The organism is Streptomyces sp. NPDC003697 (assembly GCF_053587115.1).
The window spans coordinates 1-115,343 of the sequence record NZ_JBSFNN010000011.1 but is presented as its reverse complement, the minus strand read 5'-3'; the positions used below and the strand labels follow the sequence as shown (position 1 = coordinate 115,343).

Below are 115,343 nucleotides of genomic sequence, written 5' to 3'. Positions count from 1 at the left end.
GTCGAGCAGGACGTTGGCCTTGTCGGTGGCGGGGAAGGTGTAGCGCTGCACGCCGGTGCGCGCGGTCGCGGTGAGCTCGGCCCGGATGCCGTTCTTCAGCCCGACCTGGTAGGAGCCGGGGCTCGCCTCCTCGGTGTCGTGGCTGAACTCCGCCTGGTACTTGTCGTTGTCCGTCTCGGTGACGTCGCCGACGGTCGGCAGCACCGGCAGGTCGCCGCCCAGCCCGCAGCCGACGCCGGACAGGTGGACGAGGGAGAAGCCCCGGATGTGGTTCTGGGTGTGGTCATAACCGGTGTTGTGCCCGGTGTCCGGCGAGAACTGCACCATCCCGAAGGGCACGGCCGCGCCCGGGTAGGTGTTGCCCTCGTTCTCGGTCCCGATGAACGGGTTGACGAGATCCGTCAGCCGGCCCTCTTGCGCCGTGGCGGCGTGGGCGGTGCCCGCCTGGGCCGTGGGTACGGCGAGCGCCGCGCCGAGGAGCGCGGCCGCCGCGATCGCCTTTCCCGCACCCCGTGTTCGCCGAGTGCCTCTCATGGGCGTCAGCCACCCCTTCCCGTTGGACAACGTTGTCACAGCAGAGCGCGCTCATTCTTCGGGCTATACGTGTACGCGTCAAGGGTCGGTCACCCGCGGTGAGCCAACGCGTGCACCGCACTCCCCGGTGAATGGACAGCACACCTAGGCACCCGGGGTGTCGGCCGGTATGTTGCGCCCCTGCCCGCCGCGAGGCGCGGCACGGTGAATGGCTCATCCTGGGGGTAGCGTGCGTGACTTCAGCCTTCCGGCACTGGTGGAGACCCTGTCGGCGGGAGGCCTTGCGGACTCGGTGTACGACGTGGCCGAACGCGACCCGAAACTGGAGCAGCTGGCCCGGCGCGACCCGTTGGACGGGCAGAAGTGGTGTGCGGTCACCGCGGCCGAGTTCCGCGACGAGGTGCTGGCGCTGGCCAAGGGACTGCTGGCCGCCGGCATCCAGTTCGGTCACCGCGTCGCCGTGATGTCCCGGACCCGCTACGAGTGGACGCTCTTCAGCTACGCGCTGTGGTCCATCGGCGCCCAGGTGGTACCCGTCTACCCCACCTCCTCGGCGGACCAGGTCCGCTGGATCCTGTCGGACGCGCAGGCGGTGGCCGTCGTGGTGGAACACGAGGACCATGCCATGACCGTGGGAGCGGTCTGCGACCGGCTCCCGCTGCTGAAGGCGATATGGCAACTGGACGCGAACTGCGTGCAGTTGCTGTCGGACTCGGGCCGGGGCGTCCCCGACCACGTCGTGCACCGGCACCGCAGAGCGGTGGATCCGGGTTCGGTCGCCACCATCGCCTACACCTCCGGCACCACCGGCCCCCACCCCAAGGGCTGCCTGATCACCCACGCCAATCTCGCGGCCGAGTGCGACACCCTGAACGCGGGCTGGCGGCAGATCCTGGCCGAGCCCGGGGAGCAACCGGCCGTGCTGGCCTTTCTGCCCCTTGCCCACATCTACGGCCTGATGGTGCAGGTCGTCTGCATGCGCGGCGGTATCCGGCTGGGGCACCAGCCGGACCTGTCCCCCGCCGCGCTGCTGCCCGCTCTGGCGTCGTTCCGGCCGACGTACGTCTTCGCCGTGCCCTACATCTTCGAGAAGATCTTCCACTCGGCCCGGCGCTCGGCCGAAGCAGCCGGCCGCGAGGCGCTCTTCGACCGGGCCGTGGACGCCGCGGTGCGCTACGCCGAGGAACTGGAGCGCCGGGACAGGGGCGAGGGTCCGGGACCGGGACCGCTGCTCAGGGCCGCGCACGGCGTCTTCGACCGGCTGGTGTACGGGCGGCTGAGGGCCGTTCTGGGCGGCCGGGTCCGGCACGCCACCTCCGGCGGATCGAGTCTCGACCGGCAGCTCGGCCTGTTCTTCGCCGGCGCCGGGGTCACCATCCATGACGGATACGGGCTCACCGAGACGACCGCCGCGGTCACCAGCCAGCCACCGGGCCGGCCCCGCTTCGGTACCGTCGGCAGACCCCTGCCCGGCTGCTCCGTCCACGTGGCACGGGACGGGGAGATCTGGGTCCGCGGCGATGTCGTCTTCTCCGGCTATCTCGGCGATCCGGCGGCCACCGAGCCGGTGCTGCGCGACGGGTGGTTCGCCACCGGCGACGTGGGCCGGCTGGACGACGACGGCTTCCTGGTCATCACCGGACGCAAGAAGGACATCCTCATCACCAGTGGTGGCAAGAGCGTCAACCCCCGGGTACTGGAGGAGCGGCTGCTGCGGCACCCCCTGATCTCGCAGTGCCTGGTCGTCGGCGACAACCGCCCCTTCATCGCGGCGCTGATCACCCTCGATCCGGAGGCGTCGCAGCACTGGTGCCGGCTTCGCGCACAGCACCACGCCCGGCCCCGGGAGGCGACGATCAACGAGGAACTGCGCGGCGAGATCCAGCGCGCGGTGACGATGGCGAACGCCGCGGTCTCCCAGGCCGAGGCGATCCGCGCGTTCCGCATCATCCCGAACGAGTTCAGCACGGCCAACGGCCTCATGACGCCGTCGCTCAAACTGCGCCGCGCCGCGATCGTGCAGGCCTACGCAGCGGACATCGAGGCGCTCTACGGCTCCTGAGAGCGTCTCGCCGTCGGCCGCCGGACCCGCGTCGGCGGGCGGTGGAGAGCGGACGGCCGCCTCGGCCTTCCACCTCCGGTGCCGCCCCCGCCCGCCCGGCGGCGGCGTGGGCTGCGGCCGACGCGCCTGCCGCAGCCGGCTCGGTGCGCGCCGCGACGGGCCGGGCCGACGGGCACCCGGCGAGCCGGGCGGCGCACACCGCGGCCGTCCGGGCCGACGCGTCCCGCAGCAAGCCGGGCCGGTGCGTCCTCCGCGAGACGGCCCGTGCCCCGGCAGCGCGGGCCGGTGGTCGGCGAGGTCGCCCAGTTCGTCGCCGTGCCGGCCGCGTGGCCGCGCCCTGGGCCGCGCCGCCGGAGGCGGTCTTGAACTTCCAACTACGGCTTCATAGGTTTCCGTTCAACATTTCTGAGCGGGGAAGGGTTCCCGTATGAAGGGAATTGCGGTCCGGCTGCACGGCCTGCGCAAGACGTTCGGGGAGACGGTCGCCGTGGCCGGGGTCGACCTGGACATACGGGACGGGGAGTTCTTCTCCATGCTCGGCCCGTCCGGCTCCGGCAAGACGACGGTCCTGCGCCTGATCGCCGGCTTCGAGACGCCCACCGAGGGCCGCGTCGAACTCGCCGGGCGGGACGTCACCGATCTGGCGCCCTTCGAACGGGACGTGCACACCGTCTTCCAGGACTACGCGCTGTTCCCGCACATGACGGTCGAGCAGAACATCGCCTACGCCCTGAAGGTCCGCAAGGTGCCCCGGGCCGAGCGGCTGCGGCGGGCCCGCGAGGCGCTCGCCGAGGTCCGCCTCGACGGCTACGGCACCCGGCGGCCCGCCCAGCTCTCCGGCGGCCAGCGCCAGCGGGTCGCTCTGGCCCGCGCCCTGGTCGGCCGGCCCCGCGTCCTGTTGCTGGACGAACCGTTCGGCGCCCTCGACCTGAGACTGCGGGAGGAGATGCAACTGGAACTCAAGGCGCTGCAGCGCGAGGTGGGCATCACGTTCGTCTTCGTCACGCACGACCAGGAGGAGGCGCTGGTGATGAGTGACCGCATCGCCGTCTTCCACCAGGGACGCCTCGAACAGGTCGGCACGCCGGCCGAGATCTACGAACGTCCCGCGACCGCGTTCGTCGCCTCCTTCGTCGGCACCTCCAACCTGCTGCGGGGCGAGTCCGCCCAGCGGGTCCTCGGCACCGACGGCACCCACAGCATCCGGCCGGAGAAGATCCGCGTGCTGAAGGAGTCCGCCCTCGCCGACGAGCCCGGGCAGGCCACGGCCACGGGCACTGTCGCGGAGGTCGTCTACCTCGGCGACAGCACCCGCTTCCTGGTCGACCTCGACACCGGCGGCCGCCTCACCGTCCTCCAGCAGAACCTGGAGACCTCCGCCGAGAACGTCGCCGCCTACCGCGGGGCCCGGGTCCGTCTGGCCTGGCACCGCCGCCACGCCGTTCAGGTCCCCGCCGCCCGCTGAATTGCCCCGCCCTCGTTGGGAGTCACGTCGTGCACCTCACCCGAACCGTCCAGGCCCTGCGTCCTTCCCCCGGCTCCGGGGCGCCTCAGCCGGTGCCGGAAGCGCGACCGCGCTCAGCCGTCCGGCCGTCAGCGCTCCCGCGGTCCCGCCGAGCGGGGGCCGCCCGCACACGCTCCCGCCGGCGGCGCGTCTGCGCTGCTCTCGCTGCCGCCACGGCCCTGCTTCTCACCGCGACCGCCTGCGGGGCCTCCGGTGACGGCGGCTCCCCGGCCGGCGGCCTCAACCCGCCCGACCTCAAGGCGCCGTCCCAACTCGGCAGGCCCGAGGGCCAGGTCAACCTGATCGCCTGGGCCGGATACGTCGAGGACGGCTCCAACGACCCCAAGGTCGACTGGGTCGGCGATTTCGAGAAGCGGACCGGCTGCCAGGTGCACTCCAAGGTCGCGGCCAGCTCCGACGAGATGGTCAAGCTCATGAAGACCGGCGAGTACGACGCCGTCTCGGCCTCCGGCGACGCCTCCCTGCGCCTGATCGCCTCCGGCGACGCCGCCCCGGTCAACACGGACCTCGTGCCGAACTACAAGGACGTGTTCGCCGACCTGAAGCTGCAGCCCTGGAACTCCGTCGACGGCAAGGCGTACGGCATCCCGCACGGCCGCGGCGCCAACCTGCTGATGTACAACACCGGGAAGGTGAAACCCGCGCCCACCTCCTGGTCGGCCGTCTTCGACGGCGCGTCGGCGTACAAGGGGCACGTGACGGCGTACGACTCGCCCATCTACATCGCCGACGCGGCCCTGTACCTCAAGGCGACCAGGCCCGAGCTGAAGATCAAGGATCCGTACGCGCTGGACCAGCACCAGTTCGACGCGGCCGTGAGCCTGCTGAAGAAGCAGCACGGGTACGTGGGCGAGTACTGGAGCGATTACCTCAAGGAGGTCTCCGCCTTCAAGAGCGGCGACTCCGTGGTCGGCACCACCTGGCAGGTCATCGCCAACCTCGCCGCCTCCGAGGGCGCGCAGGTCAAGGCGTTCGTACCGAAGGAGGGTTCCACGGGCTGGTCGGACACCTGGATGGTCTCGTCGAAGGCGAAGCATCCCGCCTGCGCCTACAAGTGGCTGGACTGGATCATCTCCCCGAAGGTCAACGCCCAGGTCGCGGAGTACTTCGGTGAGGCCCCGGCCAACGCCGGGGCGTGCCGGCAGACCGCCGACCGGAACTTCTGCGGCACCTACCACGCCGGCGACACGGCCTACTGGAAGCGGATCGCCTTCTGGAACACGCCCATCGAGCAGTGCCTGGACGGGCGCACCGACGTCAAGTGCGTGCCGTACGCCCGGTGGGTGCAGGCCTGGACCGAGATCAAGGGCTGAACGGTGGCCGCCACCGCCCACAGCACCGAGCGCGCCGCCGGACGGGTCCCCCGGCGCGCCGTCCGGCGGCTCGCCGCGGCACTGCACCGCCGCCCCCGGCTGAGGCTGTCCCTGCTGCTGACCGCGCCACTGCTGTGGCTGGCGGTGCTCTACCTCGGCTCGCTGAGCGTGCTGTTCGTGTCGGCGTTCTGGACGACGGACTCCTTCACCTCCGAGGTCGTCCAGGTGTGGTCGGCGGGCAACTTCCGTGCCCTGCTGACGACGCCCGTCTACCGCGAGGTGATCGTGCGCAGTGTCGGCGTGGCGCTCGGGGTCACCGTGCTGTGCGCGCTGATCGCCTTCCCGCTCGCGTTCTACACCGCGCGCGTCGCCGGCCCCCGGTGGCGGCCCCTGCTGGTGGTGGCCATCCTGACTCCGCTGTGGGCGAGTTACCTGGTCAAGGTGTACGCCTGGCGGCTGATCCTGTCCGAGGGCGGGCTCGCGGACTGGATGCTGCAGCCGTTCGGGCTCAGTGGCCCCGGTTTCGGGCTGTCCGCGGCCGTGCTGACGCTGACGTACCTGTGGCTGCCCTACATGATCCTGCCGATCCACACCGCGCTGGAGCAGTTGCCGGCCCGGCTGCTCGACGCCTCCGCCGACCTGGGTGCGCGCCCCGGCCGCACCTTCCGCTCGGTGGTGCTGCCGATGGTGCTGCCGTCCGTCGCGGCCGGCTCGGTCTTCACCTTCTCACTCAGCCTCGGCGACTACATCACGGTGCAGATCGTGGGCGGCAGGACACAGCTGATCGGCAACCTCGTGTACTCCAACATCGAGCTGAACCTGCCCATGGCCGCCGCTCTGGGTATCGTCCCGGTCGTCGTCATCGTGCTCTACCTGCTGGCGATGCGCCGCACGGGCGCCCTCAGCAACCTCTGACCGACGTCACCAGTCCCCAACGGGGGTGTCCCACCTCATGCAGCTCTCCCGCGGCGCACGCATGGCCCTGCGCACCGCCGCCGCCCTCGGCTTCGCGGTGATCTACGTTCCGCTCCTGCTGGTCCTGGTCAACTCCTTCAACCCGGACCGCAGCGCGAGCTGGCCGCCGCCGGGCCTGACCGGACGCTGGTGGTCGGCGGCCTGGGAGAACACCGGCGCCCGCAGCGCGCTGTGGACGTCGGTGCGGGCGGGCCTCGGTGCCACCGCGATCGCCCTGGTCCTGGGCACGCTCATCGCCTTCGCGGTGGCCCGGCACCGCTTCTTCGGCCGCGACGCCGTCTCCTTCGTGGTCGTCCTGCCCATCGCGCTGCCCGGCATCGTCACGGGCATCGCCCTCAACTCGGCCTTCGCCACGGTGCTGAAGCCGCTCGGCGTCGGCCTCGGGCTGTTCACCGTGGTCGTCGGCCACGCCACCTTCTGCATCGTGGTGGTCTTCAACAACGTCGTCGCCCGGCTGCGCCGTACCTCCGGCTCGTACGAGGAGGCGGCGGCCGACCTGGGCGCGCACACCTTCCGCGTCTTCGCCGACGTCACCTTCCCGCTGGTGCGCTCGGCGCTGTTCGCGGGCGGCCTGCTCGCGTTCGCGCTGTCCTTCGACGAGATCGTGGTGACCACCTTCACGGCCGGGCCCGGTGTCGAGACGCTGCCGATCTGGATCTTCGGCAATATGACCCGTCCGCAGCAGGCACCGGTGGTCAACGTCGTGGCGGCCGTCCTGGTGCTCCTCTCCGTCGTGCCGATCTACATCGCCCAGCGGCTGTCCGCGGACACGGCGACCGGGAGCCGCGTGTAGGGGCGGCGTTCGTTCGCCCGGGTGCCGGGCCGCCGCTGCGGGCGCGGCCGCCACGGCGTTGCGGCGCCCGCCGCCTCCCGAGCCCGCGGCGGCCAGGTCCCCGCACGGGGCGGCGCAACGGTCCGGTGCGGGGGTCCGGCAGTCCGAGCCGGGCCCCGCACGGACCGTCTACGCGCTGCCGCCCCTGCTCTCCACCAGCCGAGCCAGGTTGGCCAGGGCCATCCGCGTGCCCGTCTCGTTGTCCTTGGCGGAGACGGCGTCGGGCACGCCCTCGTGCTCCACCAGGACGTCCGTGCCTCCATCGGCCGCTTCGCTGAGGGTCGTGGTCATCGTCATCGTGCCGCGCAGGGCGGGGTCGGCGGACTCGAACCGGATCAGCTCGACGACCTGTTCGTCCGGCACGAGCCGGGCGAAACGGCCGTGGTAGGTGTCGGTGTGCGCGGCCGACTTCCCGGCCGCGGCGGGTGCCTCGTAGGTGAGGGACACACGGAACTCACCGCCCTCCCGCGCGTCGAACGTGTGCACCTGTGCCGTCATCCCGTCCGGCACACGCCACTTCGCGACGGCCTCGGCGTCCACGAGGGCGCGGTACACGGCCTGCCGCGGGGCGTTCACGTGCCCGGAGATCCGCGTCGCGTACATGGGGCCCACGCTAGCGCAGGGCAACCGGCCCGCGCCCGGGAGCCGTCGGGGGACGACCGGCCAGGAGATGAGCCGTGCCGGACGCGAGCGTATCGTGGCTGGCGACGGACCGGACCGCAGCCTCCCAGCGGCGGGGCTTCCCGCCGGCCTGTGTCTGCCGTGCTGCGGCGAAAAGATCATCGCGCGCCAGCCGCTTCAGCCTCCAGCCGTTCACGCGGAAGGATCAGCCATGAGCACGGTCACCACTCCTGACGGCACGAGCATCTTCTACAAGGACTGGGGTCCGCGCCACGGCCGGCCGATCGTCTTCCACCATGGCTGGCCGCTCAGCGCCGACGACTGGGACAACCAGATGTTGTTCTTCCTCGCGCGCGGCTACCGGGTGATCGCCCATGATCGACGAGGCCATGGACGCTCCAGCCAGACCGCGGCCGGCCACGACATGGACACCTACGCCGCCGATGCCGCGGCGCTGGCCGACGCGCTCGACCTGCAGGACGCGTTCCACGTCGGGCACTCCACCGGCGGCGGTGAGGTCACGCGCTACGTCGCGCGCGCCAAACCGGGCCGTGTCGCGAAGGCGGTGCTCGTCAGCGCGGTGCCGCCGGTCATGGTCAAGTCGGACACCAATCCCGGCGGCTCGCCGATCGAGGACTTCGACGAACTGCGCGCCGCCCTCGCCGCCAATCGCTCGCAGTTCTACATCGACGTGCCGACGGGGCCGTTCTACGGCTTCAACCGGCCCGGCGCGAAGGTCTCGCAGGGACTCATCCACAACTGGTGGCGGCAGGGCATGATGGGGGCGGCCAACGCCCAGTACGAAAGCATCAAGGCGTTCTCCGAGACCGACTTCACCGAGGACCTCAAGAAGATCGAGGTCCCGGTGCTCGTCGCGCACGGCACCGACGACCAGATCGTGCCGTATCCGGACTCCGCCCCGTTGTCCGCCGGGCTCCTGAAGAACGGCACCCTGAAGAGCTACGACGGGCTTCCCCACGGGATGCTGTCGACCCATCCGGACGTTCTCAACCCGGACATTCTGGCGTTCTTGCAGGACTAGCGCAGACAACTCGGCGCGGCCGCCGATGGGTTCACCTCAGGAGGCCCCCGCCCGCCACCGCTGGTCCGCCCGGCCCGCCTCCCGCTCCAGGGACACCGAGCCGTCCCCGCTCGCCGTCACCGCGTGGTCCGGGGCGATGTCCGGGCGGATGACACCGCGGGCGTCGACGGCGAACCTCAGGTTCTGGCCGTTGTCGCCGTCCACCGAGTCGCACTCCCAGATGCCGACGCCGCGGTCCACGGCGCCTCTGCTGTCCAGGCAGTACGCGGGGTCGGCGTACGACTGCAGCACATCCCGCCCGGAGTCGAACCGCCACAGCTGGGTCGGTGAGTACGTGCAGGGCGACGCGACGACGTCCGTGCGCTTCTCCAGGTCGCCGTCGATGTCCAGGCACAGACCCGAAGCGACGTTCACCACCTGGGCGTACGTGCTGCCCGGCGGGACCTGCGCCGGCGCGGTGCGGCTGTGCGAGGGCGTGGGGCGCGCCCGGTGCGGCGGGGGCGGAGTACGGGTCGGTGACGGGGAGGTGCCGGTCGCCGGCGACGACGGTGACGGGGAGGCCGGCGGGGTGGGGGCCGGGACGGTCGCCGTGACCGTCACCGGGGGCGGGCTCACCGGGCCGGCCGTCGAGGCGGCCCTCTCCGGGGCGGGCGACCCGCCCCGCGACAGCAGGAGGACCAGCAGCGGTGCCACGGCGACGCCGAGCGCCGCGGAGGTCAACACCAAGCGCCGTGAGGGCGGCCAGGCACCGGCCGTCGCACGGCTGTCCGTGCCGGGCGCCTCCTCCGGCCCCGCGCACGACACGTACGCCGTACCCGCCCAGGGCAGCAAGCCCTCGGCCAGTGCCGCGCGCGGAGTGTCCCGCAGGGTGCACAACTCCTCGTACGCGGCGGTGCAGTGGGCGCAGCGCGCCATGTGACCGTGCAGGTCGGCGCTGGTGCGACGACTGCCGGGCCGTACCGACTCCTCGATGAGCCTGCGGAAGTCGCCGCACCGGGGATCGTCGGAGGCCGCCAGACGGGACCGCAGACAGGCCTGGGCCAGCGTCTGGAGCGCGGGTCGGGTGCCGTGGGCGACGTCCTGCGGGGTGAGGCCGAGCAGCGTCGCCGTGCTGTCCTCGGCCTCCTCCTCCACGATGCCGTACCAGAGCAGGCCCTGTGTCCGGTACGGCAAGGTGCGGAACGCCGCGAGCATGGGCGGCACGGGGCCTTCGGCGCCCGCCGTGTTCAGGACGAGCAGCAACCCGGCGTCGAGTCCGCCGGCCCGTTCGTCCAGGGCCCACGTCCGGGCAACCTGGGCCGTCAGCAGCAGGAGGTGGTGACGCAGCGGGCCGCCCGGGTCGGTGCCGCGCGCGGCCCGGCGTGCGGCTGTCGCGAAGGCCTGGGCGGCGAGTTGGCGGGCCGACGAGTCGCCGGCCGCGCACTGGCGGGCGTAGGCGAGCACCGGCCCGCCGTGCCGGGCGCGCAGTTCCTGCAGAGCGGAATACGCCCTTGACGTGTCGGCGCGCAGTAACTCCGTCAAACGCTCGTCCGACGCACCGCTGTACTCGCCGCCGCTGCCACCGGGTCCGTCGCCGGTTCCGTCGGCCCGTACCATCGATCCGCCTCCTCGTCACCCGTGCCGACCCGTGTGACCGCTCCTGACGGACCAGCCAGTTTGGGGCTGCCCATAGTGGTGGAAGGGGAAGGTGTGAGGAAAGAGGTTCCGGGCGAGTAACACGATCTGCGGTCGGCAGCCGGCGCTCGGGCGTGGCGGGCGGGGTGTCCGGCACGAGGCGTGCCGCGCGCGAGCCCCTCGCCCCCCCGGGAGGTTCCGAGGCGGTCTCCGCACCGACGGGACGTCGGGCAGCCGGGCCTCTGTTCGGCGCGCCACGTCCGCCGGCACACGCCGGGCGGCGTCGTCTGGACTCCAGCCTGCGAGGTGATGCGACGTGAGGTGTCACGCCTGCGCCGGCGGGAGGGCCGGGGCGGCGACTGCCACCGGCGCCGGCGGTTCCCCGTACCGGCCCGGTCAGCCGCCCGGATGGGCCGGGTGACGCTCGGAATGTGCGTGCTGCCCGCCGACCGGTGATCGCTACGCTCAGCCCGCACGGGGACATGGGGACGGCGGTCACCGGTGGCGTCCTACGGCTGCGTGCCGCTGCCTACCGCTTCGCGGCCGAACGGTGCCGTGTGCGCAGCAGCCCGGCGGCCGCACCGGCGGCGAGCAGCCCGCCGCCGGCCAGGCCGGTCGTGCGCACGGAGGTCGAGGAGCCCTCATCGGCGGCGAGTCGGCCGCCGACGCCGGCGCGGACCATTCCCGCGTCCTGGGTCGCGCGGCAGGTCCCGCCGCGGACCATGTCCAGGTGCATCGCCACCACCGGGCGGGCGCTGCGGGCGGCGGCCACGGCCTGGGCGTTCCGGCCCGCCTTGATCTCCTGGTCGATCAGGGCCAGCGTCTTGCGGTGCGCGGTGTCCTGGGTGGTGAGCCAGGCCGCGTCGTACGCCGCGCTGCCGGCCTTCGCCTGCACGGCGGCCAGTTCCTTCTTCTGTTCCGCGGACGGGGAAGCCGGCAGCTTCACCTTCAGCTTGCCGGCGAGCGCGCTGACGTCCGCGTCCAGCCTGCGGTGGTCGCGCACCAGCACGGCGCCGACCTCCTTCACACACTGGCTCGTCGCGTGGTTCCGGGTGTCCTCCCCCGCCGCTGTCTCCGCGAGATTGCCCTGGTGCGCCTGTATCAGGAACGTCTCGTCCTGACTGGTTCCATCGGCGGCGAGTGCCTGGGGTGCGGACACACCGCACAGCGCCACCGCCGCCACTGCGGCGGCCACCGGTCGTCCATGCATGGGAACTGCTCCTTTCGAGCCGGCGGGGCCACAGGGCACCGCGCCGGCGATCGGAACGGGGCGCTGACACAGCGCCCCCGCATGAATCCGTACCGAGGGGCCGCCCGGCTCTATCACCGGGAGCCGGTCGTCCACCCGAGTGGCCGATGGGCGTGCCCCGGGCAGCCGACAGGCGTGCGCCCGAGCGGGTGCGGGGACGCGGCGCCGAGAGGCCCGCCGCGACACGAGACCGGACGCCGTCCACCCCCGTCGTCCGCGCGGCGGGACCAGCCGGAGCCGGGGCCCGACGCCGCCGGACCCGCCACCCCGGGTCGACGTGCCGGCAACGGCTCGTTCAACCGTGCCGCGTGAGGGGCGACTTGTGGGTCGTGGCCGGGCGGCGGACCAGTACGCGTGTGGTGCTGCCGTCGTCCTCCTCGATGTCCCGGACGTGCTCGAATTCGATTCTTTCCAGCAGGGTCAGGGAGGCGCTGTTCGGCGCGGCCACGGTGGCGTGGATCTCGGTCAGTCCGAGGGTGCCGAAGCCATGGGCGACGACCGCCTCCGCCAGCTCGGTCCCCAGGCCGCACCCCCAGGCCGCCGGCGCCAGCGCGTAGACGATCTCGTGGCCTCCGGTGACGTCGGTCGGCTTGATCTCGGCATGCCCGACCAGGAGTCCGTCCCGGCGAACGGCCCAGACGTCGAACAGGTCCTCGGCGTAGACCTTGGTGAAGATCCGTCGGAACAGGGCGCGGTCCGCTGCTTCGGCGGCAGGGCCGTCACCCATCCAGCGCGACACCCGGGTGTCCTGGAACAGGGCGACGAAGCCCTCTTCGTCCTCGGGGACGTACGGCTGAAGGAGCAGCCGCTCGGTGCGCAGAGTCGGAGTCACGGACGGCGACGCTACCCACGCGGCATCCGGCTCGGCAAACCACTTTCACCTGCGCCGACGTCGCCCCCTTCACCGCCGCGTCACCCTTGCCGGAAGCCGCGGAGACTCACGGTCCCCCCATACTCCGTCGCGGGTGCCGGCGCGCGACCCTGCCCCCACAGTACGCAGGAGCGTCGGGTCCGGCGGGCCCGTGCGACGCGTTGTACGAGGGGGCTACTGGAGAGTTCTCTTCCGCTATCTTGTTACGGCGTCGTAGTTCACACCTCAATCAGGTTCGCCGGCGCTCCTCCTGCCTGTCTTCGTCTCTCCTTTCCGAGCGGAGTTCACGTGACCCAAAGCTGTGTCATGGCCATGGCCGGAATGTCCGAAGTGCTCTCCGTCGCCTGAGCGGCGGACAACGCCCCGGCCGTCCGTCCGTCCCCGCTCAACGAAAGACCCCCACTTCGTGACCGTCTCCCTGCACGAGGCCCAGCCGGCCGGCCGGCACGCGGCAGTCCCCACGGGCGGCCTGTTCCGACGGATCTACGCACCCCGCGCCTGCGACGCGCTCGCCTATTCCATGGCGACGTACGCCATGCCGCTCGTGGTGCTGGCCACCACCGGTTCCGCGTCCCTGACGGGTCTGGCCTTCGCGCTGGAATGGATACCCCGGGTGGCCGCGTTCAGCTTCGCCGGCGCCCTGGTGTCCCGCAGCGGCGCGGCGATCGTGTGCTTCCTCGCCTCCCTCGCCCGCGCCCTGCTGGTGGCCGGCGGCGCTGCCGTGCTGATCATGCTGCCGCCGGGCACGACCGAGACCCTCACCGTCATGGCGCTGGCCGCCCTGACCGGCGCGCTGACGCAGTTCAGCTTCATCGCCAACGAGGCCGTCGGCGCCATCGTCAGCCGCCGCACCGAGGGGCAGTCCCACAAGGTGCAGTCGGTGCTGATCGGCATCGACCAGACGGCCACCCTCGTCGGCCCGGCGCTTGGCGGCGTCCTGCTGCTCACCGGGCCGACCCGCATGCTCGCGTGCCTGAGCCTGCTGTCCTTCCTGTCCGCCGGGCTCGCCCTGCAGACGCCGCCCACTCCCCTGCGCGCCGCGCATCAGAAGGGGCCCGAGTCGGGCGGTGGTCTGCGGGAGGGCTGGCGGACGCTGCGAGGACTGCCGTCCCTGCGCAGGCTGGTGGCCGGACTGGCCTGCTCCAACCTCGCGCTCGGACTGCTGCAGTCGGCCAGCCCCGTCCTTGTGGAGGGCCGCTTCGGCCGGTCCGCGGCCGCCGTCGGCACGCTCTGGTCGGTCGCGGCCGCCGCCACGCTGGTCGCGGTCGCCTGTTGCCGGGTCCTTCTCGACCGGCTGGGTCTGTGGGGGGTCGGCGTCGCCAGCGCGACCATCGCGGCCGCCGCCTGCCTGGCCGTGCCGCAGGCCCCCTCCTACGCCGGTTACGTGGCCCTGGTGGCCCTGTTCATGGCCGCCGACGGAGGGCTCACCGTCGTCCTGCGCACCGTGCGGTCGCTGGTCATCCCGCCCGCGGCGTTCGCCACGACCCTTTCCCTGACCATCCTGCTCCTGCTCCTGCCCTACCCCGTCGCCGGCGTCGTGCTCGCCCTCACCCCGCCGCCGTATCTGGCCGATGTCATCGGGGCGTGCGCCGCGCTGCAGGCCCTGGTCCTGTTCGTGACGTTCGTACGGCTGCGCAGGGACCCGGTGCTGCGAGCCACGGCGTCCTCGGCCCGCAGCGGGGCCTGACCGGCGGTGCGCCGTGCCCACGGGGCGGGGCCTGCGAGCGGTGTGTACGCACGTCGTGGGGCCGGTCACCGCGGCGTCACCCCGGTGGCCGGCGTGGACGGCCGGCTCGGCTCGCGGACCGGCCGCGGTGGCGGACCGCGTCGGCGTCAGGCCGGGGTCCTGGACCCCGTTCCCGAGCCGCGGGCGCGCAGTTCCTCGTTGATGCGTTTCGCTTCTTCGAGCTGGTCCTCGAGGATGACGATGCGGCAGGCGGCCTCGATCGGGGTGCCGGCGTCGACGAGTTCGCGGGCACGGGCCGCGATGCGCAACTGGTAGCGGGAGTAGCGGCGGTGGCCGCCCTCGGAGCGCAGTGGGGTGATCAGGCGGTTGGCACCCAGGGCGCGAAGGAAGGCGGGGGTGGTGCCGAGCATGTCGGCGGCCCGGCCGATGGTGTAGGCCGGGTAGTCCTCGTCGTCGAGAGCGCCGACGGGGCGGGAACTCGCAGCGGGCATAGACCTCTTCTTTCGGGAACGCGTCGGGGGGCCCGGGCGCCAACTGCGGCGCCCGGGCCCCGAGGTTTCAACACCATCTGCCGGCTGACTTCACGCCGGCTTCCCTGTTCCGCCCGTCCACCCGAGGGCGGAGGTGCGGGGATCGCGTAGGTATGACCGTGGACCACCTTCCGTTCTGGGGCCTGCGGTACCCGGGTGCCATGGCTGCCCGGGCGATCCTGATGGCGTCTGCTCCTCCCTCTTTCGGTTTCGCCGGCGGTACTTGCTGGACTTCGTGGGTACTGCCTTCGGCCGACAGTCACCGGCGGGACCGTTCTCCGCGCTCCCGCCGCCGGACTGCCGATCCGTCCTGCTGGACGTTCCCGCGCGGCAGTTCGTGTCTGCCGCGCCTTCTTCGACCTCCGTGAGTACGGGCAATACGTTACTGGCCCGACCCCACCATGTCTACTGCCGCCGCTGCAGATTTACTCCGGGGGGCCCTACCGGCTTCCTGTCGCAGGTGGGTCAGGGAGACGGCCGTGGCCCGGCCCGCGGGCAGCGGACGGCCACGCCCCGAACCGGCGGAAACCGCGGCCCCGTACGGCGCGAACGCCGGCCGGGGCCGTGTACGAGGTCGTGACCGTGAAGAGCGGTCGCCTGCGCGGCGAAGGGCTCTGCCCGGTCGGTGCCCGCGGCTCAGGTGGGGCCCTGCTCCCCCGCGGTGAACGGCTGGGGCTGTGCGATGAGGAGGGCGACGTCGTCGTGGTCGTCGGGATCGCGCAGGGACTGCAGGAGCCACTGGCAGGTGGCGTCCAGCGGGCGGGACGGTTCGTCGAGGATGCGGAGCAGGGTGTTCAGCCGCTCGTCGATCGGGTGGTGACGGGTTTCGACGAGGCCGTCGGTGTACAGGACGAGCCGGTCGCCGACGTTCAGCTCGAAGGCGACCGTGTCGAACGGGACGCCGCCGACCCCGAGAGGCACCCCGGTGGGGAGGTCGAGGAGTTCGGGACGCTGTCCGTCGCGGATGAGGACGGGCGGCAGGTGACCCGCGTTGGCGATGTGGCACTGATGGAGGTGCGGGTCGTAGGCGGCGTAGAGGCAGGTGACGATGTAGTGCTCCAGACCGCGGGTGATCTTGTCGAGGTGCTGGAGGACCTCGTCGGGGCTGAGTTCCAGGTCGGCGTAGGCGCAGGTGGCCGTGCGCAGACGCCCCATCGTCGCGGCGGCGTCGATGCCGTTGCCCATCACGTCGCCGACCACCAGGGCCGTCTTGTCGCCGCTGAGGGGGATGACGTCGTACCAGTCGCCGCCGACCTCACAGGAGGCCTGGGCTGGCTGGTACCGGGAGGCGACTTCCAGACCGGCCAGGCGGGGATGCCGGCCGGGCAGCAGGCTGCGCTGGAGCGTTTCGGCGGAGTTGCGCACGCTCTCGTGCCAGCGGGCGTTGTCGATGGCCACCGCGGCCCGGGCGGCCAGCTCGGAGGCGAGGACCACGTCGTCCTCGTCGAAGGGGAGGGGGTTGCGGGTGCGCAGCAGGTCGAAGGCGCCGAGCACCTCGTTGTGGGCGATCAGCGGCACGGCGAGATAGGAGTGCACGCCGGCCCGGGCGAAGGCGGCGGCGGCGTCAGGGTCGCGGGCGATGCGCAGCAGATCGTCCTGTCCGGTGTGGGCGACGACGACCGGCTGTCCGGTGTGGACGCACCGGGTGATCAGACGGTCCGGGCCGTAGGCGGCGAGGTCGCCGACCTGGTCCGCGGCGGCGGTGGCCTCTGTGGGATAGGCCGCGGTCACGGCCAGTGCGCGGAAGAGTTCCGGCCCCTCGTGGGGGCCGGTGCCGCGGCGGAAGGCCAGGACGGCGTCGAGGACGTCGACCGCCGCGATGTCGGCCAGGTCCGGCACGGCGACGTTCGCCAGCTCCTGGGCGGTCTGCCCCACCTCCAGGGTGGTGCCCACGCGGGCCGCGGCGTCGGCGATCAGTGCCAGACGGCGCCGGGCCCGGTCCGCCTCGGTCGCGCTCCGGTGGCGTTCGGTGACGTCGACGACGGAGTTCGCCACGCCGATCACCCGCCCGTTGGATCCTTCGAGCCGGTAGTAGGACACCGACCAGGCGTGATCGTGGTCGGGGTCGGCCGGGGTGCGGCCGACGATGTACTGGTCGATCAGCGGAGTCCCGGTGACCAGGACCTGCCGCAGGGCGGACTCGATCGTGTCGATGCCGGTGAACGGATGGATGTCGCGCGGTCGACGGCCGATGTGGTCGGCGGCAGGGATGCCGTTGATCCGTTCCAGGGCGGGGTTGACCAGCAAATAGCGCAGGTCGGGGTCCAGGAGCGAGACCCCGATCGGTGACTGCGACACCAGGCGCTCGCACAGCGCGAGCTGCGTCTCGATCCCCTCCAGGGTGGCCTGGTCGGCGGCGATGCCCAGGGCGTAGACCTCGCCGACGTCGTCCAGCAGCCGCATGGTGCGGAACTCCACCAGGCGGGTGCTGCCGTCCTTGTGCCGGACGGGGAACGCGCCCGCCCAGCTCGCGCCGGTGCCCATCACCTCGGCGAACAGCCGGGTCACCAGTTCACGGTGCTCCGCGTGGACCAGCAGCCGGGCCGCGTACCGGCCCAGTGCCTCCTCGGGCTTGTAGCCGAAGACGTCGCTGGCCTGCGGGCTCCAGAACACGATCCGCCCCTCGCTGTCCAGCACCACCGCGGACACGCTGAGCCGGTCGAGCAGGCCGCCCGGCGGCAACGGCCCCGGCTGGCGGGCCTCCTGGGCCTGGAACGGTTCGTCTGTTTCCATCCTGCAGCTCCCTCCGTGACGGAGCCCGAGGGCTGCGGCTGCCGGCCACACTCCATGCTGCTCCCCTGATCGGGCGTCGCACGAACGGGAGGACGCGGTGGTGGTGCGGGGAGGCGGCCCGGGCGGCGAGCGGCAGTGGATCCCACAGGTCCCACAGGTCCCACAGTAGGCTGTAGGGGCTCGGGGCCCGCCACGCCTGGAGTCCGGTATGCCTCGCACCATCTGGTCCGGTGCCATCTCGTTCGGCCTGGTCACCGTGCCCATCCATGTGCAGTCCGCGACCGAGGACCACTCGATCCGCTTCCACCAGTACCACCTGCCGGACATGGGCCGGATACGGGTGCGCAAGTTCTGCGAGATCGAGGACCGCGAGGTGGAGCCCTACGAGATCGGCAAGGGGTACGAGTGGGCCCGGGACCGGGTCGTCCCGATCAGCGACGACGACCTCGGCAACCTTCCGCTCCCCACCGCGAAGGCCGTCGAGATCGAGGCGTTCGTGCCGTTGGAGTCCATCGACCCCATCCGCATCGGTGAGGGCTATTACCTGGCCCCGGACGGCCAGGTCGCCGCGAAGCCGTACGAGCTGCTGCGGCGCGCCCTGGGCCGGTCCTCGCGGGTGGCGATCGCCAAGTGGGCGTGGCACGGCCGGGAGCGCCTCGGCATCCTCCGCGTCAAGGACGACGTGATCGTGCTGCATCTGATGCGCTGGCCCGACGAGATCCGCGACCCGGCGTCCCTCGTCCCGCCGCCGGTGGAGCTGTCGGAGGACGAGATCCGGGGCGCACTCGCGCTGATGGACTCCATGACCCGCGAGGAACTCGAGGGCCCGGAGTTCCGGGACACCTACACCGAGGCGCTGGAGCAGATCATCGAGGCGAAGCGGGAGCACAAGGAGCCGTCCGCCCTCCCGGAGCCGGCCGCGGAGCCCGGCCAGGTCCTCGACCTGATGGCCGCCCTGAACGCGTCCGTCACCCAGGCCCGGGCCGCCCGCGGTGAGGACGCGGAGGGCGAGGCCGAGGTGCACGAGCTGCCCACCCCGAAGAAGTCACCGGCGAAGAAGCAGCCCGCCAGGAAGACCGCGAAGAAGCCCGCGAAGAAGGCAGCCGGCCGGCGTCCACGGAGCGCCTGACCGGGGCGGGGGGTGGCCGGTCGCCGTCCGGCGCGCGTGTGCGCGGGGCGGACCGCCGTCCGGGCCCTCCCCCGCCGTGGGGGCCGGCCCCCACGGACGGGGACGGCGGCCGGCTGCGCTTCGTCGCTTCGTCGGCGCCGCTCAGCCGGGCTGCGGTACGGCGTCCCCGGCGGGGGCATCGCGTCCACCGGCGGCGGCGCCGAACCACTTCGACAGCCGGCCGAGCAGTTCCCGCTGGTCCTCACCGGCCCAGGCGACGTGGCCGTCCGGCCGCAGCAGCACCGCGGGAACGTCCAGTTCCTCGCTGACGTCGACGACGTGGTCGACCCGGTCCGCCCAGCCGTCCACCGAGAGCCGGCCGGTCTGGTCGAGCAGCAGTCCGCGGCCGCCGTGCATCGACTCGTAGAGGCGTCCCCGCTTCAGCTTCACGTCCCGCAACCGCCGGCCGAGCAGCTCATGGCCCTCACCGAGGTCGTAGCGGACCCCGACCGCGGTGATCATCCCGGTCACGTACCGGTTCACCTCCTCGAAGTCCATCAGCGTCGAGAGCAGCTCCCGCAGCGCGGTCGCACCCGGATCGGTGCCCAGCAGCGTCATCTGCGCGCGCGTGTTCACCAGCACGCGGGCGCCGACCGGGTGCCGTTCGGCGTGGTAGCTGTCCAGCAGGCCCTCCGGAGCCCAGCCGTTGACCTCGGCGGCCAGCTTCCAGCCGAGGTTGAACGCGTCCTGCACGCCGAGGTTGAGCCCCTGCCCGCCGGTCGGCGGGTGGACGTGCGCCGCGTCGCCGGCCAGCAGCACCCGGCCGACCCGGTAGCGCTCGGCCTGCCGGGTGGCGTCGCCGAACCGGGACAGCCAGCGCGGGGAGTGCACACCGAAATCGGTGCCCGCGAACGCGCGCAGCTGCCGCCTGAACTCCTCGAGGGTCGGTGCGGCCGCACGGTCCTCGGCCACCCCGTCGGCGGGCACGATGATGCGGTACAGCCCCTGGTGCCCGTCCACGTCGGGCATGGCGCCGAACCGCAGCTGGGTCTTGCGGACCTCCTCGACGACGGCGGCGATCGTCGCCGCGTCCTCGGTCGCCTCCATGTCGCCCAGCAGCGTCTCGACCCGGGCGGGCTCACCGGGGAAATCGACGCCGAGCCGCTTGCGCACCACGCTGCGGCCGCCGTCGCACCCGACGAGGTAGCGTGCCCGCACGTGCGTGCCGTCCGCCAGTTCGACGGTCACCCCGTCCTCGTCCTGGCTCAGGCCGGTGACTTCGCAGCCGCGCCGGATCTCGGCACCGAGTTCGCGGGCGCGTTCGTCGAGCAGCCGTTCGGTGACCTGCTGCGGGACGGCGAGACCGTACGGGTGAGCCGTGTCCAGCCGGTCCGGCCACGGCTTGACGATGCCCCCGAAGACACCGCCGGCCTGGAACTTCCGACCGGCCGCGAGGAACCGCTCCAGCAGGCCGCGCTGGTCCATGATCTCGACGCTGCGCGCGTGCAGGCCACGTCCGCGGGACTGCCCGGCCGGCTCGGTCAGCTTCTCCAGCACGACCACACGCACTCCGGCGAGCCGGAGCTCCGCGGCCAGCATCAACCCGGTCGGTCCACCGCCGGCCACGATCACGTCGATCATCGTTCCCCCATCTGTGCAGGTCCTGGCTTTGGACCGCGATTCTGCGGCACGAACCGGGCCTTGCCGCAAGCCCCCCGGTGCGCTATAAGTTGAGAGTGGCAAGGAGTGCGTAACCTCCTTGCCTTTCCTGTTTCGTGTCATCCACGTTCGTGTCGTCCGCCGGGAGCCGGCGCGGGACGGCTCCCGCGAACCGGGGGCCCGTACCGCTGCGCCGACCGAGGGATCGTGCGATCGGGTCAAGTTGCCCGCCCGGGGGGCTGTCGGCCTTCCGCCGGGAGGGCTCCCCGTCCACAGTGTGATCATGAAGACCACGCCACTGCGCTGTCTGCAGCGCTCCCTCGCCTGCTCGGCTGCTGCGACCGTCATCAGCCTCGCCGCCGTCCTGGCCTCCGCCTCGGCCGCCGTTGCGGACGCCGCTTCCCCGCCCAGCCGTGAGGGACAGGTGCAGAACTGCGACGCGAAGCCGGCACAGCAGGGCTTCGATGCCCTGCTGTGGACCATTCTCCCCAAGCCCGCGGACAACGCGGCGCGTCACGAGCACTGCAGCTCCCAGTCGGACGATGTCAAACCCGGCGGCCGCGAGTCGGACGACGCCGTGCCCGGCGGTCCCCAGGCGGACGACGTCGAGCCCGGCGGCCGCGAGTCGGACGACGCCGAGCCCGGGGGCCGCGGCTAGGGCGACGACGCCGGCCGGGGCACGGCGGCGTTCGGCGCCGCCGTTCCCGTCGACGGGGCGGGCGCACGGTGCGGAACTGCCGTCGCGTACCGCGCCGTCGAGTCGTGGGCCGGCCGGGCGGCCGGCCCACGAAGACATCCGTCCCTCCGTTCAGACCGCTTCGGTCGTGGAGATGACGATCATCCTGGTCACCGTCCCGTCGTCGCCGACGACGTCGCGCACGTGCCGGAAGCCGAGGCGCCGGCACATCGCCAGGCTGGCGGTGTTCTCGGCGCCGACCATGCCGTAGGCCTCCTTGAGCCCCAGGTTGTCGGCGGCGTGGCGGAGCAGGCCGCGGACCACCTCGCCGCCCAGGCCCCTGCCCCAGTGCCCCGGGACCAGCGCGGTGACCAGTTCGTGGCCGTCGACGTTGCCGGTCTTCTTGATCTCGGCGTGCCCGACGTAGACGCCGTCGCACCACAGTCCCCACACGTCGAACCTCCGCGTGGGGTACACCTCGGTCAGGATGGCGCGGAACAGGGTGCGGATGTGCTCCTCGGGCACTCTCTCCTGGCCCATCCAGCGGCATACCTCCTCATCGCGCAGCAGGGCGACGAAGTGGTCCTCGTCCTCGGGGCGGTAGGGGATGAAGTCGAGTCGTTCGGTGTGCAGTTCGGGTGTCATGCGGAGTTCCTCTCGGCGGGCGGAGGCCCGGGAGGGCCCGGGGGCGTGACACCCGCGCCCCCGGGCCCGGTGTACGGCGGACGGGGTCAGGCCCCCGTGTTCTCCATGCGCTCGCGCAGGCTGCGCGGGCGCATGTCGGTCCAGACCTCGTCGACGTACGCGGAGCACTCGGCCTCGGTGCCTTCCTTGCCGACGGGGTGCCAGCCGGCGGGCACCTCCACGTCGACCGGCCACAGCGAGTACTGCTCCTCGTCGTTGCGCAGGACCTGGTAGCGGGTGTTCTCGTCCATGTCAGCTCTTTCGTCGGTGGGTCGGGGTGGTTCGGGCCGGCCCCGGTGGGATCCGGCCGGCTCGGGTCGCCCGGGCTGCCGCTCGGGCCGTGTCCCGGCAGGAGCCGGGCCACGACGCCGGCGGCGACCGCGGCCGGCGGGGGGCCCGCCCCGGCCTGATGCCGGGGCGGGAGACCGTCACAGGCTTCCCCGGGCGTGCCGGGCGATGTGCCGCAGTGCCTCGGCGAACTCGTCGGCGACGCGGCGCACGGTCGCCGTGTCGTGCACGCCGGGGCGGTGGTGCCAGGTGAAGGCGAGCCGGCCGTTCTGCACCGCGCCGACCACTTCCAGCAGGTGGGAGCCCCCGTCCCGGGGGTCGTGGTCCAGGCCGAACGAGCCGTGCTCGGCGCGCACCAGGCCATCGCCGTCGGTCTCCGGACGGGCGTCCCACTGGCCGAGGTAGTTGAACACCACCTGTCCGAGCGCCGCCGCACCGAGGCGCTCGCGGACCTCGGGCGGGCCGAAGGTGCGCAGGGCACCGAATCCCAGGCCGTTGCCGGGCACCGCGCGCAGCTGGCGGCGCACCGACTTCACCAGGGACCGCCAGTCGCGTGCCGGGCCGAGGTCGTCCGGCTCGGGCACCCGCAGGGCGACCGGATGGACGGTGGTGAACCAGCCGACCGTGCGGGAGAGGTCCACTCCGTCGAGCACGTCCTCGCGACCGTGTCCCTCGAGGTCCAGGCGCACCCGGTCGTGTCCGGTCCAGCGGGACAGGGCCAGGGCGAGGGCGGCCAGCAGGACGTCGTTGACGCGGGTGCGGTAGGCCGTCGGCGCGGCGCGCAGCAGGGCCGTGGTGTCCTCCTCGCCCAGTTCCACGGTCAGCGCCCCGGTGTGCGCCGCGTCGGTTCCCGGCGCGGGTGCGGCCGGCAGCGGCTCGGCGGTCACCGCCTGCTCCCAGTACGCCAGTTCGTGGTCCAGGCCGCCGCCGGCGACGTGCGCGGCGAGACGGCGGGCCCAGTCCCGGAAGGAGGTGCTGCGCTCCCCCAGGGTGACGGGGCCGTCCTGCAGGGCCTGCCGGTACGCCGCCTCCAGGTCGTCGCGCAGGATCCGCCAGGAGACGGCGTCGACGACCAGGTGGTGGGCGACCAGCAGGAGGTGGGCCGGCCGGCCCGGGTCGCCGCTGAACAGGGCCGCCCGCAGCAGCGGGCCGTGCGCCAGGTCGAACCCGGCGTGCAGGCGGTCGGCGGCCCGCTCCATGGCCGCGTCGGCCTCCTTCGGGGACAGCCCCGTCAGGTCGTGGGCGACGAGGACGTCGTAGGACCCGGCCGGCGGCGGATTGAACTGGTGCCAGCCGTCGGCGTCCTCGGTGAAGCGCATGCGCAGGGCGTCGTGGTGCTCCAGGAGGGCGGCGAGAGCCCGGCGCAGGGCGCCGGTGTCCGGGTCCGCGGCCAGTTCGAGGAGGACGGACTGGTTGAAGTGGTGGTGGGCGGCGCGCGGGGTGGTGAGGAACCACTCCTGGATGGGGGTCAGCGGGACCTCTCCGGCCACCGGTCCCTCACCCGCGCTCTGCGGCACCGCGCGGACGGCGGTGGCCAGTTCGGCGACGGTCTGGTGGGTGAACAGGTCACGGGTGGCCAGGTGCAGTCCGTCGCGGCGCAGCCGGGAGACGACCTGCATGCTGAGGATGGAGTCTCCGCCGAGGTGGAAGAAGTTGTCGTCGGCGCCGACCTCCTCCACCCCCAGGACGTCGGCCCAGATGCGGGCGATGCGGCGCTCGGTGTCGGTGCGCGGCGCGGTCCGCGGTCCGCCGGCGCTCTGCGCGGGGCCGGGCTGGGGCAGGGCGCGCCGGTCGGTCTTCCCGTTCGGGGTGAGCGGCAGCCGCTCCAGCGGGACGAACACCGTGGGGACCATGTGCGGGGGCAGCAGCCCGGCCAGGTGCTCGCGCAGCTGTGCCACCGCGAGCTGCCCGGGGTCCTGCGCGGCGGGGTCCGGTTCGGGGACCACGTAGGCCACCAGCCGGCCGGTTCCGTTGCCCGGCCCGCCCGCCGGTCCGTCGGTGCGGACGGCGACCACGGCCTCCCGCACCCGCGGGCTGCGGCGCAGCGCGCTCTCGATCTCGCCCGGCTCGATCCGGTAGCCGCGCAGCTTGACCTGGTCGTCGGCGCGTCCGGCGTAGCGCAGTTGCCCGTCGGCGTCCCAGCGCACCAGGTCACCGGTGCGGTACATCCGCTCCCCCGGCGCGCCGAAGGGGTCGGCGACGAAGCGCCGGGCGGTCAGGCCGGGGCGGTTCAGGTAGCCGCGGGCGAGTCCGGGACCCGCCACGTACAGCTCGCCGGTCACTCCCGGCGGCACCGGGCGCAGCGCGGCGTCGAGGACGTGGACGCGGGTGGCGCCGGACGGCCGGCCGATCGGCGGTGCCTCCGGGCCGGGTGACAGGGGGCCGGTCCAGGTGGCGACCACGGTGGCCTCGGTGGGCCCGTAGGAGTTGACCATGCGGCGGCCGGGCGCCCACTGCTCGACCAGGTCGGCCGGGCACGCCTCGGCGCCGACGATCAGGGTGCGCAGGTCAGGCAGGGCGCCGGCCGTCCCGGGCGGCACGGTGGCCAGCGCGGCGGGGGGAATCAGCGTGTGGCTGATGCGCCGCTCGGCGAGCACCTCGGCCAGCCGCTCGCCGACCAGGGGTCCCTCCTCCCCGGTGACGAGGGTGGCTCCGGTGAGGAGGGAGACGCACAGCTCCAGGACGGAGGCGTCGAAGCTCGGCGAGGCGAACTGCAGCACCCGGTCGCCGGGGCCGGCGGCGTACTGCTCGGCGGCGGCCGCGGCGAAGGAGGCCAGTCCGCGGTGGCTGACCACCACGCCCTTGGGGGTTCCGGTGGACCCGGACGTGTAGATGACGTAGGCGGGGTGGTCCGGGCCGAGTGCGGTGGTGCGGTCCGCGTCCGTGGGTGCGGTGTCCGGTCCGGCGGCCGTCCACACGGACGCGGGGTCGTCCAGGACCAGCCACGCCCCCGCGTCGCGGACCATGAACTCCCGCCGCTGCTCGGGGTAGCCCGGGTCCACCGGCAGGAAGCAGCCGCCGGCCTTCGTGACGGCGAGCTGTGCCACCACCGTCTCCATGGCCCGGGGCAGGGACAGGGCGACGACGCGCTCGGGGCCGACACCGCGCTCGATCAGCTGGTGGGCCAGCCGGTTGGCCGCCCGGTCGGCCTCCGCGTACGTCAGTTGGCGGGTGGCGTCGGCCAGGGCGACCGCGTCGGGGGTGCGGGCCGCCTGCCGTTCGAACAGTTCGGGCAGGGTCGCCGCGGGCACCGGCGGGAAGGTGCCGCGTCCCTGGTCCAGCAGGGCCTTCAGCTCCTCGTCGGAGGCCAGCGGAAGCGCCCCCACCGTGTGGTCGGGGTCCTCGGCGACGGCCGTCAGCAGTGTCCGCAGCTGGCCGGCCAGCCGCTCGGCGGTCGTCGCGTCGAACAGGTCGGTGTTGTAGGTGAGCAGGCCGTGCAGGGCTCCGGACTCCGTCTCGGCGAACTCCAGGGTGAGGTCGAACGCCGCCTGCTGGAGATCCGGTTCGACGTCTTCGACGTGGAGGCCCGGCAGGTCGAGGTCGGCGGCCGGGGTGTTCTGCAGCACGACCATGACCTGGAACAGCGGGGTGCGGCTGGTGTCGCGCACCGACTGCACCTCGTCCACCACCCGCTCGAACGGCACGTCCTGGTGGGCGAAGGCGTCGAGCACGGTCCGCCGTACGTCGGCGAGGAACTCGCCGAAGGGCCGGTGCGCCTCGATGCGGGAGCGCAGTACCAGGGTGTTGACGAAGAACCCGACGAGGTCGCGGGTCTCGGCCCGGTCGCGGCCGGAGGTGACGGTGCCCACGGCGACGTCCCGCGCGCCGGACAGCCGGGCGAGGAAGGCCTGGGCGGCGGCGGCGAGCGTGGTGAACAGGGTGGCTCCCCGGTCCCGCCCGACCCGCGTCAGACGGCGGGCGGTCCGGGGCGGCAGGACCAGGCGGGTGCTGGCGCCGTTGCTGGTCCGCACCGCCGGGCGGGGCCGGTCGGTGGGCAGCTCCAGCGGTTCGGTGCCGGCCAGCTGCTCCTTCCAGTAGGCGAGTTGGCCGTCGGCCCCGGTGGCGCCCTCGGTGCGCTGCCAGTGGGCGTAGTCGGCGTACTGCACCGGCAGGGGTGGCAGCGGCCTGGTCTCGGCGCCCAGTTCCAGCCGGTAGAGGTGGGCCAGGTCGCCGGTGAGCACGGAGGTCGACCAGCCGTCGGTGACGATGTGGTGGAGCGTGAGGGTCAGGACGTGGTCGTCGTCCGCCAGGCGTACCAGGCCGGCCCGCAGCAGCGGGCCCACCCGCAGGTCGAAGGGGCGGGTGCGCTCCCCGGCCAGCAGCTCCCGCAGCCGGGTCTCGCGTTCCTTCGGCGGCATCGGGGACAGGTCGTGCAGCGGCAGGGGCACCGGCTGCGGCGGGTGGACGATCTGTATTCCGTGGCCGTCGGCGGTGTCGAAGGTGGTGCGCAACGACTCGTGCCGGGCCACCAGGGCGCCCAGGGCCGAGGCGAGGGCGCCGGTGTCGAGCGCCCCGCGCAGGCGCAGGGCGAGGGCGGTGATGTACTCGCTGCCGCCGGGCGCGAACTCCTCCAGGAAGAAGAGGCGTTGCTGGGCGTACGACATGGGGGCCGGCGTGTCGCGGGGAACCGGGACGACGGCAGGACGGCCCGGGTCACCGGCGCGGTGCTCCTCGAGCAGCCGGGCGAGTCCGGCGGGGGTGGGGTGGGTGAACACCTCCCTGGGCGAGAGGTCGGCGCCGAACACCTCGGCCAGGCGGGAGGCGAGCCGGATGCTGAGGAGGGAGTCGCCGCCCAGCTGGAAGAAGTCGTCCTCCACGCCGGGCAGGTCCACGCCGAGGACCCGGGCGAAGACGTCCGCGGTGAGCCGTTCGGTCTCGTTGCGGGGGGCGACCCGCGTGCCCCGCCCGGCGGCTTCCGCCTCCGGCGCCGGCAGCGCGGCCCGGTCGACCTTGCCGTTGCCGCTGAGCGGGAGCGCCGGCAGCGGCACGAACGCGGACGGCACGAGGTAGTCGGGCAGCGTGCGGCGGGCGAACGCCCGTACGTCGTCGAGGTCGTCACCGGCCGGGCCCACGAGGTAGGCCACCAGGGTGCGGGTGCCCGGCCGGTCCTCGCGGGCCAGCACGGCCACGTCCGCGACACCCGGGTGCGCCGCGAGCGCGGCCTCCACCTCACCGGGCTCCACCCGGAACCCGCGGATCTTCACCTGGTCGTCCGCGCGGCCGAGGAACTCGACCGTGCCGTCGGGGCGCCGCCGGGCCAGGTCCCCGGTGCGGTACATGCGGGCGCCGGGCGGCCCGGAGGGGTCGGCGAGGAACCGGGCCGCGGTGTCGCCGGGGCGGCCCAGGTAGCCGCGGGCCACCCCCTCGCCGGCCACGAACAGCTCGCCCGCGCAACCGGGCGGGACGGGCCGCAGCCGGCTGTCGAGGACGTGGACGCGTTTGTCGTCCAGGGGGTGCCCGATGGGCACGGTGCCGGGCACGGCCGTGGCGTCCGTGAGGCGCAGGGATGTCGCGAAGGTCGTGGTCTCGGTCGGGCCGTAGCCGTCCACGACGCTCAGGCCGGGGCAGGCGGCCAGCACCCGGCGGACGGCGGCGGCCGGGACCACGTCGCCGCCGGTCCACACCTCGCGCAGGCCCCGGAAGCAGTCCGGCGCGTCCTGCGCCAGCAGCCGGAACAGGCCCGCGGTCAGCCACAGCGCCGTCGGTCCGTCCTCGCCGGCGAGCCGCCGCAGCAGTGCCGCGTCCACCGTCTCCCGCGGCGAGACGATCACACAGCCGCCGTTGAGCAGCGGCGCCCACACCTCGAAGGTGGCGGCGTCGAAGGCCACCGGGGAGTGCAGCAGCACCCGCGCGCACACCCCGCCGGTGAACCGGCTGTCGGTGGCCAGCGAGGCGACGTCGCGGTGCCGCACCGCGACGGCCTTGGGCTGCCCCGTGGAGCCCGAGGTGAACATCACGTAGGCCAGCCGGTCGGGGTCGGCGGGCGGGACGGCCGGCATCACCGGGGCGGACGCGCCGCGGGCGGCGGTGACGTCGGCGGCGGTGAGCCGGATCGCGGCCTGCGCCCGCGTGAGCAGGGCGCTGCGCCGTTCCTCTGGAGCCCGGGTGTCCAGGGGCAGGTAGGCGCCGCCCGCCTTGAGGACCCCGAGCTGGGCGACGACGAGTTCGGCGGAGCGGTCCATCAGCAGCGCCACCCGCTCCTCGGCGCCCAGCCCTCCGGCGAGCAGCCGGGCCGCCACGTGGTCGGACCAGTGGGCGAGTTCGCGGTAGGTCAGCTCCCGGTCGCCGTCGCGCACGGCGACCGCGTCCGGCGTGCGGTGGGCCTGCTCGGTGAACAGGCCCACCGGGCTGCGCGGCGCCGCCTGCCGGGCGGTGCTGTTCCACCGTCGCAGGACGTCCCGGTCCGCGCCGGTGAACAGGTCCAAGGCGTCAATGTCGCCGTCGGCGCTGTCGGCGCCGTCGGCGAGGGCGGTGAGCGCGACGGCCAGGCGGGCCGCGGCGCGCTCGGCCGTGGCGCGGTCGAACAGCGCCGCGTCGTAGGCGAGGTCGAAGCCGAGCCGGTCGGTCAGGTGGGCGCGCAGGCACCACGGGAACGTGGTGGCGTCGTCGGCGCGCACCTCCTCCACGCCCACGCCGGTGCGAGCGGTGGCCGACGCGTCCACGGGGTAGTTCTCGAACACGACCATGCTGTCGAACAGCGCCTCGCCGGCCGGCACGTCGCTGAGGGCCTGGATGCGGGGCAGGGCGAGGAAGTCGAAGCGGCGGGCGTCGCTCTGCCGCTCCTGCAGCTCCCGCAGCCAGGGCAGGACCGGGCCGGCGGGGACGCGGACCCGGGTCGGCACGGTGTTGATGAACATGCCGATCATGGAGTCGACGCCGGGCAGTTCGGCGGGGCGGCCGGAGACGGTGGTGCCGAACACCACGTCCCGGCGGCCGCTGTAACGGGCCAGGAGGAGCGCCCAGGCGCCCTGCACCAGGGTGTTGACGGTCAGTCCGCAGCGGGCGGCCGTCTCGCGCAGCCGCCGTGTGGTGGTCTCGTCCAGCTCCCGGGAGACGGCCGCCGCGGAGCGGGCGCGGTGCGCCTCGGCGGGCGTGCGGTCGTACGGCAGCGGGGTGCGCCCGGTGAATCCGGCGAGGGCGCCGGTCCAGTGGCGTTCGGCCTCCTCCTCGTCCTGGTCGCTCAGCCAGCGCAGGAAGTCGGCGAACGGCCGCCGTACCGGGGCGGGGGTGTCGGGGCCGCCGGTCAGCGCCGCGTACCGCTCGCAGACCTCGGTGAGCAGTTGCCCGGTGCTCCAGCCGTCCAGGGCGAGGTGGTGGGTGGACCACAGCAGCAGCACCTCGTCGCCGGGCAGCGCGGCCAGGGTGATGCGGGTGAGCGGGGCCGTGGTCAGGTCCATGCCCGCCGCGCGGTCCTCGGCGAGCAGCCGCTGGATCTCCTCCTCCCGCTCGGTGGGCGTCAGCCGGCGCCAGTCCAGGTGGGTGACGGGCAGCTCCGCGCGGTGGCGCACCACCTGGACCGGGTACGGCAGGCCCTTCCAGTGGACGCTGGTGCGCAGCGCCGGAGTGCGGTCGGCGACCTGCTGCCAGGCGGTGGCGAAGGCGCCCGGGTCGGCGACCCCGGACAGCCGTACCGCCGTGCGGTCGAAGTAGGCGGCCTCGGTGTCGACGAGTCCGTGGAAGAGCATGCCGGACTGCAGGGGGGTGAGCGGGAGCACGTCCTCCACCTGCCGCCCGTCGCCGACCAGCCGGTCCAGGACCCCCTGGGGGAGGCGGGCGAGCGGGAAGTCCGACGGGGTGCGACCGCCGGCGTCCGGACGGGCGCAGTGCGCCACGATCGCGCGCAGCGCCCCGCACATGTCGTCGGCCAGCCGGCGCACGGTGCCCTCGTCGTAGACGGCGGTCGGATAGGTCCAGCCCAGCTCGAGCCGGCCGTCCTGGACGACGCCGGTGACGTCGAGCAGGTAGGGGCGCGTCTCGTCCGGGTCGGTGTCGCGGCCGGCCGGGGGCAGGGCCGCGCGGTACAGGCCGTCCTGCCGGTCCGCGCCGGTGCCGGCGTCCCACTGCCCGTGGTAGTTGAACCCGACCTGGGGGGCGGTGGCGCCGGCGAGGGGGCTGTCGGGCACCAGGTGTCGCAGCGCCCCGTGGCTGAGGCCGCGCAGCGGGACCGCGCGGAGCTGCTCCTTGACCGAGCGGAGCGTGTCGTGCCAGCCGGCGTCGGGAGCGACGCTGAGGGCGAGAGGGAACTCGGCGGTGAACCAGCCGACGGTCCGCGACAGGTCCACGTCGTCGAAGAGGTCCTCGCGGCCGTGTCCTTCGACGCCGACCAGGACGGTGTCGCGTCCACACCAGCGGGCCAGGGTGTGGCCCAGGGCGCTGAGGAGGACGTCGTTGACCTGGGTGCGGTAGACGTCGGGCACGTGGCGCAGCAGGGCCTCGGTCACCTCCGGCTCCAGTGTCGCGGTGACGGTGGCGGCACTGCCGTGGGTGTTGGGGCCGACGCGTCCGGCGGGCAGGCCGCCCGGGGCCGCGCACGTGCGCCTCCAGTGCTCCAGGTCCGCGTCGAGGGCGCCGGTGCGGGTGTGCTCCTCCAGCCGGGCGGCCCAGGTGCCGTAGGCGGTGGAGGCCGGGGGCAGTTCGACGGGGCGTCCGGCACGGGCGGCCCGGTGGGCGGTGTCCAGGTCGGCGAGCAGGATGCGCCAGGAGACGCCGTCCACGGCCAGGTGGTGGACGGTGATCACCAGCTGGGGCGGGCGGCCGGGACCGCCGTCGAAGAGCAGGGCCCGCACGACCCGGCCCTCGGTCGGGTCGAGCGCGGCCTGCGCGGCGTCCGCCGTGCGCTGCACCTCGGCCTCCAGGGCCGTGGCGTCCAGCGCCGAGACGTCGTGCCGGCTGAGGACCTCGCCGGGCGCCTCGGGCAGGACCTCCTGCCGCCAGCCCTGGGCGGTGTGGCGGAAGCGGGTGCGCAGCGCCGGGTGGTGGTGCACGAGCGCGTCGACGGCCCGGCGCAGGGCGGACGGGTCGGTGCCGGGGGCCAGTTCCAGGCGCTGGGTCATGGTGAAGCGCAGCGCGTCGCCGGGCCGGCGGCCGTCGAGGTACCAGCGCTGGATCGGGGTGAGCGGCGCCTCGGGCGGCGGGGTGCCGGCGGCGTCCGCGCGGGGCGCGGCGTCCGTGACGCACAGGGCGAGTTCGGCGACGGTCTGGTGGCGGAAGACGTCCTTGGTGGTGAGGGCGAGTCCGGCCTGGCGGGCGCGGGAGGCGATCTGGATGCTGAGGATCGAGTCGCCGCCCAGGGCGAAGAAGTTGTCCCGCGCGCCCACCCGTTCGACGCCCAGTACCTCGGCCCAGACGGCGGCGAGCCGCTCCTCGATGCCTGGCCGGGGTGCCACGTACGCGGTCGTGCGCTCCGGCTGCGCGGGCGGGGCGGGCAGGGCGCGCCGGTCGGTCTTGCCGCTGGTGGTGCGTGGGATCCGCTCCAGTGGCACGAAGGCGGCGGGGACCATGTGGTCGGGCAGCGTGCCGCGCAGGCGGACCCGCAGTTCCTCGGCCGGCGGGACGCGGTCGCCCGCGGGCACCACGTAGGCGACGAGCATCACCCGGTCGGCGTGCTCGCGCGCGGCCACCGCGGCCTCGGCGACGTCCGGGTGGCCGAGGAGGGCGGTCTCCACCTCGCCGGGCTCGATGCGGAACCCGCGGATCTTGACCTGGTCGTCGACCCGGCCCAGGAACTCCAGCAGGCCGTGCGCGTCCCAGCGGGCGCGGTCGCCGGTGCGGTACATGCGCTCGCCCGGCGCGCCGAACGGGTCGGGCAGGAAGCGGGCCGCGGTCAGGCCGGGCCGGTTGAGGTAGCCGCGGGCGACCTGCGCCCCGGCCAGGTACAGCTCGCCCGGCACGCCGGGCGGCACCGGCCGCAGCGCGCCGTCGAGGACGTAGGCGCGCAGGTTGCGGCCGGGACGGCCGATGACCGGGCGGTCGGCGCGGTCGGCGCAGCGCCCGTAGACGGCGTCGACGGTGCATTCGGTGGGCCCGTACATGTTGTACGCGGTGACGCCGAGGTCCTGCTGCGCCGCGCACAGCTCCCGCCAGGCGGCGGTGCCGACGGCCTCGCCGCCGACGAGCAGCAGCCGCGGGCGGTGGCGGCCGGGGGCGAGGAGCCCGGCGGCGGTGAGTTCGCGCAGGAAGGACGGGGTGACGTTGACCAGGTCCAGTCGCCGCTCGGCGACCTGGGCGCAGAACGCCTCCGGGTCCAGGCGCAGGTCCTCGTCGACGAGGTGGACCTCCTGGCCGAGGGCGAGCAGCAGCGGTCCCTCCCAGGAGGTGTCGAAGGAGAAGGAGGCGCTGAGCGCCGCGCGCAGCCGCCGCCCGTCCGCGGTGTGGGGGGCGACGAGCCCCTCGCGGTGGTCGTGGCAGAGGTTGACCAGGTGGCGGTGTTCCACGGCGACGCCCTTGGGCCGGCCGGTGGAGCCGGAGGTGTAGACGACGTACGCGGTGTTCTGCGGCAGCAGCGGCCGGAGCCGGTCGGCGTCGGTGGGGTCGTGGTCGGGCAGCCGGTCCCACGGCACCTGGCGCAGCGCTTCGGGTGTCAGGACGGTGTGGGGCGCGGCGTCGGCGAGGAGGAACGCGACGCGTTCCTCGGGCAGGTCGGGGTCGACGCAGAGCAGGGCGGCGCCCGCCTTGAGCACGCCGAGGAGTGCCACCAGCAGGTCCGTGGTCCGCGGCAGGCGGACGGCGACGAGCCGCTCCGGTGCGGCGCCCAGTGCGACGAGGTGGTGGGCGAGCCGGTTGGCCCGCTGGTTGAGGGTGGCGTAGTCGAGGGTGGCGTCCCTGGCGGCCAGGGCCGTGTCGTGCGGGGTGCGCGCCGCCTGGGCCTCGAACAGGTCGGGGAAGGTGGCGTCCGCGACGGGCAGGACGGCGCCCTGCCAGTCGTGCAGGACCTGCTGCCGCTCGGCGGCGGTCATCAGCGGCAGGGCGCCGGCCTCCTGCTCCGGGGCGTCGGCGGCGGCCTCCAGCAGCAGCCGCAGCCGCGCGGCGAGGCGCTCGGCGGTGTCCGCGTCGAACAGGGCGGTGCTGTACTCCAGGTGGCCGGTGAGCCCGCCGTCGTGCTCCACGAAGTCGAAGGCGAGGTCGAAGGTGGCGTTGCGGACCGGCGGGGTGACCGGCTCGACGTGGAGGCCGGGCAGCCGGGGCGCCTCGGCGCCCAGGTTGTGCAGCGCGACCATGACCTGGAACAGCGGGGTGCGGCTGGTGTCCCGTTCGGGCTGGAGGGCGTCGACGACGCGTTCGAAGGGCACGTCCTGGTGCGCGAAGGCCTCCAGGACGGTGTCGCGCGTCGCGGCCAGCAGCTCCCGGAAGGACCGGTCGGGCCGGACGCGGCCGCGCAGGACCAGGGTGTTGACGAACATGCCGACCAGGTCGTGCAGTTCGGGCCGTTCCCGGCCGGCGGTGACCGTGCCGACGGCGACGTCCTCCTGGCCGGCCCAGCGGGCGAGCAGGACCTGGCAGGCCGTCAGCAGGGTCATGTACAGGGTGGCGTCCGCGGCGCGGCCGGTCTCGCGCAGCTTGTCGGTCAGTGCGGCGGGCAGGTGGAACGTCACCAGGGCCCCGTCGCGGCTGCGCACGGCCGGCCGCGGCCGGTCCGTCGGCAGCTCCAGCGGGGCCAGGTCCTGAAGCGTCCGCGCCCAGTGGGCGAGTTGCCGCTCGGTCCGCTCGCCTTGGGAGCGCTGCCAGGCGGCGTAGTCGGCGTAGCGCACCGGCAGGTCCGGCAGGACGGGGGCACGGTCCTCCCGCGATGCGGCGTACAGCTCGCCGAGGTCGCGGCCGAGGACGGCGACCGACCAGCCGTCGGTGGCGATGTGGTGGACGGCCAGGACCAGGACGTGCTCCTCGTCGGCCGTCCGCGCCAGCCGGACGCGCAGCAGCGGTCCGGCCGTCAGGTCGAAGGGGGTGGCGGCCTCGCGGTCGAGCAGTGCCTCCAGCGCCGCCTCCGGGTCGGCGGCGCCGGTGAGGTCGTCCGGCGCCCACCGCACCGACGCCGGCGGGTGGACGACCTGCCGGGCGCGGCCGCCGTCCTCGGCGAACGTGGTCCGCAGCGTCTCGTGCCGGGCGACCAGTGCGTCCAGGGCGCGGCGCAGGGCGTCCTCGTCGAGCCGTCCGCGCAGGCGCAGCACGGACAGCGTGGTGTACTCGGTGCTCCCCGGCTCGAAGCGGTCCAGGAACCACAGGCGCTGCTGGGCGTACGACAGCGGCGGCGCGGTGTCCGGGTCGGCGGGCGGGATGACCTCGGCCCGGGCGTCCCGGCCGGTGGGCGGCTCGCCCAGGGCGGCGGCGAGGGCCGACAGCTTCGGGTGGGTGAACAGCATCCGGGGCGAGACGTCCGTGCCGAAGGAGGCCCGCAGCCGGGAGGTCACGCGGACGGCGAGGATGGAGTCGCCGCCGAGGGCGAAGAAGTCGTCGTCGGCGCCGACCTCCGTGGTGCCGAGGACGTCCGCCCAGGCGGCGGCGACGAGGCGTTCGGCGGGGGTGCGCGGCGGGGTGCGGTCGGCGCCGGTGGCGAAGCCCTCCGGGCCGGGCGCGGGCAGGGCGCGCCGGTCGAGCTTGCCGTTGACGGTCAGGGGCAGTTCCGCCATCGGAACGTAGGCGGCAGGCACCATGTGCGCGGGCAGCAGGCGCTCCAGGTGGGCGCGCAGCTCGGCGGCGGAGGGCGGGGCGGAGTGCTGCGCCCCGCCGCCGGAGCCGACGACGTGCGCGACCAGGCGCCGCGTGCCGGAGGCGTCCTCGTGCACGCCCACGGCGGCGGCGCCGACGCCCGGGTGGGTGTGCAGGGCTGCCTCGATCTCGCCGGGCTCGATGCGGTAGCCGCGGATCTTCACCTGCTGGTCGGCGCGGCCCAGGTACTCCAGCGTGCCGTCGGCGCGCCACCGGGCCCGGTCGCCGGTGCGGTACATCCGGCTGCCGGCCCGTCCGAACGGGTCGGCCACGAACCGGGTCGCGGTCAGGCCGGGGCGGTCGAGGTAGCCGCGGGCCAGGCCCTCCCCCGCCACGTACATCTCGCCGACGGCGCCGGGCGGCAGGGGCGACAGGGTGTCGTCGAGCACGTACACCCGCAGGTCGGGTATGCCGGTGCCGATGGGGCTGCCCGAGCCGGCGCGGGTGGTCGCGCGGTCGAGGGGGGCGTAGGTGACGTGCACGGTGGTCTCGGTGATGCCGTACATGTTCACCAGGCGCGGGGCGGTGTCCGGGTGGCGGCCGTACCAGTCGGCGAGCCGCTCGACGTCCAGTGCCTCGCCGCCGAAGACGACCGTGCGCAGGGACAGCCGTGCGCTCAGGTCGGGGTGTTCGGCGTCGGCGCGGGCCAGCGGGTGGAAGGCCGAGGGCGTCTGGTTGAGGACGGTGACCCGTTCGTCGGCCAGCAGACGCAGGAAGTCCTCCGGCGAGCGGGCGGTGTCGTCGGGGACGACGACGAGCCGGCCGCCGTGCAGCAGCGGACCCCACAGCTCCCACACGGAGAAGTCGAAGGCGTAGGAGTGGAACAGGGTCCACACGTCGTGCTCGTCGAAGCCGAACCAGGGGCGGGTGCGGGTGAACAGCCGGACCACGTTGGCGTGCGGCACCACCACGCCCTTGGGGCGGCCGGTGGAACCGGAGGTGTAGATGGCGTAGGCCGGGCTCTCGGGCAGCGGACGGCGTGCGGGAGCGGGGCCGGTGTCCGGCCGTGCCGCGAGGTCGGAGCGGACCTCCGGGTCGTCCAGGAGCAGCAGGGGGACGGGGCTGTCCGCCAGGCGCGCGGAGGTCTCCGCGGTCGTCACCAGGGCCGGCGGTGCGGCGTCGCGGAGGATGCCGGTGACGCGTTCGGCGGGCGAGTTCGGGTCGACGGGCACATAGGCGGCGCCCGTCTTGAGCACGGCCAGGACCGCCACCACCAGTTCGGTCGAGCGGGGCAGGGCGAGTGCGACGAACCGCTCGGGCCCGGCGCCCAGTTCGGCCAGGCGGTGGGCGAGCCGGCCGGACAGCGCGTCGAGGGTGGCGTAGTCGAGGCGGTCGCCGCCGCAGGTGACGGCGACGGCGCCGGGTCTGCGGGCGGCCTGGGCCTCGAACAGGTCCACCAGGGTCTGCTCGGGCCTGCCCTCCTCGGTGCCGTTCCACTCGGTGAGCATGCGCTGCCGCTCCGCGGCCGTCGTCCACGGCAGGGCGCGCAGCGGGCGGTCCGGGTCCGCGGCCAGTTCGGTGAGCAGCAGGCACAGCCGGTCGGCGAGCGCCCGCACGGTCGCGGCGTCGAACAGCGCGGGGTCGTAGGCGAGGTCGAAGCCGAGGTGCTCGCCCTGGTAGGCGCGCACGACGAGCGGGTAGTTGGTGGCGTCGCGGGAGGCGACGCCGGCCAGGCGCACGCCGGACGTGGCGGTGCGGGCCTCGTCGAAGGGGTAGTTCTCGAAGGCGACCATGCTCTGGAACAGCGGGGTGCCCGACGGGACGTCGCTGAGGCCCGTCAGCTCGGCGAGGGAGACCGCGGCGAAGCGGCGGGCCTCGGCCTGGGCCTGCTGCAGGTCACGCAGCCAGTCGGTGGCCGTGCGGTGGCCGTCCACCCGTACCCGGGTGGGCAGGGTGTTGATGAACATGCCGACCATCGACTCGGCGCCGGGCAGGTCGTCGGGGCGTCCGGAGACGGTGGTCCCGAAGACGACGTCGGACTCCCCGGCGTAGCGGGCCAGCAGCAGCGCCCAGGCGCCCTGCACCAGGGTGCTCGGGGTCAGCCCGGCCCTGCGCGCGGTGCGCGCGAGCTGTTCGGACACCGCGCCGGACAGCCCGGCGGTGTGGACGTCCGCGGAGCGGGCGCGGTGGGTGTCGCGCAGGGGACGGTCGACGGGCAGCGGGGTAGGGGTTGCGAAGCCGCCGAGGACGTCGCGCCAGTGTGCGTGGGCGGCTTCGGCGTCCTGGTCGGCCAGCCAGCGCACGTAGTCGCCGAAGGGGCGGCGCGCGGGCGGGTGGGACTCGGCGCCGGCGGTGAGGGCGGCGTACTCGTCGAACACCTCGGTGAGCACCTGGGCCAGGCTCCAGCCGTCCAGGATCAGGTGGTGGGAGGTCCACAGCACGTGCAGCCGCGACTCGGGCAGCCGGACCAGGGTCAGCCGCATCAGCGGTGCCGTGCCGAGGTCCACGCCGCGGGCGAGGTCGTCGGTGCACAGCCGCTCCCACTGGCCGGCGCGCTCACGCGGGTCCGTCCCCCGCCAGTCGAGGTGGGTGATCGGCACCCGGACGCCCCGGTGCACGATCTGGAGCGGAACGGGGACGTCCTCCCACACCACGCTGGTGCGCAGCGCGGGCGTGCGGTCGGCGACCCGCTGCCAGGCGACGGCGAGGGCGTGCGGGTCGGTGACGCCCTCCAGCAGCAGGGCGGCCTGGTCGACATACACGTCGTCGGGCCCGCCGACCAGGCGGTGGAAGAGCATGCCCTCCTGCAGCGGGGTCAGCGGCAGCAGGTCCTCCACCAGGCGGCCGTCGCCGGCCAGCCGGTCCACGGCCGCCTGGTCCAGGCGGGCCAGCGGGAAGTCGGACGGGGTCCGGCCGCCGGCGCCGGGGCGGGCGCAGTGGTCGGCGATCGCGGCCAGGGCCCGGACCATGCCGTCCGCCAGGCCGCGGACCGTGTCCGCGTCGTGGACCTGGTCGCTGTAGTGCCAGGTGACCTCGAGTTCGCCGTCGGCGACCACGGCGGACACGTCGAGGAGATGGTCCAGCGGCTCGTCGGGGGCCATGTCGCGACCGGGTACGTCGGCTGTCGGGGCGAAGTCCCGGCCGCCGGGCGCCTCCCACTGCCCGTGGTAGGTGAAGCACACCTCGGGCAGCGGCAGTTCCCGCAGGGCGCGGGCGGCGGGGTCGGGAGAGCCGAGGCGGGCCAGCGCCTCGTAGCTCAGGCCGCGCCGGGGCACGCCCCGCAGGCTCTCCTTGACGGCTTTGAGGGTGGTGCCCCAGTCGGGGGCGCCGGACGAGCCGGCCGGGGTGAGGGTGACGGGGTACTGGGTGGTGAACCAGCCCACGGTCCGCGAGACGTCGGGGGCGTCGTCGGGGACCGCTCCGCCGAGGTCCTCGCGGCCGTGTCCCTCCAGCGCGACGGTGACCCGCTCGGTGCCCGCCCAGTCGGCCAGCACCCGGCCCAGCGCGCTCAGCAGCACGTCGTTGACCTGGGTGCGGTAGACGCCCGGCACTCTGCGCAGCAGCGCCTCGGTGACGGCGCGGTCCACCCGGGTGCGCACGGTGCGCACCGAGCCGGCGAGCGCGGTGCCGGGGCGGTCCACCGGCAGCGGGGTGCGCGGGGCCGCGGTCCGGGCCGTCCAGTACGGCAGGTCGTCGTCCAGGTCACCGGCGCGCACCCGCCGGGACAGGTGCGCGGCCCAGTCGGTGAACGGCGTGTGCTCCGGCTCGAGTTCCACCGGTTCGCCGGCGGCCGCCTGCCGGTAGGCCCGCTCCAGGTCGGCGAGGAGGATGCGCCAGGACACGCTGTCCACGGCGAGGTGGTGGGCCGTCAGGAACAGCTGCGGCCGTTCGCCGAGTGCCTGCGGCAGCAGCACGGCGCGGAACAGGGCGCCCGTGGCCGGGTCGAGGGCCGCGCGGGCCGCGTCGGCGGCCTCGGCGCGGGCGGTGGCGGGATCGGTGCCCGGGGCGGGCGGCTCGTGACGGGTCAGCAGTGCGGTGGCCGGGCCCTCGCCGGGGTGCTGCCGCCAGGTCTCCGCCGTGCGGGTGAACCTGGTCCGCAGCGCCGGGTGCCGGGCGGCCACGGCCTCCACGGCCCGCTCCAGCGCCTGCTCGTCGAGGTCGTGCGGCAGGTCGAGGAGCATCGACATGCTGAAGTGCCGCAGCGGTCCGTGCGTGGCGAAGAACCACTCCTGGACCGGGGTCAGCGGCGCCGGCCCGTCCGCGCGCGGCCGCCGGGGCGCGGGGACCGTGGCGGTCCGCTGCGCGGCGGCCGCGGCCAGGTCGGCGACGGTCTGGTGGCGGAAGACGTCCTGCGACGAAAGGTGCAGTCCCGCGGCGCGGGCGCGGGAGACGGCCTGGATGCTGAGGATGGAGTCGCCGCCCAGCTCGAAGAAGTTGTCGGTGACGCCCACGGCGGGCACGCCCAGCACGTCGGCCCAGATGCGGGCCAGGGTCTCCTCGCCGGTGGTGCGCGGGGCGACGAACTCCCTCTCGCGCTCGTCCTCGCGCGGGTCGGGCGCGGGCAGGGCGCGGCGGTCCAGTTTGCCGCTGGTGGTCAGCGGCAGCGCGTCGAGCACGGTGAACGAGGACGGCACCATGTGGTCGGGCAGGGTCCGGCGCAGGGCCGCGCGCAGGTCGGCGGAGGCGGGCCGGGCGGCGCCGGCGGCGGGCACGACGTAGGCGGCCAGCCGGGTGTGGCCGTGCGCGTCGGTGACCGCGACGACCGCGGCGGCGGTGAGGCCGGGCAGGTCCAGCAGCGCCGCCTCGACCTCTCCGGGTTCGATGCGGTGGCCGCGCACCTTGACCTGGTCGTCGGCACGCCCGAGGTAGTCCAGCTGTCCCCCGGCGGTCCAGCGGGCCAGGTCGCCCGTGCGGTACATCCGGGCCCCGGGCGGGCCGAACGGGTCGGCCACGAACCGCGCGGCGGTCAGGCCGGGACGGCCGGCGTAGCCGCGGGCCAGCTGCCGGCCGGCGAGGTAGAGCTCACCGCCGACGCCGGGCGGCACCGGCCGCAGCCGGTCGTCCAGGACGTAGGCCCGTACGTTGGGCAGCGGCCGGCCCACCAGGGGGCGGCCGCCGCCCTCGATGCGGCAGGCCAGCGCGTCGACGGTGCACTCGGTGGGGCCGTAGAAGTTGTAGGCGGCGACGTCGCGGTGGGCGGCCAGCTCCCGCCACAGGGCCGGGCCGACCGCCTCGCCGCCGAGCATCAGCACCCGGGGACGGTGGCGCGGGTCGGTGAGCAGCCCGGCGGGCAGCAGCTGCCGCAGGTAGGAGGGGGTGAGGTCGAGGAAGTCGATGCGGTGCTCCACCACGTACTCGACCAGGGCGGCCGCGTCCATGCGGGTCGTCTCGTCGACCAGGTGCAGCCGGTGGCCGTCGGCCATCAGCAGCACGCCCTCCAGGGAGGTGTCGAAGGCGAACGACGCGGTCAGCGCCACGTGCAGGGGGCCGCCGCCCGCGTCGGCGACGAACCCCTCGCGGTGGCCGGCGAGGAGGTTGCCGAGGGAGCGGTGGGCGACGGCGACGCCCTTGGGGCGGCCGGTGGAGCCGGAGGTGTAGATGACGTAGGCCGTGTTGCGCGGGTCCAGCGGGGTGCGCCGGTCGCCGTCGGTGGGGTCGGTGTCCGGCACGGTTTCGGGGACGGCCCGCAGCGCGGCCTCGTCGAGCACCAGTGCCGGCCGGGCGTCGTCCAGCAGGAACCGGACCCGTTCCTCGGGCAGGGCGGGGTCGAGGGGGAGGTAGCCCGCGCCGGACTTCAGCACGGCGACGATCGCGACGATCATGTCGGCGGTGCGCGGCAGCCGGAGCGCGACGAGGGTCTCGGGGCCGGCGCCGAGGGCGGTGAGGTGGTGGGCCAGGCGGTTGGCGCGGGCGTTGAGCGTCGCGTAGTCCAGACGGTCGCCGCCCGCGACCAGGGCGGTGGCGTGCGGGGTGCGGCGCACCTGGCGCTCGAAGAGCTCCGGATAGGTGGTGTCGGGAACCGGGAGGTCGGTGGCGTTCCACTCCCGTGTCACCCTCCGCTCCTCCCCGGGTGACAGCAGGGGCAGCGCGCCGAGCGGCCGCTCCGGCCGGGCGGCGACGCCCTCCAGCGTCCGCAGCAGCTGCTCCGCCATCCGGCGGGCGGTGCTCGCCTCGAACAGGTCGGTGCGGTACTCCAGCAGGCCCGTCAGTCCCTCGCCGTCCGGGACGAACTCCACGCTCAGGTCGAACGTGGCCGCCTGGCGGGGCACGGTGACCGGCGAGGTGGTGAGCCCGTGCGGCGCGGGCGCCGCGGGCGGGGCCGGGTGCAGCAGGACCATCACGTCGAACAGGGGGTTGCGGCCGGCCTCGCGGGGCGCGCCGACGGCCTCCACCAGCCGTTCGAAGGGGGTGTCGCCGTGCGCGAAGGCGTCGTTGACGGTGTCCGCGGCGGCGGCCAGCAGGTCGCGGAAGGACCGGGACGCCTCCACCGGGGTGCGCAGTACGACGGTGTTCACGAAGAAGCCGACGGCCCGTTCCAGCTCCGTGCGGGACCGCCCGGGAGTCAGGGAGCCGACGGTGATGTCGTCCTGGCCGGACCAGCGGGCCAGCAGCGCCTGGGTGGCGGCCACCAGGGCGGTGAACAGCGTGGTGTGCTGCTCCGCCGCGAGCCGGCGCAGTGCGGCGGTGACGCCGGCGGGGACGGTGAACATGTGCACCGCGCCCGCGCCGGACTCCTCGCCGCTGCGTGGCCGGTCCAGGGGCAGTGCCGGCGGCACGGCGCCGGACAGGTGCCGCGACCAGTGGGCGAGGTGGCGCTCCAGCCGGGGCCCGGACAGCTGCTCGCGCTGCCACACCGCGAAGTCCGGGTACTGCGCGGCCACCGGCGGCAGCTGCGGCTGAGCGCCGCGGGCCGACGCGTCGTAGACGGTGCACAGCTCGTCCAGCAGCACGCCCATCGACCAGCCGTCGGTGACGATGTGGTGGGCGGTCAGCAGCAGCACGTGCGAGGTCTCGGACTCGCGCAGCAGCGCCGCGCGCAGCAGGGGGCCCGCGTTCAGGTCGAACGGGCGGGAGTACTCCTCCAGCAGCGCCGCCTCCAGGGCGGCCGCCGGGTCGGCGGCCGCGGACGGCGCGTCCGGCTCGCGCACGGGCAGCGGCACCGGCCCGGCCGGCCGCACCGTCTGCACCGGCCGGCCGTCGGCGTCGTCGAAGGTGGTGCGCAGCGCCTCGTGGCGCTCGACGACGGCGGTCAGCGCGCGGGCGAGCACGTCCCGGTCCAGGGTCCCGGTGAGCCGCAGCGCCACCGCGCTGTTGTAGCGGGGGTCGCCGGGGCGCAGCCGGTCCAGGAACCACAGGCGCTGCTGGGCGAAGGACAGCGGCAGGGGCCGGGTGCGGTCGGCGTGCGGGATGCCCGGTGCGGGGGCGGTGCCCGCCGCGGCGGCGGCGCGTCCGGCCAGCCGGCGGCGCAGCGCCTCCTGCAGGTCCCGGGGCAGGGCTTCGGCGCGGTCTCGCTTCGAAGACGTCATGGTCGTCGGGTCCTCACCGTTCGTCGTGGTCGCTGTCGCCGCGTGCGGCGTCTTCGAGTTCGCTCAGCACCTGCTCCTCCACCAGGTCCGCCAGGGCGGCCACGGTGCGGGAGACAAGGACGTCGCGGGGGGTGAGCGTGACGCCGAAGGCGTCGTTGGCGCGCGAGGCGATGAGCAGGGCGCGCAGGGAGTCGCCGCCGAGGTCGAAGTAGTCGTCCTCCACACCCACGGCGGTGTGCAGGGCCTCCTCCCACACGGCCGCCAGGGCCTCCTCGGTGGGGGTGCGGGGGGCGACGTGCCCGGCCGGCGCCCGGTCGGCCGCTGCGGGCGCGGGCAGGGCCGCCCGGTCGGTCTTGCCGTTCTCGGTGAGCGGGAAGCGGTCGAGCACCACGAACGCCGAGGGCACCATGTGACCGGGCAGGGTGCGGGCGGCCAGCGCCCGCACCTCGGGGGCGGTGGGCGGCTCGGCCCCGGGCGCGGCGAGCAGGTGGGCGACCAGCCGGGGCAGCCCCGGCTCGTCCTCCCGCACGGTCACCACGGCGTCCAGCACGGCGGGGTGGCGGACGAGGACCGCCTCGACCTCGCCCGCCTCGATGCGGTGGCCGCGCAGCTTGAGCTGGTGGTCGGTGCGCCCCAGGTAGTGCAGTTCGCCGTGGGAGTCGCGCCGCACCAGGTCGCCGGTGCGGTACATGCGGCTGCCGGGCGGGCCGAAGGGGTCGGCCGTGAAGCGGGACGCCGTCAGGCCGGGCCGGTTGAGGTAGCCGCGGGCCAGGGACGGCCCGCTGAGCCACAGTTCGCCCGGCACCCCGTCGGCCACCGGCCGCAGTCGCGTGTCCAGGACGTAGGCGCCGGTGGCGGGCAGCCGGCGGCCGATGGGCGGCGCGGCGCCGTCCGGCCGCAGGGGTGCGGACCAGGTGGCCACCACGGTGGCCTCGGTGGGCCCGTAGGAGTTGACCATGCGGTGGTGCGGGGCCCAGCGGGCGACCAGGTCGGCGCCGCACGCGTCGGCGCCGACGACCAGCGTCTTCAGGTCCGGCAGCGTGCCGGGGGTGCCGGGCGGGACGGTGGCCAGGGCGGCCGGCGGCAGCAGGGTGTGGGTGATGCGCCGGTCGCGCAGTACGCCGGCCAGCTCCGCCCCGAGCAGCGGCCCGGGCTCGGGAACGACCAGGCGGGCACCCTGCGGCAGGGACATGCACAGCTCCAGCACGGAGGCGTCGAAGCTGGGCGTGGCGAAGGCCAGGACGCGGTCGCCGGGGGTCACCTCGTAGTGCTCGGCCTCGGCCGCGGCGAAGTCCGCCAGGCCCCGGTGGGTCACGACCACGCCCTTGGGGGTGCCGGTGGAGCCGGAGGTGAAGATGACGTAGGCGGGGTCGTCGAGCTGCAGCGGGCGGGTGCGGTCGCCGTCGGTGGGGCGGTGCCCGGGGACGCCGTCCGGCGGTACGGCGAGCAGGCCGGCGACCTCGGCCGCGTCCAGGGTCAGGGCGGGCGCCGCGTCCCGCAGCATCAGCGCGACGCGCTCCTCGGGGTAGGCGGGGTCGACCGGGAGGAAGGCGGCTCCCGCCTTGGCGACCGCGAGCTGGGCGACGACCATGTCGGCCGAGCGCGGCAGGACCAGGGCGACGAGGTCGCCGGGGCCGGCGCCGCGGGCGATGAGCCGGTGGGCCATGCGGTTCGCCCGCGCCTCCACCTCGGCGAAGGTCAGCAGCAGCCCCGGCGCGTCCAGCGCCGGCGCGGCCGGGTCGCGGTCCACGGCGGCCTCGACCAGGGCGGGCAGGGTGCGGGGGGCCGCGGGCGCGAGCTCCGGGCGTACCGGTCCCCGCAGCAGCCGTGCCCGCTCCTCGGGCGGCAGCACGTCCAGCTGGTCCAGGCGGGTGGAGTCGCCGGCGCCGGCCAGGGCGTGCAGGGTGTGCAGCAGCTGGCCGGCCAGGGAGCCGGCGGTGGCCCGGTCGAAGTACCGCGGGTCGTAGCCGAGTTCGACGCACAGCTCGTCGCCGGGCGAGATCACCACGGTGAGGGGGTAGTTGGTGGCCTCCCGTGCGTCGAGGTCGCGGATGCGCAGGCCGTGCGCGTCGGCCGTCGTGTCGCCGACGGGATAGTTCTCGAAGACGACGAGGCTGTCGAACAGCGCCGTCCCGGCGGGCAGTCCGCTGAGGGCGTGCAGGTCCGTCAGGGGTACGTGGTCGAAGCGGCGGTCCTCGGCCCGCGCCTGCTGCATCCCGCGCAGCCAGGCGTCGCAACGCGCGCCGCCGTCGACGCCGACCCGTGCGGGCAGGGTGGTGATGAACAGGCCGGTGACGGTGTCGGCGCCGGGCAGGTCGGCGGGCCGCCCGGAGACGGTGGTGCCGAAGCACACCTCCCGTTCGCCGCTCCAGCGCGACAGCAGCAGCGCCCACGCACCCTGCACCAGCGTGTTCAGGGTGAGCCGGTGGCGCCGGGCGAACTGCTGGAGCCGGGCCGTCGCCGCGGCGTCCAGGCGCTGCGACAGCCAGGTCCCGGAGCGGGCCGTGGCGCCCTGGGCGGGCCTGCGGTCGTACGGCAGCGCCGTGGGCGCGGTGAGGTCCGCCAGCGCCTCGCGCCAGTGCTCGCCGGCCCGGCCGGTGTCGCGGCCGGCGAGCCAGGCGGCGTAGTCCCCGAACGGCCGGCGCTCCGGCAGCCGCGGCTCGCCGCCGCGGGCGAGGGCGTCGTGGGCGGCGGTGACGTCCGACAGGACGTGGAAGACGCTCCACCCGTCCAGCAGCACGTGGTGGAAGGTCCACACCACCCGGACCTCGTCCGGGCCGAGCCGGACCAGGGCGAGACGCAGCATCGGGGCGCGGTCCAGGGCGATACCGCGGGCCCGTTCCCCGGCGAGGAGTTCCTCCAGGCGTGCGGCGCGCTCCCCCGGTGCCAGGCCGCTCCAGTCGTGCTCGGTGACGGGCAGGGTGACGCTCCGGTGCACCACCTGCAGGGGCTGGGGCACCCCGTGCAGCGCGACGGAGGTGCGCAGGACGGGGGTGCTGTCGACCACGTACTGCCAGGCGGCCGCCAGCGCGCGCACGTCGCGCACCCCGTCCGCGACGAAGGTGATCTGCTCGACGTACAGGCCCTCGCCGGGTTCGTCCATGCCGTGGACCACCATGCCGGTCTGGGTGGGCGTGAGCGGATAGACGTCCACCACGTCCCGTCCGGTGCCGACGAGCCGGTCGACCGCGGCCTGGTCGAGCGCGGCCAGCGGGAAGTCCGACGGGGTGCGGCCGCCGGCGCCGGGTTCGGCGCAGTGGCGGACGATCGCGCGCAGTTCGGCGGCCAGTTCGGCCGCGAGCCGGGCGACGGTGTCGCGCCGGTGCACCTCGCGGGAGTACGACCAGGTGAACTCCAGGCGCTTGTCGGTCACCCGGCCGAGCACGTCGATGAGGTGCGGCCGCTGTGCCGTGCGGTCCATGCCGCCGGTGAGCCCCCCGTACGGGGCGTGCAGCAGGCCGCCCCGGGAGGCGTTCCAGTCCTGCTGCCCGAGGTAGTTGAAGCCGATCTGCGGCAGGCCGGGCAGGTCCTTGCCGGCGGTGGGGTGCAGGTGGCGCAGGGCGCCGTAGCCCAGTCCGCCGCGTGGCACGGCGCGCAGGCCCTCCTTGACCGACTTCAGCGCCGTCGCCGTGTCGGCGTCGCGGGGGACGTCGAGCGTGACGGGGTACATGGTGGTGAACCAGCCGACGGTTCGGGCGAGGTCGGTGTCGTCGAACAGCTCCTCGCGGCCGTGGCCCTCCAGCGCGATCGTCACCCGGTCCTGTCCCGTCCAGCTCGCCAGGACCCGGCCCAGCGCGCACAGCAGGACGTCGTTGACGCGGGTGCGGTAGACGTCGGGCACCTCCTTCAGCAGCCGGCGGGTCTCCTCCGCGTCCAGGCCGACGGTCAGCGTCTCCTCGCAGGCGGCGGTGTTGGCGCCGGTGTGGTCGGTGGGCACGGCGGTGGCCGTCGCCGCGGCGCGCCAGTGGGCGAGTTCGTCGTCGAAGCCGCCCGCGGCGGCGTGCGCGGCGAGCCGCTGCGCCCAGGCCCGGAAGGAGGTGGTCTTCGGCCCGAGGCCGGGGTCGCTCCCCTCCGCCAGGGCCCGGTAGGCGGTGTCCAGGTCCTCCAGCAGGATCCGCCAGGACACCGCGTCGACGACCAGGTGGTGGGCGGCCAGCACGAGCACCGGGCGCCGGTCGCCGCCCGGACGGCACAGCGCGGCTTTGAGCAGCGGGCCCGAGGCCAGGTCGAAGCCGGCGCACAGGGCGTCGGTCAGGGCGCCCAGCGCCTCTTCGGTCTGGTCCGGGGTGCCGTCGGGCAGGTGGTGCACCTCCAGGTACGGGGCGGTGCCGGGCGGGGTGCCGTACGGGCGCCACCGGCCGTCACCGGCCGGCTCGCACCGTGTCCGCAGCGCGTCGTGGTGCTCCCACACGGCGGCCAGGGCCGCGCGCAGCAGGGCCTCGTCGGTGCCGGCGGCCAGGTGGAAGGAGACCGCCTGGGTGAAGCGCGCCGGGTCGCCGGTGAGCGTGTCGAACAGCCAGTGCTGGACGGGCGTGAGGGGGACCTCCCCGACGACGGGGCCCTGTTCTGCGGCCGTCATCGGGGCGGGCAGGGCCTCGGCCGCGGCGGCCAGGTCGGCGACGGTCTGGTGGGTGAACAGGTGGCGCGGGGTCAGGGCCAGGCCCGCCCTGCGGGCGGCGGAGACGATCTGGATGCCGAGGATGGAGTCGCCGCCGAGCTCGAAGTAGTTGTCCTGCGCGCCCACCTCGGGCACGCCGAGGACCTCCGACCAGATCGCGGCCAGTGTCCGCTCCGTGCCGGTGCGGGGCGGGCGGGCGCCGCCGCCGGTGGTGGGGGCGGCCCACACGGGTTCGGGCAGCGCCCGCCGGTCCAGCTTGCCGGTGGCGCCGAGCGGCAGCCGTTGCAGCGGGACCACGACCGCGGGGACCAGGTGGTCGGGCAGGGTGCCCGCGAGGAAGGCGCGCAGCCGGGCCGGGTCGGGCTGGTCCCCGTCGCGGGGGACGGCGTAGCCGACGAGCCGCCGGTGGCCGTCGTGTTCGACGACCCTGGCCGCGGCGGCCGACACCTGCGGGTGCCGGGCGAGGGCGGCCTCCACCTCCCCCAGTTCGATGCGGAAGCCGCGCACCTTCACCTGGTCGTCGGTGCGGCCGAGGTACACGAGGTCGCCCTCGGCGGTCCAGCGCACCAGGTCGCCGGTGCGGTACATGCGGGTGCCGGCCGGGCCGAACGGGTCGGCGAGGAAGCGGGCGGCGGTCAGGCCCGGGCGGCCCAGGTAGCCGCGGGCCACGCCGGTGCCGGCGAGGTACAGCTCGCCGGGCACGCCGGCGGGCACCGGGCGCAGCCGGTCGTCCAGGACATAGGCGCGGGCGCCGCCGACGGGCCTGCCGATCGGCGGCACGCGGTCGGGGTCGGCCGGGTCGCAGGCGAAGGCGGTGGCGTAGACGGTGGCCTCGGTCGGGCCGTAGATGTTCATCACCCGGCAGCCGGGGACCGCGGCCCGCACCTGGCGGACGGTGCGGGCGGGCAGCCCCTCACCGGCCAGGACGACGGTGTCGGCGGTCACGTGGACGGTGTCCTCGGCCAGCAGCCGGCCCAGCGCGGAGGGGACGGCGCTGAGCAGTCCGGCGCGCCACGGCCCGGGGCGTTCGGCCAGCGCCAGCAGGTCGCGCACCACCTCGACGCACCCGCCGGACAGCAGGGGGGAGAGGATCTCGAACACCGACACGTCGAAGTTGAGCGAGGTGGAGGCCACGACGTGGGCGAGGCCGCGGCCGGTGAACTCCGCGGCGGCCCAGTCGGTCAGCGCGGCCACCGAGGCGTGGGTGACCACGACTCCCTTGGGCCGGCCCGTGGAGCCGGAGGTGTGGATGACGTAGGCCGGGTGGCCGGGCAGCAGGGGTGCGTGCCGCTCGCCGTCGTCGAGGCCGGCGGCGGGCATCGCGGCCAGCCGGCCGGCGTACTCGGGGTCGTCGAGCACGATCCGCTCGAACGGGCCGTCCGGCAGGCCGGCGGAGATCTGCGCGGTCGTCACCACCGCGTCGGGCCGGACGTCGTCGAGGAGGAAGGCGATGCGCTCCGGCGGGTATCCGGGGTCCACCGGCAGGTAGGCGGCGCCGCTCTTGAGGACCGCCAGCAGGGCCACGACCAGGTCGGCGGTGCGGGGCAGCGCCAGGGCGACGAACCGCTCGGGACCGGCGCCGGCCGCGATCAGCAGCCGGGCCAGCCGGTTGGCGCGTTCGTCGAGCCGGCGGTAGGTGAGGCGCTCGGAGCCGGCCAGTACGGCCGGGGCGGCGGGGGTGCGTGCCGCCTGCTCCTGGAAGATCGCGGGCAGGGTGCGGTGCGGCGCCCGTGTCACCGGGCCGCCGAAGCGGTCCAGGAGGCGGCGGCCCTCGGCCGGATCCATCAGGGGCAGGTCGGCCAGCGGCCGGTCCGGGTCGGTGGCCATCTCCGTCAGCAGGGTCCGCAGGCCCGCGCCGAGGCCCTCCACCGTGGCCGTGTCGAAGGCGGCGGGGTCGTAGTCGAGGGACACCGACAGGGTGTCCCCGGGGGCGACGACGACGCTGAGCGGGTAGTTGGTCGGCTCCAGGTCGCGTTCCTGCTCGACGCCCAGGCCGTGCCGGGACAGCGCGCCCTCGTCGAAGGGGTAGTTCTCGAAGACGACGATGCTGTCGAACAGGTTGGTCCCGCCCGGCACCTCGCTCCAGGTCTGCAGCTCGGCCAGGGAGACGAAGTCGTGCCGGCGGGCCTCCGACTGCGCCGCCTGGAGTTCGCCGAGCCACTCCAGCAGGGGGCGCCGTCCGTCGATCCGCGCCCGGGTGGGCAGGGTGTTGATGAACAGCCCGACCATGGAGGTGACACCGGGCAGTTCGGCGGGGCGGCCGGACACGGTGGTGCCGAACACCACGTCGTCCCCGCCGCCGTAGCGGGACAGCAGCAGCGCCCAGGCACCCTGGAGCAGCGTGTTGACGGTCAGGCCCGCCTGCTGGGCGGTCTCGCGCAGCCCGGCCGACACGCCGGCGTCGAGCGTCACGCGCACGGTGCCCGACGACGACGTCCGGTGCGCCTCGGCGGGCCGCCGGTCCCGCGGGAGGTCGGTGGGGGCGCGGAACCCGGCCAGGGTCCGGCGCCAGTACCGCTCCGCGCCCGCGGTGTCCTGCTCGGCGAGCCAGCGCAGGTAGTCGCCGAACGGCGCCCGGGCCGGGACCTGCGGGCGGCGTCCGGCGGTGAGGGCCGCGTACCGTTCGCACACCTCGTCGAAGACCTGGGCGGCGCTCCACCCGTCCAGCAGCACGTGGTGGAAGGTCCATACCATCCGCACCCGGTCGGGCGAGAGACGGATCAGGGTCAGGCGCATCAGCGGCGCGGCAGCCAGGTCGACGCCGGCCTGCCGGTCCTCGGCGAGCAGTTCGGCCAGCTCCCGTTCGCAGCGGTCGGCCGGCCGGCCGGCCCAGTCGTGGTGGGCGACGGGGACGGTGGCCCGCCGCTGAACCACCTGGAGGGGCTCGGCGGTCTCCTGCCACACCAGCCGGGTGCGCAGCATCGGGTTCTCGTCGGCGGTGCGCTGCCAGGCCTCGGCGAGGACGTGCGGGTCGGTGACGCCCGACAGCACCAGCTGCACCTGGTTGACGTAGGTGCGGCCGTCGGGGTCCATCAGGCTGTGGAAGAGCATGCCGGCCTGCATCGGCGTGAGCGGGTACACGTCCGCGACCGCGCGCCCGTCGCCGGCGACCCGGTCCACGGCCGCCTGGTCCAGGCGGGCCAGCGGGAAGTCCGACGGTGTCCGTCCGCCGGCGTCCGGGCGGGCGCAGTGGGCGACGATCTCCTCCAGCGCCCGCACCATGCCCTCGGCGAGCCCGGTGACGGTCTGCTCGCGGTGCCGTTCGCGGCTGTAGTGCCAGGTGATCTCCAGACACCCGTCCTCGACGCGGGCCACCACGTCCAGCAGGTGCGGGCGCCGCGAGTCGGGGGCGTCCGCGCCGTCGAGGCCGCCGGGCACGGCGCGGACGAGCGCCGCCTCCCCGGCGGACCAGTCGAACCGGCCCAGGTAGTTGAAGCTGATGCCGGGCGTCGACGGGCCGGTGAGCCGTGGGTCGCGCGCGAGGTGGCGCAGGGCGCCGTGTCCGACGCCCCGGCCGGGCACGGCCCGTATCTGCTCCTTGACGGCCTTCAGCGCCGTGCCCCAGTCGCCTTCGGGCACGTCGAGGGCGACCGGGAAGAGGGTGGTGAACCAGCCGACCGTACGGGACAGGTCCACGTCGTCGAACATCTGGTCCTCGCGGCCGTGGCCCTCCAGTGCGACGGCGACGGTGCGCCGTCCGGTCCACTGTGCGAGCACGCGGCCCAGGGCGGTCAGCAGCACGTCGTCGATGCGCGTGCGGTAGACGCCGGGTACCTCGCGCAGCAGGTCGTCCGTGCGCTGCCGGTCCAGGCGGACCGTCACCGCGCGGGTGTCGGCGATGGTGTTGCCGCCGTCGCCGTCCACCGGCAGCGGTGCCGCGCAGTGCCGGGCCACCGCGGCCCAGTGGTCGCGTTCACCGGCGAAGCCGCCCTGCTCGGTGTGGGCGTGCAGCCGCCGCGCCCACTCCTGCACGGACGTCGTGCGGGCCGGCAGGCGGACCGGCCGGCCGTCGCGGGCCTGCCGGTAGGCGGTCTCCAGGTCCTCCAGCAGGATGCGCCAGGAGACACCGTCGACCACCAGGTGGTGGACGGCCAGCAGCAGCCGGGCTCGCGGGGCGCCCTCGGTGACGAAGAGGCGGGCGGTGAGCAGCGGGCCGGTGCGGAGCCGGAGGGCGGCATGCGCCGCCGCCGTCACGCGGCTCTCGGTCTCCTCGGCCGCCGACGGGTCCAGGCCGGTCAGGTCGCAGACCTCCAGCAGCTCCGACGGCTCACCCGCCTCGGCGGCGGCGCAGGACTGCTGCCACCGCCCGTCGTCGCCGGTGACGAAGCGGGACCGCAGCGCGTCGTGGTGCGCCCACAGCGCCGACAGGGCGCGGCGCAAGGCGTCCGGGTCGGGCCGGTCGGCCGTCTCCACGACGACGCACTGGTCGAACAGGTCCGGCTGCGGCGGCCGGGCGTCGAGGAACCAGTGCTGGATGGGGGTCAGGGGCACCGCACCGCTCACCGGCCCGGTGCCGGCGACGGACACGGCGGTGCCCGTGGACGCGGCCAGAGCGGCGACGGTGGGGTGCCGGAACAGGTCGCGGGGTGTCAGCGCGAGGCCCTCGGCGCGGGCGCGGGAGACCACCTGGATGCTGAGGATCGAGTCGCCGCCCAGCATGAAGAAGTTGTCGTCGACGCCGACCCTCTCGACGCCGAGCAGGTCCGCCCAGATGCCGGCGAGGACGCGCTCGGTCCCGGTGCGCGGCGCGCGGTAGGCGCTGTCGCCCGCCCCGGACCAGTCGGGGGCCGGCAGCCGGCGCCGGTCCACCTTGCCGTTGGCGGTCAACGGGAGTTCGGGGACGTTCACGAAGGCGGCCGGGAGCATGTAGTCGGGCAGGTCGGCCGCCAGGTGCGTGCGCAGGGCGGTGCCGGAGGGGACCACGGCGTCACCGGCCGGCACGAGGTGGGCGGCCAGCCGCTTGCGGCCGGCGTGCTCGTACACCGACACGACGGCCTCGGCGACCGCGGGGTGGGCGGTGAGCCGGGCCTCGATCTCGGCGGGCTCGATGCGGAATCCGCGGATCTTGACCTGGTCGTCGGCGCGTCCCACGAAGTGCAGTTCGCCGTCCGAGCTCCACTTGACGATGTCGCCGGTGCGGTACATGCGGCCGCCGGGCGGGCCGAACGGGTCGGCGAGATAGCGGGCGGCGGTGGCGCCCGGCCGGCCGGCGTAGCCGCGGGCCAGTCCCGCTCCGGCGATGTACAGCTCCCCGGGGACGCCGGGCGGCTGGGGCTGCAGTCCGGCGTCCAGCACGTACACGCGTGTGTTGTCCAGGGGACGCCCGATGGGCAGGACCGCCGGCAGCGGGTCGCCGGAACGGAAGACGCGCCGGGTGGCGAAGGTGGTGGTCTCGGTCGGTCCGTAGCCGTCGACGACGGTCAGGCCGGGGCAGGCGTCCAGGACGCGCCGCACCACCGCGCCGGGCACGGCCTCGCCGCCGGTCCACACCTCGCGGGCGCCGCGCAGGCACGTGGGGTCCTCCTGGGCGAGCAGCCGGAACAGGCCCGCGGTCAGCCACAGGCAGCGCACGCCCCCGTCGGTGACGGCCCGGCGGACCACGGCCGCGTCGAGCTCCTCCGGCGGCGCGAGCACGGCCGTGCCGCCGCGCAGCAGCGGCACCCACACCTCGTAGGTGGCGGCGTCGAAGGCGTGCGGGGAGTGCACGAGGACCCGTTCGTGGTCCGCGAAGGCGCGATCGAGGGCGAGCGCGACGACGTCCCGCTGCCGCACGGCGACACCCTTGGGCGTGCCGGTGGAGCCGGAGGTGAACATCACGTACTGGACGTTGTCGGGGTGCACCGCGGGGGCGTCCGGGGCCGCGGACGCGGGCTGCGCCGCGGCCGGGCCGGTGTGGACCGCGGCCCCGGTGGCGTCCAGTCGCAGGACGCCCGGGCCGGGCAGCAGCTCTCGCGCCGTGTCCTCCCACGCGGCGTCGGTGAGCAGCAGGTCCGCGCAGACCTCGGCGAGCATCCGGCGCAGCCGTTCGCGCGGCGCCCTGCCGTCCAGAGGTACGTACACCCCGCCGGTACGGGCCAGCGCGACCTGGGCGACGACCAGCGCCACGGCCCGGTCCATCAGCACGCCCACCGGGCGTTCCGCCCGGACGCCGAGCCCGGTCAGCCGGCCGGCCAGGGCGGCGGCGCGGGCGTCGAGCTCCCGGTAGGTGAGGCGTTCGCCGCCGGCTTCCACGGCGACCGCGTCAGGGGTGTCCCGTACCCGCTCGGCAAAGAGGTCCGCCACGGTGGCCTCGGGCAGGGAGGTGGCCGTGTCGTTCCACGCGTGGACCACCTGGTGGCGGCCGGCCGCCGTGAGCAGCGGCAGCGTGGCGGGCGGCCGGTGGGCGCCGGCGGTCATGCCCTCCAGCAGGACGGTGAGGTGCTCGGCCATGCGGGCGGCGGTCCCGGCGCCGAACAGTTCCGGGTCGTAGCCCAGGCGCAGGGTCAGTTCGGGGCCGGGGTAGGCCACCAGGCTCAGCGGGTAGTTGGTGGTCTCGATGCCGTCGAGGCCGCTCAGCCGCAGCCCGTGCGCGGCGGCGAGGTCGTCGTCGACGGGGTAGTTCTCGAAGACGACGATGCTGTCGAAGAGGCCGGCCTGCTCGGGCAGCCCGGTGAACGTCTTCATCCGCGTCAGCGGCAGGTGGTCGAAGCGCCGGTCCTCGCTCTGGTCCTGCTGGAGCCGGCGCAGCCAGTCGAGCAGGGTGCCGTCGCGGGGCACGGTGACCCGGCTGGGCAGGGTGGTGATGAACAGCCCGGTCATGGCGTCCGCCCCGGGCAGCTCGGGCGGCCGTCCGGACACGGTGGTCCCGAAGACCACCTCGTCGCGCCCGGCCTGACGGGCCATCAGCACCGCCCAGGCGCCCTGCACCAGGGTGTTGAGGGTCAGGCCCGACGTCCTGGCCAGCTCCTCCAGTGCCCGGGTGGCGGCCGCGGAGAGCGTGACGCGGACCGCCTGCGTGGACTCGGCACGGTGGCTCTCGCGCGGCTCGTGGTCGTAGGGCAGCGGGGTGGTCTCGGTCAGTCCGGTGAGGCGGTCGCGCCAGTGCCGTTCGGCCCCCGCCGTGTCGCGCTCGCGCAGCCAGGCGACGTAGTCGCGGAACGGACGGCGTTCCGGCAGGGCGGACAGGGAACGCTCGGCCTGGGCGCCGTCGGACGGCAGCGCGTGGCAGGCGAAGACGTCCGACAGCACCTGGAACAGGCTCCAGCCGTCCAGGAGCAGGTGGTGGAAGGACCACACCACCCGGACGCGGTCGTCGGAGAGCCGGGCGAGCACCAGGCGCTGCAGCGGGGCACGCGTCAGGTCGAGGCCCTGCTCGCGGTCCCGGTCCAGGAGGTCGCGCAGCCGGCTCTCGCGCGCGTCATCGGGCAGGTCGCGCCAGTCCAGGCGGGTGACCGGCACGGCCGCATGGCGCTGCACGACCAGCACCGGCTCCGGCACGTCCTGCCACACGACGCGGCCGCGCAGCACCGGGGTGCGGTCCGTCACCCACTGCCAGGCCGCCGCGAGTGCCTCCGGGTCCGGCACGCCGTCCAGGACGAAGGTCAACTGCTGGAAGTAGACGCTCCGGTCGTCCTGGGACAGACCGTGGAAGAGCATGCCGGCCTGGGCCGGGGTGAGCGCGTGCACGTCCTCCACAGCCGCGGGGTCGTCCCCGACGATCCGGTCCACGGCCGCCTGGTCGAGCCGGGCGAGCGGGAAGTCGGACGGGGTGCGTCCGCCCGCGCCCGGCCGGGCGGCGTGGCGCGCGAGGCCCGCCAGCGCGCCGGCGAACCGCTCGGCGAGGCCGGCGACGGTGGCCTCATGGTGCACCTGCTCCGAGTAGAACCAGGTGAACTCCAGCGACTCGCCGTCCAGCAGCCCCACCACCTCGAGGGCGTGCGGACGCGTCGCCGCCGGGTCGGCGTCCAGCTCCAGCGGCCGGGACAGGCCGCGGTACAGGCCGTCCGGCCCGTCCTGCAGCGTCATCCGTCCCAGGTAGTTGAAGCTGATCTGCGCGCCGGGGGTCTCCGGTGCCGTCTCCCGTGGTGCCAGGCGGTGCAGCACGTCGTGGCCGATCCCGTGGCGGGGCACGGCCCGCAGCTGCTCCTTCACCCGCTTCAGGACGGCGTCCCAGTCCGCCTCCGCGGGAACGGCGAGCGCCACGGGGTGGCGGGTGGTGAACCAGCCGACGGTGCGGCTGGTGTCGACGTCGGCGAACAGCTCCTCGCGTCCGTGCCCCTCGACGTCGACCAGTACGCGGTCCTGTCCGCTCCACGCGCACAGGACCCGGCCGAGGGCGCTCAGCAGCACGTCGTTGACCTGGGTGCGGTAGGTCTCGGGGAGGGTGCGCAGCAGTACGGAGGTGTCCTGCGGGCTCAGGCGAACGGTCACGGAGCGGGCCGAGGCGTAGGTGCCGGCGCCCGTTCCGTCGGCGGGCAGGGCGGCCGCGGCACCGGTGACCGCCTCCGCCCAGTACGCCCGCTCGTCGTCGAAGCCGCCGTCGGCGGCGAACCGGGTCAGCCGCTCGGCCCAGTGGCGGAGCGCGGAGGACTTCTCCGGGAGCGCGGACGCGCCGTCGGCGCCCTCGCTCCGGGCGCGGTAGGCGCGGTCGAGGTCCTCCAGCAGCAGCCGCCAGGAGACACCGTCGACCACGAGGTGGTGCACGGCCAGATGCAGCACCGGGAGCCGGCCGGGCCCGCGGTCGTGCAGGGCCGCCCGCAGCAGGGGCCCGCTTCGCAGGTCGAAGGGGCCCCGGTGGGGGGCGTCGGTGTCGGGGCCGCGGTGGCGGGCCAGCCGGATCCGGGGCGCCCGCTCCTCGATGTGCCACCGCACCTGGGGGCCGCCGTCGCCACCGCCCTCGTCGAGGAAGCGCGAGCGCAGGGCGTCGTGGTGGACCACGACGTCGTTCAGCGCGTCCTCCAGGGCCGCCGCGTCCACGGACTCGGGCACGTACACGGACATCGTCTGGGCGAAGTGGCCGGCGCGGAGCGCTGCGCTCTCGAACAGCCAGTGCTGAATGGGCGTCAGCGGCGCCGGACCGGTGGCCGCCACCGCGGCCGGGGCGGCCGCGCGCAGGCTCCCGGCGGCGTCGGCGCACCGGGCGAGGGCGGCGACCGTCTGGTACCGGTAGACGTCGCGTGAGGTGATCGCCAGACCCGCCTGCCGCGCCTGCGCCACCACCTGGATGCTGAGGATGGAGTCGCCGCCCAGCTCGAAGAAGTTGTCGTCGGTCCCGACCCGCTCGAGATGCAGGACGTCGGCCCAGACGGCGGCCAGGGTGCGCTCGGTGGGCGTGCGGGGCGCGACGTGGCGCACGGCGCGCACGGCGGGCCCCGGCTCGGGCAGGCGGCCGCGGTCCAGCTTGCCGTTGGGGTTGAGCGGCAGGGCGGCCAGGGTCACGACCGTGGCGGGGACCATGTAGTCGGGCAGCGTGCGCCCCAGCTCGCGGCGCACCGCCTCCGGTTCCACCCGGCCGCCGGGGAGGGGCACGACGTAACCGACCAGGCGGCGGTGGCCGTCGGCGTCGAAGGCGGTGGCGGCCGCCTCCGCGACGCCCTGGCAACGGCGCAGCGCGTCCTCGACCTCGCCCAGTTCGATGCGGAAGCCGCGGACCTTGACCTGCTGGTCGATGCGGCCGAGGTACTCCAGCTCGCCGTCGGCCGTCCACCGCACCAGGTCACCGGTGCGGTACATGCGCTCCCCCGGTGCGCCGAAGGGGTCGGCGACGAACCGGCCGGCGGTCAGGCCGGGGCGCCGCAGGTACCCGCGTGCCAGGCCGCCGCCCCCGAGGTACAGCTCGCCCGTCACGCCGGGCGGTTGCGGGCGCAGCATGCGGTCCAGTACGTAGGCGCGGGTGCGGGCCACCGGCCTGCCGATGGGCGGGGCCTGTTCCGGGACCGTGTCCCCGGCGAACCAGGCGGTGGCGTAGACGGTGGCCTCGGTGGGGCCGTAGATGTTGGCGACGCCGCAGGAGGGCATCGCCGTCCGGAGGTCGCGCACGGTCTGGGCGGACAGCGCCTCGCCGGCCAGCACGACGGTGTCCGCCTCGACGGCGGTGGCGCCCCCGTTGACCAGGCGGGATACCACCGACGGCACGCCGCTGACCAGGCCGGCCCGGCGGGGGCCCGGCGCGTCGGCGAGGGCCGGCAGGTCGGCGACCACCTCGACGCTGCCGCCCGCCAGCAGGGGGCACAGCATCTCGAACACCGACACGTCGAAGTTGAGGGAGGTGGAGGCCACCACGTGCGCCAGCCCCCGGGGGCCGAACCGCTCCGCCGCCCAGGCGGACAGCGCGGCCACACTGCGGTGCGTGATCACCACGCCCTTGGGCCGGCCGGTCGACCCCGACGTGTAGATGACGTAGGCGGGGTGGTCGGGGTCCAGGGGGCGCACCCGGTCGGCGTCGGTCAGGTCGGCGGCGTCGGTGGCGGTGTCGGTCGGGTCGGCGGAGGCGGCGTCGCCGCCGCCGGGCGCGTCGGCCGGGCCCTCCCCCGCGGTGGCGCAGGGGTCGGTGCCGACGGCGGCCAGGTCGTCGACCATCAGCGGCTCGCAGCCCTCCGGCAGGGCGGCCGCGGTCTCACGGGTCGCCAGAACCAGGGTGGGGGCGGCGTCGGCGAGCATGAAGCGGATGCGTTCGGCCGGGTAGCCGGGGTCGACCGGCAGGTAGCCCGCACCCGACTTCAGGACCGCCCACAGCAGGGGCAGCAGGTCGGCGGAGCGCGGCAGGCACAGCGCCACCAGCGTCTCCGGTCCCGCGCCGCGGGCCGCGAGCAGCCGCGCGAGGCGGTTGGCGCGCCGGTTCACCTCCGCGTAGTCCAGCCGCACCGGTCCGCAGAGGACCGCGGTGCGGTCGGGGGTGCGGGCCGCCTGTGCCTCGAACAGCTCCGGCAGCGTGACGCACGGGGCCGGGGCGTCGGCCGTCCCGGACGCCGGCGGGTTCCAGGCGTCGAGCAGCGTGCGCTGCTCGTCCTCGGAGAGGAGGGGCAGCTCGCCCAGTGCCCGGTCCGGCCCGTCCGCCATGCCCTGGAGCAGGCGGTGCAGGTGGCGTGCCATCCGGGCGGCGGTGCGCGCTTCGAAGAGGTCGGTGTTGTACTCGACCGTCAGCTCGCAGCCGCCCTCCGCCCGCGGCGCGAACTCCAGGACGAGGTCGAAGCGCGCGGCGGGGCGGGGCAGCGGGCGTTCCTCGATGCGCAGTCCGCCCGCCGGGGGCAGGACGGGCGCGGTGGCCTGCTGCACGACGAGGGCCTGCACCAGCGGGGTCCGGCTGGGGTCGCGGGGCGGGGCCAGTTCCTCCACCACCCGGTCGAAGGGGACCCCGTCGTGGGCGAAGGCGTCCAGCACGGTCGCGCGCATGCTGTCGACGAACCGGTGGACGGTCAGCGCTTCGTCCACCTCGCCGCGCAGCACCACGGTGTTGGCGAAGAAGCCCGTCGCGTCCTCCAGGTCGCGGCGGCCCCGTCCGTTGGTGATGGTCCCGAAGGCCACGTCCCGCTGCCCGGAGTAGCGGGAGAAGAGCACGGCGGCCGCTCCGGCGAGCAGCGTGAACACGGTCGTGCCCCGGTCGCCGGCGAGGTTCCGCAGCCGGTTGACGAGGCCCGCCGGGAGGTGGTGGCGGTGGGCCGCGCCGGCGGTGGTGCGCACCGCCGGCCGGGGCCGGTCGGTGGGCAGTTCGAGCTGCGGCAGCCCGGCCAGGTGCCGCTTCCAGTAGGCGAGGTCCTCCTCGTCGCCGCCCGCGCTGAGCCGCCGCTGCTCCCACACCGCGAAGTCGGGGTACTGGACGCCCGCACCGGGCAGGCCGTCGGGCTCGCCGGAGACCTCGGCGTGGTAGAGCGCGGCCAGCTCGCGGGTCAGTACGCCCACCGACCAGCCGTCGGTGACGATGTGATGCTGCGCCAGCAGCAGGACGTGGTCCTCGGGCTGACGGCGGATGAGCAGGGCGCGGGTGAGGGGTCCCGCCGTGAGGTCGTAGGGACGTCTCAGCTCGTCCGTCACCAGGCGCTCGGCGGCGTCGGCGCGCTGTTCGGCGGGCGTGTCGGCGAGGTCGGCGATGCGCAGCGGCAGGTCGGGTTCGGCGCCGACCCGCTGGACGCCCTGCCCGTCCACCGTGGTGAACGTGGTGCGCAGCGCGTCGTGGCGGGCGGCGAGCCGCCGCAGGGCCCGGCGCAGTGCGTCCGGGTCGAGCGGCCCGCGCAGCCCGAGGACGACGCCGGTGTTGTACTCGGTGCCGCCGGCGGAGAGATCGTCCAGGAACCACAGCCGCCGCTGCGCGCTGGACAGCGGCAGGAGCCCGTCGCGCGGGGCCGGCGGGATCGGGTCGGGCGGCGCGGCGGCGGACGGGTCGCCGAGCAGCGGGGCCAGCGCGCCGACGGTGCGCGCGGTGAAGACCTCCCGCATCGTCAGCCGGACGCCGAGCTCGTCCCGGATGCGGGCCAGGGCCCGGGCGGCCAGGATCGAGTCCCCGCCGAGGTCGAAGAAGTCGTCGGTGACGCCGACCGTGCCGACGCCCAGGACGTCCGCCCACACGCCGGCCAGGGCCCGCTCCTGAGGCGTGCGCGCGGGGACGTGGCCGGCCGCGGCGGAGGCGGCCGGCGCGGGCAGGGCCCGCCGGTCGACCTTGTGCTGCGGGGTGAGGGGCAGTTCGTGCAGGACGACGACGGCGGAGGGGACCAGGTGGGCCGGCAGCACCGCGGCGACCGCCGTGCGCAGAATGGACGCCTCCGGGACCCGCTTCGGGTCGGTGGGCGTGACGTAGCCGACGAGTCTCTTCCGGCCCGGCTCGTCCTCGCGGACCACGACGACGGCCTCGTGGACGCCCTCCTGGCGCAGCAGGGCCGCCTCGACCTCCCCCGGTTCGATGCGGAAGCCGCGGATCTTGACCTGGCGGTCGAGCCGACCGAGGAACTCCAGCTCCCCGCCGGTGGTCCACCGCACCCGGTCGCCGGTGCGGTAGAGCCGGGCTCCGGGCGGGCCGAAGGGGTCGGCGACAAAACGCGCGGCGGTCAGGCCCGGACGTCCCAGGTAGCCGCGGGCCACCCCTTCGCCGCCGACGAACAGCTCACCGTCCGCGCCCGGCGGCACGGGCCGCATGGCCGCGTCCAGCACGTGCACCCGCGTCCCGGGCAGCGCGCTGCCGATGGTGGGTGTGCCGCTGCCCGCGGATAGCGGCCCGGTCCAGGTGGCGACGATGGTGGCCTCGGTCGGACCGTAGGAGTTGATCATGCGGCGGCCGGGGGCCCAGCGGTCGACGAGTCCCGCCGGGCAGGCCTCGGCGCCCACGATCAGCGTGCGCAGGCCGCGTGCGCCGCCCGTCGGTGCGCTGTCGGGCAGGGTGGCCAGGGCTGCGGGCGGGATGAGGGCGTGGGTGATGCGGTGCTCGTCCAGGACGCAGGCGAGCTCGTCGCCCAGCCACGGCCCGTCCGGCGGCACCACCAGGGTCGCGCCGGCCAGGACGGAGGTGCACAGCTCCAGTACGGAGGCGTCGAAGCTGGGTGAGGAGAACTGCAGGACGCGGTCGCCGGGGCCCACGGCGTACTGGCCGGCGGCGGCCGCGGCGAAGGCGCCGATGCCCCGGTGGGTGACCGCCACGCCCTTGGGTGTCCCGGTGGAGCCCGAGGTGTAGATGACGTAGGCCGTGTGGTCGGGGTGTGCCTCCGGGTGGCCGCCGTCCGCCCCGGTGCGCCGGGCCGGGCCGGTGTCGGCACCGGGGGCTTCCTCCATGGCGTGGCGCACCCGCGCCAGGTCGTCGAGGACCACGGCCGGAGCGGCGTCGGTCAGCATCAGCTCCCGCCGCTCGGCCGGGTAGGCGGGGTCGACGGGCAGGAAGGCGGCGCCCGCCAGGGTCACGGCCAGCTCCGCCGCGACCAGTTCCATCGAGCGCGGCAGGACCAGGGCCACCGTCCGCTCGGGCCCGGCTCCGCGCCGCACCAGGTCGGCGGCCAGTCGGCCGGCCCGTGCCGCCAGCTCCCGGTACGACCAGGTCCGCCGGCCGTCGGTGAGTGCGGGCGCGTGCGGGGTCCGGGTGACCCACGCGGAGAACAGCTCACCGAGCGACGGGTGCGCCGGCCGCCGGGCGCCGTCGCCTCCCGGTGCCGGGGTGGCACCGCCTGCCCGCGGCGGCTGCGGCCGCAGGGACGCCGGTGTGGGCTTGTCGTGCAGGTCCGTCATGGGTGCAGTCCTTTGTGGGGCGGGGACGAGGCGGCGGGGCCGGCCGGATGCGGCGGGCAGCCCTGGGGCCCACCGGAGCGGTGCGGTGGGTTCTCGCGCACGAAAGGGTGCGGCGGCGCTGCGTACGGCTCAGGCGGCGCCGGTGCGGCGGGCGGTGCGTCCGGAGATCTGCACGCGGTCCACCACGCCGGTGGCGGGATCGCGGTGGAAGCGTCCGCCCGGCTCGCGCCGGCCCGTGGCCGGATCGACCAGGTCGCAGGACAGGTCCGGATAGCACACGAGCGGGATCGGCAGGTCGCCGTCCACGGAGAGGGCGGGCGTACCGTCCGGGCGGAGCGTGATCCGGTACTCCGTGGGGCCGTTGGCATAGGTGCCCGCGCACTCGGGCGGGGTGACGGGACGCTCCCCGCGCGCGGGGGCCGGGACCGTCGGCACCCGCACCCCGGTGATCCGGGTGACGTCGTCGGCGAGGTCCCGCCAGAGCGCGGTCGCGCCTCCGGCGTTGCCGGTGAAGGCGACCACGACGCCGCTGTCCGGTTCGGCGCGCAGGTGGCAGGAGGTGCCCTGGGCGTTGCCGTCGTGGCCGTACCAGGTTCGGCCGTCGTGCCGGTACAGGGCGGGGCCCAGGCCCCAGGCGTCGGCCAGGGCTCCCGCCGCGGCGGCGGGTTCGGGCCGGCACATCCGCTCGGCGACGGCGGAGGGCAGGACGGCGGACCGTCCGATCAGTGCGCGGCCCAGTGCGAGCAGGTCCGCGGCGCCCGCCAGCAGGGCGCCGGCCGGCGCCTCGAGGGGAGCGAGGTTCTGGTGGGCCGGCAGGAGCCGTCCCGAAGCGGTGTTCAGCGCGTGGCCCCGTGCCCGGGGTCGGCCGGAGGCCGTGTCACCCAGGAACGCCGGTGCCGTGCCCAGGGGTTCGAGGATCAGCGCCCGCACCGCCTCGTGCCACGGCATACCGGTGACCCTCTCCACCAGTTGTCCGGCGGCGACGTAACCGGCGTTGGAGTAGGAGAAGTCGGTGCCTGGAGCGAACAGCGCGTCCTTGGCGGTGCAGACCTGCGACAGGTACCGGGAGGCGGTGGTGCGGGCGGCGGTGTCGGAGTCGGGCCCGGTGGGCAGGCCGGCGGTGTGGCTGAGCAGGTGGCGTATCTCCACCTTCGGTAACTCGCGCAGTTCGGGGAGGAGTTCGGCGACGGGGTCGTCCAGTTCCAGGTCGCCGTCGGCGACCAGGAGCATCACGAGCGCGGCGGTGTAGGGCTTGGTCAGGGACCCGAGGGGGACGGCGGTGTCGGCGGTGAAGGGCGTACCGGTGGCGGCGTCGGCCGTGCCGGTGTGCACGGTCAGCACGTCGGTGCCGGTCGTGACGGCCAGTTGGGCGCCGGGCACCCGGTGGACTCGGGCGAGGGCGTCCAGGCGGTCCTGAAGTTCCTCCCGTAGGAGGGACGGGCCGCGCTCGGCGACCGGAGCGGCGGTGGTGGTGTACGGCATGAGAAGGGGACTCCCGTTGACTGGGCCTCATTGCGGGTGACGGAGCCGGGCCCGCGGGTGAGCGGTGCGGGGCCGGCCCTGGTGCCTGTCGCGCCGGGCGCTACGGCCTGCTGACCTCGACCGGCAGGTGGCGCACGCCGACGATCACGGCCGGGTTCTGGAAGACGACGTCCGCGTAGGACGGGACCGCCAGGCTGCGGAATCGTTCATGCACCATGCACATGGCGATCCGGGCCTCCAGCCGGGCCAGGTGGGCACCGAAGCAGAAGTGGATGCCGTGCCCGAAGGTCAGATGGGGATTCGGGCTGCGGGTGACGTCGAATCGGTCCGGCGCGGTGAAGCGGGCCGGGTCGCGGTTGGCGGCGCCGAGGTGGGCCATCACGAGCGCGTCGGCGGGGAGCCGCTCACCGCCGAGGACCACGGGCCGGGTGGTGCGACGCCCCAGTTCGGGGAAGGGCGGCAGCCACCGCAGCACCTCCTCCAGGGCCACCGGGAGCTGGTCGGGGCGGGCGCGCAGCCGGGCGCCGGCGTCGGGGTGCCGGTCGAAGGCGACCACGGCGTTGCCGAGCAGGGCGGTGGTGGTGATGTGCCCGGCGACCAGCAGCAGGGCGACGAAGCCCACGATCTCCTGGTCCTCGAGACGGGCGCCGTCCACCTCGGCGGCGATGAGTCTGCTGGTGAGGTCCTCGCCGGGGTGCGCACGACGGTGGCGGATGTGCTCCAGCACGTAGCCGTTCATCTCGCGCACGGTGGGGGCGATGGCTTCCAGCGCCCGTTCCAGGTCGGCCATGTCGGGCGCCTCGCCGAGCTGGTCGCCGCTGAACAGGACGCCGGCCCACTCCTGGAAGAGTCTGTGCTCGCCGGCCGGAACGCCGAGGAGTTCGGCGATGACGATGATGGGGAGCGGATAGGCCAGCGCGTCGACCAGGTCGAATCTGTCCCGGTCGGCGACGGCGTCCAGCAGCCGTGCGCACACGGCCTCGATGCGCGGTTCCAGTCCCCGCACCACGCGGGGGGTGAACGCCTGGCTCACCAGGGTGCGGAGCTTGCGGTGCTCCGGCGGGTCCATCCCGACGAAGTTGCCCTGCCGGAAGGTCTCGAAGTCCTGCTGGGTGGGCGCGATCGGGGAGAGGTCCGAGGAGTACGTCGCCGGGTCGGCGAGTACGGCGGTGACGGTGTCGTGGTCCACGGCCTGCCAGACGCCCTGGGCCTCGTCGTGGCGCACCGGGCCGGCCTCACGCAGAGCCCGCCAGCGCTCGGGTAATGCCTCGACCGGTAACGGCTCACCGGTCACTTGCTTACTGATCACTTGTTCTCCTCGCTCGGGCCGGCGCAGGGGCGCGGCACGGCCGCGCATGCCGCTGTGTCTGCTGTTTCGGTGTACTGCCCAGGGGGCGGCCACGGACCCCACTCGGATGCTTCCGGCACGGACGGGCCACCTTGCCCGGGAGGGGCGATGGACCTCGTCACGCCGACTGCGGCGCCTCACCGCGGACGTGACGGACCGCCAGTGAGATGATCCGGGGCTTCGGTGGACGACGCGCCGGCCGGCACGCCGCCAGTCGCTCATCGGGGCCGGCCGCGCGGCCTCAACACATCCGGCGGAAGAGGCCGGGGCTCCTTGTGCGTTCGTTCCCCCACATCGGTGCCCGCGTCGCGGACCGACCCGACATCGCAATCCCCCCAGTGATACCTTCCGCGCGCTTTCCGCGCGGTGCTCTCCCCCAGCACACATGAACTCACGACGGACCCCAGGGGCCCCGACGCCCGGAACGCGGTGAGCGAGGACGCGCATCCGACAGGTCCTGTCCGATGGTTGGCACAGTGCGCACTCCAGAACACCTTCGTTCCAGTCGAACTCGGCCACAGTCTTCACGGCGAGTCACCCGATAGCAACCCCCTGAGGTTTCACTCAGAGTGCTCGTCTCGGGCTTCCACCGTGACCATCGATCGGCCTCGGCGGATCTCGCCTCGTGCGGGTCTCGCCTTGTGCGACGGTCCGGCCGGATCGTCGCCCCGGCGTGTGCCCCGGCGCCCCTCCTTCAAACTCACCGATCTCGAAAGAATCTTTCCCCGCATACCCGGCACCCCCTCGACCAGGGCCGTTGCCCGGACACCGCAAAACGGCGGGTGCGGCCTCCCGATGGCCGGTCATGTACCGGCGCACGCACGGCGATTCGGCCAGTCGTCGATGCGAGGGGGTACCGGGGGCGGCCGGCGGGCGGTGCGGCGGCGGGAGCGGGCCCCGAACGTGAAGGCACGAAGGGGCGCACGGTTACCGTGCGTGCGCGGGTGCGTGCTTCCGATGCGGCCCGGCAGGTGCGGTCCGTCCCGCTGGCGGCCGCGGCAGCGGGATCGGGACCGGGGCTCCGGTCACCGGAGTGACCCGACCTTTCTCACCCGCCGTCCGCACCCGCCGCCGGACCGGCACCCTGGGATCCGGCCCAGTCCGCCACCAGTTCGGCCACGAGGTCCACGCGGTCCATGAGGAAGAAGTGGCCGCCGGGGAAGGTCCGCAGCTGGAAGTCCGAGGACGTGTGCCCCTTCCAGGCGGCGGCCTCCTCGACGGTCACCTGGGGGTCCCGCTCTCCGGTGAGGCACAGGACGGGCACGCCGACCGCGGTGTCCACCGCCGGCCGGTACCGCGCGACCGCGCGGTAGTCGTTGCGCAGGGCGGGCAGGAAAAGGTCCATCAGCTCCGGGCTGCGGATGAGTTCGGCGTCGGTGCCGCCCAGCCGGAGGAGGTGGTCGAGGAGTTCCCGGTCCGTCTCGCCGCGGAAGGTGCTCTCGCGCGGCACCGACGGCGCGCCCCGTCCGGAGACGACCAGCCGGCACGAGTCGGCGGCGTGCCCGGCGGCCAGCCGGAGCACCGTCTCGTAGGCCACGCTCGCCCCCATGCTGTGCCCGAACAGGACGAGCGGCGCGCCGTCGTGGGCGTAGCGCCGCAGCGAGGACGCCACCTGGTCGGCGAGCCGTTCCACGGTGGGGACGAGGGGTTCGCCGAGGCGCTCCTGCCGGCCGGGGTACTGGACGGCGCTGACGTCGAAGGTTTCCGGAAGGTGCCGCGCGAGCGGCAGGAAGTACGTCGCGGCGCCGCCCGCGTGCGGGAGGAACACCACGTGCGCCGCGGCGTCCCGTCCACGGCGCAGCTCCCGGATCCAGGGGTCCTTGCCTACCGTCACCTTCGTCCACCCTCCCCAGCCGGCACCCGATCCGGCATCTCGGCGTCCACAGCGGTGCGGGCCGCCCCGGCATCGCTGACCGGCCGGACGGCCCTCGCCCATCCTGGACCCGGAGGCGGGTGCGGGCGACGACTTCCGGCCAGCCGCCCACGGCCGGTCCGGCGCGATCTCACGCCCGCGCCCCGGTCGATCCGGACGCGGGGTCCGCACCCGGGTTCCGGACGTGGGGGCCCGGGTGCGCCGGGCGGGAGCCGTGGCCGCGGCGGCCGATCGCGTCGGTCAGAGGGGGCGGTGGCCGGCGACGTCCCCGCCGGGGTCGTCCATGAGGGCCAGGCGGGCGGTGATGCGCTTGCCGACCGGTTCGCGCTGCGCCTCGAAGCCCTGGCAGACGGCCATCACGATCTCCAGGCCGTGCTGGCCCACCCGGCCCGCGTCCGCGGCCCTGGCCACCGGCAGCACCGGGTCGGTGTCCCACACCTCCACCTCGACCAGCCCGCCGGTCACGCGCAGGTCCAGCAGGATGGGACCGGGCGCGTACTTCCGGGAGTTGGTGACCAGTTCACTGACCACGAGCTGGGTCAGGTCCAGGGCGCGCTGGGAGACGGGGATTCCGTGCACGGACTGGACGGTCGTCAGGAACTCGGCGGCGAGGTGACGGGCCTGGGCGATACAGGTACCGTCCCCGTCCAGGGTGGCCGAGGCGCGGATGGCGCCGGTGTCCGGCGCCAGCCCGTCCTCCCCCAAGGGCGCAGGTTCCATCCAGACCGCCTTCACTCCGTTCACGACCCGCTCCTACCCGGGGGCACGCCCCCTACGCCTCCGTGCGCCCCCGCCACACCTGTGGTCTCGGGCACACGGGTGCATCACCCCCGTGATCCCGGGGCACCATACGCTGGATCCGGTTTCGGACAGGCGGGTCACGACACATGCACAGAGGACGAGATGGCGGAAACCGGCACAACACGGGGCTCCGGGCGGCTGTCGGTCGTCTCCACGGCGACGGACGGCGTGCGCGTCCTGACCGTGGCCGGTGAGATCGACCACCACACCGTCGGCGCCCTCCAGAACGCCCTGTCTGCCGACGCCGGCGCCTCCCCGCGCACCGTCGCCGACATGCGACAGGTCAGCTTCATGGACTCCACCGGCATCAACGCCCTCATCGCCGCCCACCACCACCTCACCCGGGCCGGCGGCTGGCTCCGCCTGGCGGCGCCCCAGGCACCGGTGATGCGCATCGTCGAGCTCGTCGGCGTCGACGCCGTCATCCCCTGCCATCCCACCCTCCGCGAGGCGCTCACGCCTTGAGAACGCCCGCGGCACGGGGTGGACACCGACGGCACCGGCCGACAGCCGCACCGACGCCACGACCGCCCGATCCCCGGGAACGCTCAGGCCCCGTTCGTGCGCACGGTCCCCGAAACCCGCAACCGGTCGCTGGAGGACATCGAGCGGGCGCTGCGCAGCCCCGGCCCGCCGCCGGGAACCTGTCCGAGGCATCGTGAACACCCCCGGGGACCGGCCGTCCCGGCCCCTGCACGGCTCGGCCGGGACGGCCGGTCCCGGTGCGGCTGGTGGAGCCCCGCGGATCAGCCGGTGACGTGCCGCCCGCCGCGGGCGCGCAGGCGTTCACGCTGGGGCACCACGACGTAGGCCGGGTCCTTCGTCGACGCGACGCCCGCGTCGAAGGTGCCGAACCGTTGCAGAGCGCTGCCGGCGAGCAGGGCCAGCCCGGCCGCCGCCGCGGCCGGGCGGCTGCGGCGGGCGACGGTCACCGCGGCCAGGACCCCGCCCAGAGTCAGGTACTCCGAGGCACGCCGCAGGCGGTGGGCCCGGCCCCTGGTGTAGGCCTTGAGCTCCAGGCCCGGCCGGCGCTCGATCAGCCGGGCGGCGACGAGTTCGGCCGCCGCGCCCACCGCGGCCAGTCGCCGGGCCGGGCCCGCCTCGGCCACCGGCGCCAGCAGCATGCCGAGTCCGCCCCCGCTCGCGGCCGCGGAGCCGGTGAACAGGAAGGGCAGTTCGCGGCGGGCCTCGTGCCAGGCCGGGACGGCCGTCTGGGAGAGCAGCACCGCGGTGTAGGCGGCCACGCCGGGAGCGAAGGCGGCCGCGGACAGACCGGCCGGGCGGGCGGCGCCCCGCAGCAGGCGGCCGGCCAGGGTGCCGCGCAGGGAGGCGGGCAGCAGTTCGGCCGTGGCGGCCAGGGCGCTGCCGGGCCCGTAGCCGACGAGGATCCAGGTGCCGACGGACATCGGCGAACTCGGCTTCGCCACCCGCAGCATGTGGTGGAAGCGTTCGGGGCGGCCGAGGTCGGCGATCAGCAGGTACGTGCTGGCCAGCAGCGCGCCGAAGCCACCCAGGCGCCCGGCCCGGCGCAGCGCCGGGAGGCCGGTCAGGTCCGCGCCGGCCGACAGCAGGGTGGCACCGGCCGACAGGCCGCCGGTGAACAGGTAGGCGGGGACCTTCCACTCCCACACCGGCGGTTTCAGCACCGGCCGTCCGTAGTAGGAGCGGAACTCGCCGTCCGGCCCGGCGGTCCGCCCGGGGTGCGCGCCGCCGCGGTCGCGGCCCGAGGCGAAGGTGCGTGCCCAGACGTCGGCGGCGCCCGCGTCGCTGCGCGGCTCACGGAGGACGGGGTCGTCGTCGGTCATCGGGGGCCTTTCTTGAGGAAGACGGCAACGGCCGCCGCGAGCATGGCCGAGGCCGCCACACCGGCGTGCTTCCACATGGACGGCAGGTCGCGTGTGGGCACCACGGGGTCCGGCGGCAGTCCGTAGACCTCCGGTTCGTCGAGCAGCAGGAAGAAGGCGCCGTCACCGCCCACTCCGTCGTCCGGGTCGCGGCCGTAGAGCCGTGCCTCCTCCACGCCCGCCTCGTGCAGTTGCTCCAGTCGCCGGTCGGCCCGCTCCCGCAGCTCGTCGAGCGGACCGAACTGGATGGAGTCGGTGGGGCACGCCTTGGCACAGGCCGGTTCCAGGCTGCCGCGCAGACGGTCGTAGCACAGGGTGCACTTCCAGGCCCGGCCGTCGTCGGGCCGCCGGTCGATGACGCCGTACGGGCAGCCGGACACGCAGTAGCCGCAGCCGTTGCAGATGTCGGGCTGGACCACCACCGTGCCGAACTCGGTGCGGAAGAGCGCACCGGTGGGGCACACGTCGAGGCATCCGGCGTGGGTGCAGTGCTTGCACACGTCGGACGACATCAGCCAGCGGAAGTCGGTGCGGGCCCCGGCGCCGGTGGAGGCGCCGGGCAGGTCGAAGGAGGGGAAGCCGAGGTCCACCGGCCCGGTGCCCAGTTCACCACCGCCTCTGGGGGCGCCCCGCAGGGCGTGCGCGGTGACCTGAGCCGTGTGCTCGGTGGCGGAGGGGCCGGTGGGCAGGTCCGACAGGCCCGGGTCCTGCCGTCCCAGCGGGCGTTCCTGCTCGACGAAGGCGACGTGCCGCCAGGAACTCGCGCCGAGCATGCCGGTGTTGTCGAACGACATCCCGAGCAGGTCGAGGCCGTCGTCGGGGACGTCGTTCCACTCCTTGCAGGCGACCTCGCACGCCTTGCAGCCGATGCACACGGAGGTGTCGGTGAAGAAGCCGACCCGCGGCGGGTGGTCGCGGTGGCCGGCGTCGGCGGCGGGGTCCTTCAGGGGACCGTACAGGCTGTGCTCGTCCGTCATGAAGTGCCCTCCGGCCGGTCCTGTTCGATGTGGGCCGGCATGTGGCCGTCACCGGCCGTCGCGATACGGGTGCCGGTCGCCGGGGTGATCCCGGCCCGGCGGCGGTAGTCCTCCACGTACTCCAGCAGCGCGGGGCCCCTCGGCCGCCGTCCCGAACGGACGTCGCAGGTCAGCACCTTGCTCTCCTGGATGAGCACGTTGGGGTCGGCCACCACCCCGAGGAGGTCGTTGACCACGTCGCCGCTGGACAGGCCCGCGTGACCCCAGTGGTAGGGCATCCACACCTGGTGGATGGTGCGGCCCTCGACCCGCAGCGGGGCCAGCCGGTCGGTGACGAGGACGCGCGCCTCCACCGCCGTCCGGCTGGTGATCACGTGGGCCCAGTCCATGTGGCGCAGCCCGCGTTCGGCCGCCAGTTCCGGCGACACCTCCACGAACAGCTCCGGCTGCAGCTCCGCGAGGTACGGCAGCTGGCGGCTCATGGCTCCGGCGGTGTGGTGCTCGGTGAGCCGCGCCGCCGTGAACACGAAGGGGAACACCTCGCTGTGCGCTTCGGGCGGGGCCGGGTTGGAGGGATTGTCGCGGCGCCCGTACACCTTGCGCGCGGGGTTGGCCTGCTGGCCGTAGAGGAGGTTGCGCACGGGCGACTCGTGCGGCTCGTAGTGGGTGGGCAGCGGGCCGTCCGCCAGGCCGCTGGGCGCGAACAGCCAGGCCTTGCCGTCGGCCATCATGATGAACGCGTCGTCGCCGCTCAGCGCCTCGGGACCCGAGGCCCCCTCGGGCGGACGGTAGTGCGGCGGCTTCTTCCTCTCGAAGTCCGGGGTGTCGTACCCGGTCCACTCGCCGCGTTCCTCGTCCCACCAGACGAGGGCCTTGCGTTCGCTCCAGGGCCTGCCCTGCGGGTCGGCCGAGGCGCGGTTGTAGAGCACGCGCCGGTTCAGCGGCCAGGTCCAGCCCCACTCGGCCTCGTACGGCCCCTGCTCGAAGCGGGACTTGCGGCGCCGGGCCTGGTTGACCTCGTCGGCGTACACGCCGCTGTAGATCCAGCAGCCGCAGGACGTGCTGCCGTCGGCCTTGAGGTCGGGGTAGCCGCTGACGGCGCGCCCGGTGCGCAGGTCGATCCCGTTGATGTGGCGCAGGACGTCCGCCGCGGACGGCTCGTCGCCCTCGGTGCGGTAGTCCCAGGCGAGGTCGAGGACGGGACGGTCGCGGTGGTCCGTCGAGCCGGCCAGCCTCTCCTTGATGCGCCGGCCGAGGTGGTAGAAGAACCACAGTTCCGAGCGCTGGTCACCGCTGGGTTCGACGGCCTGGTCCCGCCACTGCAGCATCCGCTGGGTCTGGGTGAAGGTGCCGGACTTCTCCACGTGCGAGGCGGCGGGGAAGAAGAACACCTCCGTGCGGCAGCGCTCGGGAACGATCTCCCCCGTCTCGATCTCGGGGGCGTCCTTCCAGAAGGTGGCGCTCTCGATCATGGTGAGGTCGCGGACGACCAGCCAGTCGAGGTTGGCCATGCCCAGGCGCTGCAGGCGGCCGTGGGCCGAGCCGACCGCGGGGTTCTGGCCCAGCAGGAAGTATCCGAAGACCTTCCCGTCGACCATGTCCATGGCGGTGCGGTAGGTGCCGTGGTCGCCGTTGATGCGGGGCAGGTAGTCGAAGCAGTAGTCGTTGTCCGCCGTCGCCGCGTCGCCCCAGTACTCCTTGAGCAGCGAGATCATGTAGGCGTCGGCGTTGCCCCAGAACCCCTTCTGCCGGGGGCTGCGGACCGCGTCGAGGTACCCGGCCAGGTCCCGGTGCGTGGTGTCCGGCATCGGCAGGTAGCCGGGCAGCAGGTTGAACAGGGTGGGGATGTCCGTGGAGCCCTGGATGCTGGCGTGCCCGCGCAGTGCGTAGATCCCGCCGCCGGGGCGGCCGATGTTGCCCAGCAGCAGCTGGATGATCGAGCCGGCCCGGATGTACTGGGCGCCGACGGAGTGCTGGGTCCAGCCGACGCTGTACACCAGCGCGGCCGTGCGCTCCCGCCCGGAGTTCTCCGTCCAGGCCCGGGCCACGTCCAGGAACAGCTCGCGGGGCACTCCGCAGATCCGTTCGACCATCTCCGGGGTGTAGCGCGCGAAGTGCCGTTTGAGGACCTGGTAGACGCAGCGCGGGTGCTGCAGGGTCGGGTCGGAGGCGATCTCCTCGGCGCCTCCCTCGATGACCGGGCCGCCGGCGCCGTGCTGGTAGGGCGCTGCCTGCTCCTTGTGCCGTTGGCCCGCGCGCTCCTCCGTGTCGACGCTCTCGTAGGCCCAGCTGGAGGAGTCGTAGGAGGCGGTGTGCGGGTCGTAGCCGCTGAACAGCCCGTCCAGGTCCTCGGTGTCCTGGTACCGCTCACTCAGCAGGAAGGGGGCGTTGGTGTACGCCTGCACGTACTCCTTGAAGCAGAGGTCGTTGGACAGGACGTAGTGGACGATGCCCCCGAGGAAGGCCATGTCGGTGCCCGCCCGCAGGTTGACGTGCTGGTCGGCCAGCGCGCTGGTGCGGGTGAACCGCGGGTCGATGTGGATGACCCGGGCGCCGCGCGACTTGGCCTCCATGACCCACTGGAACCCGACGGGGTGGGCCTCCGCCATGTTCGAGCCCATGATGATGATGCAGTCGGCGTTGACCAAGTCCTGCTGGTAGTCGGTCGCGCCGCCGCGTCCGAACGAGGTTCCCAGACCGGGAACGGTGGCGGAGTGTCAAATACGCGCCTGGTTCTCGATCTGTAGTGCGCCCAGGGCGGTGAACAACTTCTTGATCAGGTAGTTTTCCTCGTTGTCCAGCGTCGCGCCGCCCAGGCTGGCGATGCCCATGGTGCGGCGGAGCGTGTTCCCGGACTCGTCCTCGTCCTGCCAGCCCTTGCGCCGCGCGTCCAGCACCCGGTCCACGACCATCTCCATGGCCGTTTCCAGGTCCAGCTCCTGCCATTCGGTGCCGTACGGCGGCCGGTAGCGCACCTTCTGTTCCCGCTGCGGGCCGGTGACGAGCTGCTTGCTGGCCGACCCCTTCGGGCACAGCCGGCCGCGGGAGATGGGGCTGTGCGGGTTGCCCTCGATCTGGATGACCCGCTCGTTCTCGACGTAGACCCGCTGGGCGCAGCCCACCGCGCAGTACGGGCAGATCGAGTCGACCACCCGGTCCGCGCGGTCCGTCCGGGGCACGAGACCGGCCGAGCGCCGGGACTGGGCCGCCTTGCCGCGCCCCAGCCGATCGGCACCGGTGAGCTGCCGGTACACCGGCCACTCCCCGAGCCACCGTTTCAGGCCCATTCACCTGCTCCTTCGTGCGGGGGCGTACACCTTCTCAGACTGTACGCCGGGGGTGCGGGCACGCAAGCGGTGCGGAACGATCATCCCGGAGCGCGGCGCACGGCGGCTTTCGTCGCCGACCGGCCGTCGGTTCCGCCGGCCGCACCGTGGCGGCGTGAGCGGCGGCGTCCGCGGCCGGTCGCACACAAGGTGTGTTCCACCGATTCCTGCGACTATGCCGACAGGAACACTTCCGCGGTGACGAGAGAGCGGAGGAACCGCCATGCAGCCGAACGACCACATCATGGAGGGCCCCGGGGAGCGGCGCGTCGCCGAAGCCGCGGAACGGATCGTCGCCGAGGGCCGGCCGCGGCTGCACCGGACCTGGACGTCGCTGGTGGCGACCTCGCTGCTCGGCGGCATCGATGTCGGTGTCGGCATCATGACCCTGCTGTTCGTGCGGCAGGAGACCGGCAGCGCGCTGCTGGCCGGACTGGCCTTCTCGGCGGGGCTGATCGCCCTGCTGCTCGGCCACAGCGAGCTGTTCACGGAGGGCTTCCTGGTGCCCGTCGTCACCGTGGTCGCCGGGGCGGCCACCTGGCTGGACCTGCTGCGCATGTGGCTGGTGGTCCTGGTGATGAACCTGGTCGGCGGATGGGTGTTCACCTGGCTGGTCATGCAGGCCTTTCCGGAGCTGCACCGCACCGCGGCCACCCTGGGCGCGCACTTCGTCAACGGGGGCTACACGCTGGGCACCTTCTGCCTCGCCGTGCTGGGAGGCGCCGTCATCACGCTGATGACCCGCATGCACCACGGCACCGAGTCGATGACCGGGAAGCTCGTCGCCTCGATCACCGCCGCGTTCGCCCTGGCCGGTCTCGGGCTGTGGCATTCGATCCTGGACTCCCTGATCGCGTTCGCCGGCCTGCACGCCGGAGGGACGGCGTACGGCTACGCCGCCTGGCTGGGTTGGCTGGGCTGGGCGGTGCTGGGCAACATCGTCGGCGGCCTCGTACTGACGACGGGGCTGCGCCTCGTGCGCAGTTCCCCGGTGCTGAACGCCGAGGGCCCTGCGGAGGAGGCGGGCACCTGAGAGGTCCAGGGCGCGTCGGGCCGTGCCCGCCCCCGTTCACCGCTTCGGTCCGGGCCGGCGCCCGCCGGTGTCCGGACGGGGCGTGGAGCGGGACCTCACGGGCGTGAACTCACGCGCTCCGACGAACGCGGGCCGCCGTGCCGGGGCCGCGAAGGGCTCCACGGGCGTGTTCTCCACGCTGTTGAACACGATGAACGCGTTGCTGCGCGGGTACGGCGTGATGTTGTCGCCGGAGCCGTGCATGCAGTTGGAGTCGAACCACGTCGCGGAGCCGGCCCGGCCCGTGATCAGCCGGATGCCGTTCGGCTCGGCCAGCGCGGCGATCGCCTCGTTCGACGGGGTCCCCGCCTCCTGCATCCTCAGCGACGTCCGGTAGTTGTCCTCGGGCGTCTCGCCCGCACAGCCCAGGAAGGTCCGGTGCGAGCCGGGAATGATCATCAGGCTTCCGTTGGTGGCGTGGTTGTCGGTGAGCGCGATCGACACCGACACGGCGCGCATGCGGGGCAGACCGTCCTCCGCGTGCCAGGTCTCGAAGTCGGAGTGCCAGTAGAAGCCGCTCGCCCCGAAGCCGGGTTTGACGTTGATGCGGGACTGGTGGACGTACACGTCGGAGCCGAGGATCTGGCGGGCCGCTCCCACGACCCGCTCGTCGGCCACCAGCGCGGCGAAGGCCTCGCTCGTCCGGTGCACCTCGAACACGGAGCGGATGTCCTGCGACGCCGGCTCGACGACGGCGCGCTCGTCGGCGCGGATCGCCGGGTCGCGGACCAGCCTGTCCAGCTCGGCGCGGTAGAAGGCCACCTCGTCGGGGTCCAGCAGCGCGTCCACGGTGGTGAAACCGGTGTGCTCGTAGTCCGCCAGCGCCGCTCGGCCGAGGGGGCCCGGGGTACCGGGCGCGGACCACACCACGGGGTCCCGGCGCGGCACCGTCCCCTCGGTCGTGCCACGGGTCGGGTACGCGTCGGCGGTCCGGCGGTGGTTGGAGAGCGTCGTCATGGTGTCCTCACGCCTTCTCGATCGCGGATGTCGTCAGCAGCGGGTACACGCCGTTCTCGTCGTGGTCCTCCAGACCGGTCGGAGGCGGGCTGAAGACGCGTCGTCCCCTCCCTTCATCGGGTGGGCAGTCGCCTGCGCGGCCCCTCGGGTGCCGCCGGCGCGCTCAGCGGCCGGAGGGTGACCGCGGCGGGCGCTCGGTCTCCCGCACCGCGCGGCCGAACAGCGCCAGGCCCTCCTCCAGCTCCTCGTCACTGATCGTCAACGGTGGGAGCAGCTTGGCGACCTCGCCCTCGGGGCCGGAGGTCTCCAGGAGCAAGCCCCGTTCGAAGGCGCGCGCGCAGACGGCGGCGGCCTGTGAGGCGTCGGCGAACTCCATGCCCCACGCCAGGCCCCGGCCGCGCACGCTGGGGGCGGGGGCCGGCCCGTCGGCGGCGATGGCGTTCAGCGCCTGCCTGACCTGCTCGCCCCGGCCCAGGGTCTGCTTCTCCAGCCGGCCGTCGCTCCAGTACTCCTCCAGCGCGGCGGTGGCCGTCACGAAGGCCGGGTTGCAGCCGCGGAAGGTGCCGTTGTGCTCTCCGGGCTCCCAGACGTCCAGCTCGGGACGGAACAGGGTCAGCGCCATCGGCAGTCCGTACCCGCTGACGGACTTCGACAGCGTCACGATGTCCGGGGTGATGCCGGCCTCCTCGAAGGAGAAGAACGCACCGGTGCGGCCGCAGCCCATCTGGATGTCGTCGACGATCAGCAGCATGTCCGTGCGACGGCACAGTTCGGCGAGGTCACGCAGCCACTCGGAACGCGCGACGTTGATCCCGCCCTCGCCCTGCACGGTCTCCACGATCACGGCCGCCGGGGGGTTGAGACCTGAGCCCTCGCTCGCGAGCAGCCGCTCAAGCCACGGCATGTCCGGCGTCGCCCCGTCCCGGCAGTGGTCGAAGGGCATGGGGGTGGCGTGCACCAGCGGGATGCCGGCGCCCGCCCGTTTGAAGGCGTTGCCGGTGACGGCGAGAGAGCCCAGCGTCATTCCGTGGAACGCGTTGGTGAAGAAGACGACGGATTCCCTGCGTTTGACCTTGCGGGCCAGTTTCAGGGCGGCTTCGACGGCGTTCGTCCCGGCAGGCCCTGGGAACATCACCTTGTAGGGCAGCTCGCGCGGCTCGAGCACCGTCTCCCGGAAGGTTTCCAGGAATACCCGCTTCGCGGCCGTCGACATATCGAGGGCGTGAGTGACACCGTCCCGCTCGACGTAGTCGAGAAGCGCGCGTTTCAGCACCGGATGATTGTGCCCGTAGTTCAGGGTTCCAGCACCGGAGAAGAAGTCGAGATAGGGTCTTCCGTCTTCGTCGTACATTCGGCTGCCGAGAGCTCGGTCGAATACCGTGGGCCAGCCCCGGCAATAACTTCGCACTTCGGATTCAAGGCTTTCGAAGACATGGGAGTCGGGCTGCGTGACCGCCATGATGGCACGCTCCTCAACACAGAAGAACCAAATCGGATGTGCGGACCCGTCCACGGCACCCGGTGATCAGCGCAGCGGCCCGATGCGGTACAGGTCCTCGGCCTCATGGGTGGCGTCGGGGAAGAATTCGGCCGGGAAGAGCGGCTCGCGTTCGAACGGCGCCGCGTGGCGCTCCGCGAACGACCGGAACAGCCTGCGTGAGGCGGTGTTGCCCGGGCTGATCGTCGTCTCCAGGCAGCGGAGGACACCGCGGGAGACCAGCCGGGCCGTGAGGTGGTCCAGCATGGCACTGGCGATGCCCCGGCCCCGCTGCTCCCGATCCACGGCGATCTGCCAGACGACGAGGGTGTCGGGCCGCTCGGGGCGGCGGAACCCCGTGACGAATCCCACCGGCACGCCATCGGGACCCGAGGCCACCACGGAAGTGCGCGCGAAGTCCCTGAACCACAGCAGATAGCTGTAGGCGGAGTTCACGTCAAGTACCTGTGAATCGCGGGCGATACGCCACGCTGCGGCCCCGTGCCTGACCGTGGGTGTTTCCATGACCAGTGTGCCCACAAGCGCACACCTCGCTCTCACGGCGGATCACCGGGTGGGATTCGTTCCACCTGATCGACACGCATTCCCGTGCGTCCGCCTTATGGTCGCCGAACCGACGGCGAATCGCCTCACCGTCGGACTCGAGCATGTGAGGGTCCGCGCGACGAAGAGCCACTCACATACTGGCCGATTCGATGCTACGTCAGCAGGGTGGTGAATGGCCAGACGAGGCTTCCCGGTTTGAGTGGCGGCAAAACCTGGTAATACCCTCGCCCTCTCGTGGGGAAACCGGCGTCGAAACCACGTCGCCGCCTTCGGGTGCATCGGGTGCAGAATCCCGAGGCGCGGGCTCGGCAGGGCGATCGGGGGGTGGTGCCGGGCCGCTGGGCCGCGGGCCCCGGGCGCGTCTTCGCGGCCGCGCACCGAGGCCGGCACGCCGGCCGCACCCCCACCGCGGTCGCGCGGTCGCGTTCCTTCGCCGCCGAGTAAAGGATGGGAGGAGCACGGCCCACGAAGGGCGGCCGCCGGACTCGCGATCGCGGCGCCCGGCGGTGTCCCGGTCCTCCTTCGGGTGCGTCGCGAGGGCGTCACGCTCAGCGGACCAGTGGCTCCGCGGTCAGCCGGACGGTCGGGCATCGCTCCGGGCCGCGGGGCGGAGGAGAGCCACCATGAACCACACTGCCCGGCGACTGCGTGCGTCGCCCGATGATCGTCACCGTGCCGCGGCACCCCCCGGGGTCTCCGCCGGCGACTGTGGTCTGCTCCTCCTCCGGCTCACCTTCGGCCTGCTGATGGCGGGGCACGGCGCGCAGAAGCTCTTCGGCCTGTTCGGCGGACCGGGCCTCACCGCCACCGGCAAGGCGTTCGCCGCGCTGGGGTACCGGCCCGGCAAGGTCTACGCCGTGATCGGCGGCGGCTCGGAACTCCTCGGAGGTCTCGGGCTGGCCCTGGGGCTGCTCACGCCGCTGGCGGCGGCAGCCGTGATCGGCGTGATGATCAATGCCATGGTGACCGTCGCCGCGGCTCACGGGCTGTGGGCGGTGCAGGGCGGCCTGGAGTACAACGCCGGCATCGCGGTCGCCGCGCTCGCCGTCGCCGCCATCGGTCCGGGAAGACTGTCGCTGGACCGTCCCTTCCGCTGGGGAAAGGGCGGCTGGGGCGAAGCCGCCGTCGCCCTGCTGCTCGGCGGCCTCGGCGCCGCCGTCGTGCTGCTCCTGTGAGGGCCGGCCTCCCCGCCGGCCTCCGGCGCGAAGGCCGGCGGGGAGGCCGGTCACGCCCGCCGGCCCCGGTGCGAGGCGATTCGGTCGTCGCCTCGGCTGCCCGCCCCGCGCCGCGATGCGCGGGGTGGCGCGGGTGCGCGGGGGGCGCGGAGGTAGGGGATGGCGGATCCGGTCCTCGATCGCCGCCCGCCGGGCGCATAGTGGAGGTAGTGGCCGTAACCTCTGTGTCCTCACGCGCGGGCGGCCGATTTCGCCGGAGGCGCATCCGACGGGCTGGAGTCCGTGGTCCCCGGTGACGCCCGTAAGTGCCCAGGGCCTGGCCCGGAAGGAAATTTCACCGTGACCGACCAGTCGTCCGGCCTCCCGGACGTGACCAACCTGCTGCTGAACACCGAATCCTTCGAGGAGTTCCTGCAGGCTCTCGCGGACAGCGCGCTCGAACTGACGCCCACCGCGCACGGCGCCGGGATCACCGTGGAGCAGGAGCACCGCCCGGTGACCGTGGTGAGCGCCGGCGCGCAGTCCCGCGACCTGGACGAGGCGCAGTACGGGCAGGACGACGGGCCCTGTCTGACGGCGCTGCGCACCGGTGAGGAGGTTCTGGTCCCCGACATGCTGGGCGAGCACCGCTGGGGGCCGTACCCTGCCTACGCCGCCTCCTGCGGCACCCTGTCGTCGCTGTCGTTGCCGATCGCCGCCCGGACCCACACCGCCGGCGCGCTCAACCTGTACTCCCCCAAGGCGGACGGCTTCGCCGACGCCGGCCTCGGTGACCTGCGGGAACTGGCCGCCCAGGCCTCCGGAGCGATCGCCGTCGCCCAGCGCCTCGCCGACACCCGGCAGTACGCCGCGGATCTGCAGGAGGCGATGAGGTCCCGCAGCGTCATCGATCAGGCCATCGGCGTCATCATGGGCCAGCAGCGCTGCCCCGCCGACGAGGCCTTCGGGCTGCTGCGCGCCGCCTCCCAACGGCGCAACGTCAAACTGCGCGACCTCTGCGCCGAATTGCTCACCAACGTCGGCGGACGCCCCGCCCGAGAGGGCCGACCCCTGCGTCCCCGGCCCTGACCGGTCCGCCGGACAGGGACCGGGTCACCCGCCCCGGCGCCGACGGCGCCGTTCGCGGACCTCCCGCCGCAGCGCACGACGGCGGATCGGGGCTTCCACCGGCCGGAGCGCGGGCGGGCCGTGGCCCGTCCGTCGGACCCATCCCGGCGTTCGTGACCGCGCCGGTCACGGGCGGGGACGCAGCGGCGGGCGGGGTTTCGGCGGCTGTCCGCCCAGCCCGGTCAGCAGGCGGGCACACACGTCGCGCAGCTTGGCGTTCGTCTGCTGTGACAGACGGCGCAGCAGGTCGAACGCCTCGTCCTCGCCGCACTGCCGTTGCTGCATGACGGCGCCGATGGCCTGGTCGATCACGCTGCGGGACCGCAGCGCGGCCTGCAGGTCGCGGGTGAAGTCCTCGGCGTCCGCCAGGCGCTGGGCCAGGGCGATGCCGCCACCGGCCTGCGCGGCCACCTGTCCCAGGCGCACCATGTCGCACTCGGCGAAGGCGTCCGGGCCGCTCGCGTAGAAGTTCAGGGCGCCGCTGGTGCCGTCGGTCCCCATGGGGACGGGCAGGGACAGCGAGGAGCGGATGCCGAGAGAGGCCGCGTAGTCGGGGTACGGCCCCCACCGGGTCTCCTGGAGCATGTCGGGCACGTGGACGACCCGGCCGGTGCGCAGGGCCGCGAGGCACGGTCCGTCGTCCTGGCCGTACTGCTTCTCGTCGAGCTTGTCCGCCACGCCTCCGGTGCTGACCACGGTCAGCGGGCGCTGCACACGTTGCAGCGTCGCCCCGCACCCGTCCGCGCCGGACACGCGGACGGCCTCATCGACCAGGTTCTGCAAGAACTCGCGCAGCGAAGCGGTCTCCAACAGCCAGTCCACCACCGGCACCACCATGGTGCGCGTCTCCACAGCGTGCTCCCGCACCGCTCCCCACCTCCCGAAAGTCCACAGCGCTTCCACACCTACCCGCAGAATCCTCGTGGGCAGCACACCGGCGCGGATCCCAAGGGCTGTCCCGCAATCCGCGGTGGATCAGCGCGCGGCGTCGGATGCGGTGCATCGCAAGACGGAGCGTCGTCCACCCACTGGGCGTATCCGGGCGATCCGACAACGCGGCGAGGCGCCGCAGCTGTCGTCGTGCGCCCACCGGGGATTGCGGGACAGCCCTCAGGGCCGGTCGGCGGGCGGAAGCGCGCGTCGGCGGGGCAGGCCGACGGGCTCGCCGGGTCATCCGGGCGGACCTCACCGCGGCAGGCCGGCGCGTTCACCAGGGCATGACCCCGCTCCGGCCGGGCGTCGGCCGTGGGGTGCCTCGTCGCGCCGCCGGCACGCGCGGGGCCCCTTTCCCGGTCAGGCCGCGCGGGTCCAGCGCCGGGCCGGGCTCGGGGGCGTGCTCCGGGCCGCCTGCCGGCGCACGGCCGGGGTGCGGACCGGCCTGACGCGGTAGACCGTCCTGGCCGGATCGGCGAGGGGCTCTCCCAGAGTGATCCGGCCGCTGGAGTGCAGCATGTCGCATGCGGCGGTGGGCAGGGAGACGTAGCAACTCCCCGTGCCGGTACGGGGGTCGTAGGGCTGCCAGTAGCTGTATCTGCGGCGTCCGTCGGCGTACGCGGTGAGGAAGACGGTGGTGCCGGGGTCGGAGATGAGGCGCAGAAGGTCGGCAGCCGTGGGGGTGGGCGGGGCGGCCGAGCGGCTGCGGTGGGGCAGAAGCATCGTCAGATCCTCCCGACCGTGACGTGCGGAACTTCCATGGAACAGGGGTGAGTCGGCGGTTCGCCCGCCGTGCGGCGGCTGCCGCCGCAGAGGGAGGGCCTCGTGCCCTCTACCCTGGGCGGTCTGCCGCCGACGTGCGGTCGAGTGGCCGACGCGGGCCTGTGCCGGTCCGGCGATGACTGCATCAGTGACGGCCTTCCTGGAGACGAGGACTCGGGACCGTCTACCCGGCACGGGCTGTCTTGATCACGACACATGAGCGGCATCATGCGGCCCGGCACGCACGGCCGGCCGCGCCGGGCACCGCGACTGTCGCCGCGTCAGCCGGCACCCGGCTGGTGCCGGACGGCCGCCCCGCGCTCATCTCCCGCCATTTCCAGCCTGGTTGACTGGTCTATACCCTTGACTGGTACGGACCAACGGGGTTGAGTGTGCGTCCACACCCCCCACCACGGTCGCATCCCACGCCGTGCCCGGTCCGGCCGGCGCGTGCGGAGAAGACTCCGTTTCCACCCTGTCCTCGCGGGGTGCGGCCGTACCCTGCCGAGGAGTTGATCCCTTGTCGAGGCGCCGCATGTCCGCCGTCGTGACCGCACTCACTCTCGCGGGAGCCGTTCCGGTGCTCCTGCCGGCCACACAGGCCTCCGCCGCCGCGTGCTCCAGCTACCCGAACTGGGTGGCCGGCAAGTCGTACGTCACCGGTGACGTCGTCCGGTACACCGACGGCAAGGCCTACGTGGCCGAACACGACAACCCGGGCTACGACCCCACCATCAGCACCTGGTACTGGGACCCGTACGCCTGCGACAGCGGCGGCTCCCAGACGCCGGCCGGTACCTTCCCGGTGACCGAGGCGCAGTTCAACCAGATGTTCCCGAACCGGAACAGCTTCTACAGCTACAGCGGCCTCAAGGCCGCGCTCGGCGCCTACCCCGGCTTCGCCAACACGGGCAGCGACACCACGAGGAAGCAGGAGGCAGCGGCCTTCCTCGCCAACGTCAGCCACGAGACCGGCGGCCTGGTGTACGTGGTCGAGCAGAACACCGCCAACTACCCGCACTACTGCGACTGGAACCAGCCCTACGGCTGCCCCGCCGGCCAGGCCGCCTACTACGGACGCGGGCCCATCCAGCTCAGCTGGAACTTCAACTACAAGGCCGCGGGCGACGCGCTCGGCATCGACCTGCTCAACAACCCCTGGCTGGTGCAGAACGACGCCGCGGTGGCCTGGAAGACCGGCCTGTGGTACTGGAACACGCAGTCCGGCCCCGGCACGATGACCCCGCACAACGCCATGGTCAACGGGGCCGGTTTCGGCCAGACCATCCGCTCCATCAACGGCTCCCTGGAGTGCGACGGCAGAAACCCCGCCCAGGTGCAGAGCCGTGTCGACGCCTACCAGCGGTTCACGTCGATCCTCGGGGTCGCCCCCGGCGGCAACCTGTACTGCTGAGCCGCGCCGGGGACGTGGCGGCGGCCGCCCACCCGCCCACCCGCCGCTTCCGGGGCGTCACGGCCGGTCCGGCCGGACGGGCGGGGGGCCGCCGTCCGCGTCCGGGCGCATCGCGGCGGCCCGGAACGACGGGCGGCGCCGCGGACGGCGGCCGCGCGGGGCCCGGTCCGGGTCCCGCGCGGCCGGTCAGGGAAGGATCGAGTCGACGTAGCCGCCGTCGACGCGGAGTGCGCCTCCGGTGGTGGCCGAGGCCTGCTCGGAGCTGAGGTAGACCACCATGTGCGCGATCTCCTCCGGCTCGATCAACCGCTGGATCAGGGACTGCGGCCGGTGCTCGCGCATGAAGACGCGCTGGGCCTCGTCCCAGGGCAGGTCTCGGTCGACGAGTTGGTAGACGAAGTCCTCCACACCTGCCGTGTGCGTCGGGCCGGCGATGACGGAGTTGACCGTGACACCGGTCCCGGCCGCCTGTTTGGCGAACCCCCGGCTGACCGCCAGCAGGGCGGTCTTCGACATGCCGTAGTGGATCATCTCCACGGGGGTCACGACGGCGGAGTCGCTGGCGATGTTCTGGATGCGCCCCCAGCCGCGTTCCGTCATACCGGGCAGCAGGAGCCGGGTCAGCCGCACGGCGGCGAGGACGTTCACCTCGAAGTAGCGGCGCCACTCCTCGTCCGTGATCTCCAGGGGATCCGCGGCTCCGAAGATGCCGACGTTGTTGATGAGGATGTCCACCCGGCCGAGGGCGTCCACCGCCCGCCGCGCGCCGTCGTCGGTGGCCACGTCCGCGGCCGCCGGTACCAGCTCGGCGTCGGGAACCTCCCGCCGGAGCCGGTCGACGGCCTCCTGCGTCCGCTCGGCGGAACGGCCGTTGACACCCACCCTCGCACCGGCCCGGGCCAGACCCTCGGCGATCGCCGCGCCGATGCCCTGCGTCGAACCGGTGACCAGCGCGGTGCGTCCCTTCAGGTCGATCTGCATGCCGTCTCCACCCTTCCTGTGTCGGAAGTGGCCGAGTACCCGGGAACGGCCCCGTGTGCCCGTGGGACACACCTCGCACGAGGACGGCCGCCGCACGGTGGCGCGCCGGTCGCGGTGACCCCGGCGGCAGGTGCGGAGGGCGTCCACCCGAGGCTCACCGTCCTGCCGCACTCTCCGGGTGGAACGCCCGGTACCGGCGCTCGCCGTCCCGCATGGTCGAGGTCGCCCGGCGGTGCGACGCTGGGTGGAGACGTGGCCGCCGAGGGGAATGCTGGAGGGCCGATGGGACGCGACGTCCCGGCGCTGGTCTTCACCCGGGAGGACCGCCGCCGGTACCGGATCAAGATGCAGGAGTGCCTCGACGCGTTCGCCCAGATGCTGCGCGAGTCGCGCTTCGAGTCCGAGCGGCCCCAGGTGGGCCTGGAGATCGAGCTGAACCTCGTCGACGACGAGGCGGAGCCGGCGATGTGCAACAGCGACGCGCTCCAGGCCATCGCGGACCCGGCCTGGTCCACCGAGCTGGGCCGGTTCAACCTCGAGATCAACGTTCCGCCCCGTCGGCTGACGGCGGGCGGTCCCGACGCCTGGGAGTCCGAGATCCGCCACGCGCTGAACCACGCGGAGGAACGCACCAGGTCGGCCGGCGCTCATCTGATCATGGTCGGCATCCTGCCCACGCTGCGGCAGGAGGACGTCGGCGAGGCGGCCCTGTCGGAGAACCCGCGCTACCGGCTGCTGAACGACCAGGTCTTCGCGGCCCGCGGCGAGGACCTGCGCATCGAGGTGGACGGCGCGGACCGGCTGCGGACCTACGCGGACACGATCACTCCGGAGGCCGCGTGCACCAGCACCCAGTTCCACCTGCAGGTGTCCCCGGACGAGTTCGCCGGCTACTGGAACGCGGCGCAGGCGATCGCGGGCATCCAGGTCGCGCTGGCGGCCAACGCTCCGTTCCTCTTCGGCAAGGAGCTGTGGCACGAGACCCGCATCCCCCTGTTCGAGCAGGCCACCGACACCCGTCCGCAGGAGATCAAGGTGCAGGGGGTCCGGCCCCGCGTGTGGTTCGGGGAACGGTGGATCAACAGCGTCTTCGACCTGTTCGAGGAGAACCTGCGCTACTTCCCGGCGCTGCTGCCCCTGTGCGACGAGCAGGATCCCGGGGACACGCTCGACCGCGGCGACATCCCGGAGCTGGCCGAGCTGACCCTGCACAACGGGACCATCTACCGCTGGAACCGGCCGGTCTACGCCATCGCCCACGACAAACCGCATGTGCGGGTGGAGAACCGGGTGCTGCCCGCCGGCCCGACGGTCGCCGACACCCTCGCCAACGGCGCCTTCTACTACGGGCTCACCCGCGCCCTGGTGGAGGAGGACCGGCCGGTGTGGTCGCGGATGTCCTTCTCGGCCGCCGAGGACAACCTGCACGCGGCGGCGCGGCACGGCATCGAGGCCCGCCTGTACTGGCCCGGGATGGGCGAGGTGCCGGTCGCCGAGCTCGTCCTGCGGCGCCTGCTGCCGCTGGCGCACCGCGGGCTGGAGCGCTCGGGCATGGACGAGGCCTGGCGGGAGCCGCTGCTCGGCGTCATCGAGCAGCGGTGTGTCACCGGCCGCAACGGGGCCGTCTGGCAGAAGGAGATGTTCCACCGCATCGAGGCCTCCACGCACTGCGGCCGCCACGAGGCCCTGCGGCGGATGACGCAGCTGTACATGGACTACATGCACCTCAACGCGCCCGTCCACACCTGGCCCGTGGACTGACCGGCCGGAGGGCTTTCGGCGTCTGCCGGGTTCCGGGCGCTTCTGGACATTTCCCGGCGCGGCGCCCGTGACAGCTCACCTTTTGCGGCGCCGGATGCGGCTATACAGGACGAAAGTGAGTGATTTGGAGACAGGGCAGGCCATGCCGGACCATGGGTGGGTCCCGGCGACCCCGGACACCCGTTCGACGAGAGGCACCACCCCATGCACGTCACCGGAACCGCCCGGCCATCGGCTCCGGCCCCGCAGACCACCCCCACCCCCTCCGAGGACCCGTCCGGCAGCAGCGGCAGTCACGCGCGCCGCTTCGGCCTTCCCGTCGCCACCGCCCTGGTCATGGGCAACATCATCGGCGGCGGCATCTTCCTGCTGCCGGCCTCCGTCGCCCCCTACGGCACCGTCAGCCTGGTGGCCTTCGCCGTCCTGACCGTCGGCGCCATCGCCCTCGCCCTGGTCTTCGGCCGGCTCGCCCACCGGCACCCCAGCACCGGCGGACCCTATGTCTACGCCCGCGAGGCCTTCGGGGACTTCGCCGGCTTCCTCGCCGCCTGGGCGTACTGGATCACCACCTGGGTGTCGAACGCGGCGCTCGCCGTCGCCGCCGTCGGCTATCTCGACGTACTGATCCCGGTCGGCGGCCACCGCTGGACCGCGTGTCTGGCCGCCCTCGTGCTGCAGTGGCTGCCCGCCCTGGCCAACTTCGCGGGCACCCGCTACGTCGGCGCCGTGCAGCTCGTCTCCACCGTCCTGAAGTTCGCGCCGCTGCTGCTCGTCGCCGTCGGCGGGCTGTTCTTCTTCGACCCCGGCAACCTCGGCCCGTTCAACGGCTCCGGCACCGGCACCGTCGGCGCCGTCTCCGCCTGCGCCGCGATCCTGCTGTTCTCCTACCTCGGCGTGGAGTCCGCCGCAGTCAGCGCCGGGGAGGTCGACAACCCCCGGCGCAACGTCGGACGCGCCACCGTCATCGGCACCGCCGGCGCGGCGTTCGTCTACCTGCTGGGCACCCTGTCCGTCTTCGGCACCGTCCCCCACGGCCGCCTCGTCGACTCGACCGCGCCGTTCTCCGACGCCGTCAACGCCATGTTCGGCGGTACCTGGGGCGGCGTCGCCGTCGCGGGCGCCGCGCTCGTGTCGATGACGGGCTGCCTGAACGGGTGGACGCTGCTCAGCGCCCAGACGCCGTACGCGGCCGCACGCGACGGGCTCTTCCCCGCCCCCTTCGCCCGCAAGCGGCGGGGCGTCCCGACCGTGGGCGTCGCCGTCACCGTCGTCCTCGCCTCGCTGCTCACCATCTACAACTACACCTCGCACTCGGCCAGGGTCTTCGACATCCTCGTGCTGATCACGACCTTCACCGCGGCCGTGCCCTACCTGCTCGCGACGGCCGCCCAGATCTTCCACCTCGTCTCCGGGCACGGCGAGCGGGTCGACCGGGCCCGCCTGGTGCGCGACAGTGTGATCACCGCCGTCGCCGCCGCCTTCTCGCTGTGGCTGATCGCGGGCGCCGGGTACGCGGCGGTGTACCAGGGAGTGCTGTTCCTGCTGGCCGGCGTCATCGTCTACGCCGTCATGGCCGCCCGCCGGCAGCGGACGGTGGCCTGATCCCCGGCGCCGCCGCCGGTCCGCGCGGGGGCCGGGCCCCTGCCGCGAGCGTGCACCACGCCGACGCCACCACCGACGCCGCCGTGGCCCGGCCCGACGGCTCAGGCGGGGAGGCGTGCGCCCTCCACCTCCCCCGGGGAACCGCCGGCCGCTTCGTCCCCACCGGCCGGCCCGTCAGTCCGGCAGACGGTTGACCCGGTGCACCTCGGGGACGCAGAGGTTGAGCGCGGCGGCCGCGACGATGAGGGCGGCGCAGGCCAGGAGCACCGTCGGGTCGTCCCACGTGTGCGCCGCCACGGCGGTCACCAGATAGCCGAGCGGGATGGCCAGGCGCTCCCCGACACCGTTGAAGGCGCTCATGCGCCCCTGCTCGGCCTGCGGCACGTGCTGCTGGAAGGCGGTGGTCCACGCGACGATCGCTATGTCCAGTCCGACGCCCCCGAGCAGCGCGGCCGACAGGACGACGGGCAGCGGCAGGTCCCCGCCCATGGCCGCCAGGGGCAGGGCCAGACCGGCGCTCGCCGCGACCGCGACGGCCAGCAGGCGGTGCGGTCTCCAGCGCAGGCACACCAGCGTCCCGGCGAGCAGGCCGGAGGCGAAAGCGGCCTGGACCAGCCCCCAGTCGCGTGCCCCCGCGTACTGCCGGGCGGCGACGAGCGGACCGAGCAGCTGGAAACCGGCCAGCCACGCGGCGACGAGGACGGTGCCGGCCGCCGTGTAGGTCCACAGCCAGGTGCGTGACCAGAAGCCGGTCCAGCCCGCCCGCAGGTCACCCAGGGCGCTGCCGGCCGTGAGCGGGGCGTCCAGGCGCAGGCCCAGCAGCAACAGGGCGGCGACGGCGAAGGTGAGCGCGTCCCAGGCCAGCGCCCAGGCCGGGCCGGCGGCGGCGACGATCAGCCCGCCGGCGACCGGGCCGGCGACCTTGACCGCGTTGCCCGGGAGCCGGAGCAGCGCGTTGGCCTGCTGCAGCAGCCCTGCCGGGAGGATCTGGGCGACGGCGCCCTGGGCCGCGGGGGTGGTGAAGGCCACGGCCGCCCCCGAGACGAAGCCGCAGGCGGCGATCGAGGCCGTCGACGCCCGGCCGGTGGCCACCGTGGCGGCCAGGGTCCCCTGGGCGAGGGCGGCGAGGAGATTGCCGAGGAAGAGTATCCGGCTGCGGGACAGACGGTCCGCGAGGACGCCGCCCGCCAGCAGGAGGACGATCGTGGGGACGGTGCTCGTGGCGAGCACGAGCCCCAGGGATCCGGCTCCGCCGCCCTGCCCGATGACCGCGTAGGCCAGCGCGAGGGGCGCCATCGCCGACCCGGTGGCCGAGATCAGACTGGCCGACAGGAACCGCCGGAAGGCCGGGACGCGCCACGGGGTGCTGCGGGGGGTCGTCGACAAGTCCGCGGCGGTCTTCATGATCTCCCTCTGGCTCGGCGCGGCGAGCATCCTAAACTATGCGCCTCCGCCGAGGGGTGGATACGGGCAGGCGTGCGCGGCACGGCGACCGTGTCCGGTGGCGACGGCGGCGCTCGCGGGGCGTCCGCGTGCGGGTGTGAGCCCCGTACGCGCCCTTCACCCGCGCGGGAGGAACGCGCACCGTCGGCAGTGACCCGGCTCCCCTCCCACCGCCGGCGACTGTCGAAGAGGTCGGTTGCATGCTGCTGCGTCTGCCCACGTCCGTGTCCGAAGCACAGCGGCACCTGGCCGAAGGGGCGGTGCCCGTGGGCGGGGCCACGCTCGTGTGGGCCGTGTGGCAGCGGGACGGCTTTCCCGAGCAGGCGATGTCGCTGCGGGAGGTTCCCGAGGCCAACGTGATCGAGCGTGAGGCGCTGGGCGCGGCCGTGGTCCTGCACCGGATCGACGACCGGGTGCCGGAGGTGCTGCACCGGGCGGCGGCCGCGGTGGGCACCGGGGCCGTGCGCCGGACGGCCACGGTCGGCGGCAACCTCGTCGGCAGCACGCTGCGCTGCCTGCTGCCCGCGGCGCTCGTCCTGGACGCGTGGGCGACGGTGCTGGAACCGGACGGTGTCCGGGTGACCGACCTGGCCGAGGTCCTGGCCAAACGTCACCTCCTGCTCGCTCTGCGCTGGCGCGCACCGCTCGTCAGCGGGTACCGCAAGCTGCCCGCGGCGGCGGGCGGCGGGCCGCCGCTGGTCGTCGCCGCCGCCGTGCACGACGACGGCGGCGGCCGGCGTCGCCTCGTCGCCGCCGTCCGGGACGGGTACGAGGCGATCGGCGAGAGCGCCCCGTGTGACCGCGGCCCCGGGCAGGTCCTGCCGCTGCTGGAGCGCACGGCTCTCGGCTCCCTGGCTCCCCCGGCGTGGGACGTGGTCCGCCGGCAGGTGACCGACGTCCTGGAGCGGGCCGCCGGCCGGTGACCGGCGGTGGGCGTGCGGTGGTGGGCCCGTGGCCGAGGCGTCGCTTTCGCGGCCACGGCCGCCGACTCCGCGGCCGTTCCGTGCGGGGGCCCCGTGGCCGCGGCCGCCCGGTCCGCCGCCGTCCGGTGCGGCGGGCCCCTTCCGCCGTCGTCCGATTCGGCGGCCACCCTCCGCCGGGCCGAGCACCGTGGGTGCGGCCACCCAGTTTCGCCGCCGTCCGCAGCGGCGGGCCCTGTGGACTGGCCGCCCGGACCGCCCAGTCCACCGCAGCGTGCACAGCGGCGGGCTCCGCGGCCGCCCGGCCCACCGCGGCGGCCTGCCGCGGCCACCCGGTCCACCACCGTTCGGTGCGGCGGACGTCCGCACCGCACCCGGGGGTGGCGGACGGTCGCCGCGCCCCGTTCGCTGCCCTCCGGTGCGGTGGCTGCCCGTCGCGCCCGAGGTGGCGGACGGTCGTCGGGCAGTGGCTTCGACCGGTTAGGACGGCGGCGCCGGGCTACTCGGGAGTGCATGACACAGAGCACCTTCACGCGCCGGGCCACGGAGGCGGCGACCCGGGCCCTGCCCGACGCGGCGGGGCCCGGGCGCGTCCTGCGTTCCACCGACCGGCTCGAGCGGTTCACCGGCGCCGACCTGATCGTGCGGCAAGTGCAGCGGCTGGTGCGGGCGGCACCCCTGGGCCGCGCCCGTGACGCGCTCCACGGACGATGGCTGGGCCACCCCGTGCACCCCCTGATGGTGCAGGTGCCCATCGGCTGCTGGCTGTCGGCGGCCGTGCTCGACGCGATGCCCGGGCAGCGGCGCGCCGCACGCACCCTGATCGCCACCGGCATCGTCGCCGCCCTGCCGGCCGCGGTGGCGGGCTGGGTGGACTGGGCGGAACTGCACCGGGAGCAGATGCGCGTCGGCCTGGTGCACGCCGCGGCCAACGTCGCGGCGGTCGGCCTGTACAGCGGCTCGCTCACCGCGCGCCTGCGCGGCCGCGAGGCACTGGGACGGGCCCTGGCCCTGGCCGGACTGAGCGCGGTCGGCGTGGGCGGCGCACTGGGCGGTCACATGGCCTACCGGCAGGCGTCCGGGGCCAACCACGCGGAGTTCGTGCCGCACCTGGTCACGCCGGGCTGGCACACGGTCGCCGACCTGGATGCCCTCCCGAAGGGCCGGCCGGTGCGCAGCGAGGTCGACGGCGTGGCCGTGGCGGTCGTCCGTGAGGCCTCGGGGTCGGTGCACGTGCTGGCCGACCGGTGCAGCCACATGGGCGGCCCCCTGTCGCAGGGCACCGTCGTCGACGGATGCGTGCGCTGCCCCTGGCACGGCAGCGTCTTCCGGCTCTCCGACGGCTGGAACGTGCAGGGCCCGGCGACCGCGCCGCAGCCCTGTTTCGACACCCGCGTCGTCGACGGCCGGGTGGAGGCGCGGCTGCGCTTCTCCGACGTCCCGTGATCCGGCTCCGGCGGCCGGGACCGGACACGCCCCGGCCGCGCGGCGCCGCGACCCTCCTCCCGGCTTCGTCTCCCGCGGCCGGCGTCCGGCCCTCGCCGGGGAACCCGCGGCGCCCGCGCCAAGAGACGGATGCCCCCGTCCTGTACGTCCGTCGGGACCGGGTGGAACCGGCGACGGTGCGCAGCTTCGGCGCCGAGGGGCCCGGTGCGGCCGGGCGCACGGTGGTGCTGGTCCCCGGACTCGGCGCGCCCGGATACCTGCTGCGCGCCGCCCGTGAGTGCGCTCGGCACTCCCCGGTGCGGCTGCTGGACGTCCCCGGCTTCGCCGATCCCGACGGCCCGGCCTGCCCGGCGACGCTCGGCGCGCTCGCCCTCACCGTGGCGCGATGGCTGGCGGCGGCACCCGATGGGCCGGTGGTGCTGGCCGGGCACTCCACCGGCGCGCAGGTGGCGCTGCACGCCGCCGCACAGGTCCCCCACCGGGTGGACGCCCTGGTCCTGCTCGCACCGACCTTCCCGCCCCGGCTGCGGCGCGCGCTGCCGCTCGCCGCGGCCTTCGCCCGCACCGCCGTGCACGAGAACCCCGCCGTCCTGCCGGCCCTCCTGCCGCACTACGCCGGGGCCGGCGCCGGCCGCCTGGTGCGGTACATCCGCTCGGCGCAGGCGGACCGCCCGGAGGATGTGCTGCCGTCCGTGACCTGCCCGGTCGTCGTGGCCGGGGGCCGGCACGACGCCCTCTGTCCCCCCGCCTGGCTGCACCACCTGGCACGGCGGGCGCCCCGGGGGCGGCTCGTGGTCACCTCGGGGGCGCACGCGTTCCCTCACTGGTACCCCACCGCCACCGCCGCGCTGCTGCGGGCGCGCTGAAGGCGCCGACCGCCGGGACGGCGCGGCGGCGCCGTCGCTTCGGGGTGCCCCGTGGCGTTTGCTCGACACCGTCGGCGAATCAGGCAGTTGTGTCCACGGGATCTGCGGGGCATGAGGAAGGCTGTGCCGATTCAGTACTCGTCGGCGAAGGGGGCCGGCCTGGGCAGCCTGTTGGCCCGGTGGTCCCGCGTGCGCAAGTACGGGGTTGTCCCGGGCCGATAGGCGCCGTGGTGGTGCGTCAACGAGGGCAGGAGGTTCGGGCCTTGTGGGTCGCCGGTCGGCGCGCGCCCGTCGTGCGGTGCGGCACGGGATGGTTGAGCCGTGGACCACGACTGAAAACACTTGCAGTAACTTGCAGCAAGACCGTACGGCGGGGCACTGTCATGCCGTCACCAGACCAGGCCCCGTCCCGAGACCGGGCCCCGGCACTCTTGAGGGAGCCCCTCATGACCCCCAGGCGTTTCTCACCCCGGCGCGTCGCCGTCGCCGCCATGGCCGCCCTCGTGCTCACCGGCTTCGCACCCGGCGGGCAGGCCGAGGCCGACCAGCGCGAGGGCACGGCCGCGCCGGCCTGCGTGCACACGTATCCCGGCTGGCGCTACACCACGGTCGTCAACGACTGCGACACCGCCGTGCACGTGACCGTGGACTACGCCGACGCCCGGCCGGTGCCCTGCCGCACGCTCGCGCCGCTGGACGTCGCCACGTTCCCCGGCTACGGCCCGGAGCTCAACCACGTCACCGGCACCCGCGAGTGCGTGCCGGCCGCTTCCGCGTAGCCGACGCCCCGTCAGTCGAACACGCGCGTGAGGCAGGCCAGGACATCGAGGTGGCCCACGGGAGTGACACGGACCCCGATGTGTCCGTCCGGCCGGATCAGAACGGCGGTCGAGTCCCCCACGCCGTACGCGCGGCGGAACTCGCCGGCCGCGTCATGGAGCGCGGGCAGGAGCAGATCGCGGACGTCGGTGTGCGGGGCGAGGATCGCGTAGCACGTCAGCTCGCCCCTGGCCGCGTTGCCGGCGACGCCGGCGAGTTCGTCGAAGCCGGCCGCCTGCCCGGCCGTGCCGGCGTAGAGCAGCAGCACGTGGTCGCGTTCCCGCAGCAGGTCGAACAGCCGCAGCGGCCAGCTGCACAGCGGATCACGCAGCCCTGCGCAGTCCGGGGCGCGCTCACCGGCCAGGGGTCCCCCTCCCCCGCCGCCCGGCTCGACGATGGGGCTTCCCTGGTAGGAGACCAGCAACTGCGCCTCACGCAGCATCGCGGTGGCGGAGTCGTCCGGGTCCGTCCGCACGCCCTGGGCGGCGTGCCGGACCGTGCGGCCGACGAGCTCCTCGCCGACCGGCCTGCGTTCCGCCGTGTAGCTCTCCAGCAGCCGGGGCTGGGCGAGGCCCTTGGCGGCGAGCGCGAGCTTCCAGCCGAGGTTGTACGCGTCCTGGATGCCGGTGTTCATGCCCTGGGCGCCGGTCGGCGGGTGGATGTGCGCGGCGTCGCCCGCCACGAAGACCCGGCCCTCGGCGTAGCGGTCGACGATGCGGTGGCTGATCCGGTACAGCGACGACCAGCGCAGCGCCGTGGCGGTGACGGGTGCGGGCGAGAGCCGCGCGAGAGCCGCCTGGACGTGGTCGATCCGCAGCCCCTCTCCGTTGCCGAGCCCGTGGGCCACCTCCTCCGCCTGCGCCACCGGCCCGGACCGCTCGCCGGACAGTTCGGGCGGGGCCGACATGGTCACCCGGTAGCGGGACCGGCCCGGCAGCGGGATGCAGACGAGCAGGTCGTCGGTGGTCCCGTCCGAGGTGCGGTGCATGGAGCGGACCTCGTAGCCGGCGGGCAGGTCCCAGTCCAGCTCGACGTCGGCGAGCAGGTACTCCTCGGGGCAGGCGTCGCCCTCGAACGAGAGCCCCAGCTGTCTGCGCACCACGCTGTGCGCGCCGTCGCACCCCACGAGGTACTCGCTCCGGACCTCCGTCTCCTCGCCGACGGCCGTGCGCAGCCTGCTGGTCACGCCCTTCGCGTCGTGCGTGAAGGAGACCAGTTCGGTCTCGCGTTCGACGCGCGTGCCGTGGCCGGCGAGCCGCTCCTCCAGAATGCGCTCGGTCTCGTACTGCGGCAGTGACGCGAAGCCGTACGGCACCTGCGGGGGCAGGGTCAGTTCGACGCGTGCCTGCTCGGTCCCGTTGACGTGGACGAGCTGTCCGCGGACGGGCACCGCCGCGTCCAGCGCCGCGCGGGCCACCCCGGCCCGGTCCCAGATCTCGAAGGTCCGCGGCAGGACGCCCACGGCCTTCGCGTACGGCAGGCGCTGGGGCAGGCGGTCGACGAGACGGCAGTGCACGCCCCGGCGTCGCAGCTCCAGGGCCGCGGTGAGGCCCACGGGGCCGGCCCCGGCGATCAGGACCTGGGTGTCGTCGGTCATGTGCGTCCTTCCGACGATGCCGTCGTGCGGACGGTGCCCGTCGGAGCGGTGCCGTCGACGGCGCCGCCGGGGCGTTGATCCACTCCCTTTCCATGGTGGCGCCCCGGGCCGTGACCGGCCACCGGACGGCCGGAGGGCCTCGGTGACCGGTGCCCCGGCGGGCGCGCGAGACGCCTCGGCGTCAGCGCTTGCGGCCCACTCCCCCGAACATGGCGACCTCGGGGAGTTCGTCCTCCTCCGTGCCTGGACGCCAGCGGTTGCAGGAGACCACGCCGGGCTCGAGGAGCTCCAGGCCGTCGAAGAACCGGGCGACGCCGCCGGGCGTGCGCTGGGTGAGCTTCGGCGTCCCGTGCTCGTTCCAGAAGGCGACCGCGGCGTCCACGTCCGGCATGTCCGGTCGCGTGACCGTGTGCGAGAGGACCAGGAAACTGCCCGCCGGCAGGGCGTCGACGAGGCGCCGCACGGTGGTGTGGGCCTCCTGGTCGTCCTCGAGGAAGATGACGACGCCGAGGAGCATCAGGGCCACGGGCCGGCTCAGGTCCAGGGTGCGCGCGGCGTGCTCGAGGATGGTGTCGACGTTGCGCAGGTCCTCGTCGAGGTAGTCGGTGCTGCCCTCGGGGGTGCTGTGCAGCAGGGCCGCCGCGTGGGCGAGGACGATCGGGTCGTTGTCGACGTAGACGATGCGGGACTCGGGCGCGATGCGCTGGGCGACCTCGTGGGTGTTGTCGGCGGTGGGCAGCCCGGTGCCGATGTCCAGGAACTGCCGGATGCCCTCCTCGCGCACGAGGTGGCGGACCGCTCGGCCGAGGAACTCCCGGTCGGCCCGCGCGTAGTCACCGATGCCCGGGTGGAGCCGGCGGATCTGGTCGCCCGCCTGCTGGTCGACCGTGTAGTTGTCCTTGCCGCCGAGCCAGTAGTTCCAGATGCGGGCGGTGTGCGGCTGGTCCGTCCTGATCCGCCGCAGCGCCTCGTCGACGGGGGGTCGCTCGGTCACGTGATGTCCTCCGGGGTCCGACCGTTGATCGCCTGACAGGCAACGTAGCGGCGGGAGTTGGGAAAAGCGACCGGCTTGACGCGGCGCGCCGCGGGCAGCCGGGGGCGCGTCCCGCCGACCCGGCGCGGCGGGACGGCTTCCGGTTCCGCCCGGCCCGGCCGGCCGCTGGGCGGGTGGCGGGGCCGGATCGGCCGCGCCGCCCCCGGCGTGCGCTACGGGCGGCCGGACCGTGGACGCCGCCCCGCTCCGCCGGGGGTGCCGCGTGGTGCGGCGCCCGGCGGAACGGGGCCGGCGGGCGCGGGGCGTCAGCCGCCGAGAGCCCGCAGGACGACGTCCTTGGCCTCGTCCTGCACCCGGCTCAGATGGTCGGCTCCGAGGAACGACTCGGCGTAGATCTTGTAGACGTCCTCGGTCCCGGAGGGGCGGGCCGCGAACCAGGCGTTCTCGGTGGTCACCTTGATGCCGCCGATGGCCGCGCCGTTGCCCGGGGCCTCGGTGAGCACGGCGGTGACCGCCTCCCCGGCGAGGGTGTCGGCGGTGACCTGGGCCGGGGACAGCTTGGCCAGGCGGGCCTTCTCCTCACGGGTCGCCGGCGCGTCGATGCGGGCGTAGGCGGGTTCGCCGAAGCGCTCGGTGAGGGCCGCGTAGTGCTGGGACGGGGTCCGCTCCGTGACGGCCGTGATCTCGGAGGCGAGCAGGGCCAGGATGATGCCGTCCTTGTCGGTGGTCCACACCGATCCGTCGCGGCGCAGGAAGGAGGCCCCCGCGGACTCCTCGCCGCCGAAGCCGAGCGAGCCGCCGATCAGCCCGTCCACGAACCACTTGAAGCCCACGGGCACCTCGACGAGCCGCCGGCCGAGATCGCCGGCGACCCGGTCGATCATGCCGGAGGAGACGAGCGTCTTGCCCACGCCCGCGTCGGCGGGCCACCGCGTGCGGTGGGCGTACAGATAGGAGATGGCCGTGGCGAGGTAGTGGTTGGGGTTCATCAGGCCGGCGTCCGGGGTGACGATGCCGTGCCGGTCGGCGTCGGCGTCGTTGCCCGTGGCGATCTGGAAGCGGTCCCGCTCGCCGATGAGCGAGGCCATCGCGTACGGCGACGAGCAGTCCATGCGGATCTTGCCGTCCCAGTCCAGCGTCATGAACCGCCAGGTGGGGTCGGTGAGCGGGTTGACCACGGTCAGATCGAGCCGGTGCTGCTCGGCGATGCGGCCCCAGTACGCGACGGACGCCCCGCCCAGCGGGTCGGCGCCGATCCGCACGCCCGCGGCCCGGATCGCGTCGAGGTCGAGGACGTCCGGCAGGTCCGTGACGTAGGCGCCGAGGAAGTCGTAGCGGCCGGTGCCGGGGGCGGCGAGCGCGCGCGGGTAGGGCACACGCCGTACGTCCTTCAGCCCGCCGACGATGATCTCGTTGGCCCGGTCCTGGATCCAGGAGGTCGCCTCGGAGCCGGCGGGTCCGCCGCTCGGCGGGTTGTACTTGAAGCCGCCGTCGGCGGGCGGGTTGTGCGAGGGGGTGACGACCACGCCGTCGGCCAGGCCCGAGGTGCGGCCCCGGTTGTGGGTCAGGATGGCCAGGGAGACCGCCGGGGTGGGGGTGTAGCCGTCGTCGGCGTTGATCAGCACGGTCACGTCGTTGGCCGCGAACACCTCCAGGGCGGTGACCTTCGCGGGCTCGGAGAGGGCGTGCGTGTCGGCGCCGAGGAAGAGGGGCCCGTCGGTGCCCTGGGCCTTGCGGTACTCGCAGATCGCCTGGCTGGTCGCGGCGATGTGGTCCTCGTTGAAGGCGACCGCCAGCGACGAGCCGCGGTGTCCGGACGTGCCGAACGCCACGCGCTGTCCCGGCTCGGCCGGGTCCGGGTGAAGCGCGTAGTAGGCCGTCACCAGCCGTGCGACGTCGATCAGGTCCTCGGGGGCGGCCGGCTTGCCCGCTCGCTCGTGCTGCATGCGCAGACTCCTCCATGTCGGTCGTGCATCCGCTCGCGCTCTCATCTTCCCCTTTACCTGCGAGACCAGCCGTACGATCCCGGTCGGCGGCGGGCGGCCTGCGGTGGGGCCGCGCGGGGCGCGCGACGACGGTGGTCGCGTCGCCCGGCGGCGGCCTCGGCCGGGCAGGAACGGGCTCCACCCGGCAGGGGCAAGGTCGGCCCGGCAGAGGCAGGCTCCGCCCGACGGAAACAGGCTCGGCCCGGCGACGTCCGCGTCGTCGCCGGGCGCGACGCCACGGCGTGACGGGCGGCCGCGGCCCGGAAGCCGGCGTGCCGCTGTGGCCGCGAGCCGAGACGCCACCGTGCCGCCATGGCCCACGGCCTGGACACCGGCGTCCGAACCACGGCCGCGCGCCGCCACCGGCCGACTGCGGCCGCGTGCCGCCACCGGCCGCGGCCGGGCGTGCGGCTCCCAGGGGTGTGCCGCTACCGGCCGGCGTACGGCGGCAGTTGGGCCGGGCTGACCCGCTCGCCCAGCACCTCGGTCATGAACTGCACCAGCCACCGCTGCGAGGGACTGCGCGAGGACTCGTGTCGGGCGTACAGGGCCACCTCGATGGGCTCGGTGTCGAACGGGAGCCGTACGAGGCGCAGGCCGTGCGAGGCGGTGAAGACCTCCCCGACGTACTCGGGCACGAGGGCGATGAGATCGGTCTGCTCCAGCAGGTAGGGCAGCATCGAGAATCGGGTGGCGTCCACGACGACCCGGTCCAGGAGTCCGTGCGCCGCCAGCACGGCCCGGGGCACCACGTGCCCGCTGGGGCCGAACACCGTCGCATGGTGCTCGGCCGCCAGGTCCGCCAGGGTGACCGCCTCGCCCCGGACCCGGGGGTGGTCGGCCGCGACCATGCCGACGTAGCGCTCGTGGAACAGCGGGATCCGCACCGTGCGGTGCGAGGTCAGCACGGGGGTGGCGACGAACGCGTCGAGGTCGCCGCGGCGCAGCTGGCTCTCGGCGTCCTCCACGTCGAGCGGACGGACGGTGAACGACACCCGCGGCGCGCGGGCGCGGGCCGCCGCCAGCAGGCGGGGCAGCAAGGTGGCCTCGCCGAGGTCGGACAGGGCGAGCGTGAAGCGGCCCGCCATGGTCGCCGGGTCGAAGGCGTCGGACTGCCGGATCGTTCCGTCGATCTCCGCGAGGGCGCGCTGCAGCGGCTCGTAGAGCCGGCGGGCCCCGGCCGTCGGCGTCAGGCCGCGCCCGGTGCGCCGGAACAGCTCGTCGCCGAAGTGCCGGCGGAGCTTGGCCAGGCTGTAGCTCACGGTGGGCTGGGTGACGTGGAGCGTCTCGGCTGTGGTCGTGACGCTCCCGGTCTCGTACAGCAGCACGAAGACGCGGGCGAGATTGAGGTCGAAGTTCCTCACATCGACGCACTCTATATCGCCACGTCGCAACATCTATTAGTGCTCTGGTGGGGCGTTGCCTAGCGTGTCCGGCGTCACCCCGAAAGGAACGTCCGTGCCAACCGTGCGCCGTGTCTCCCACGAGTTCCTGGAGCGCCAGGGACTCACCACAGTCTTCGGCAACCCGGGCTCCAACGAGCTGCCCTTCCTCGCCGACCTCCCGGACGGCTTCCGCTACGTCCTCGGTCTGCACGAGGGCGCCGTCGTCGGCATGGCCGACGGTTACGCCCAGGCCACCGGCCGTCCCGTCCTGGTCAACCTGCACGCGGCCTCGGGATCCGGAAACGCGATGGGCGCCCTCACGAACGCCGTGGCCTCGCGCACCCCGCTCGTGGTCGTGGCCGGCCAGCAGGTGCGGTCCGCCGTCGGCCCGGAGGCCAACCTGGCCAACGTGGACGCCCCGGCGCTGATGAAGCCCCTCGTCGGCTGGGCGGCGGAGCCGGCGTGCGCCGAGGACGTGCCGCGGGCGCTGGCGCAGGCCGTCTTCGAGGCACGGCTGCAGCGGCGCCCGACGTACCTGTCCGTGCCCTACGACGACTGGGAGGCGGAGGCCGGGGACAACAGCCTGGCGGTCCTCGACCGGCGGGTGCAGCGTGCGTCCGTGCCGGACGCGGAGCAGGCCCGCGCGCTGGTGGAGCAGGTCACCGCCGCCCGGCGGCCCGCGCTCGTGCTCGGCGGCGACATCGACTCGGCCGGCCTCTTCGACGACGCGGTCCGGCTGGCGGAGCGCCTGGGCGGTCCGGTGTGGGCGGCCCCGTCGCAGTTCCGGCTGCCCTTCCCGAACCGTCACCCGCTGTTCCGCGGGGTCCTGCCCGCGGGCATCGCCCCGGTCAGCGAGGCGTTCGAGGGCCACGACCTCGTGCTGGTGCTCGGGGCGCCGGTGTTCCGCTACCACGAGTACCTGCCCGGCCGGTACCTGCCCGAGGGAACGCGGCTGGTCCAGGTGACCGAGGACGCCTCCGCCGCCGCGCGCGCCCCGATGGGCGAGGCGCTGGTCGCGGACCCGGGCGCGGTGATCGACCTGCTGACCGAGGCGCTCGACGGGCACGCGACACCCGCGGACGCCTACCGGGCGGCGCCCGAGCCGCCCGCGGCCGAGGGATCGCGGGTGCACCCGGAGCAGGTCTTCGCCGCGCTGCGCGACGAGCTGCCCGAGGACACCGCGTACGTCGTCGAGTCGACCTCGACGAACTCCTCGTGGTGGCGCCAGATGGACCTGCGCCGGCCCGGCTCCTACTACTTCCCGGCGGCGGGCGGGCTCGGGTTCGGTCTGCCCGGCGCGGTGGGCGTCGCGATGGCCCAGCCCGACCGCCCCGTCGTCGGTGTGATCGGGGACGGCTCGGCCAACTACGGCATCACCGCCCTGTGGACGGCGGCCCAGCACCGGGTCCCGCTGACCGTCGTGCTGCTGCGCAACGGGACGTACGGGGCGCTGCGCTGGTTCGGTGGCCTCCTCGGCGTGCCGGATGCGCCCGGACTGGACATCCCCGGCCTGGACTTCACCCGCATCGCGGAAGGCTACGGCGTCCGCTCCCAGCATGTCGGCGGCGTCGCCGAACTGCGGGCCGCGCTCGCCGAGCGTCCCGGGCACCCCCGGCTCATCCAGGTGGACACCGCGCTCACCACCCCCTCCTGACGCAGACCGCTTCCACCCCTTGGCAGAAAGGGAAACCGATGACACTCCTGGACGACGAGGTCTGGGGCAAGCGCTTCTTCAGCGACGGCTGGCGGGAGTCCGCCCTCACCCATCAGGTGACCGAGCCCGCGACCGGGGACCAGCTCGGCCTGGTGGGCCTGGCGACCGCCGACGACGTGGCCCGGGCCGCCGCCCGGGCCGCCGAGGCGCAGCGCACGTGGGCGGCGACCTCCCCGCAGCAGCGGGCGGCCGTCCTGCGCCGCGCGGGTGAGCTCTTCACCGAGCACGCCGCGCGGATCGAGGACTGGCTGGTGCGTGAGGCCGGCTCCGTGCGGGCGAAGGCGGGCTTCGAGGTGCAGCTGGCCGTCGGCGAGTGCTTCGAGTGCGCGTCGCTGCCGACGCACCCGCAGGGCGAGGTGCTCACCTCGGAGGAGGCCCGCTGGTCGTTCGCCCGCCGCCGGCCCGCCGGGGTGGTCAGCGTGATCTCGCCGTTCAACTTCCCGCTCGTCCTCGGTCTGCGCTCGGTCGCTCCGGCGCTGGCCCTGGGCAACGCGGTGCTGCTCAAGCCGGACCCGCGCACCGCGGTCAGCGGCGGTGTCGTCATCGCGCGCGTCTTCGAGGAAGCCGGGCTGCCGGCCGGCCTCCTGCACGTGCTGCCGGGCGACGGCTCGGTGGGGCAGGCGGTCGTCGAGGCGCCCGAGGTCCGGGTCGTCTCCTTCACCGGTTCCACGCCGGTCGGGCGGGCGATCGGCGAGCAGGCCGGCCGCCTGCTGAAGCGGGCCCACCTCGAGCTGGGCGGCAACAACGCCCTCGTGGTGCTCCCCGGTGCGGACGTGCACAAGGCGGCTTCCGCCGGCGCGTTCGGCTCCTACCTGCACCAGGGCCAGATCTGCATGACGACCGGCCGGCACATCGTCCACGAGTCGCTGCTGGAGGAGTACACGGCGGCGCTGGCGGCCAAGGCCGAGGCGCTGCCGGTGGGCGACCCGGCCCGTGAGGACGTGGCGCTCGGCCCGCTCATCGACCGTCGTCAGCTGGAGCGGGTGCACGGCATCGTCACCGAGAGCGTCGCGGCGGGCGCGACCCTCGCCGCGGGCGGCGAGATCGCGGGCGCCGGCTACCGCGCCACCGTCCTGACCGGCCTGACGACCGGGATGCCGGCGTGGCGCGAGGAGATCTTCGGACCCGTCGCCCCCGTCATCGGCTTCTCCACGCTCGAGGAGGCCGCGCACATCGTCAACGACTGCGAGTACGGGCTGTCCGTCGGCATCCTCGGGGACGTCGGAACGGCGATGAAGCTCGCCGACCGCATCGACTCCGGCAAGGTGCACATCAACGAGCAGACCGTCAACGACGAGCCGAACGCGCCCTTCGGCGGGGTCAAGGCCTCCGGTACCGGGTCCCGCTTCGGCGGTGCCGCCGCCAACGTGGAGGCCTTCACCGAGACCCAGTGGGTGACTGTCCGCCCGGACATCGCCGACTACCCGTACTAGGGTCTTTCGTTCGGATCAGGCCGGATCAGGGAGCGGGGTCCGGTGAGGGGGGCACCTCCCGCGCCGTTCAGGCAGTGGGGGGAGCATCGCAAGGCTGAGAAGGTCGCCATGGCGGAGCCGTGGCAACCGACGACAACGCGGCGAGGCACGGCGCCAGACCCCGCGAGCCCGGCGTGATGCGAACGAGAGGCCCCAGGGCGCCCTCCCTGCCGTTCACCGTCCCCGCCGGACGGGTCACCGTCCCGTCCGGCGCCCCCATCTCCCGTAGCTGCCTCAGGGAAAGACCACCATGTCATCCATCACGTCCTCCGACGCGCCGGTGCAGACCGGCACCGACAGACGCAACACCTGGACGGTGATCCTGTGCTGGATCACCGTCCTGCTCGAGGGGTACGACCTCGTCGTCCTCGGCGCGATCATCCCGACGCTGCTGAAGACTCACCACCTCGGCATGACCGCGGGCGACGCGACGACCATCGCGACGCTCTCCCTCGTCGGCGTGGCGATCGGCGCCGTCTGCGTCGGCCCGATGGCCGACCGGCTGGGCCGGCGCCTGCTGCTCATCGGTTCGGTGGTGCTGTTCTCGCTGTTCACCATCCTGGTGCCGCTGGCCGGCTCGGTCACGATGTTCGCCGTGCTCCGTCTCATCGCCGGCCTCGGCCTCGGCGCCTGCATGCCGGTGTCCCTCACGATGATGGCCGAGCACATGCCCGCCGCCCGGCGGGCCAGGGCCAGCACCCTGACGATGACCGGCTACCACACGGGGGCGGTGGTCACCTCGCTGCTGGCGCTCAAGGTGACCGACCACTGGGAGATCCTCTTCTACGTCCTCGGCATCGCGGGCTTCGTGGTCGCCGGCATCCAGTGGTTCCGCCTGCCGGAGTCGGAGGCGTTCGTCCAGACGAAGCGGGCGACCGGGTCGCAGCGCGTCCCGTTCACCGAGCTGCTCAAGCCCGCCTACCTGCGCGCGGGCATCGGCGTCTGGGTCGCGTCCTTCATGGGGCTGCTGCTCGTCTACGGCCTGAACACCTGGCTGCCGAAGCTGATGAACGACGCCGGCTACCCCGTGCCCACGGCCGTCACCCAGCTCCTCGTGCTCAACGTCGGCGGCGTCGTCGGCCTGGTCCTCGGCGGCTTCGTCGCGGACCGGCGCGGCATCAAGGGGACCGCGCTCGGCTGGTTCGGGGTCTCCGTGGTCATGCTGGCGTGCCTGAGCGTCAAGATGAACAGCGACCTGCTGCTGAACACGGTCGTCTTCCTCACCGGCGTGTTCGTCTTCTCCGCGCAGGTGCTCGTCTACGCCTACGTGACGAACTTCTACCCGGCCTCCGTCCGCGGCACCGCCCTCGGCTCGGCCTCGGGCATCGGCCGGCTCGGCTCGATCGTCGGCCCGTCGATCACCGGTGCCCTGGTCACTGCCGGCATCGGCCACCCCTGGGGCTTCTACTTCTTCGCCGCCGTCGCGGTCCTCGCCTTCGTGGCCGTGCTGACCCTGCCGCGGCGGGCCGGGCACACGCCGGCGGAGGCCGCCGAGCCCGCCGTCTGACGATCCGGGGGCGACCCGCCCCACACCGTGCGGCAGCGGCACGGGCCCGCATCGGGGTCCGTGCCGCTGCCGCACCCGGTCCGTCCGCGCCGGTCCGCGCTGTCGGTCACCCGCCCTGGCGCTCGACGGGCTCGACGGGCTGCGGCCCGGCGGGCTCGGGCACGGCGGGCCGGCACTCGGCGGGCCCGGGGGCGCCGGCGGGCGCCGCCCGCCGGGACGGCGCGGCAGCCGCGCAGGGGTTCTCGATCCGGCCCACGGGCCCTGCCCGACGGCCCGCGTCCGTCTCCGCGTCCCGCTCCCCGTCCGTCCCCGTCTCCGCAGCCGCCTCGCCGTTCAGGACCGCCTCCGCGTCCGCGGCCGGGCCGGGAGCAGCGAAGCCCTCCGGCAGGGACTGCTCCGCCCAGATGACCTTGCCCTGGGGCGTGTACCGCGTGCCCCAGCGTTCGGTCATCCGGGAGACCAGGAACAGCCCCCGGCCGCCCTCGTCGGTCGTCGCCGCGTACCCCAGGTGCGGGGCGGTGCTGCTGCCGTCGGCCACCTCGCAGGTCAGCGTGCGGTCGAGGATGAGCCGTACATGGATCGGCTCGCAGCCGTAGCGGATCGCGTTGGTGACGAGTTCGCTGAGCACGAGTTCCATGGCGAAGCCGAGTTCGGTCAGGCCCCACTCGTCGAGCTTGTCGGACAGTGCCAGGCGCACCCGGGAGACCGCGGCCGGATCGGCCGGCACGTCCCAGTGGGCGATCCGGTCGGCCGGCAGCGCACGGGTGCGGGCGATCAGCAGGGCCACGTCGTCCTGGGGCCGGTCCGGCAGCAGCTCGTCCAGCACCGCCTGGCAGCTCTCGTCGGGCAGCCGGTCGGGGTGGCCGGCCAGGGCCTTGCGCAGCAGCTCCATGCCCACGTCGAGGTCACGCGCGCGGTCCTCGATGAGGCCGTCGGTGTAGAGGACCAGCCGGCTTCCCTCGGCGAGTTCGAATTCGGCCGTCTGGAAGGGCATCCCGCCGAGGCCGAGCGGCGGCCCGGCCGGCAGGTCGAGGAAGGCGGCGCTGCCGTCCGGGTCCACCACCACGGGCGCCAGGTGCCCCGCCCGCGCCATGGCGCAGCGGCGCGTCACGGGGTCGTAGATCGCGTACAGGCTGGTGGCGCCCACGACGGCCGCGGCGCCTCCCGAGCTCGCCTCGTCCTGGTCGATCCGGCCGACCAGGTCGTCGAGGTGGCTCAGCAGTTCGTCGGGCGGCAGGTCGAGTGTGGAGAAGTTGTGCACCGCCGTACGCAGCCGTCCCATCGTGGCGGCCGCGTGCAGGCCGTGGCCGACGACGTCGCCGACGACCAGCGCCACCCGGCTGCCCGGCAGGGGGATCACGTCGAACCAGTCGCCGCTGACGCCCGACTGGGCGGGGAGGTAGCGGTAGGCGACCTCCAGCGCGCTCTGCTCGGGCAGGGCCCGCGGCAGCAGGCTGCGCTGAAGGGTGACCGCGAGGGTGTGCTCACGGGTGTAGCGGCGGGCGTTGTCGATGCTCACGGCGGCGCGGGCCACCAGCTCCTCCGCCAGGGACAGCTCCTCCTCGTCGAAGGGGCCGTGTTCCTTCAAGCGCCAGAAGTCGGCCATGCCGAGCACGACGCCGCGGGCCCGGATCGGGGCCGTGATCAGCGAGTGGATGCCGTAGTCCATGATCTGTGCGGCGCGCGCGGGATCCTGCGCGTGCCAGTCCCGCGCCGTCGACAGGTCGGTCACCAGCTCGGCGCGGCCGGTGCCGTAGCCGCGTCCCTGCGGTGTGGACGGCAGGAAGTGGATCAGCCGGCCCTTCTCGTAGAGCGGGTGGTCGTCCCGGACGCCGGCCATGGCGATGCGGCGCATCCCCGTGGTGGCCGGCGCGCCCGGCTCCTCGCCGTCCAGCACGGCGTCGGCCAGGTCGACGGTGGCGAAGTCGGCGAAGCGCGGGACGGCGACCTGCGCGAGTTCGTCGGCCGTCCGGGCCACGTCCAGGCTCGTGCCGATGCCCAGGCCGGCGTCGTAGAGCAGCTTGAGCCGCTCCCGGGCCAGCTCGGCCCGGCCGGAGAGGACCTGGAGCTCCGTGGAGTCGCGCAGGGTGACCACGGTGCCCGCGGGGCCCGGGCCGCGGTCCGTGGGCCGCTGGCTGACCGCCAGCAGGCGCGGTCCGGCGAACAGCACCTCGTCGGTCGCCTCGCGCCCCGAGGTGAGCAGTTCGACCATGCCGGGTTCGAGGAGCGCCGGCTCGGTGACGTGCCGTCCCTCGGCGTTGGCGGGGAGGTCCAGCAGCTGCCTGGCCTCGTCGTTGGCGAGGACCAGCCGGCCGTCCTCGCCGATGATGAGCACGCCTTCGCGCACGGAGTGCAGGACGGCGTCGTGGTGGTCGTAGATGCGCGTCATCTCCTCCGGGGCGAGGCTGTGGGTCTGCCGGCGCAGCCGCCTGCCGACCAGCGCCGTCACCCCGGTGGCCAGGCCGAGCGCGCCCGCCCCGGCGGACAGGATGATCGGGAGCTGCCGGTCGACCTGGTTGGTCACGTTCCTGACCTTGAGGCCGGCGGCGACGAGCGCGGCGACCTTGCCGTCGGGGCTCTTCACGGGGACGACGGCCTGCACCTCGCGGCCGAGCGGGCCGTTGACGCTCTCGGTGTGGACCTTCCCGGCCCGCGAGGGGGCGATCGTGCCGACGAACCGTTGGCCGATCCGGTCCGGCAGGGGGTGGGTGTAGCGGATGCCGTTGGTGTCCATGACCACGATGAAGTCCACCCCGGCCGTCTTCCGCCCCGCCTCCGTCAGCGGCTGGAGCACTTTCGACGGCTGCGGACCGCGCAGCGCGGCGAGCACGCCCGGGGAGTGGGCGAAGGTCTGCGCGACGGCCACGGAGCGGCGCTTGGCCTCGGCCTGGGTGTCGCGCTCGGACTGCAGGACGAGTGCGAAGACGGCGAAGGCCACGAGCAGCACGACGAGCGCCACCTGCAGCACGAACACCTGCCCGGCGACACTCCGCGGGCTCTTTCCCGCCAGCGAACGCGATATACGCCGAAGTCGGGCAAAACGGTCTGCCATTCCGCCTTTCTAGCACTGCCGGTCCCGGCCGTCACGGCCCCGGCGAACTGGATCACCGGCGAGGCGCACTGCGGCGCCCTCCTCACCCGGGCCACAGCCCTCCTCCGGCCCCGGCGGCACCGGCGGCTCACCGCGCCGATGGGCCCGGGCGTGCGGGCAAACGGGCCACCCGGCCATCCGTCGCCATGTCCCGGGCCCCGCCGCGGCCACGCTCGGGTGACCGCGCGGCGGTCCGGGATCACCGCCGGTGCGAGCCCTGGGGCGGCGAGGAGGGGTACGGCGGCAGCGCACCGGCGGCGGGCGCGGGGCGCCGGAAGGCGTCCGAGGGGTGCCCCGTCCGCATCACCCCCTCGAGTTCGCGCCGTATGCTCTCGGCCGCGTCGCGAACTCGGGCGGGCACGTCACCGCGCTCGGCGACGAGCTGGTGATAGATGGGGGCGTCCTGGAACACGTAACTGAGCCTTCCTGTCTGCGGTTTCACCGCACTGCAGCAGTTGCCGAGTCTAGTGCCGCGGCAGGCGACGTCTGCCCGTCAAGGAGCGGCGTCGTTCACGGCCCGCCACCCGCGCCCACGGGGGTGCGCCCGGGTCGTGGTCCCGCGTCGTACGCCGGGCCGCGTTCGCCGGGGCTCCCGCCCTGCGGGCGCGGCGGCACTCGGGCAGGTCACACCGGTGCCTGGTGCCGCTGCCGTCCGCGGTGGCGCCGCCGCCCCGGCAGACCGGGCCGCACGGCCCGGCCAACCGTCGCCCGCACGGCCCGGTGTCCCCGTGCCCACACCGTCGGCCGGCCGCCCGCGCGGAGGGCGGCCCGTGCCCGCGTAGGTCGCCCGTGCACGCGCAGGTCGGCTCGCGCCCATACGGCGGCGGCCCGCGTCGGTCGTCGGTTCCCGCCCGGTCAGCCCGCCCCCCGCGCAGGCCGGCCCGCCCGGACAGGTCGGCCCGCGCCCGCGCCCGCGGGGTCAGCCGGAGTTCGCGCGGGTCGGCGTGCCCGCGCGGGTCAGCCCGCTCCGCGGGCTGCGTGCGCCTCCGCCACGACCGCTGCCATCAGCTCGGCGTCGAGCAGGGAGGCGTCGGCGAGGCGGGTCGGGGCGCTGAGGGAGTTGAGCAGCGTCTTGGTCACGCGCAGGGCCGCGGTGGGGCGCCTGAGGACGGGCCTGGCCCAGTCGGAGACGGCCGCGTCGAGGGCGTCGGCGGTGACGGTCCGCTGGAGAACGGACAGCGACCTGGCCTCTTCGGCGGTGAAGACGCGGCCGGTCAGGATCAGCTCGCGGACCCGGGCGGCGCCCGCCTCGCTGATGAGGCGGGGCAGCAGTCCGCCCCATGCGGTGGGCAGCCCGAGGGCGAGCTCGGGCAGGCGGAAGGTGGCGTCCTCCGAACCGACGCGCAGGTCGCAGGCGAGCGCGAGGGCGAGACCCGCCCCGATCGCCCTGCCGTGCACGCGGGCGATGGTGACGGCGGGATTGGCGGTCAGGGCGTCGCACACCCGCCGGGCCTTGGAGGCGGAGACGCGGACACCGGCGGCGGTGGGATCGTGGGCGAGGTGCTGGGCGAACTCGGTGCGGTCGCCGCCGAGACAGAAGTCGTCCCCGGCGCCGGTGAGCACGACCACCTTCACGGCCGGGTCCTGGTCGTGCAGGACGGCCAGCAGGTCGTCCAGCATGGCCTCGGTGACGGTGTTGCCCTGCTCGGGAGCGTTCAGCTCGACGGTGAGGACGTGGCCCTGCCGCCGGGTGCGCAGGGTCTTGAGTATCCGTTCGTCCGGGTCGGTGGTCAGGGGCAGGGCAGTCATGTCGTCACCTTCAGGGAAGTCACGCGTCGGAAGACCATACGCGGCGCGTAGGCCGGCGGTGCGGTCGGCCTCAGGGTGCTGAACCGTTCCAGCAGCTGGGTGAGCAGCAGGCGGGCTTCCAGGCGGGCCAGGGCGGCTCCCAGGCAGTAGTGGGCGCCGCCGCCGAAGGTGAGGTGGCTGCCGCCCCGGCGGATGTCGAAGACCTCGGGACGGTCGTTGCGGCGCGGGTCGTGGTTCGCGGCGCCGTAGAGGACGTGGACCATCGTGTCCCTGGCGACGGGCACGCCGGCCAGGACGGTGTCGTCGGCTGCGACGCGGGAGTTGAGGTGGATGGGCGGGTCGTAGCGCAGGACCTCGTCGATGGCGTCGTCGATGTGCTCGGGGTGCCGGCGCAGCCAGCCGGCCCGGGCGGGGTCCTGGGTGAGGAACCACACGGCGTTGGTCAGCAGGGTCGCCGTGGTCTCCAGCGAGGCGATGGTGATGAACATCGTCAGGTCGTAGAGCACCTGGTCGGCGGCCGCGCGGTCGTCCGGGTACCGGGCGTCCCAGTCGTGGATCCAGCCGGTGAGGACATCGTTGCCATGCTGCGCCCGGCGCCGGCGGACGAGGTCGGTGAAGAAGGCCCTCATCTCCAGGGTGGCCTGGGCGGAGACGGCCAGTTCGCTCTTGGTGGGCAGCAGTTCCTGGGCATGCACCTGGCGGTGGGTGAAGCCCAGGATGTGCGGGTAGTGCTCGGCCGGGATGCCGAGCCATCCGCCGACGGTGTGAATGGGCAGCCGTTCGCTGACGGTGCTGACGAAGTCGGCCTCGCCGTCCTCGCGCAGCCGCCGTCCGAGGTCGTCGAGGAGGCGGGTGACGTGTGCGGTGATCGCGGGCCGCAGGGCTTCGAGGGTGCGGCGGTCGAACAGGTTGCCGAGAGCGCGTCGTTGACACGTGTGCACGGGCGCGTTGAGCCGGGACAGGGTCCGTGTCATCTCCCGCGTGGCGGGGGCCTGCCAGCGTTCCGGGTCGGGTCGGCGCTCCTGCCAGGCGAAGTCCGGGGCGAGCCAGTTCCTGCCGCGCAGAACCTGGCTGCAGGCGTCGAATCCGGTGACGAAGTAGCCGCCCCAGGGGGCGGGCACCACGTCGCCCAGGGCACGGAACTCGGCCCAGACGGGGTGGGGGTCGGCCTGGCCCTCGTCCGAACGCAGGCGGCGCAGGAGGGAGATGACGGCTCGGCGGTCGGTGGTGGTGCCGCGTATGTCGCCAACGGCGGTCACGCGAAGCTCCTTTGTGCTGGGCGCTACCGGTACCGCCGGAATCTACCCCTCCTCTCACCTGCGTCATGCGCCGCTGCGTGTTGCTCCCGTCACATGCCGTCGACACGGGAACGCGCAGGTGTGAATCGTCCGGGTCGCGGTCCGGGCACACATGTACGCCGCGTCACCACCGGCGGCCGGCTCCGCGGAGTTCCTGACGGGCACGCGCAGGTGACCCCGTGGCGTCGGCACCCCTCCGCCCCGTGACCGCACGCACCCGCCCGCACGGCCGCGCTGCTCCGACGCCGCCTCCAGGGCGGCGTGGACGCGCGGCGGGTGTCAGACCCGGAAGATGTCCAGGAAGCTGCTCCAGAAGCCCTTCCTCCTGGCCGGCTCACGGCGGGCGACCGTGGTCGAGGCCGTCGGGAGCGGCTGTTCGGCGCCGGCCGCCGTCTGGTTCTGGCGCATGGACGCCATGCGGGTCGCCGGCGTCGGGCTGAACGCCACGGGCAGGGCGACCAGGGCGCGGTGGAACGGTCCGGGCCGCCACTGCAGGTCCCGCTCGGGCGCGGCGAGCGTCATGTCGGGCAGGGCGTTGAGCAGCCGTTCGATCGCCGTGGTGGCGATGACCTGCGCCGGGTCCTTGGCCGGGCAGGCGTGCGGGCCGGCTCCCCATGCCAGGTGGGCGCCCTTGCTGTGCTTGCGGCGGGCCTCGGCGAGCGCGGGGTCGCTGTTGGCCGCCGCGAAGCTGATGACGACCGGGGTGTTGGCGGCGGCCACCACTCCCCCGAGGTCGACGTCCTGGACGGGGTAGTGGGTGGCGTAGTTGGCTATCGGCGTCTGGTTCCACAGGACGTGGTCGAGCGCCTCCTCGATCAGCATGCCGGCGGCCCGGCCGCCCTCGCTCGGCGACAGCAGCAGGAGCAGGGCGTTGCCGATCAGGTTGCGCTCGGGCTCGACGCCGGCGCCCATCAGCATCACCAGCTGGTCCTTGAGTTCCTCGTCGGTGAGTCCGGCGGGGTGCTGGATCAGCCAGGAGGTGACGTCGTCGCCCGGCTGGCGGCGCTTGAGGGCGATCAGCTCCATCAGGCAGGCGGTGAGTTCCTCGTTGGCGCGCAGGGCGTCCTTGCCGTCGAAGATCGCCGACATGGAGCTGGTGAGCCGGTCACCGATGTCGGCCGGGCAGCCGAAGAGCTTGTTGAACAGCAGCAGCGGCAGCAGCTTGGCGTAGTCGTTGAGGAGGTCGGCGCGGCCGAGTTCGCTGAACCGGTCGATCAGGTAGTCGGCGATCGGCTCCACGTCGCGGCGGATGCGGGTCATGTTGAGCTTGGCGAGGGTGTCGGTGACGGCCTTGCGCAGCCTGAGGTGCACCGCCCCGTCGGTGAACAGGCAGTTGGGCCGGTAGGCCATCATCGGCAGCACGGGGCTGTCCATGCTGATGCGGCCTTCGGCCAGGGCGTTCCAGCGGCGGGCGTCCCGGGCGAAGAGCGTGGAGTTCTGCAGCACGCGCAGGGCCACCTCGTGTCCGACGACCAGGGTGGCGTCGACGCCGGGGGCGAGTTCGACCGGTCCGGCCGGGCCGTGGGTGCGAAGGCGGTCGTAGACCTGCTGGGGGTCGGCGGCGAACGCGGCGTCGTGCATGGGGCATCTGCCGCCGGCGGGGGCGGACACTGTCTGACGGTCCATGAAGATCCTTATGCTGGTCCCGGACCTCGCGGTCCGGCGGGTGGGCGTGGCGTATCAGGCTGCGCGGTCGAGCAGGTGACGCACCAGCGCGATCAGCGCCCGGGCGGAGGACTGCCGGTCGCGGGCGTCGCAGTAGACCACGGGGGTGTCGGGGAGCAGGTCGAGCGCCTCGCGTACCTCGGACTCCTCGTACGCCCTGTCCGGCGTGAAGCTGTTGACCGCGATCGCGTACTCGAGTCCGTATCCCTCGACCAGGTCGATGACGGGGAAGGTCTCCTCCAGCCGGGCGGGGTCGACCAGCAGGAGCGCCCCCAGCGCGCCGCGGGCCATGTCCTCCCACAGCTGCATGAAACGCTGCTGGCCGGGGGTGCCGAACAGGTAGAGGACGAGTTCGTCGCTCAGCGTCAGGCGGCCGAAGTCCAGGGCCACGGTGGTGGTCGTCTTGTCCGCCACGCCCCTCAGGTCGTCCACGTGCAGGGACGCCTTCGTCATCTTCTCCTCGGTGCGCAGCGGGGTGATCTCCGACAGCGATCCGATGAAGGTCGTCTTGCCCACGGCGAAATGGCCGACGACCAGGATCTTGGCAGCGTTGGTCACCGCGCTGGAGACGTAGATGGATCCATTGGCCGTCTCAGCCGATGAGGGAGTGGAGTCCATTCAAAACCTTCTCGAGGATCGCTCGGTCAACGTTCTGCGCTCTGGGCGGCTCGGCCCGGCGCAGGAGGTGCCCCTGTTCGAATAAATCGGTCAGCAGGAGCCGGGCCACCCCGACCGGCAGGCCCAGGTGGCCGGCCACTTCGGCGACCGACAGGTAGCCTCCCGCGCACAGGTTCCAGATCGCCTTGACCTCGGGACCGGCCCCCAGCGGAAGAGTCCGCTCGGGAGCCAGGGTGACCAGGGTGTGCAGCGCCAGGTCGTCGCCGGTCGGCAGGCTCCGCCCGCCGGTGATGACGTAGGAGCGGACGAAGTCGCTGGTGACGGACCCTTCCTCGCCGGGGGTCGTCATGCGCCGACACCGTTGTCCGAGCGCGGCGCCACACTCATCGCCTTGCTCAGCGCGGCCACCGTCTTCTGCATCCGGAACGACATGGCCTCCATGTCGACGTCCAGCGCGGCCGAGACGGCGAGGTAGGCGCCCGAACCGGCGGCGATCAGGAAGATCCAGCCGCCGTCGTACTCCAGCAGCGTCTGCTTCCATATCCCGTGGCCGGAACCGACGAAGCCGGCGACGGCGCGGCTCAGTGACTGCATCGAGCTCATCGCGGCGGCGTTCGTCTCCGCGTCGTCCCGCGAGATGTCGTCCGACCGCTGCAGCAGCAGGCCGTCGCCCGAGACGAGGACTGCGTGGCGGGCCCCGCGCACCTCGAGCACGTCGTTCAGCACCCACGACAGATCGGTGTTCACTGGTTGTCAGGTCCTTCCGTGGTGTTCGTGGTCCGACCGAGCTGAGTGCCGCGGGCGAAGGCCCCGAGACGCGATGCCGTGACCTCGCTGTCCGGCTCGGATGTCGCGTCCTCGGCCGTGCCGGCGTCGGGAGCTGGAACGACCGAGACGGGGCCCGTCCGGCGCCGGCGCTTGGGCAGGCCGCCCTGCGTCGTGCCCACCACGTGCGAGGGGCCCACGACCGGAACCGGCGCCAGGCGCTGGAGTGCGGGTTCCTGGTCGTCGGTGTCCTGCGTGCCGGTGGCGGGCGCGGGGGCGTCGGCCGCGAGGAGCTCCTCGGGTACACGAATCACTGCACGCACTCCGCCGTAGGGGGAGACCGAGCCGACGGAGACAGTGAAGCCGTAGCGCGCGGCGAGCATGCCGCACACGGCGAAACCGAATCGGGGCGGGTCGCCGAGACTGGTGATGTCGACCGGGCCGTCGGCGGACAGCAGGGTCGCCGCCCGGTCCTTGGTCTCCTGGTCCATGCCGAGGCCGGCGTCGTCGACGATGAAGCAGACACCGGTGGGCACGGCCTGGATGTTGACCTCGACCGGGGTGCCGGGGGCGCTGTAGTTCGTCGCGTTGTCCAGCAGCTCGGCGAGGACGACCGCGATCGGTTCGACCGCCTTGCTGGAGATGGAGACGTTGACCTGGGAGTGGACGCCGACCCGGTCGAAGTCCTTGATCCGGCCCTGCGCGCTGCGGGCGACGTCGTAGACGGTGGCGGCGCCGTCGCGCCGGCCCAGCCATCCGCCGCAGAGCACCGAGATGCCCTTGGCGCGGCGGCCGAACTGGCTGCCCGTGTGGTCGACCGACATGAGGTCGGCGAGGACCTCCGTGTCGTTGCCGTACTTCTTCAGGAGGCTGTCCAGCAGGACCTGCTGCTCCTCGGCGAGGGACTGCAGGGTTCCCATGGCGGACTTCAGCACCGCCTTGGTCGCCGACTCGGCGTCCGCGCGGACGTCGGCGAGGTCGCGCTGGTGCTGCGCGCCGAGGGCCGACACGTGGGCGTGGAGCTGACCGGCCTCGCCGCGGGCCTCGGTCAGCCCTGTCTCCAGGTCCTTCCTCGCTCTTCGGAGCGCCATGTTGGTTCTCCGCGCCCGCATCACTGCGATCACCGCAGCCGCGAGCACCACAATCAAGATCCACAACAGTGGATCCTGGATCAAAGACGTCATGAGACTCTCTTCAAGTCGCATCGCGACCAGCGTGCGTGGGCAGCCCACCGGTCCGGGCCGAGGTTCAGCTCTCGAACACCCGCGCACCTACCGGCGGACCACCACTCACTCCTTGGCGATGGGGCCTACGAGACTGTCCCCCGTACGCGTTCATGACACGCCGTCAGCCTACTGAAAAGCGGGATGATCTTATCAGCCGCATATGCTCAACGAGCTTGACGGGCACTGCAGTTGCAGACCATCACAACAACCACACACCCATCCTTGCATGAAGCGGAACCCGCGGGCGGACGGCCTCCCCGGCCCGGCACCCGACCCCGCGGGCACGGCGCACCGGGCGGTGACTCGCAGGGAAAGGACGGGTGAACTGCCCGGATCCCTCGGGGCCGCCCGGGCCGACGGGGCCCGAGGGACGCGGGCGCGGTCACCGCATGAGCCCCGCCCACCCACGGCGGTCCCGGAAACCGCCCCGGCCAGGGGCCTGCGGAATGCCGGACCGCATGCCCGACGCACATGTGCGACCGGAACGGCGGCATCTCCCCTCCACCCCGCCCGCGTTGCGCCCTTCCTCCTCGCGGCACCCCGCCATGCCACCCGGACCGGAGCACCCGGGTCAGGACACCCGGCGAAAGATCATCAGAGCGTGGGCTTAGCATATGAGCGCCACCTAGCTCGAAAGATGACTCCTGTGACTGTCAACGACGACGCGTTCACCGACTGGAAGACCCGCGAGGAGATCGCGGAATCGATGATCCCGATGATCGGCAAGCTGCACCGGGAACAGGACGTCACCGTCCTGCTCCACAGCCGCTCCCTGGTGAACAAGTCGGTGGTCAGCATCCTCAAGACCCACCGCTTCGCCCGGCAGATCGCCGGCGAGGAGCTCTCGGTGACCGAGACCCTGCCGTTCCTGCGGGCTCTGACCACCCTCGACCTCGGCCCCTCCCAGATCGACATCGGCATGCTCGCCGCGACGTACCGGAGCGACGGCCGCGGCCTGTCGGTCGAGGAGTTCACCGCGGAGGCCGTCGCCGGCGCGACGGGTGCCAACAAGATCGAGCGCCGCGAGCCCCGCGACGTCGTCCTCTACGGGTTCGGGCGCATCGGCCGGCTCGTGGCGCGGCTGCTGATCGAGAAGTCGGGCTCCGGCAACGGCCTGCGGCTGCGCGCCATCGTCGTCCGCGGCGGCGGCGAGCGGGCCGCCGAGGACATCGTCAAGCGCGCCTCGCTGCTGCGCCGGGACTCCATCCACGGGCAGTTCCAGGGCACCATCACCGTCGACGAGGCCGGCGGCGCGATCATCGCCAACGGCAACGCGATCAAGGTGATCCACGCCGACGACCCGACGTCCGTGGACTACACCGCGTACGGCATCGACAACGCCATCCTGATCGACAACACCGGCAAGTGGCGCGACCGCGAGGGCCTGTCGAGGCATCTGCGCCCCGGCATCGGCAAGGTCGTGCTCACCGCGCCGGGCAAGGGCGACGTCCCCAACATCGTCCACGGCGTCAACCACGACACCATCAAGCCGGACGAGCAGATCCTGTCCTGCGCCTCCTGCACCACCAACGCCATCGTCCCCCCGCTGAAGGCGATGGACGACGAGTACGGCGTCGTGCGCGGTCACGTGGAGACCGTCCACTCGTTCACCAACGACCAGAACCTGCTGGACAACTACCACAAGTCCGACCGCCGCGGCCGTTCGGCGCCGCTGAACATGGTCATCACCGAGACGGGTGCCGCCTCGGCCGTCGCCAAGGCGCTGCCCGACCTCAAGGCGCGGATCACCGGCAGCTCGATCCGTGTCCCGGTGCCGGACGTCTCGATCGCGATCCTCAACCTCCAACTGGCGCGCGAGACGACCCGCCAGGACGTCCTCGACTACCTGCGCGAGGTGTCGCTGACGTCGCCGCTGAAGCGCCAGATCGACTTCATCAGCGCGCCCGACGCGGTGTCGAGCGACTTCATCGGCTCGCGCCACGCCTCGATCGTCGACGCCGGCGCCACCAAGGTCGAGGGCGACAACGCGATCCTCTACCTGTGGTACGACAACGAGTTCGGCTACTCCTGCCAGGTCGTCCGGGTCGTCCAGCACGTCTCCGGCGTGGAGTACCCGACCTACCCGGCCCCGGCCGTCTGACGCGGCGGGGCGGGCCGGTCCGGCCGTAGCCGTAGGAACGGGCGGCGGTGCGGCGGCGGGTGGGGGGCGGCCGATGCGGCCGCCCGCCGTCCCGCCGCCGCACCGCCGCCCGCCGTCGTCAGAAGGCAGGGCGGGGCGGGGGCGGGGCCGCCGGGTGCGACGGGGCCGGCCGGCCTGCCGCGCCAGAAGGTCGACGGCACCCGCAGAGCGATGCTGACCGCGCTGGGTGAGCTTGTACTGGGCGGTGTCCACC

63 protein-coding genes and 1 pseudogene (1 of these 64 running past the window's edge) are annotated in these 115,343 nt (G+C 74.0%); 24 read left to right on the top strand and 40 right to left on the bottom strand.

Features of this window, described 5'->3' with window-relative positions; translation table 11 throughout:
- Positions 1–534, bottom strand: the start of a protein-coding gene (locus ACWDNY_RS07165) for a GH92 family glycosyl hydrolase (protein WP_451644710.1). Its footprint begins 1,809 nt before the window's first position; 534 of the gene's 2,343 nt are visible here — the first part of the coding sequence; its start codon is at positions 532–534; its stop codon lies off the left edge, out of view.
- A gap of 229 nt (positions 535–763) precedes the next feature.
- Between ACWDNY_RS07165 and ACWDNY_RS07160 the strand changes: the two genes are divergently transcribed.
- From ACWDNY_RS07160 to ACWDNY_RS07140, 5 genes are all read left to right on the top strand, one after another.
- Positions 764–2,596, top strand: coding sequence for an AMP-dependent synthetase/ligase (locus tag ACWDNY_RS07160; RefSeq protein ID WP_451644709.1), 1,833 nt, complete (start codon positions 764–766; stop codon positions 2,594–2,596).
- 427 nt (positions 2,597–3,023) lie between these two features.
- Positions 3,024–4,061, top strand: coding sequence for an ABC transporter ATP-binding protein (locus tag ACWDNY_RS07155; protein ID WP_451644708.1), 1,038 nt, complete (start codon positions 3,024–3,026; stop codon positions 4,059–4,061).
- Between the two features lie 218 nt (positions 4,062–4,279).
- Positions 4,280–5,434 (top strand): ABC transporter substrate-binding protein, encoded by a 1,155-nt coding sequence (locus ACWDNY_RS07150; RefSeq protein ID WP_451644722.1) that lies wholly within the window; start codon positions 4,280–4,282, stop codon positions 5,432–5,434.
- A gap of 3 nt (positions 5,435–5,437) precedes the next feature.
- A complete protein-coding gene (locus ACWDNY_RS07145; RefSeq protein ID WP_451644707.1) occupies positions 5,438–6,349 on the top strand; it encodes an ABC transporter permease in 912 nt (303 codons plus the stop codon).
- A 37-nt stretch (positions 6,350–6,386) separates the two neighbouring features.
- A complete protein-coding gene (locus tag ACWDNY_RS07140; RefSeq protein WP_451644706.1) occupies positions 6,387–7,202 on the top strand; it encodes an ABC transporter permease in 816 nt (271 codons plus the stop codon).
- A 168-nt stretch (positions 7,203–7,370) separates the two neighbouring features.
- On the opposite strand, the gene ACWDNY_RS07135 is transcribed toward ACWDNY_RS07140, so the two are convergent.
- Positions 7,371–7,844 carry an SRPBCC domain-containing protein gene (locus ACWDNY_RS07135; RefSeq protein ID WP_451644705.1) on the bottom strand — a complete coding sequence of 158 codons (474 nt, stop codon included), beginning with the start codon at positions 7,842–7,844 and terminating at the stop codon, positions 7,371–7,373.
- A gap of 229 nt (positions 7,845–8,073) precedes the next feature.
- Here ACWDNY_RS07135 and ACWDNY_RS07130 point away from each other — a divergent pair, with 229 nt between their 5' ends.
- Entirely contained in the window at positions 8,074–8,904 is an 831-nt protein-coding gene (locus tag ACWDNY_RS07130) for an alpha/beta fold hydrolase (protein WP_451644704.1), read from the top strand.
- 36 nt (positions 8,905–8,940) lie between these two features.
- Here ACWDNY_RS07130 and ACWDNY_RS07125 read toward each other — a convergent pair whose 3' ends face one another.
- The 3 genes from ACWDNY_RS07125 to ACWDNY_RS07115 form a co-directional block, all read right to left on the bottom strand.
- The gene (locus tag ACWDNY_RS07125; protein WP_451644703.1) at positions 8,941–10,500 is read right to left on the bottom strand and encodes a ricin-type beta-trefoil lectin domain protein; all 1,560 of its coding nucleotides are present in this window, start codon (positions 10,498–10,500) and stop codon (positions 8,941–8,943) included.
- Positions 10,501–11,047: 547 nt separating this feature from the next.
- Positions 11,048–11,728 (bottom strand): DUF4142 domain-containing protein, encoded by a 681-nt coding sequence (locus ACWDNY_RS07120; protein WP_451644702.1) that lies wholly within the window; start codon positions 11,726–11,728, stop codon positions 11,048–11,050.
- 334 nt (positions 11,729–12,062) lie between these two features.
- Positions 12,063–12,599, bottom strand: a complete 537-nt coding sequence (locus ACWDNY_RS07115) for a GNAT family N-acetyltransferase (RefSeq protein WP_451644701.1) — start codon at positions 12,597–12,599, stop codon at positions 12,063–12,065.
- Between the two features lie 445 nt (positions 12,600–13,044).
- Here ACWDNY_RS07115 and ACWDNY_RS07110 point away from each other — a divergent pair, with 445 nt between their 5' ends.
- Positions 13,045–14,325: an MFS transporter gene (locus ACWDNY_RS07110; RefSeq protein WP_451644700.1), complete on the top strand. Its 1,281-nt coding sequence runs from the start codon at positions 13,045–13,047 to the stop codon at positions 14,323–14,325.
- Between the two features lie 146 nt (positions 14,326–14,471).
- On the opposite strand, the gene ACWDNY_RS07105 is transcribed toward ACWDNY_RS07110, so the two are convergent.
- On the bottom strand, positions 14,472–14,816 hold the full coding sequence (locus tag ACWDNY_RS07105; RefSeq protein ID WP_451644699.1) for a MerR family transcriptional regulator: 345 nt from the start codon (positions 14,814–14,816) through the stop codon (positions 14,472–14,474).
- 675 nt (positions 14,817–15,491) lie between these two features.
- On the bottom strand, positions 15,492–17,588 hold the full coding sequence (locus ACWDNY_RS07100; RefSeq protein ID WP_451644698.1) for a SpoIIE family protein phosphatase: 2,097 nt from the start codon (positions 17,586–17,588) through the stop codon (positions 15,492–15,494).
- Positions 17,589–17,796: 208 nt separating this feature from the next.
- On the opposite strand from ACWDNY_RS07100, the gene ku reads away from it, so the two are divergent.
- On the top strand, positions 17,797–18,717 hold the full coding sequence (ku, locus tag ACWDNY_RS07095) for a non-homologous end joining protein Ku (RefSeq protein WP_451644697.1): 921 nt from the start codon (positions 17,797–17,799) through the stop codon (positions 18,715–18,717).
- A 141-nt stretch (positions 18,718–18,858) separates the two neighbouring features.
- On the opposite strand, the gene rox is transcribed toward ku, so the two are convergent.
- On the bottom strand, positions 18,859–20,337 hold the full coding sequence (gene rox, locus ACWDNY_RS07090) for a rifampin monooxygenase (protein ID WP_451644696.1): 1,479 nt from the start codon (positions 20,335–20,337) through the stop codon (positions 18,859–18,861).
- 301 nt (positions 20,338–20,638) lie between these two features.
- On the opposite strand from rox, the gene ACWDNY_RS07085 reads away from it, so the two are divergent.
- Positions 20,639–21,013, top strand: coding sequence for a hypothetical protein (locus ACWDNY_RS07085; protein WP_451644695.1), 375 nt, complete (start codon positions 20,639–20,641; stop codon positions 21,011–21,013).
- A 150-nt stretch (positions 21,014–21,163) separates the two neighbouring features.
- Here the strand turns inward: ACWDNY_RS07085 and ACWDNY_RS07080 are convergent, their stop codons facing one another.
- The 8 genes from ACWDNY_RS07080 to ACWDNY_RS07045 form a co-directional block, all read right to left on the bottom strand.
- Positions 21,164–21,676 (bottom strand): GNAT family N-acetyltransferase, encoded by a 513-nt coding sequence (locus ACWDNY_RS07080; RefSeq protein ID WP_451644694.1) that lies wholly within the window; start codon positions 21,674–21,676, stop codon positions 21,164–21,166.
- An 86-nt stretch (positions 21,677–21,762) separates the two neighbouring features.
- The gene (locus ACWDNY_RS07075) at positions 21,763–21,966 is read right to left on the bottom strand and encodes an MbtH family protein (RefSeq protein WP_279554040.1); all 204 of its coding nucleotides are present in this window, start codon (positions 21,964–21,966) and stop codon (positions 21,763–21,765) included.
- Positions 21,967–22,143: 177 nt separating this feature from the next.
- On the bottom strand, positions 22,144–42,171 hold the full coding sequence (locus ACWDNY_RS07070) for a non-ribosomal peptide synthase/polyketide synthase (RefSeq protein ID WP_451644693.1): 20,028 nt from the start codon (positions 42,169–42,171) through the stop codon (positions 22,144–22,146).
- Between the two features lie 13 nt (positions 42,172–42,184).
- Positions 42,185–60,970, bottom strand: coding sequence for a non-ribosomal peptide synthase/polyketide synthase (locus ACWDNY_RS07065; protein WP_451644692.1), 18,786 nt, complete (start codon positions 60,968–60,970; stop codon positions 42,185–42,187).
- A gap of 129 nt (positions 60,971–61,099) precedes the next feature.
- Positions 61,100–62,452 (bottom strand): serine hydrolase domain-containing protein, encoded by a 1,353-nt coding sequence (locus tag ACWDNY_RS07060; protein ID WP_451644691.1) that lies wholly within the window; start codon positions 62,450–62,452, stop codon positions 61,100–61,102.
- Between the two features lie 100 nt (positions 62,453–62,552).
- Positions 62,553–63,761 carry a cytochrome P450 gene (locus ACWDNY_RS07055; RefSeq protein WP_451644690.1) on the bottom strand — a complete coding sequence of 403 codons (1,209 nt, stop codon included), beginning with the start codon at positions 63,759–63,761 and terminating at the stop codon, positions 62,553–62,555.
- A 1,087-nt stretch (positions 63,762–64,848) separates the two neighbouring features.
- Entirely contained in the window at positions 64,849–65,634 is a 786-nt protein-coding gene (locus ACWDNY_RS07050) for a thioesterase II family protein (RefSeq protein ID WP_451644689.1), read from the bottom strand.
- 279 nt (positions 65,635–65,913) lie between these two features.
- Entirely contained in the window at positions 65,914–66,393 is a 480-nt protein-coding gene (locus ACWDNY_RS07045) for an ATP-binding protein (RefSeq protein ID WP_451644721.1), read from the bottom strand.
- 183 nt (positions 66,394–66,576) lie between these two features.
- On the opposite strand from ACWDNY_RS07045, the gene ACWDNY_RS07040 reads away from it, so the two are divergent.
- Positions 66,577–66,939 carry an STAS domain-containing protein gene (locus tag ACWDNY_RS07040; protein WP_451644688.1) on the top strand — a complete coding sequence of 121 codons (363 nt, stop codon included), beginning with the start codon at positions 66,577–66,579 and terminating at the stop codon, positions 66,937–66,939.
- Positions 66,940–67,220: 281 nt separating this feature from the next.
- Here ACWDNY_RS07040 and nrfD read toward each other — a convergent pair whose 3' ends face one another.
- From nrfD to fdh, 3 genes are read right to left on the bottom strand one after another with little or no spacing between them, the layout of a single operon-like run.
- Entirely contained in the window at positions 67,221–68,279 is a 1,059-nt protein-coding gene (nrfD, locus tag ACWDNY_RS07035; protein WP_451644687.1) for an NrfD/PsrC family molybdoenzyme membrane anchor subunit, read from the bottom strand.
- Positions 68,276–69,295, bottom strand: coding sequence for a 4Fe-4S dicluster domain-containing protein (locus ACWDNY_RS07030; RefSeq protein ID WP_451644686.1), 1,020 nt, complete (start codon positions 69,293–69,295; stop codon positions 68,276–68,278). Before ACWDNY_RS07030 ends, nrfD begins: the two co-directional genes overlap by 4 nt.
- A complete protein-coding gene (fdh, locus tag ACWDNY_RS07025; protein ID WP_451644685.1) occupies positions 69,292–72,582 on the bottom strand; it encodes a formate dehydrogenase in 3,291 nt (1,096 codons plus the stop codon). Before fdh ends, ACWDNY_RS07030 begins: the two co-directional genes overlap by 4 nt.
- A gap of 262 nt (positions 72,583–72,844) precedes the next feature.
- Here fdh and ACWDNY_RS07020 point away from each other — a divergent pair, with 262 nt between their 5' ends.
- Positions 72,845–73,654 (top strand): formate/nitrite transporter family protein, encoded by an 810-nt coding sequence (locus ACWDNY_RS07020; RefSeq protein WP_451644684.1) that lies wholly within the window; start codon positions 72,845–72,847, stop codon positions 73,652–73,654.
- Positions 73,655–73,690: 36 nt separating this feature from the next.
- On the opposite strand, the gene thpD is transcribed toward ACWDNY_RS07020, so the two are convergent.
- The 3 genes from thpD to ectA form a co-directional block, all read right to left on the bottom strand.
- Positions 73,691–74,650: an ectoine hydroxylase gene (gene thpD, locus ACWDNY_RS07015; protein WP_451644683.1), complete on the bottom strand. Its 960-nt coding sequence runs from the start codon at positions 74,648–74,650 to the stop codon at positions 73,691–73,693.
- A 163-nt stretch (positions 74,651–74,813) separates the two neighbouring features.
- Positions 74,814–76,109 carry a diaminobutyrate--2-oxoglutarate transaminase gene (ectB, locus tag ACWDNY_RS07010; protein WP_451644682.1) on the bottom strand — a complete coding sequence of 432 codons (1,296 nt, stop codon included), beginning with the start codon at positions 76,107–76,109 and terminating at the stop codon, positions 74,814–74,816.
- 66 nt (positions 76,110–76,175) lie between these two features.
- Positions 76,176–76,652 (bottom strand): diaminobutyrate acetyltransferase, encoded by a 477-nt coding sequence (ectA, locus tag ACWDNY_RS07005; protein WP_451644720.1) that lies wholly within the window; start codon positions 76,650–76,652, stop codon positions 76,176–76,178.
- Positions 76,653–77,317: 665 nt separating this feature from the next.
- On the opposite strand from ectA, the gene ACWDNY_RS07000 reads away from it, so the two are divergent.
- Both ACWDNY_RS07000 and ACWDNY_RS06995 read left to right on the top strand, forming a co-directional pair.
- The gene (locus tag ACWDNY_RS07000) at positions 77,318–77,869 is read left to right on the top strand and encodes a DoxX family membrane protein (RefSeq protein ID WP_451644681.1); all 552 of its coding nucleotides are present in this window, start codon (positions 77,318–77,320) and stop codon (positions 77,867–77,869) included.
- Positions 77,870–78,208: 339 nt separating this feature from the next.
- Complete coding sequence (locus ACWDNY_RS06995; protein WP_451644680.1) at positions 78,209–78,937, top strand: GAF and ANTAR domain-containing protein; 729 nt, start codon at positions 78,209–78,211, stop codon at positions 78,935–78,937.
- A 165-nt stretch (positions 78,938–79,102) separates the two neighbouring features.
- Here the strand turns inward: ACWDNY_RS06995 and ACWDNY_RS06990 are convergent, their stop codons facing one another.
- Both ACWDNY_RS06990 and ACWDNY_RS06985 read right to left on the bottom strand, forming a co-directional pair.
- Complete coding sequence (locus ACWDNY_RS06990; RefSeq protein ID WP_451644679.1) at positions 79,103–79,843, bottom strand: GAF and ANTAR domain-containing protein; 741 nt, start codon at positions 79,841–79,843, stop codon at positions 79,103–79,105.
- A gap of 426 nt (positions 79,844–80,269) precedes the next feature.
- Entirely contained in the window at positions 80,270–80,632 is a 363-nt protein-coding gene (locus ACWDNY_RS06985; protein WP_451644678.1) for a hypothetical protein, read from the bottom strand.
- A 559-nt stretch (positions 80,633–81,191) separates the two neighbouring features.
- Here ACWDNY_RS06985 and ACWDNY_RS06980 point away from each other — a divergent pair.
- Complete coding sequence (locus ACWDNY_RS06980) at positions 81,192–82,085, top strand: glycoside hydrolase family 19 protein (protein ID WP_451644677.1); 894 nt, start codon at positions 81,192–81,194, stop codon at positions 82,083–82,085.
- A gap of 186 nt (positions 82,086–82,271) precedes the next feature.
- Here ACWDNY_RS06980 and ACWDNY_RS06975 read toward each other — a convergent pair whose 3' ends face one another.
- Entirely contained in the window at positions 82,272–83,066 is a 795-nt protein-coding gene (locus ACWDNY_RS06975) for an SDR family NAD(P)-dependent oxidoreductase (RefSeq protein ID WP_451644676.1), read from the bottom strand.
- Between the two features lie 282 nt (positions 83,067–83,348).
- Here ACWDNY_RS06975 and ACWDNY_RS06970 point away from each other — a divergent pair, with 282 nt between their 5' ends.
- Complete coding sequence (locus ACWDNY_RS06970; protein WP_451644675.1) at positions 83,349–84,827, top strand: glutamate--cysteine ligase; 1,479 nt, start codon at positions 83,349–83,351, stop codon at positions 84,825–84,827.
- Between the two features lie 204 nt (positions 84,828–85,031).
- Positions 85,032–86,429, top strand: coding sequence for an amino acid permease (locus ACWDNY_RS06965; RefSeq protein ID WP_451644674.1), 1,398 nt, complete (start codon positions 85,032–85,034; stop codon positions 86,427–86,429).
- Positions 86,430–86,603: 174 nt separating this feature from the next.
- Here ACWDNY_RS06965 and ACWDNY_RS06960 read toward each other — a convergent pair whose 3' ends face one another.
- Positions 86,604–87,833 carry an MFS transporter gene (locus ACWDNY_RS06960; RefSeq protein ID WP_451644673.1) on the bottom strand — a complete coding sequence of 410 codons (1,230 nt, stop codon included), beginning with the start codon at positions 87,831–87,833 and terminating at the stop codon, positions 86,604–86,606.
- Between the two features lie 239 nt (positions 87,834–88,072).
- Here ACWDNY_RS06960 and ACWDNY_RS06955 point away from each other — a divergent pair, with 239 nt between their 5' ends.
- The 4 genes from ACWDNY_RS06955 to ACWDNY_RS06940 all read left to right on the top strand — a co-directional run bounded on the left by ACWDNY_RS06955 (position 88,073) and on the right by ACWDNY_RS06940 (position 91,883).
- Positions 88,073–88,795, top strand: coding sequence for an FAD binding domain-containing protein (locus tag ACWDNY_RS06955; protein WP_451644672.1), 723 nt, complete (start codon positions 88,073–88,075; stop codon positions 88,793–88,795).
- A gap of 510 nt (positions 88,796–89,305) precedes the next feature.
- The gene (locus tag ACWDNY_RS06950; RefSeq protein WP_451644671.1) at positions 89,306–90,238 is read left to right on the top strand and encodes a Rieske 2Fe-2S domain-containing protein; all 933 of its coding nucleotides are present in this window, start codon (positions 89,306–89,308) and stop codon (positions 90,236–90,238) included.
- Between the two features lie 176 nt (positions 90,239–90,414).
- Positions 90,415–91,104 carry an alpha/beta fold hydrolase gene (locus ACWDNY_RS06945; protein ID WP_451644670.1) on the top strand — a complete coding sequence of 230 codons (690 nt, stop codon included), beginning with the start codon at positions 90,415–90,417 and terminating at the stop codon, positions 91,102–91,104.
- A gap of 446 nt (positions 91,105–91,550) precedes the next feature.
- Positions 91,551–91,883 carry an alpha-amylase gene (locus ACWDNY_RS06940; protein ID WP_451644669.1) on the top strand — a complete coding sequence of 111 codons (333 nt, stop codon included), beginning with the start codon at positions 91,551–91,553 and terminating at the stop codon, positions 91,881–91,883.
- A gap of 11 nt (positions 91,884–91,894) precedes the next feature.
- On the opposite strand, the gene ACWDNY_RS06935 is transcribed toward ACWDNY_RS06940, so the two are convergent.
- From ACWDNY_RS06935 to ACWDNY_RS06920, 4 genes are all read right to left on the bottom strand, one after another.
- Positions 91,895–93,520, bottom strand: coding sequence for an FAD-dependent monooxygenase (locus ACWDNY_RS06935; RefSeq protein ID WP_451644668.1), 1,626 nt, complete (start codon positions 93,518–93,520; stop codon positions 91,895–91,897).
- Positions 93,521–93,701: 181 nt separating this feature from the next.
- A complete protein-coding gene (locus tag ACWDNY_RS06930) occupies positions 93,702–94,514 on the bottom strand; it encodes an SAM-dependent methyltransferase (RefSeq protein ID WP_451644667.1) in 813 nt (270 codons plus the stop codon).
- 305 nt (positions 94,515–94,819) lie between these two features.
- Positions 94,820–96,460, bottom strand: coding sequence for a phosphoglucomutase (alpha-D-glucose-1,6-bisphosphate-dependent) (pgm, locus tag ACWDNY_RS06925; protein ID WP_451644666.1), 1,641 nt, complete (start codon positions 96,458–96,460; stop codon positions 94,820–94,822).
- A gap of 467 nt (positions 96,461–96,927) precedes the next feature.
- Positions 96,928–97,863, bottom strand: a complete 936-nt coding sequence (locus tag ACWDNY_RS06920; protein WP_451644665.1) for a LysR family transcriptional regulator — start codon at positions 97,861–97,863, stop codon at positions 96,928–96,930.
- A 94-nt stretch (positions 97,864–97,957) separates the two neighbouring features.
- Between ACWDNY_RS06920 and mdlC the strand changes: the two genes are divergently transcribed.
- The 3 genes from mdlC (at position 97,958) to ACWDNY_RS06905 (ending at position 102,577) form a co-directional block, all read left to right on the top strand.
- Positions 97,958–99,538 carry a benzoylformate decarboxylase gene (mdlC, locus tag ACWDNY_RS06915; protein WP_451644664.1) on the top strand — a complete coding sequence of 527 codons (1,581 nt, stop codon included), beginning with the start codon at positions 97,958–97,960 and terminating at the stop codon, positions 99,536–99,538.
- A 38-nt stretch (positions 99,539–99,576) separates the two neighbouring features.
- Positions 99,577–101,031: a benzaldehyde dehydrogenase gene (locus ACWDNY_RS06910; RefSeq protein ID WP_451644663.1), complete on the top strand. Its 1,455-nt coding sequence runs from the start codon at positions 99,577–99,579 to the stop codon at positions 101,029–101,031.
- A gap of 289 nt (positions 101,032–101,320) precedes the next feature.
- A complete protein-coding gene (locus tag ACWDNY_RS06905; RefSeq protein ID WP_451644662.1) occupies positions 101,321–102,577 on the top strand; it encodes an MFS transporter in 1,257 nt (418 codons plus the stop codon).
- Positions 102,578–102,683: 106 nt separating this feature from the next.
- On the opposite strand, the gene ACWDNY_RS06900 is transcribed toward ACWDNY_RS06905, so the two are convergent.
- The 9 genes from ACWDNY_RS06900 to ACWDNY_RS06860 form a co-directional block, all read right to left on the bottom strand.
- Positions 102,684–105,629 (bottom strand): SpoIIE family protein phosphatase, encoded by a 2,946-nt coding sequence (locus tag ACWDNY_RS06900; protein ID WP_451644661.1) that lies wholly within the window; start codon positions 105,627–105,629, stop codon positions 102,684–102,686.
- A 238-nt stretch (positions 105,630–105,867) separates the two neighbouring features.
- On the bottom strand, positions 105,868–106,080 hold the full coding sequence (locus tag ACWDNY_RS06895; RefSeq protein ID WP_451644660.1) for a hypothetical protein: 213 nt from the start codon (positions 106,078–106,080) through the stop codon (positions 105,868–105,870).
- A 545-nt stretch (positions 106,081–106,625) separates the two neighbouring features.
- Positions 106,626–107,417: an enoyl-CoA hydratase/isomerase family protein gene (locus ACWDNY_RS06890; protein WP_451644659.1), complete on the bottom strand. Its 792-nt coding sequence runs from the start codon at positions 107,415–107,417 to the stop codon at positions 106,626–106,628.
- Positions 107,414–108,676, bottom strand: coding sequence for a cytochrome P450 (locus tag ACWDNY_RS06885; RefSeq protein WP_451644658.1), 1,263 nt, complete (start codon positions 108,674–108,676; stop codon positions 107,414–107,416). Before ACWDNY_RS06885 ends, ACWDNY_RS06890 begins: the two co-directional genes overlap by 4 nt.
- A gap of 318 nt (positions 108,677–108,994) precedes the next feature.
- Complete coding sequence (locus tag ACWDNY_RS06880; RefSeq protein WP_451644719.1) at positions 108,995–110,296, bottom strand: cytochrome P450; 1,302 nt, start codon at positions 110,294–110,296, stop codon at positions 108,995–108,997.
- A gap of 99 nt (positions 110,297–110,395) precedes the next feature.
- Entirely contained in the window at positions 110,396–110,998 is a 603-nt protein-coding gene (locus tag ACWDNY_RS06875) for a GTP-binding protein (protein ID WP_451644657.1), read from the bottom strand.
- Complete coding sequence (locus ACWDNY_RS06870; protein WP_451644656.1) at positions 110,973–111,347, bottom strand: DUF742 domain-containing protein; 375 nt, start codon at positions 111,345–111,347, stop codon at positions 110,973–110,975. Before ACWDNY_RS06870 ends, ACWDNY_RS06875 begins: the two co-directional genes overlap by 26 nt.
- Entirely contained in the window at positions 111,344–111,745 is a 402-nt protein-coding gene (locus tag ACWDNY_RS06865; RefSeq protein WP_361496650.1) for a roadblock/LC7 domain-containing protein, read from the bottom strand. Before ACWDNY_RS06865 ends, ACWDNY_RS06870 begins: the two co-directional genes overlap by 4 nt.
- Positions 111,742–112,947, bottom strand: coding sequence for an ATP-binding protein (locus ACWDNY_RS06860; RefSeq protein WP_451644655.1), 1,206 nt, complete (start codon positions 112,945–112,947; stop codon positions 111,742–111,744). Before ACWDNY_RS06860 ends, ACWDNY_RS06865 begins: the two co-directional genes overlap by 4 nt.
- Before the next feature lie 688 nt (positions 112,948–113,635).
- On the opposite strand from ACWDNY_RS06860, the gene ACWDNY_RS06855 reads away from it, so the two are divergent.
- A complete protein-coding gene (locus ACWDNY_RS06855) occupies positions 113,636–115,090 on the top strand; it encodes a glyceraldehyde-3-phosphate dehydrogenase (RefSeq protein WP_451644718.1) in 1,455 nt (484 codons plus the stop codon).
- 183 nt (positions 115,091–115,273) lie between these two features.
- On the opposite strand, the pseudogene ACWDNY_RS06850 reads toward ACWDNY_RS06855, so the two are convergent.
- Positions 115,274–115,343: pseudogene (locus tag ACWDNY_RS06850) on the bottom strand (VapC toxin family PIN domain ribonuclease); the annotation flags it as partial.

Bases quoted from the DNA above. Each gene is read 5' to 3' on its own strand.
- rox (WP_451644696.1), bottom strand. From the start codon at position 20,337: ATGATCGACGTGATCGTGGCCGGCGGTGGACCGACCGGGTTGATGCTG.
- ACWDNY_RS07085 (WP_451644695.1), top strand. From the start codon at position 20,639: ATGAAGACCACGCCACTGCGCTGTCTGCAGCGCTCCCTCGCCTGCTCG.
- ACWDNY_RS07020 (WP_451644684.1), top strand. From the start codon at position 72,845: ATGCAGCCGAACGACCACATCATGGAGGGCCCCGGGGAGCGGCGCGTC.
- ACWDNY_RS06870 (WP_451644656.1), bottom strand. From the start codon at position 111,347: ATGACGACCCCCGGCGAGGAAGGGTCCGTCACCAGCGACTTCGTCCGC.
- nrfD (WP_451644687.1), bottom strand. From the start codon at position 68,279: ATGACCGACGACGACCCCGTCCTCCGTGAGCCGCGCAGCGACGCGGGC.
- ACWDNY_RS07070 (WP_451644693.1), bottom strand. From the start codon at position 42,171: ATGACGTCTTCGAAGCGAGACCGCGCCGAAGCCCTGCCCCGGGACCTG.
- ku (WP_451644697.1), top strand. From the start codon at position 17,797: ATGCCTCGCACCATCTGGTCCGGTGCCATCTCGTTCGGCCTGGTCACC.
- ACWDNY_RS06940 (WP_451644669.1), top strand. From the start codon at position 91,551: ATGACCCCCAGGCGTTTCTCACCCCGGCGCGTCGCCGTCGCCGCCATG.
- ACWDNY_RS07075 (WP_279554040.1), bottom strand. From the start codon at position 21,966: ATGGACGAGAACACCCGCTACCAGGTCCTGCGCAACGACGAGGAGCAG.
- ACWDNY_RS07080 (WP_451644694.1), bottom strand. From the start codon at position 21,676: ATGACACCCGAACTGCACACCGAACGACTCGACTTCATCCCCTACCGC.
- ACWDNY_RS06860 (WP_451644655.1), bottom strand. From the start codon at position 112,947: ATGACGTCTTTGATCCAGGATCCACTGTTGTGGATCTTGATTGTGGTG.
- ACWDNY_RS06950 (WP_451644671.1), top strand. From the start codon at position 89,306: ATGACACAGAGCACCTTCACGCGCCGGGCCACGGAGGCGGCGACCCGG.
- ACWDNY_RS06970 (WP_451644675.1), top strand. From the start codon at position 83,349: ATGGGACGCGACGTCCCGGCGCTGGTCTTCACCCGGGAGGACCGCCGC.
- ACWDNY_RS06905 (WP_451644662.1), top strand. From the start codon at position 101,321: ATGTCATCCATCACGTCCTCCGACGCGCCGGTGCAGACCGGCACCGAC.
- ACWDNY_RS06985 (WP_451644678.1), bottom strand. From the start codon at position 80,632: ATGCTTCTGCCCCACCGCAGCCGCTCGGCCGCCCCGCCCACCCCCACG.
- ACWDNY_RS06875 (WP_451644657.1), bottom strand. From the start codon at position 110,998: ATGGACTCCACTCCCTCATCGGCTGAGACGGCCAATGGATCCATCTAC.
- ACWDNY_RS06955 (WP_451644672.1), top strand. From the start codon at position 88,073: ATGCTGCTGCGTCTGCCCACGTCCGTGTCCGAAGCACAGCGGCACCTG.
- pgm (WP_451644666.1), bottom strand. From the start codon at position 96,460: ATGCAGCACGAGCGAGCGGGCAAGCCGGCCGCCCCCGAGGACCTGATC.
- ACWDNY_RS06960 (WP_451644673.1), bottom strand. From the start codon at position 87,833: ATGAAGACCGCCGCGGACTTGTCGACGACCCCCCGCAGCACCCCGTGG.
- ACWDNY_RS06910 (WP_451644663.1), top strand. From the start codon at position 99,577: ATGACACTCCTGGACGACGAGGTCTGGGGCAAGCGCTTCTTCAGCGAC.
- ACWDNY_RS07105 (WP_451644699.1), bottom strand. From the start codon at position 14,816: ATGCCCGCTGCGAGTTCCCGCCCCGTCGGCGCTCTCGACGACGAGGAC.
- ACWDNY_RS06900 (WP_451644661.1), bottom strand. From the start codon at position 105,629: ATGGCAGACCGTTTTGCCCGACTTCGGCGTATATCGCGTTCGCTGGCG.
- ACWDNY_RS07135 (WP_451644705.1), bottom strand. From the start codon at position 7,844: ATGTACGCGACGCGGATCTCCGGGCACGTGAACGCCCCGCGGCAGGCC.
- ACWDNY_RS07045 (WP_451644721.1), bottom strand. From the start codon at position 66,393: ATGGAACCTGCGCCCTTGGGGGAGGACGGGCTGGCGCCGGACACCGGC.
- ACWDNY_RS07130 (WP_451644704.1), top strand. From the start codon at position 8,074: ATGAGCACGGTCACCACTCCTGACGGCACGAGCATCTTCTACAAGGAC.
- ACWDNY_RS06975 (WP_451644676.1), bottom strand. From the start codon at position 83,066: ATGCAGATCGACCTGAAGGGACGCACCGCGCTGGTCACCGGTTCGACG.
- ACWDNY_RS07000 (WP_451644681.1), top strand. From the start codon at position 77,318: ATGAACCACACTGCCCGGCGACTGCGTGCGTCGCCCGATGATCGTCAC.
- ACWDNY_RS07155 (WP_451644708.1), top strand. From the start codon at position 3,024: ATGAAGGGAATTGCGGTCCGGCTGCACGGCCTGCGCAAGACGTTCGGG.
- ACWDNY_RS07125 (WP_451644703.1), bottom strand. From the start codon at position 10,500: ATGGTACGGGCCGACGGAACCGGCGACGGACCCGGTGGCAGCGGCGGC.
- ectB (WP_451644682.1), bottom strand. From the start codon at position 76,109: ATGGCGGTCACGCAGCCCGACTCCCATGTCTTCGAAAGCCTTGAATCC.
- ACWDNY_RS07030 (WP_451644686.1), bottom strand. From the start codon at position 69,295: ATGACGGACGAGCACAGCCTGTACGGTCCCCTGAAGGACCCCGCCGCC.
- ACWDNY_RS06880 (WP_451644719.1), bottom strand. From the start codon at position 110,296: ATGCACGACGCCGCGTTCGCCGCCGACCCCCAGCAGGTCTACGACCGC.
- ACWDNY_RS07100 (WP_451644698.1), bottom strand. From the start codon at position 17,588: ATGGAAACAGACGAACCGTTCCAGGCCCAGGAGGCCCGCCAGCCGGGG.
- ACWDNY_RS06965 (WP_451644674.1), top strand. From the start codon at position 85,032: ATGCACGTCACCGGAACCGCCCGGCCATCGGCTCCGGCCCCGCAGACC.
- thpD (WP_451644683.1), bottom strand. From the start codon at position 74,650: ATGACGACGCTCTCCAACCACCGCCGGACCGCCGACGCGTACCCGACC.
- ACWDNY_RS07040 (WP_451644688.1), top strand. From the start codon at position 66,577: ATGGCGGAAACCGGCACAACACGGGGCTCCGGGCGGCTGTCGGTCGTC.
- ACWDNY_RS07065 (WP_451644692.1), bottom strand. From the start codon at position 60,970: ATGACGGACCTGCACGACAAGCCCACACCGGCGTCCCTGCGGCCGCAG.
- ACWDNY_RS07140 (WP_451644706.1), top strand. From the start codon at position 6,387: ATGCAGCTCTCCCGCGGCGCACGCATGGCCCTGCGCACCGCCGCCGCC.
- ectA (WP_451644720.1), bottom strand. From the start codon at position 76,652: ATGGAAACACCCACGGTCAGGCACGGGGCCGCAGCGTGGCGTATCGCC.
- ACWDNY_RS07120 (WP_451644702.1), bottom strand. From the start codon at position 11,728: ATGCATGGACGACCGGTGGCCGCCGCAGTGGCGGCGGTGGCGCTGTGC.
- ACWDNY_RS07060 (WP_451644691.1), bottom strand. From the start codon at position 62,452: ATGCCGTACACCACCACCGCCGCTCCGGTCGCCGAGCGCGGCCCGTCC.
- ACWDNY_RS06935 (WP_451644668.1), bottom strand. From the start codon at position 93,520: ATGACCGACGACACCCAGGTCCTGATCGCCGGGGCCGGCCCCGTGGGC.
- ACWDNY_RS06890 (WP_451644659.1), bottom strand. From the start codon at position 107,417: ATGACTGCCCTGCCCCTGACCACCGACCCGGACGAACGGATACTCAAG.